Genomic DNA, 113,048 nt, shown 5'->3' with positions numbered 1-113,048 from the left:
GCGCCATCGTCGGCTTCGCCGGCGTCGTCGTGCTGCTCGCCGGCGCGACGGGCGCGCTCGACCTGTGGGGCGTCGCCGCCTCGCTCGCCGCCATGCTCATGTCATCGGTGGGCTTCGTCCTCGCCCGGCGCTGGAACGACGGCACCCCCGCCCTCTCGGTGACCTCCTGGCAGCTGACCATGGGCGGCCTCGCGCTCGTCCCGGTCGCGCTGCTCGTCGAGGGGGCTCCGCCCGCGCTCGACGCGGCCGGTATCGCCGGAGCGGCCTACCTCGCCCTCGTCGCCACCGCCCTCGCGTTCGCGACCTGGTTCGCGGCGCTGCAGCACCTGCCGGCCGGCGCAGTCGGCCTCGTCGGCCTGCTCAACCCGGTGGCGGGCGTCGCCCTCGGCGTGCTGGTCGCGCAGGAGACCTTCACCGTCGTGCAGGTGATCGGCATGGTCACCGTGCTCCTCGGCATCGTGCTCGGCCAGCCGGCGATCGCGGCGGGTCTGCGCGGGGCCCGCGAGCGGCGGGCCGCCCGGCGGGCGCGACGGCGGATGGTGCCGACCGACACCGCGCAGCTCAGAGTTCGCGCAGCAGGTGGAGTCTGAACAGCCGCACCGTGCGGCCTGAGTCGCTCTCGTAGCGGCGATACTCGGGCCACTGCGTCTCGAGGTGGCGCCAGACACGGTCGTGAGCATCGCCCTCGATGACGGATGCCCGCACCGCGTACCGCCGTCCCCGCACCGTAATCTCCGCCTCCGGGCGGGCGAGCAGGTTGGAGGTCCAGGCAGGATGCTTCGGGCTCGCCCAGTTCGTGCCCGCGACGATCGCACGACCGTAGCCGTCAGCCGTGTACATGAGCACGGTGTCGCGCGGCAGGCCGCTCTTCGCGCCCGTCGTCGTGAGGATCAGCGAGGGCACGAACAGGCTGCTGAGCTGAACCCGGCCGCCGGTCGCGGCCGCGAGGGCGCTCTCGATCGGCGGCATGACGCGCGGGGCCGCCCAGCGCCACACGTTCGTGCGGGTGAACGCGGAGACGACCGTGCGCACGCCCCGCACGATCGGGTCGGCGGTGGGCAGGGGGCGCAACTCAGTCACGGGCGGCTCCTCCGGTCGTGAGATCGGGCGCCGGCTCGCTGGGCAGCTCGGCGGTCAGGGTCAGCAGGAAGAGCCGCACGACGCGGCCCGACTCGCGCTCGTAGGCGCGGTAGCCGGGCCACTGGCGCTCGATGAGGCCCCAGGCCCGCTCGCGGCCCTCCCCCTCGATGACGGATGCCCGCACCGCGTACCGCCGCCCGCGCACGCTGATCGCGGCCTCGGGGTGGGCGAGCAGGTTGTACGTCCAGGCCGGGTGCTTCTCGCGGGCGAAGCTCGTGCCGGCGATGATCCCCCGGCCGTGACCGTCGGCCGTGTACATCAGCACCGAGTCGCGCGGCAGCCCGCTCTTCGCCCCCGTCGTCGTGAGGATCAGCGAGGGCACGAGCAGCCCGCTGAGCTGCACGCTGCGGCCCGTGGCGGCGGCGATCAGCTGCTCGATCGGCGGCATGACGCGCGGCGCGGCCCAGCGGAAGGCGCGCGTGCGGGTGATCGGCGCGACGACCGCGCGCACAGCGCGCACAACCGGGTCGACGCGCGCGGGGCTCCCCGGCACGCCTCGACGCGGCGTCATCGGCTCGCCTCGACCGGGCGCGGCAGGTTCTCCACGAGCCAATCGTTCCAGACGCGCACGGTGCGCCACCCCGCGCGCACGCGGTCGACGAGGTCGGGCCCGGTCATCCAGTCGGCGGGGGCGTGCTCGACGGCGATGGCCAGGCGCTTCAGGCGCAGCAGGGCGATCTTGGGGTGGTCGGCGCGGTAGCCGCGGGGGGCGGTCGTGAGGGCATCCTCGGTCATGATCGCGAAGCCGTGCTCGCCGACCTCGTCGAGCGTCGCCTCGAGGTCGCCGACCAGGCGATTGTCATCGACGATCTCGCGGAACCGGGCGAGCTGCGCGCGCTCCGGCTGGTACAGGCCACCGGCGAGCATCAGCCCGTGCTGGGAGAGCTGCAGGTAAAACGCCATCGCGCCCGCCGCCGCACCCGCGTCGGCGCTGACCAGCCCGAGGTGGTCCTTGTAGGGGCGCTTATCGGCGCTGAACCGCACGTCCTTGTAGGGCCGGAAGATCTTCAGCGGCCCGAACTCGCCGCCCAGCGCGTCGACGAGGCGCTCGACGGGCGCCTTCACGTTCTCGTCGTAGCGGCGCTTGTTCGCGAGCCACCACTCGCGGTTCTGGTTCTGCTCGAGCTCGGCGTAGAACGCGAACGCGTCGGGATGCAGCCCCGTCGTCTCGGTCACGGATGCTCACTCTCTGCTCGCGCGCCCGTCAAGGCGCCCAGCGCCAGGTCGAGGCGCTCGGCGAGGTAGGCGTCGAGGGGCCGCAGCGCCGCATCCGGAGCGGAGGGCATCCAGCGCACGAGCACCGTCGGGGCGCCGTCGATCTCGCGCAGCACCAGCGGCGCGTGCTCGGCAGCCAACGCCGTCGGGTCGTCGAACGGCAGCGGACGGGGATCGATCACGACCGTGCTGCCCTCGGGCAGTCGCGCGTCGAGCAGCCGCTGGCGCAACTCGCGGCGGGCCCGCGCGCTCTCGGACTGATGGCCCGGCAGCACCTGCCGGCTCGCGCGGATGATGCGGCCCGGCTCGAGCACGTCGCCAGCCGCGGTGACGAGCAGGGCGCCGACGAGGTACCCCTCGCCGATGCGCCGGAAGGTCTCGCGGCGCGGGATCACCCCGAGCGCGCGCCGCGCGGGGACTGTCTGCACGAGCTGCTCGGGCGCGGCGCCCGCCGTGGCGAGGCGCTGCACGGCCGCGGCGAGCGCGGCGCGCGCCGCGGCGAGCGCAGGTTCAGCATCCACAGGCATATCGTGCCGGACCAGCCTGGACTCTGCACCGGCGATTCCGCAATGTGCCTCTGACGGCACGTGCCGCCGGAGGCACACAGCCTCCACCGTCCGGCACCTCCCGTTCTGTTGTCCAAGAGGCCAATAAGCGATTAGCCTGCACGCGGGAGGCACATCGCCGTGGACAGACTCGTCGACCGCTCGCTGAGCGCATCCGTGTTCGCCGCCGACCTGCCGGCGGCTGGTGAGGGGCTTCCGACCCGCGCCGGCACGATCGTCGTCGGCGGCGGCATCGTCGGCGCGAGCATCGCGCTGCACCTGGCCGAGGCAGGCGTCGACGACGTGCTGCTGCTCGAGCGCGGGGTGCTGACCAACGGCACCACCTGGCACGCCGCCGGCCTCGTCGCCGGGGCGCGCGGCTCACGGGCCCTCACCGGGCTGTCGTCGTACGGGCTCGCCTTCTACGGCGAGCTCGAGGCGCGTTCAGGCCTCGACGTGTCGCTCACCCGCAGCGGCTCGCTCAGCATCGCCCGCCAGCCCGGGCGGGTCGACGAGCTCGCCTACGCTCGCGATGTCGCGGTGCGCAGCGGCATCGAGGCCACCCTCGTCGAGGCCGATGCCGTCGCGCGCCTCTGGCCGCTCGCCTCGCCCGAGGGCGTGCTCGCGGCCCTGCACTTCCCGCACGACGGATACCTCAACCCGGGCTGGGCCGCCCTCGCCATCGCGAAGCTCGCGCACGAGGCCGGCGTCGTCCTCCGCGAGGGGGTCGAGGTCACGGCGATCACGACCGAGAACGGGCGCGCCACCGGAGTCGTCACCGCCCACGGCACGATCGCCGCCGACCGGGTCATCATCGCCGGCGGGCTGTGGAGCCGCGACCTCGCGCGCACCGCGGGCGTCTCTCTTCCGCTGTACGCGGCCGAGCACGTGCACGTGCGCTCGAACGCGATCGACGGGGCGGCGCCGACCCTGCCCGTGCTGCGCGACGTCGATCACAGCTACTACATCCGGCCCGAGGCCGGGCGGCTGCTGGTGGGCGCGTTCGAGCCGCAGGGCATCCCGCGCGCCGTCGAGACGATCGCCGCGGACGGGTTCGCGACGTTCCCCGACGACTGGGAGCACTTCGCCCCCGTGCGCACCGCCGCCGAGCGCGCCGTGCCAGCGCTCGGCCCGGCCGGCTACGACCGCTTCCTCACGGCACCCGAGAGCTTCACGCCCGACACCGCCTTCCTGCTCGGCGAGACGGCCGAGGTCGAGAACCTCTTCGTCGCGACGGGCCTCAACTCGCAGGGCATCATCTACGGGCCCGGCATCGGCCGCGAGCTCGCGCGCTGGATCGTCGCCGGGTCGCCGCAGTTCGACTCCGCGAGCGTCGACGTACGGCGCTTCTCGCGCCACCAGAGCAATCGCCGCTACCTGCACGCCCGCACGGTCGAGAGCCTCGGGCGCCTCTACGCCATGCACTGGCCCGGCTACCAGTCGCAGACCGCGCGCGATGTGCGCCGCACTCCCCTGCACGCCCGGCTCGCCGAGCTCGGGGCCCGCTTCGGCGAGGTCAACGGCGGCGAGCGCGCCCTCTGGTACGGCGGCCCGACGCCCCAGGAGAGCTACAGCTACCGCCGTCCGGGCAGCTTCGACCGGATCGCGGCCGAGCACCGGGCCGCGCGCGAGGGCGTCGCGCTGTTCGATCTGAGCCCGTTCACCAAGGTCGAGATCGCGGGGCCGGATGCTCTCGCACTCGTTCAGCGCGCCGTGACGAGCGACGTCGACACGTCGGTGGGGCAGGCCGTCTACACGCTGTTCCTCAACAGCACCGGGGGCATCGAGCTCGACGGCACCGTCACCCGCCTCGCCGCCGACCGGTTCCTCGTCGTCACGCCCTCGTTCAGCCATCACGCGACCCTTGGGCTGCTGCGTCGCCTCGCCCGCGGCACGGCGGCGGTCGTCACCGACGTCACGGCGATGTACGCGACGATCGGCGTGATGGGCCCGCTCAGCCGTGAGCTGCTGCGGCGCGTGTCGCCCGAGGACTGGTCCGACGAGGCGCAGCCGTACCAGACCGGCCGCGAGGTCGAGCTGGCCGACGGCTTCGCCTACAGCCTGCGCATCAGCTTCGTCGGGGAGCTCGGCTACGAGCTCTACCCGACGGCGGACCTCGCGGTGAACGTGCTCGACGCGCTGTGGGAGGCCGGGCAGGAGCTCGGTGTGCGGATGGCGGGCTACCAAGCGCTCGACACCCTGCGGAGCGAGAAGGGCTACCGCCACCTCGGGCATGACATCGGGCCGAGCGATGACCCGTACGCCGCCGGCCTCGGCTTCACGGTCGCGCTCGACAAGCCGGGCGGCTTCGCGGGCCGCGACGCGCTCGCGGCCCGCGACCCGCGCTCCCCGAAGCACCGCACCGTGTTCGTCGCCCTCGACGATCCGGAGGCGATGCTCGTGCACGACGAAGCGCTGCTGCGCGACGGCGTGGAAGTCGGACGCCTGACGAGCGGCGCCTACGGGCACACGCTCGGACGCTCGGTCGGGATCGCGATCGTCGACCCGGCGCTCGTCGACGTCGCCACCCTCCTGCCTGACGGCAGCCCGGGCTTCGCCGTCGAGTGCCGCGGCATCGCGGTGCCCGCGACCGTCTCGCGTCGCCCCTTCTACGACCCGCGCGGCGAGCGCCTGCGCGGCTGACCCCAGGAGACCGCATGACCAGAACCGACGTGATCGTGATCGGCGCCGGCCTCGCCGGCCTGAGCGCCGCCCGCGACCTCGTGGCAGGCGGTGCCGACGTCGTCGTGCTCGAGGCTCGCGGCCGCGCCGGAGGCCGGGTCGAGCAGACGCGCATGGCCGACGGCCGGCCGATCCAGCTCGGCGGAGAGGTCATCGGCGAGTCCCACACCAGCTACCGGCAGTTGGTCGCCGAGCTCGGGCTGACGATCGTGCCGAGCTTCACCGGCATCCCCGGCGAATCGACGTGGCTCGTCAGCGAGGGGCGCGCGCTGGGCGACGAGATGCCGTGGATGCCCGCCGCCGACCGCGCGATCTACGACGAGCTCGAGCAGAAGTTCGCGGCCCTGACCGCCACGGTCGACCCCGACGACCCGTGGGCGCACCCGGATGCCGTCGCGCTCGACCGGCTCAGCGTCGGCGACTGGCTGCGGTCGGAGGGCGCGACACCCGCGGTGCTGCGCGCGATGGAGCTGCGCACGCTCGCCCTCGCCGACCCCTCGATCGAGCGGCGGTCGCTGCTGGCCGACCTGCGCAAGGAAGCCACCGCCGGCGCGGTGGGGTTCTACGACTACGACGCATGGGAGAGCGCGAAGGTGCTCGAGGGTTCGGCCACGGTCGCGCTGCGGATGGCAGAAGAGCTCGGGCACCGCATCCGCTACGGCAGCCCGGTGCGCGCGGTCGATGTGACCAGCGCCGACGGGACGGGCACGGGGGTGGTCGTCACGCTGCACACCGGCGAGCGGCTGCACGCCGCCGACGTCGTCTGCGCCCTGCCCGCCGGGCCGTTGCGCGACCTGCGCATCAGCGGCGTGAGCGAGGCATACCTCGCCGCCGCGACGCGTCGCCAGCACGCACCCGCCGCGAAGCTCGTCACCGTGCACGCCACCTCGTTCTGGGAGGCCAACGGGCAGAACGGCACCGGCTACTTCGAGCACACGCTGCTCGGCGGAACGTGGGTGCAGACCGACGGCGCGCTCTCCGCCCTCGTGCCCGTCGACCGCCTCGGGCCGTACCTCGCGCTGCCCACGACGGCGCGCCAGGACGCCCTGCTCGACGAGCTCGTCGCCGCCTACGGCCCGGAGGCGCGCGACACCCAGGCGGTGTTCGTGCGCGACTGGTTCGCCGACCCCTACACGCAGGGCTACATCACCGCGTGGCGCCCCGGCGACCTCACGGCGGTCGGGCCGCTGCACGGCACGCACGAGCCGCCGTTCTGGCTCGTCGGCTCCGACCAGTGGGTGTGCGGGTACATGGAGGGTGCCGTGCGCACCGGCCGCGGCGCGGCCGCCCAGCTGCTCGCGCGCTGACGGCCCGCGCACACGCGCCCGAGGCGGCGCCCGCTAGCCGAACAGGCCGATGACGAGGCCGACGAGCGTGTAGTTGAGCACGTCGCTGCCGACCTCGATGATCCACACCTTCAGGCCCTGCCCAGCGAAGAGCCGGTGGCTGAGCGAACTCGCCGCCGCGAAGCCGACCCCCAGCAGCAGACCGGTCAGCGCGCCGCCGAGCGGGCCGACCGGGCCTGCCGCGAGGTCGACGAAATGGATGACGGAGGCCACGGCGATGACCTGCACGAGCGCCCCGAGCGCGGTCAGGCCGAACACGAGGCCCATGTTGCCGCCGCCGGGGGTCTCGTCGCCCTTGCCCATGGCCTTCCACCAGACGGGGAAGAAGGTCTTCGGCCCGAACCACAGGGCTCCGGCGGCGAAGGCGACGACGAAGCCGATGAGGATGGCCAGCCAGTTGAGGTCGAGAAGGAACATGGCGCGACGCTACTCCTCAGCCGGGCGCCCCGGCTAGGCTCGCGGCGAGCGTGTGCGCGCATCCCGAAAGCTGAAGGGCACCCCCATGGCAGAACGCAAGGTCACGAAGAAGGTCGTCAAGGTAGAGGTCGACGAGTCGCCCGCCGAGCGCGCATCCTCCGCGAACGGCGGAGACGACGCCGCCCCTCGCGCCGACTGGAAGCCGAGCGCCGAGGCGAAGGGACAGGCCACCGGCCTCCGCTGGGGTGCGGCCGCGTTCTGGGCGGGCGCGCTCATCGGCGAGGGCCTCGCGATCTACTGGCTGCTGTGGCTCGAGCCGTTCAAGCCGAGCGTGTCGGCGCCGTGGTTCCAGAACTCGGAGACGGCGCTGTGGCTGCTGCTCGGCATGCTCGTCGGCATCGGCCTGCTCGCCGTTGCGGGCTCGCAGCTGTGGAAGAAGGCGAACCGTCTCGACCCGGCCCGCAGGTCGGAGCCGGCGCGGTTCTTCGTGCAGAACCAGCTGGGCGCGATCATCACGATGATCGCCTTCCTGCCGCTGATCATCCTGATCTTCCTGAACAAGGACATGGACGGGAAGCAGAAGGGCATCGCCGGCGCCGTCGGCATCGTCGTGCTGATCGTCGCGACTCTGCTCGGCGCCTCGTTCAACCCGCCGTCGGTCGAGGACTACGCCAACGAGGGCCAGATCGACGAGTACACCGCGATCGTGCAGGAGCTCACCGGGCAGGATTCGGTCACCTGGACGGCCGGCGGCAGCGTCTACCACCTGTGCCTCGAGGCCTCGGCCGTGAACCGCGAGTCGGCCGACAACGCGATCTACGAGGGCACGGTGGATGCGGCGCACGCGGACGGCAAGGAGGGGCTGACCCTGCAGGTCGAGCAGGAGCTCGGCGAGTGCGGCCTGCCCGAGCCGGAGAACCTCGACGAGCTCGAGGCGGAGATCCGCGAGCTGCGCGACAGCGTCGAGCAGGACAATGCGCCGGCCGAGGAGGCCCCCGCAGAGGAGCCGACCGAGTAGCACTCGGGCTCCATGGCGACCTCCCTCTTCCCGTTGATCGCGGAATTCTTCCTCTCACTCTTCTGGTAGTTGGTCCCGGAGGAGGTTGCGGCGGGCGCGATCGCGCTGCTTGAGATCGGCCGCGCGCCGGAGGGTGCGTCGGGACAGAGTGAGTTCTGGGGCAATGTGCCTCGCGCGGCACATGCCGTGAGAGGCACAGTGCAGAACGGGCGCGCGCAACCGAGCGACGGGCCCAACGGGAGGCGGGCTAGACGGAGCCGACGGCGGCGCGCCAGCGGCGGCGCAGCTCGGCCTCGTCGGGCAACGATGCGGGGCGCAGCACCGCGTCGTCGGCGACGAAGTAGAAGGCCGCGGTCACCGCGTCGAGGGGCAGCCCCGACCAGCGGGCGTAGGCGAGGCGGTAGAGCGCGAGCTGCAGCTCCTTCGCCGCTCGGTCGGCATCGTCTCGGGGCGCCTTTCCGGTCTTCCAGTCGACGATCTCGACGGTGCGCGGCCGGCGACCCGACCCGCGGTCGCGGACGGTGTCGAACGCGGGGTCGGTCGCGTAGACGGCATCGATCTTGCAGACGAGGATGCGCCCCTCGAACGGCAGGTGCAGCTCGCGCTCGACCTCGAGCGGAGCCTGCGCCGCCCACGGCGAGCGCGCGAAGGTCTCCTGCAGCGCGGCGAGCGCCTCGGCCGAGTCGCCCTCGAGCGGCACGTCGAGCTCAGCGGCGAGCCCGTCGACCAGGTCGGGCATCGCGCCGAGGCCGTAGCGCTGCTCCACCCAGCGGTGGAACACCGTGCCGAGCCGGGTGGCCCGGAATGGCCGCTGCGGCATCGGCCGGCGCAGGCGCTCGGCGACCTCGGCGGGCGCCGTGATGAAGTCCTTGAACGATGAGGCGGGCACCCGCAGCGGCACGGTGACGCGGCCCGCGCTCGCGAGCCGCTCGGCCCGTTCGGCCAGCAGGAGGTCGATCTCGCGATGCCACCCTCGGCGATCATCCCCCCGGTCGGCGGGGTCGGATGCCCGCACCCGGGCCGCCGCCTCGACCACCCGCTCGCGCCGCGCGCCGAAGGGGTCGACGGGCCACCACGGCTCGTCGCCGCTGTCGTCGACGATCGGGTTCTGCTCGTTCTGGGGATGCTCGGGCAGGGGCTCGATCAGGCCGGCCCCCTCGAGGGCCCGCAGATACGGGCTCGGGTCGCGCGGTTTCGCCTGCCCGGCCCAGAACGACCCGGTCAGCAGGAGGCGGTGACGGGCACGGGTGACGGCGACGTAGGCGAGGCGGCGCTCCTCGCGCTCGTGGTGCTCGCTCACCTCGTCGGCGAAGGCGGCGCGGCGCTCGAGCAGCTCCTTTCGGGTCTCGGCGGCGCGCCAGGCGAAGGTCGGCAGCTCGGCGCGATCGCCACGCAGCTCGTAGGGCAGCACGCCGACCCGCAGCCAGCCGGTCGACCCCTCGCGCGGGGTGCCCGGCAGTTCGCCGTCGACGAGGCGGGGCACGACGACGTGGTCCCACTCCAGACCCTTCGCGCCGTGGATGGTCAGCACCTGCACGGTGCCGGGCTCCGGATCCTCCGAGCGCGGCGAGAGGTTGTCGCGCCACTCGGCCTCACGCAGCCAGCCGAGGAAGCCGCCGAGCGTCGCGTGGTCGGCGAGAGCCAGGTAGCCGTCGAGCGCCTCGTGGAAGGCCTCGCGCGGCGCATCCCCGAGCGCCCTGGCCGGGTTGGCGGCGACCTCGATGTCGAGCAGCAGGTCGTGCTCCACCGCGACGACGAGGTCGGGCAGGTCGAGGGCCGTGCGGCTGCGCAGGGCCGCGAACAGGCGCGCCGCATCCCGCAAGCGCTCGAGGCCGACAGGGGTGAGACCGCGCAGCTGCCCGTGCTCGTCGGGGGCGGTGCCGACGAAGTCGAGCGCGTCGACCAGCGAGACACCGTCGGTGCGGGCGACCGAGGCGCGCAGGCGCTCCTTCACCTCGTCACTGAACGGCTGCTGCGCCAGGTCGCGGTCGCGCAGCCAGGAGGCGATGCGGCTGAGCGCGTGCAGGTCGGCGACGCCGATGCGCCAGCGCGGGCCGGCGAGCAGGCGCACGAGCTCGGTGCTCGCCGCGGGGTCGTCGATGACCGCGAGCGCGCTCACCAGATCGGCGATCTCCGGCTGCTCGAGAAGTCCGCCGATGCCGAGCACGTGCACGGGAACGTTCGCCTCGCGCAGCGCGGCGAGGAACACCGGCTGGGTCGTGCGCGAGCGCATGAGCAGGGCGGCGCTCGCCCGCAGCGGGCGCCCGTCCGCATCCGTCGCCCCCGCCGGCGCCCCGGGGGGCGGTTCGGCGACGCGCGCGGCCAGCCACGCGGCCACCGCCTGCGCCTCGTCGTGGACGGTCTCGGCGAAGACCGTCTCAACGGGATGCTCGCTCGCGACCGGCGAGGGGCGCAGCGTCTCGACGGCCACTCCGCCGCGCGCCGACAGCGGCTGCACGAGCAGGTTGGCGGCGGCGAGCACCTGGGTGCCGTTGCGCCAGGAGGTGCTGAGCGAGTAGCGCCCGACGGGCTCACCCGGGGCGTCGATTTCATTGGCCCCACCGGCCCGGAACCGATGCGCGAAGTCGTCGAGGTTCGAGGCGCTCGCGCCGCGCCAGCCGTAGATCGACTGGTGCGGGTCACCCACCGCCATGACGGGGGTGCCGCCGAACAGCTCGGCGAGCAGCCAGGTCTGGGCGACGTTCGTGTCCTGGTACTCGTCGAGCAGCACGACCCGGTAGCGGTCGCGCAGCTGCGCGGCGACCCCGGCGTGCCGGCGCACGATGGCGAGCGCGAGGCTCACCTGGTCGGAGAACTCGACGTACCCGTCCCGCTGCTTGACCTGCTGCAGCCGCTCGACGAGGTCGACGATCGGCAGCGTCGCCCCGAGCGCCATCAGTTTGTCGAACTCGGCCTTGCGCTCGTAGCGGTCGCCGAGGGGGAGCTCGGCGATGTGCGCGACGAACCGCTCGATGTACGCCCGCACGTCGGCGATGTCGGCGCCGTGCTCGGAGACGGCGTGCGTGAGGGCGAGCACCGCCGCCGTGATGCGGTCGGCGCTGAGGTCGAGGTCGGCGAGGCGGGCATCCTTCGCCGTCGTCACGAGCTCGCGGGCCAGCTGCCACGCGCTCGCCTCGCGCAGCACGACACCGTCGGGGTCGCGCCCGATGAGCACAGCGTGGTCGCGGTACAGGCTGGAGGCGAAGGCGTTGTAGGTGGCGACGGTCGGCTGCGTGAAAGCGTCGACGACGACGGTCGAGGAGCCCAGCAGGCCCGAGCCCGCCAGCTGCACCAGCCGCTCGCGGATGCGCGCCGCGAGCTCGCCCGCGGCCTTGCGCGTGAACGTGAGGCCCAGCACCTGCTCGGGCGCGACGTGGCCGTTGGCGACGAGCCAGAGCACGCGCGCGGCCATGGTCTCGGTTTTGCCCGACCCGGCGCCGGCCACGACGAGCGCGGGCGCGACGGGCGCCTCGATGATCGCCTGCTGCTCGGGCGTGGGGTCGTGCTTTTGCCCGAGGGCGCGGGCGATCTCGACCGCGGTGAAGCGCGCGCTCATCAGCTCTCCCCCGTCACGGGCCCGATGCGATGGATGCGGTGCGCGACCGCCGCGAAGTCGAACCGGTCGACCGTGCGCACGCCGGTGAGCCGGGCGACGGCGACGGCCGCGACGGCCTGGCGCAAGCGCTCGCGGACGGCCTCGCGCTGCTCCTCATCGAGCGGGGCCTGCGCCGCCTCGCGGTAGTCGCTGCCGCGCACGCCCTCGCGCACGTAGAGCAGCCGCGCCCCGCCCGGCCGGTGCGGCAGGCCGTCGAGCACGCGGTCGAGCACCTCGTCGAACGCGCCCTCGGCGTAGGCGAGCTGGTACGCGGAGAGCTGCGGGTGGGTGTCGATGTCGCTCTGCTTGGTGAGGGGCTTGCCCGTCTTCAGGTCGACCACCCGCACGGCCCCGTCACCGTCGACCTCGAGCCGGTCGACGCTGCCGCTGACGCGGGCGCGGTCGACGATCAGCTCGAAGCGCTGCTCGGCCCCGACGAGCCCGCGGCCCTCCTGCTCGGCGTCGCGCAGGTAGGCGGCGACCCCGACGGCGTAGCGCCGGGCGAGGCGGCGCTGCTGCTCGGCGAGCCACGGCGCGTCGAAGACGAGCTCGCTCCACCGGCTCTCGATCTCGGCCCAGATGGCGTCGAGGTCGGGGTCGACGGCGTGCTGCATGGCCGCGTGCACGATGGTGCCGATGCCGGTCTGCGGCCCGGCCTCGCGGGGCGCGATGGTGTCGAGGAACCAGTCGAGGGGCGACGTCTCGATCGCCTCCAGCTTCGACGGCGAGATCGAGACGACCTCGTCGCCGTCGAACAGCGGGGCCTCGGTCGACGGCGCGAGCATGCCCCACCACTGCTCCGGGTTGGCCCCGGGGACCCGCTCGACGGCGAGGCGGGCGAGAGCGCGGGCCGCCTCGACGCGATCGGACTCGCGGGCGACTCCGCCCGCGTCGACGAGCTCGCGGCGCAGCCGCCCGACGAGCCGGCGCAGCGAGCGCGCGCGCACCGGGCGGGCGGCCTGCAGAGCCGCCTCGATCTGGGCTTCGGCGCGCACGCGCTCCTGCTCCCGGTCGGAGCCGGGGGTGGCGACGGCATCAGCGGCGAGCGCATCGAGGTCGATGCCGAGACGGGCGGCCGCGTCACGGTGCGCGTGCTCGCGCACGAGGGCGTGCAGGGCGCTGGGCTGCTCGTCGTCGCCCGCGGTGGCCGTCACCACGAGCTGGCGACGGGCGCGGGTCGCGGCGAGCAGGAACATGCGCAGCTCGTCATCGAGCACGAGCCGCCGCTCGTCGAGGTCATCGACCGGCAGGCCGCGCGCGAGCCGGCTGATGAGCGGTGCCCCGAGCAGGGTGCCGCGCACGCGCGTGTTCGGCCAGACCCCCTCGGTCAGCCCGGCGATGACCACGATGTCGGCCTCGAGCCCGGTCACGGCGGCCGGGGTGGCGACGAGCACGGCGTCGTCGGAGCGCACCGGGGCGAGCAGATCGTCGCCGACGTCGCTGTCGAGCACGCGGGCGAGGAACGACTCGACCGTGGCGTCGGGCACGGTGTCGACGATCGTCGCCGCGGCGGTGAACACGGCCACGACGGCGTCGAGCGCGCGGTTCGCCTCGGCCGCGGCCACGCCGAACCCGGCGGCCTCCCTCTGCCAGACCTCGGCGACGTGCGACTCGCTCCAGGCGAGCCAGAGCAACTCGTCGACGGTGGCTCCGGCCGCGTGCCGCTCGCCGATCGCCTGGAGGGTGCGGGCGAGCCGCGCGGCGCGGCGGGCCGTGCGGTGGTCGATGGTGGCGAGGCGGGCGGGGTCGGCGAGGGCATCCGCCAGCAGGATGTCGGCCGGGCGATCGCCCTCACCGGCGAGCTCCTCAGCGCGCAGCGCACGGCGCAGGCGGCGCAGCCCGACGCGATCGATGCCGCCGAGCGGGCCGAGCAGCAGCTCGGTGGCGGCCGCCCCATCGAGCGGGCTGCGGCCGACGCCGACATCGACGTGGCGGATCAGCGCGCGGGCGGCGGGATGCTCGCGCAGCGGCCGCCCGGCGGCGGTCGACTGCACGGGCACCTCCGCCTGGGCGAGGGCGCGCACGATGCCCGGCACCATCCGGCCGCTGCGCACGATGACCGCCATGCGCCGGTACGGCACGCCGTCGAGCAGGTGGCGCTCGCGCAGCAAGTCGGCGATGAGCGAGCGCTCGCGCGTCGCGGTCGGCGCGTCGAGCGCCACGATCGCCCCACCCCACGTGGCGGGGATGGCGCGCGGGTCGGCGGCACCGCGCCCGTCGGTCGCAGCGCCGTCCAGCGGCACGGCCGGGGCGCGCCGCTGCATGCCGGCGCGGGCGGTGCCGATGCGCGATGCGACATCGGCGGCGAGAGCGCGGAGGGTCGGCCCGTGCCGGTGCACCGTGTCGAGGACGATCGGCTCGGCGTCGCGCCAGCCGAGCAGTGCGGGCAGACCGGCGAGGGCCTCGGGCTCGGCACCGCGGAAGGTGTTGGCGGCGACGTCGGGGTCGCCGAGCGCGACGACGGTCGCTCCGCGCGCGGCGAGCGCCGCGACGAGGTCGAGCGCGCTCGGGGTCGCGTCGTGGGCGTCATCGAGCACGACCAGCCGCGGCAGGTCGGGCATGCCGGAGGGCGGCTCGTGCACGAGCCCGACCGCGGCCCGCACGAGCTCGGCGGGGTCGAGCTGCCCCGGACGCGCCGAGCCGAGCACCTGCCGGTACTCGTCGACCAGGTCGGCGAGCGCCGCCCAGGCGTCGAGCCCGCGCTCGCGGCCGCGGGCCCGCAGCCAGTCGGTGCCCACCCCGTGCTCGCTGAGCCGCGCGATGGCGTCGCGCAGCTCGGTGCGGAACGCGCCGAGACGGCGCACCTCGGGCCCGAGGTGTTCGGGCCACGCCGGGCCCGGCCCGGCGAGCTCGCCCAGCACCTCGTCGAGGGTGGCGCGGTCGAGCAGCTCGCCGAGGTCCGCATCCTGATCGGCACCGCTCAGCAGGCGCGGCTCGGCGAGACCGTCGAGCCGGTTCGCCGCCGTCACGAGCGCGAACGCGAAGGCGGCAACCGATCGCGCGAGCGGCCCGGGCAGGGCACGGCCCGCGCCCTCGCCCGCACCCTCGCCCGCGGCGCCGAGCCGCACGACGAGCCGGTCCCTCAGCAGGGTCGCCGTGCGCCGGGCGGGGGTGAGCACGAGCACCTGGGCGGGGTCGAGCCCGTCGTCGAGAATCGCGGCGGCGACGAGCTCGATCGCCGCGGTCGTCTTGCCCGACCCGGGGGCGCCGAGCACGACGGCACCGCGGCCCGAGCGGGCATCCCGCACCGCCTGCTGCGCCGCGTCGAGCACCACCGGCGCACGGCCGATCACGGGCAGCGCGGCGTCGAAGGTGGTCACGCGCTCCACGCTAGCGGCGTGCCCCGACCGGCGCTCCGTCGCCGCCGGACCGCCGTGGTCGCGACCCGGTGCGCCCTCAGTGAACACGCGGATGCGGGCCGGAGCCGCCGGGTACGCTGGCGCTCGTGGACATTCGCATCGGTATTCTCAACAGCCCCCGCGAGCTCGCCTTCGAGAGCTCGGAATCGGCCGCCGACATCGCGGCGACCATCGCGGCCGCCGTCGAGAAGGGTGCGCCACTCGTGACCCTCGTCGACAGCAAGGGCAAGCACTACCTGGTGCCGACCGCCGCGATCGGCTACGTCGAGATCGGCAACGACTCGGCCCGCAAGGTCGGCTTCGTCGGCTAGTCCGGCCCCACCCGCCCGTGCGGCACCGCGCCCCTCCCGTCGCGCGGGCCGGGCACCGCACGAGCGGGCCGTCCTCGACTAGGCTCACCGCCATGGAACTGCTCTTCGCCACGGTCATCGGCGCCGCGATCTCGCTCGGCGTGCGCTACGTCGTCCCGGGTCGGCAGTGGCACGGGCTGCTCCTGGTTCCGATGGTGGGCGCAGCGGCGACCGCCGCGATCTGGGTGATCTGCGTGTGGCTGGGCCTGGCCTTCGACGGCGGCTGGATCTGGGTGATCGCCCTCGTGCTCGGCCCTCTCGTCGCCCTCGGCCTCGCCCTGGCCCTGCCGAAGCGCCGCGAGGCCTCCGACGCGGCCCTGCTCGAGCAGCTCATGAAGCCCGGGCGTCCCGCCAAGGCCTGAGCTCGTTGCGCCGCCGATGGCGGCGGATCACCCCGGCGACGGATGCGGGCTCAGCCCGCGATGCCTCGCACGGCCACGCCCGCCAGGCTGATGAGGGTCACGCCCGCGAGCGCGATCATCATGATCGAGTAGTCCCGGCGCAGCAGCACGGCCAGCACGGAGACGAGCACGCCGGCGCTCATCACGATGATGAACACCAGGTCGGGCACCCGCACGGCGGCGTCCCACCCCCAGGCTCCGGTCGCCCAGCGCAGGAAGCTCTGCACGAGCTGCAGAGCGGCGCCGCCGCCGAGCAGCCCGAGGCCCCACCAGCCGAGGCGGGTGCGCGGCAGCGTGCGCAGCGCACGCGGAACGGGCGCGGCGGAGGAGCGGGAGGTCTCGGGCACGGCGGGCTCCTAGGCGGTCAGGCCGAGGCGGTCCATACGCCGGGTGTGCTCGGCGACCAGCTCGGTGAAGACGGGCTCGATCTTGCTCTCGTCCCGCGCCGGGTCGTCGTGCAGCACGAGGGCCGAGCGGGCCTGGAGCATCGTGTCGCCCACCAGGCGGCGGCACCAGAGCGCGAGCCGCGAGGCCAGCGGAGGGTTCGCGGCGATCTCGCGCTCGAGCACGCGGTGCACCGGCCCGTCGAGGTCGCCGTTGCCGAGGGCCGCCACGGCACGGTCGCGCAGCTCGGCGGGCAGGCCCGCGGCGAGGCGGATCCAGAAGTCGGTGAGGAACCCGATCGTGACGTGGGCGCTCGCCACCTGCTCCTGCCAGGAGTTGCCCTGGGTGCGGCGCTCGAACTCCTCGACCCCGTCGAGGTGCGGCGCCATGATGTCGCTCTTGTCGAGCTGCAGCCGCTCGATCTCGGCGACGAGAGCGAGATAGCGGGTGAGCACGACGCCGGTGACGCGAGCCAGGGCATCCTTGTCGGCCACCCGCGGGGCGTTCGACATGGCGGTCGTGAGCTGCTCGACGAAGGTCAGGTGCAGTGCGGCGCAGTGCCCGAGGAAGAGGTCGGGGGCCGGAGCGAGGTCGGCCAGATCGACCCGGAGGGCCGCCGCGGCGGTGTCGCGGGGCGTGAGGGTGGGAGCCTCCACGCGAGGTCGTCGACGACGGAACCACGAAGCCACGACGGCAAGCCTAGGCGATGGGCCCGCCTGCCGCGGGCCGACGGCTAAACTGGCACGACATCATCTATCGACAGGCGACACACCACTGTGACTTTCTCTGATCTGGGCATCGAGCCCGACATGGTCGAGGCGCTGGCGACGAAGGGCATCTTCGAGCCCTTCCCGATCCAGGAGCAGACCATCCCCCTCGCCCTCGGCGGCCAGGACATCATCGGCCAGGCCAAGACCGGCACCGGCAAGACCTTCGGCTTCGGCCTTCCGCTCATCCAGCGCCTCGGCCTGCACCCCGAGCCGGGCGTCAAGGCGCTCGTCGTCGTGCCGACCCGCGAGTTGTGCGTGCAGGTCACCGAAGACCTCGAGCTCGCCGCCTCGAACCGCGACGTCACGATCGTCTCCATCTACGGCGGCAAGGCCTACGAGGGTCAGATCGAGCAGCTGAAGGCGGGCGCGCAGATCGTGGTCGGCACGCCCGGCCGCCTGCTCGACCTCGCCAGCCAGCGCCTGCTGAGCCTGGCGAACGTCGAGGTCATGGTGCTCGACGAGGCCGACAAGATGCTCGACCTCGGCTTCCTCAGCGACATCGAGAAGCTGTTCGCGCAGACCAAGCCGACCCGGCACACCATGCTCTTCTCGGCCACGATGCCCGGCCCGATCGTCGCCCTCGCGCGACGCTTCATGACGCGGCCCATCCACATCCGCGCGAGCGACCCCGACGAGGGGCTGACGCAGGCGAACATCAAGCACATCGTCTACCGCGCGCACGCCCTCGACAAGGACGAGGTCGTGGGCCGCATCCTGCAGGCGGAGGGCCGCGGAAAGACGGTCATCTTCACCCGCACGAAGCGCGCCGCCGCCAAGCTGGTGGAGGAGCTGAACGATCGCGGCTTCAATGCCGCGGCCGTGCACGGCGACCTCAACCAGGAGCAGCGCGAGCGGGCGATGGCCGCCTTCAAGGCGGGCAAGAAGGACATCCTCATCGCGACCGACGTGGCGGCGCGCGGCATCGACGTCAACGACGTCACGCACGTCATCAACCACACGGTTCCGGATGATCACGACACGTACCTCCACCGCGCTGGCCGCACCGGCCGCGCCGGCAAGACCGGTATCGCGGTGACCTTCGTCGACTGGGCCGACATGCACAAGTGGGCCCTCATCAACCGGGCGCTCGAGATGGGCATCCCCGAGCCGGTCGAGACGTACTCCTCATCGCCGCACCTGTACACCGACCTCGACATCCCCGAGGGCTCGAAGGGCCGCCTCAAGGCGACCCCGATCCCGAAGGTCGAGAAGGAGGCCTCCCGGCCCCCGCGCGAGCGGGAGCGCACGCGGACGCGGTCGAATGGCTCCGGGGGCTCCGGCGGCTCTGGCGGCGAGCGTCGTGAGCGCACCGAGCGCGCCGAGCGTCCCGCCGGCGAGAACGCCACCACGAGCGGCGAGGGCGGCGCGGCCAAGCGGCGTCGGCGCCGCCGCCGCTCGGGCGGTTCGGGTACCGCGAGCGAAGCATCCGGGAATGGGGCCGCAGCGGAGTAAGTTGGCTCCCCTATGGCCACCACTCCCTCGAATCCGCCAGCGCCGTCACCGCGCCGACCGTGACCGACGCGCAGCGCCGCATCGTGCTCGGCGTGCTCATCGGCTCGGCCTTCGTCGTCATCCTCAACGAGACGCTCATGGGCGTCGCGATCCCGCGCTTCATCGAGGTCTTCGGCATCACGGCGACCGCCGCGCAGTGGCTGACGACCGCGTTCATGCTCACGCTGGCCGTGGTCATCCCGATCACCGGCTGGCTGCTGCAGCGGTTCAGCACGCGCGCGCTCTTCGTGACTGCGATGTCGCTGTTCACGGCGGGCACGCTGCTCGGCGCGGTCGCGCCGGTGTTCGAGCTGCTCATCGTGGCCCGCGTGATCCAGGCCAGCGGCACGGCGATCGTCATGCCGATGCTGTTCACGACCGTGTTCGCGCTCGTCGCCCCCGACCGCCGCGGTCAGGTTATCGGAACCGTGTCGACCGTCATCGCGGTCGCGCCTGCCGTGGGCCCGAGCCTGTCGGGCTTCATCCTCAGCATCGCCGACTGGCACTGGTTGTTCATCACGATGCTGCCGCTCACCACGGCCGCCCTGATCATCGGCGCGGTGCGCATGGTCGACGTCGGCGAGCGCCGCGGGTCGAAGCTGGATGTCCTCAGCGTGCTCCTCTCCATCCCCGGGTTCGGCGGCCTCGTGTACGGGCTCGCGCAGCTGGGCGAGGCGGGCCGCACCGAGGCGGGCGCGGGGCCGGACCCGGTGGTCACGGGTCTGATCTCCCTGGGCGTGGGCGTCGTGGCGCTCGCGGTGTTCGGCACGCGGCAGGTGCGCCTGCAGCGCACCGATGGCGCCCTGCTCGACCTGCGCACCTTCGGCGAGCGGCAGTTCGCGCTGTCGATCGGCATCATCACCGTCGCGTCGATGGCGCTGTTCGGCGCGATCATCGTGATCCCGCTCTACGTGCAGGAGGTGCTCGGCGCCTCGCCGCTCGTCTCCGGCCTCATCATCCTGCCGGGCGCCCTGCTGCAGGGCCTGCTCGCGCCCGCGATCGGCCGGCGGTACGACCGCGTGGGTCCGCGCTCGCTGGTGATCCCCGGCATCCTGCTCATGGCGGCGACCCTGTGGATCATGTCGATGTTCTCGGTCGCGACCCCGATCTGGTTCGTCGCCGTCGCGAACATCGGTGTGAGCCTGGGTCTGGCCCTGCTGTTCACGCCGCTGCTCACCAACGGCATGGCGTCGTTGCGCCCGCAGCTGAACCCGCACGGCTCGGCGATCGTCGGCACCGTGCAGCAGGTCGCGGGAGCGGCGGGGATCGCGCTGTTCCTGTCGGTCGCGGCGTTCATCGCCCCGCCGACCGGCGACGCCTCGATCACGGCCGACGGCGTGCGGGCGGCGTTCACGGTCGCGGCGGTGCTCGCGACGGCGATCATCCCGCTGGTGCTGCTGGTGCGCTGGCAGCGGTCCGCCGCCCCCGGCGGACCGGGCACCCCCGACGGGCACTAGGCCCGTGGCGGTGCGAGCGGCGATCGGCGCCACGGCGCTCGCGCTGCTGCTCGCGCCGCTGCTCGGCGGGTGCGCGGCGAGCCTGCCTGTCGGCGGCGAACGCGGGTCGACGGGGGCCCCGGCCAGCATCCAGCGCCTGGCGAAGCAGGCCGCCGCGAGCGATGCGGTACTCGCGACGCTGGTCGCCGACGATGCTCCCGGATGCTCCGCCGCCGTCGGCCGCCCCGGCGAGCCGCTCTGGGCGGGGGCGCGCGGACTCGCCGACCTCGCGGCCGGCACGCCGCTGACGACCAGCACCCGGTTCGAAATGGCCTCGCTCGCGAAGCAGTTCACCGGGGCACTGGTGCTGGCGCTCGTCGGCGACGGACTCCTCGGCCTCGACGACCCCATCGGCACCCACGTGGCGGGGCTGCCCGCCTGGGGCCGCACGATCACCGTCGAGCAGCTGCTGCACCACACCGCGCGGCTGCCCGACTTCTGGATCGAGCTCGAGGACGAGGGCATCGGCTTCAGCGACCCCGCCGACCAGGCCGCCGTGCTCGCCGCGATCCGGCGGGTCGAGGCGCCCCTCGACGGCTCCGGCTACGCCTACGCCAACAGCCACTACGTTCTCCTCGCGGCGGCGGTCGAGAGCGTCACCGGCAAGCCGTTCGCGGCGACGCTGCAGGCCCGCGTGCTCGACCCGCTCGGTCTCGACGCCCGCATCGAGCCGGCCGCGGTCGCTGCCGACGTCGCGGTCGGCCACGATGCCGAGGGTGTGCCGATCATCGCGGCCTGGACGGCCGTCGGACCGGTGGGCCTCGTCACCACGCCGACCGAGCTGGTGCGCTGGAGCGCCCAGTTCGCCTCCGACGGCCTCCTGGCGGCCGCCGCCGAGGGAGCGGTCGATTCATCGGAGGGCCTCGCCGAGTACGCGGGCGAGCGCTACGGCGCGGGCATCCGCATCGCCGCCGACGGCACGCTCTTCCACGCCGGCCGGTGGGGCGGATCCGTGAGCATCCTCGAGGTCAGTCCCGCGCGCGACCTGACGATCGCGATCGCCTGCAACCGGATGGGCGCCCCGCGTGTCGAGCTGGTCAACGCCCTCTCGACGATCTGGGGGGCGCACGGTGCAGCGAGCGAGGAGGGCGCCGGCGGGAGCGACGGCGGGGAGGGCTAGGCCCGCACCGGAGCGATGCCGCGGGTCGCGGCGATGAGCCGCTCGAGCGCTTCGGGCGCCGTCGTGTTCTCGGCGAGCCGGTTGGGCTTGCCCTCTCCGTGGTAGTCGCTCGATCCGGTGACGACGAGGTCGTACTGCGCGGCCAGCTCGAGCAGGCGGGCCTTCCCGTCGGGGGTGTTCTCGCGGTGACCGACCTCGAGGCCGACGAGTCCCGCATCGACGAGCCGGCCGAGGTCATCCCCGTCGACGACGGCGGCGCGCCCACGGGTGGCGGGGTGGGCGAGCACGGGGGCTCCCCCGGCCTCGGCGATCATGCGCACGCCGTCGAGCACCGTCGGCGCCTCGTGCGGCAGGTAGTAGCCGCCCTGGAAGTGCAGGATCGACTCGAACGCCGCGCTGCGCGTGGGCACGACGCCCCGCGCCACGAGCGCGTCGGCGATGTGCGGGCGGCCGATAGTGGTGCCGCCGGACTGCGCGAGCACGTCATCCCAGGTGATATCGAAGTCCTCAGCCAGACGCGCCACCATGCGCTCCGCGCGCGTCAGGCGGTCGTCGCGCGTGCGCGCCGTCTCGCGCAGGATGACCGGATCGTGCGGGTCGAAGAGGTACCCGAGCAGGTGCACGCTGCGCCACTCGTGCCGCGTGCTCAGCTCCATGCCGCGGATCACCTGGAGTCCCGTGCCGGCCGCAGCGGCGACCGCCTCGTCCCACCCCGCGGTGGAGTCGTGGTCGGTGATGGCGATCGTGTCGAGGCCCGCCTCGACCGCTGCCCGGATCAGCTGCGTCGGGGTCTCGGTGCCGTCGCTGACGCTGCTGTGGGTGTGCAGGTCGATCGGGCCGCGGGTCATAGGGCCATGCTAGGCGGCCCGACCCGGGCGTCCGCCGCGGGCCGCACCCCCCGGGAGCCGCCAAGGCCCGCCCGCTAGGCTCGGCCCACCATGATCCGCCGCTTCTTCGCCGCCGTCATCGTCGTCGGCGTGGCGGCCGCGCTGCTGGTGATCGCGTGGCCGAACCTGTTCGGGCTCGCCGAGGCCCCGGTGGTCGCCCAACTGGTGTCGGTGCGCGCGCTCACGTCGGTGATCGCCGTGGCCGCAGCGATCACGCTCGGGCTCGTGGCGCTGCTGTGGGCAGGAGCCCGGCGGTTCCTCGCCGCGCTCGCCCTGCTCGCGATGCTCTTCGCGCTCGTCAACGGGGCGGTGCTGTCGACGCGCGGGTTCGGCGACGAGTCGTTCCCCACGCGCGCGCCGGCCGAGCTCTCGGTGCTCACGTGGAACACCCTCGGCGACGCCCCCGGTGCGGAGCGCATCGCCGAGCTGATCATCGCCGAGCAGGCCGACATCGTCGTGCTGCCCGAGACGAGTCAGGAGACGGCGATCGCGATCGCCGAGCTCACCCGCGAGGCCGACCGACCCATGTGGGTCTACTCGATCGCCTTCGACTACGTCGCCAAGGCGCGGTCGACGAGCGTGCTGGTCTCGGTCGAGCTGGGCCGGCACGAGGTCGACGACACGGTCGGCAACACCACGGTGCTGCCGAGCATCGTGCTGCGGCCGCTCGACCCGGGCGGGCTGACGATCGTCGGCGTGCATCCCGTCGCCCCGCTGCCCGGTGAGCTGGAGAACTGGCGGGCCGATCTGCGCTGGGTCGACGGCATCTGCGCCGGCGAGAACGTCGTGATGGCGGGCGACTTCAACGCGACCGCCGACCACTTCCGCATCGTCGACCCGAGCGCCGCCGTCGCCGGGCTCGGCTTCGGAGAGTGCCAGAACGCCGGACTGCTCACCGGCAACGGGGCCGTCGGCACCTGGCCGACGCGGCTGCCGCCGCTGCTCGGGGCACCGATCGACCACGTGTTCGTGTCGCCCGACATCGCCGTGACCGGCATGCGCGTGCTCACCGAGTACGACGGGGCGGGCAGCGACCACCGGCCCGTCGTGGCCCGCATCATCCTGGGGTGACGGCGGGCGGGCATCCGCGCGGTGCCAGAATGGGGGCATGACCGACGGCAAGGATGCTCCGCGCGCGACCGAGAACCGCTCCACCACTCCGGCCAGCGACACCTTCCGGCAGTACATCTCGAGCCAGTGGGCCGACCGGCCCCGCGTCGAGGTGCCTGAGCGCCCGGTGTCCGCACGCGCGGCCGAGCGCCGCGCCCGCCTGTCGGCGCTCTACCCGGGCGTGCGGCTCGTGCTGCCCGCCGGCCCGGCCAAGCAGCGATCGAACGACACCGACTACGCCTACCGCGCCCACTCGGCGTTCGCGCACCTGACCGGCTGGGGCGCCGACACGGTGCCGGGCAGCGTGCTCGTGCTCGAACCGACCGACGCCGGGCACACGGCGACCCTGTACTTCCGCGAGGGGGCCGGCCGCGACTCGGACGAGTTCTACGCGAACCCCGAGATCGGCGAGTTCTGGACGGGCCCGCGCCCCTCGCTCGCCGAGGTCGCCGCGGCACTGGGCCTGGCGACGGCCGGGCTCGACACGCTCGAGGAGGTCTTCGGGCTCATCGGCGCCGATCTGGCCGATGCCGACGAGGCGGGCGCCTCGGACGGCGCCGAGACCCTCATCGTGCGCGAGGCCGACCGTGCGCTGACCGACCGGCTCGACGCGCTGCGCATGCTCGCGGGCGTCGCGGGCGACGACGTGGAGGTCGACCCCGCGCGCGACGCCGAGCTGGCGCGCGACCTCAGCGAGCTGCGGCTCGTCAAGGACTCCTGGGAGGTGGAGGAGATGCGCCGCGCGGTCGCCGCCACGCAGCAGGGCTTCGCCGACGTCATCGCCGACCTGCCGCAGATCATCGCCCACCCGCGCGGTGAGCGCCTCGTCGAGGGCACCTTCAACCGCCGGGCTCGGGCCGAGGGCAACACGGTCGGCTACGACACGATCGCCGCGAGCGGGCCGCACGCCTGCATCCTGCACTGGACGCGCAACGACGGCCCCGTCGTTCCCGGCGACCTCATCCTCATCGACGCCGGCGTCGAGCTCGAGAGCTACTACACGGCCGACATCACGCGCACCCTGCCGGTGTCGGGCACCTTCACCGCCGTGCAGCGCCGGGTGTACGAGGCCGTGCGCGAGGCCGCCGATGCCGCGTTCGCGATCGTGAGGCCGGGCATCCGGTTCCGCGAGGTGCACGCGGCCGCGATGCAGGTCATCGCCCGGAAGACCGCCGAGTGGGGCTTCCTGCCCGTCTCGGCGGAGGAGAGCCTCGCGCCCGATGCCGGATACCACCGCCGCTACATGGTGCACGGCACCTCGCACCACCTCGGCCTCGACGTGCACGACTGCGGGCAGGCCCGGCGCGAGTTCTACATGGACGGCATCGTCGAGGCCGGCATGGTCTTCACGATCGAGCCGGGCCTGTACTTCCAGCCCGACGACCTCACCGTGCCGGAGGAGTACCGCGGTATCGGCGTGCGCATCGAGGACGACATCCTCGTCACGACCGACGGGGCCGAGAACCTCTCGGCGGGCATCCCGCGCACCGCAGACGAGGTCGAGACCTGGATGCGGTCGCGCTGACGCGCGCCCGACAGCACCCTTCACGGTCGCGCTGACGCGCGCCCGCGGCCCGGCGTCTAGTCTCCCGCGCTCTCCTCGGCCGCGGCCTGCGCCGTCGACTCGGCGAGCGCGAGACGCGCCCGCGCCGTCTGGCTCGGGTCGATGATCACCTGGTACGAGCCCGCGAGCACCTGATGGGTCGAGCTGAAGTCGCGGCGGCGGCGGTTGACCGCGTAGGAGGCGATGCCGAGCATCATGCCGAACCCGGCCCCGATGAGCGCCGCGGCGAGCACGAGCGAGAAGTCGGGCGCGGGCGAGAACAAGAACAGCACGAGCCCGAAGAACAGGCCCACCCACGAGCCGCTCGCCGCCCCCGCGATCGCGGCGCGCCCGTAGGTCATGCGACCCGTGATGCGCTCGACGGTCTTCAGGTCGCTGCCGACGATCGCCATGCCCGAGACCGCGAAGTCGGCCTTGGCGAGCCGGTCGACGACCTTCTGGGCCTCCGGGTAGGTCGCGTACTCGCCGAGCACGTCGCCCTGCGGGACAGTCGGCGGCGCGGCCGGACGGCGGCCGAAGAGGCTCGGAGTGCTCACCAGGCCATTCTGACAGCCCGCCGATAAGGTTGTGCCGTGAGCAGCACCCGCGTCTTCGTCGCCCGCCTCGCGGGATGCGCGGTCTTCGACCCCGTCGGCGACCGCGTCGGTCGCGTGCGCGACGTTCTGGTCGTCTACCGCCGCAACGACCCGCCGCGCGTCATCGGCCTCGTCGTCGAGGTTCCGGGCCGGCGCCGGGTGTTCGTGTCGATCGGCCGGGTGACGAGCATGAGCGGCGGCCAGGTCATCACGACCGGCCTGATCAACCTGCGCCGCTTCGCCCAGCGCGGCGGCGAGGTGCGCGTACTCGCCGAGCTCGTGGGTCGCGGCGTGCAGCTGCGTGACGGCGGCGGTTCCGCGACCATCGAGGACGTCGCGATCGTCGAGTCGGGCCTCGGCGAGTGGACGGTCGACCAGCTGTTCGTGCGCAAGCCGCGCAGCGTGCCGGCGCCCTTCGCGAAGGGCGCGACGATGTTCGTGCGCTGGGGCGACGTCATCGAGCAGACCACCGGGGCCGTGCCGCAGAGCGCCGAGCACCTCGTCGCCTCCTACAACGAGCTGCTGCCGGCCGACCTCGCCACCTCGTTGCTCGAGCTGCCCGAGACGCGCCGCATCGAGGTCGCCGAGGAGCTCTCGGACGAGCGCCTCGCCGACGCCCTGGAGGAGATGCCCGAGACCGCGCAGGTCGAGATCATCGCCCAGCTCGACGATGAGCGCGCCGCCGACGTGCTCGACCAGATGGAGCCCGACGACGCGGCCGACCTCATCGCCCAGCTGCCGACCGTGCGCGGTGAGCACCTGCTCGAGCTCATGGACCCGGAGGAGGCGGAGGACGTCCGCTTCCTGCTCAGCTACGACGCCGACACCGCCGGCGGTCTCATGACCACCGAGCCCATCATCGTCTCGGCCGACGCCACCGTGGCGGAGGGCCTCGCGCTGATCCGCCGCCACGAGCTCGCGCCCGCCATCGGCGCGGCGATCTGCGTCACCCTACCGCCCTACGAGCCGCCGACCGGGCGGTTCCTGGGCATGGTGCACTTCCAGCGGATGCTCCGCTACCCGCCGCACGAGCGCCTCGGCACGATCATCGACCGCAGCATCGAGCCGGTCGGGCCCGACACCTCGGCCGCCGAGGTCTCGCGCCGCCTGGCCAGCTACGACCTCGTCTCGCTGCCCGTCGTCGACGAGAACCACCGCCTGGTGGGCGTGGTCACCATCGATGACGTGCTCGACTACCTGCTGCCCGACGACTGGCGCAGCGCCGACCATGACACGACGGTGCCGCCGCGCCGCCGCGCCGCCGCGCCCGCTGCCCGCATCCGCCCCGAGGAGGGCCGCTGATGGCGGCGCGCGATCGTCGGCGCGAGCGCCGGCCCGAGGTGCGGCTCGACTCGCCGAAGGGCCTGCGCACCCCGCTCGTGCCGCGCTTCTCGACCGGCAACGACCGCATGGGCCGGTTCTCCGAGGCCTTCGCACGCGGCATGGGCACGCCCTGGTTCCTGGTCGGCATGACCGTCATCGTCACGGTGTGGCTGGTCTACAACACCGTGGCGCCGGTCGAGGCCCAGTTCGATCCGCGGGCGCTGAACTTCACCCTGCTGACGCTGATCCTGTCGCTGCAGGCCTCCTACGCGGCCCCGATGATCCTGCTCGCGCAGAACCGTCAGGACGACCGTGACCGCGTGCAGATCGAGCAGGACCGCCAGCGCGCCGAGCGCAACCTGGCCGACACCGAGTACCTCGCCCGGGAGGTGGTCGCCCTGCGGCTGGCGCTGAAGGAGGTCGTCACCCGCGACCACCTGCGCACCGAGCTGCGAGCACTGCTGGACGAGCTGGATCGCCGCGATCGTGAGGATGTTGAGCGAGCGGATGCTGAGCGAGCGGATGCTGAGCGAGCGGATGTTGAGCGAGCGCAGAGCGGCGCGGGCGACGTGAGCAGCTCCGGGGCTCCGCGGACCGATGAGCGCTGAGCCCTCGGGCCCGGCGCACGACCTCGCGGGGCGCGTGCGGGCCGCACTCGAGCGCGTCATCGACCCGGAGATCCGGCGGCCGGTCACCGAGCTCGACATGGTGCCGAGCATCCGCGTCGACGGCGACGCCGTGCAGATCGACCTGCGTCTGACGATCGTCGGCTGCCCGGCCGCGACCGCGATCGAGCGCGACGTGCGGGCGGCAGCCGAGAGCGTCGACGGGGTCGGACCGGTCACGGTCGACGTCGGGGTCATGGATGCTGCCACGCGCGACGCGCTCATCGCGCGGCTACGCGGCGCCCGGCCCTCGGGTCACCCGTTCACGGCCGACTCGCTGACCCGGGTCATCGCGATCACGAGCGGCAAGGGCGGCGTCGGCAAGTCGACGCTCACGGCCAACCTGGCCGTCGCCCTGGCGCAGGAGGGCTTGCGGGTCGGGCTGGTCGACGCCGACGTCTTCGGATTCTCGATCCCGGCGCTGCTCGGCATCGCCGACGCGAAGCCGACGCGGGTGGGCGACATGATCATGCCGCCGCGCGCGCACGGGGTCGCGGTGATCTCGATCGGCATGTTCGTGGATGCCCGCACGGCCGTCTCCTGGCGCGGGCCGATGCTGCACCGCACGGTGCAGCAGTTCCTCACCGACGTGCACTTCGGCGACCTCGATGTGCTGCTGCTCGACATGCCGCCCGGCACGGGCGATGTGGCGATCTCGGTGGGGCAGCTGATGCCGCACGCCGAGGTGGTGGTGGTGACGACGCCGCAGCGGGCGGCGGCCGATGTGGCCGAGCGCTCGGGGCTGGTGGCCCGGCAGACGGGGCAGACGGTGATCGGCGTCGTGGAGAACATGGCCGGGCTGGCGCAACCCGACGGCAGCGTGCTCGAGCTGTTCGGCTCGGGCGGCGGAGCCGAGACGGCCGCGCGGCTGGAGGTGCCGCTGCTGGCGCAGGTGCCGCTCAGCGTGGCGCTGCGCGAGGGCGGCGACGCGGGCGAGCCAATCGTGCTCGGAACCCCGGGCGCGGAGGGCGACCCGGCGGGAGCGGCGATCCGGCGACTGGCGTCCGAGCTGGCGCGGCGGCCCCGCGGGCTCGCGGGGCGCAAGCTCTCGCTCGCACCCCGCGACGCGGGATCCTCCCGGGCCTAGTAGCGCTCGATCGCCGGCACGCGACGGTAGCCGTCGCGGCTCGCGACGACGACCGTCGAGACGACGGGAGCAGCGGCGAGCAGAGCGATGATGACGAGCAGAGCGGTCATGGCGGGGGTCTCCTTGGTTTCCTGAACACTCTTATTCCAGTGCCCGCGATGCTTTAGCACAATCGATACTTTCTGAAGTAACAGTGCAGTTCTGCTTTAGTATTGCGGCATGGATGTCCGCCGCCTGCAGTTGCTGCGCGAGCTCGCCGACCGCGGCAGCATCACCGCGGTCGCCCGGGCCACGCACCGCACCGCATCCGCCGTCTCGCAGCAGCTGAAGGTGCTCGAGGCCGAGGTGGGCGTCCCCCTGACCGAGCGCCGGGGTCGCGGGCTCGTGCTCACCGGCGCGGGGCTCGCGCTCGCCGACACCGCGCGCCGCATCGCGGTCGCGATCGAGGCCGCCGAGGCGCTGTGGCAGGAGTTCGCGGCGAGCCCGCAGGGCATCGTCACCGTCAGCACCTTCCCCACCGCCGGGCAGATGCTGCTGCCCGGAGTGCTGCTCGCCGCGCGCGAGGAGCCGGGCCTCGAGATCGTCGTCACCGACCACGACCTGCCGCAGCCCGAGTTCGCGATGCTGACCCCCGACTACGACCTCGTGCTCGCCGACTCGCAGGGGATCCCCGCGCACTGGAGCGAGCAGGGGCTGACCGTCGTACCGCTCATGACCGAGCCCTTCGACGTGGCGCTGCCCGCCGGGCACCGGCTGGTCGAGAAGAGCGTCGTCCGCCCGGCCGACCTCATCGACGAGGACTGGATCGGGGCGCCGCTCGGCTATCCCTACGACCGCGTGCACGACCGCCTGGCGGCCGTCGTCGGCCGCGAGCCGCGCATCGTGCAGCGGATCATGGACAACATCATCGTCGAGCGCCTCGTCGCCGCCGGCGTCGGCATCGCCATCCTGCCCCGCTTCACCACCCGCAGCCACGGCAACGGCATCGTGACGCGTCCCATCACCGGTCTCTCGGCCGAACGGCAGATCTCGGCGCTGCTGCGGGCCGACCGCGCCGAGCGGCCGAGCGTGCGCCGGGTGATCGAGCTGCTGCAGGCGGAGGCCGAGCGCGTCATGGAGGGCTACCGCACGGTCGGCGAGCCGCGCACGGTCACGGCGGCGATCCCGACCGTCGGTGGCGCCGGTCTCTGGAGCGCGAGCGCCTAGGTCGCCTCGGGGTCGAACGGCGCCGGGCGCCCCTCGCGGATCAGCCGCTGCCGCTGCGCGTAGGCCGACTCGCGGGGTGCGGCCGCCGCCACGGCGCCAGGCCGGGTGGGCGGTGCCTCGTCCTCGAGCAGCGCCTCGCGGATGATGCGGCGCGGGTCGTACTGCCGCGGGTCGAGCTTCTTCCAGTCGACGTCGTCGTAGTCCGGGCCCATCTCGTCCCGCATCCGCTGCTTCGCGCCATTGGCCATGTCGCGCACGGTCCGCACGAACCGGCCGAACTGGGCGGCGTACCCCGGCAGGCGGTCGGGGCCGATGATGAGCACGGCGATGAGTCCGATGAGCAGCAGCTTCTCGAACGTCAGGCCCCAGGACACCCCTCGAGAATACCGGGGCCAGCCGGGAGGTTCGCCCTAGGCTGGGCGTCGAGAAGGAGCATCGTGGCCAGCAAAGATCTGTCGTGGAAGTTCGTCGAGGACCGCACGGTCGAACCCGACGTCATCCGCGGCGCGCGCGCGCAGTCGCTCGAGCTCGGCGTCGAGCCGATCAGCGCGGCCACCGGCGCGCAGCTCGCGGTCATCACCGCGGCCCTGGCGGCCGAGCAGCTCATCGAGATCGGCACGGGCGTCGGGGTCTCCGGCCTGTGGCTGCTGCAGGGCGCTCCGGATGCGCAGCTCACGTCGATCGACGTCGAGGCTGACCACCACGAGGCGGCTCGTCGGCACTTCACCGACGCCGGGCACCCGGCGGCGCGGGTGCGCCTCATCACGGGCCGCGCGAGCGAGGTGCTGCCCCGGATGAACGAGGGCAGCTACGACGCCGTGCTGATCGACGCCGACCCGGCCTCGATCGCCGAGTACCTCGAGCATGCGCTGCGGCTCGTCCGCCCCGGCGGGGCGGTGCTGCTGCCGCACGCGCTGTGGCACGATGCGGTGCCCGACCCCGCCCGGCGCGACGGCGTCACGGCTGAGCTGCGCGGCATCCTCGCCGAGCTGCTCGAGTCGACGGCCGTTCGCACCGCGGTGTCACCGGTCGGCGACGGTCTGCTGCAGATCGTCACCGCCCGCTGAGCGCACCCCGGATCAGCTCAACGAGGCCGAGCGGGTCGTCGGAGGGGTCTCCGGTCAACCGATGGCGGCAGCGAGAGCGTCGTGCAGCTCGCGGGCCTCGTCGTCGTTGACCGAGACGACCAGGCGGCCGCCGCCCTCGAGCGGGACGCGCACGATGATGAGGCGACCCTCCTTGACAGCCTCCATCGGTCCGTCGCCGGTCCTGGGCTTCATGGCAGCCATTCGGCCTCCCCCTTTCGCTGAAATCCTGCTTCCATTATCCCTTACGGATGCTCAACGGCTAAATCGAGAGGCCGGGCGGAGAGCGGTCTCACCCCGGGTACAGCGACTGTTCGGCGACTATTCGTCAGTGCGTCACGGCGGTGTCCAGTCGTAGCCGTCGACCCACCAGCCGACATGCACCCAGGCGATCTGGCCGGCGATGCCGAGACCGAGTGCGAGCACCGCCAGCGCGACGCGTGCACCCCGCACGATCGGCGGCGACCAGCGACCGCCGACCCGCCCCGTGCCGACGCTCGCGATGCCCAGCGCGAGCGCGCCCAGCGCGGGCGCCAGCGGCACCAGCAGGCGGAACGTGCTCGACTGCGGGAAGAACACGGCGAGCAGGTACAGCGCGTAGGCGATCAGCCAGAACCGCAGCTCGAGCGGCATGCGCCGCATGGCCGGGAGGCCGAAGGAGAGCGCGGCGAAGGCCAGCATCCCGATCAGGATGCTCACCCCGAGCACCTCGCCCCCCGAGAACGGCACCCCCGCGAGCGGCAGGTTCGGCCACCAGACCTGCCCGCCCCACCAGCCGGCCCCCTCGACCCAGGGCATGAACGGCAGCAGCTCGCCCTCGCCGATGTACGGGCGGCGCCACGCGAGCTCGGTCTCGAGGTACCCGCGCAGCTCGCCGGTGCCGACCGCGACGATTCCCGGCCAGGCGAGCCCGGCGAGCCCCGCGATGACCGCCGCGAGTCCCAGGCGCACCCGCTCGAGGGGCGGGAAGGGCTCATCGCGCCGGGTCCACCAGCGCCACCCCCACACGAGCGCGAGCAGCAGGGCGAAGGCGAGCCCGCTCGGCCGCGTCAGCGCCATGACGGTGACGACGACCGGCAGGAGCACCCAGCGGCGGTCGAGCACGAGGATCAGCGCCCCGAACAGCAGTGCGAGGTGCAGGCTCTCGGCGTAGCCGACCTGGACGATCGGCGACAGCGGCGCGACGCACAGCAGGGCCGTCGCGAGCAGGGCCGTGCCCTCGCTGAGCCACCGGCGGCAGAGGCGGAAGAACAGCAGCGCGGCGACCGCGCTCGCGGCCACCGAGATCGTCACCGCAACCGCGGCGAAGCCCTGCGGCGAGGTGTCGCCCGTGAGCGCCATGCCGACCCGGATGAGCCCCGGGTAGACCGGCATGAAGGCCCAGGCGCTTTCGCCGGCGAGCCCGTTCTCATCGCGCGGAATCTCGCTGGGATACCCGACGACGCTGATGATGTAGTACCAGTGGGCGTCCCACAGCCGAGCGAAGTCGAGGTAGCCGGGGCTCGCGGCCGTCCACGCGTTCTCGCCCTGCCGAGCGGCGAACGACAGCAGGATGCTCGTCGTGACGAGCCGCGACGCCGCCCAGATGCCGAGCACCGCCGCCCACCACGGCGTGCGGCGCAGCACGTCGAGCACCGCGCCCGCGGAACCCGCCGCCGGGGGCGCGAGGGTCGTCACCCGACCGGCTCCCCCGTCAACCAGGCGCGCAGCCCGCGCTCGCAGGCGATGATCTGCTCGATGGGCACGCGCTCGTCGTCGGTGTGAGCGAGCGACGGGTCGCCGGGGCCGTAGTTGACGGCGGGAATGCCGAGCTCGGCGAAGCGGGCGACATCCGTCCAGCCGAACTTGGGCTGCGGGGTGCCGCCGACCGCGGCGGCGAAGTGCTGTGCGAGCTCCGCATCCAGCCCCGGGCGGGCGCCGCCCGAGGCGTCGGTGACCGTCATCGTGACCGCGGGCGCGACCGAGGCGAACAGGTCGCGCAGCTCCTGCTCGGCCTCGGCGACCGAGCGCGACGGCGCGAAGCGGTAGTTGACCGTGATCACCGCCTCGTCGGGGATGACATTGCCCGCGACCCCGCCGCGGATGCCGACAGCGTTGAGCCCCTCGCGGTAGCGCAGGCCGTCGACCTCGATCTCGAGCGGCTCGAAGCGGGCGAGCAGGTCGAGAACGGGGGCGAGACCGTGGATCGCGTTGACGCCCATCCAGGCGCGCGCCGAGTGGGCCCGCCGGCCGGTCGCCGTGAGCTCGACGCGGAGCGTGCCGTTGCAGCCACCCTCGATGCCGGCGTTGCTCGGTTCGCCGAGGATCGCGAAGTCGGCGGCCAGCAGCTCGGGCCGGGTGCGGGCGAGGCGTCCGAGGCCGTTGAGGTTGGCCTCGACCTCCTCGTGGTCGTACCAGACCCACGTCACGTCGTAGGCGGGCTCGGCGAGCGCCACGGCGAGCGCGAGCATGACCGCGCAGCCGCCCTTCATATCGACGGTGCCGCGGCCGTGGAGGGTACCGGTGCGGGCATCGCCGCTGCCCCCGTCGAGCTCGAGCCGGCTGGGCAGGTTGCCGTTCACCGGAACGGTGTCGATGTGCCCGGCGATCACGACGCGCTGGGCGCGGCCGAGGTGCGTGCGGGCGACGATCGCGTCGCCATCGCGCACGACCTCCAGGTGCGGGGCGCGGAGGCGGAGCACGTGCTCGATCGCGTCGGCGAGCATCCGCTCATCGCCCGAGACGCTCGCGATGTCGACGAGGGCCGCCGTCAGGGCCACCACATCGTCGAGGGCGTGCTCGAGCGGGTGGTCGGCGGCAGGGACGGCGGTCTCGGTCACGCCTCCAGGCTAACCGCGCGCCGGTAGCCTGGAGGCATGTCGAGCCCCCACACCGCCACCGACTCCGAGCGCGCCACCCGCCACGCCTGGGGCTACGGCCTCGCCACGGTGCGCGAGGCCGACGGCACCGTGCTCGACACCTGGTTCCCCTCCCCCGAGCTCGGCGCGCTGCCGCACGGGCGCGACCCGTACATCGTGCCCGCCGAGATCGAGCACCTGCAGGGCGACGACCCGCGGCGCGGCGTGTGGCGCGAGGCGCGCACCGTGACGATCGACCTGGATGCGGCGCCGCAGTCGACCCCTGACGCCTACCTGCGCCTGCACCTGCTGTCGCACCGGCTCGTGCAGCCCAACTCTCTCAACCTGGAGGGCATCTTCAGCCACCTGCCGATCGTGACCTGGACCACCGCGGGCCCCGTGCACCCCGACGACTTCGACGCGCGCCGCCCGCAGCTGCAGCAGGCGGGCATCAGTGTGCTCGGGGTCGACAAGTTCCCGCGCCTGCTCGACTACGTCACGCCGCCGCGCGTGCGCATCGCCGACGCCAGCCGCGTGCGCCTCGGCGCCTACCTCTCCCCCGGCACGACCGTCATGCACGAGGGCTTCGTCAACTTCAACGCCGGCACCCTCGGCACCTCGATGGTCGAGGGGCGCATCAGCCAGGGCGTCGTCGTCGGCGACGGCAGCGACATCGGCGGCGGCGCCTCGATCATGGGCACGCTCAGCGGCGGCGGCACGCACCGCATCACCATCGGGCAGCGCGCGCTGCTCGGCGCCAACAGCGGCATCGGCATCTCGATCGGCGACGACTCGGTCGTCGAGGCAGGCCTGTACGTCACGGCCGGCCAGAAGGTCGTCGTGGTCGACGGCACGGTCGGTGCCGACGGGCAGCCGCGCGTCGTGAAAGCCGCCGAGCTGTCCGGCGTGCCGGGGCTACTGTTCCGCCGCAGCTCGCTCACGGGAGCCGTCGAGGTGCTGCCCCGCACGGGCGCGGGCGTGCAGCTCAACGCCGCCCTGCACGCCTAGGTCGCGGGTGCGGGATGCTCGCCGCGAGCAACCCGAACCGCGACCACCGGGCGGCCGGAGTCGGCTAGCGCTGCGGCCAGTCGCGGGCGGGCGAGCCGATGTAGAGCTGCTGCGGGCGGCCGATCTTCGTCGCCGGGTCGTCGTTCATCTCGCGCCAGTGGGCGATCCAGCCGGGGAGGCGGCCGATCGCGAACAGCACGGTGAACATGCGGGTCGGGAAGCCCATGGCCTTGTAGATGACGCCCGTGTAGAAGTCGACGTTCGGGTAGAGCTTGCGCTCGACGAAGTAGTCGTCGGCGAGGGCGATGGCCTCGAGCTCGCGCGCGATCTCGAGCAGCGGGTTGGAGACGCCGAGGTCGGCGAGCACCGCATCCACACTGGCCTTCACGAGCTTGGCGCGCGGGTCGTACGACTTGTAGACCCGGTGGCCGAAGCCCATGAGCTTGATGCCGTCCTCCTTGTTCTTCACCCGCTCGACGAAGCGCTCGACGCCCTCGCCCGAGTCGCGGATGCGGGCCAGCATGTCGAGCACGGCCTCGTTGGCGCCGCCGTGCAGCGGGCCGGAGAGCGCGTTGATGCCCGCTGAGACCGAGGCGAACAGGTTGGCCCCGGTCGAGCCGACCAGGCGCACGGTCGAGGTGGAGGCGTTCTGCTCGTGGTCCTCGTGGAGGATCAGCAGGCGGTCGAGCGCCTTCACGAGCACGGGGTTGACCTCGTAGGGCTCGGCCATGATGCCGAAGTTGAGGCGCAGGAAGTTCTCGACGAAGCCGAGCGAGTTGTCGGGGTACAGGAACGCCTGGCCGATCGCCTTCTTGTGGGCGTAGGCGGCGATCACCGGCAGCTTCGCGAGCAAGCGGATGGTCGAGATCTCGACCTGCTCGGGGTCGTGCGGGTCGAGCGAGTCGCCGTAGTAGGTCGAGAGCGCGCTGACGGCGCTCGAGAGCACTGACATCGGGTGCGCCTGGTGCGGCAGCGAGTCGAAGAACCGCTTGAGGTCCTCGTGCAGGAGGGTGTGGCGGCGCACGCGCGAGTCGAAGTCGGCGAGCTCGCTCGCGGTCGGCAGCTCGCCGTAGATCAGCAGCCAGGCGACCTCGAGGAAGGTCGAGTTCGCGGCGACGTCCTCGATGTTGTAGCCGCGGTAGCGCAGGATGCCCTGCTCGCCATCGATGTAGGTGATTGCGCTGCGCGTCGAGGCGGTGTTGACGAAGCCGTAGTCGAGACCGGTGAGGCCGGTCTGGCGCGTGAGGCTCGACATGTCGATGCTTGAGGCACCGTCGACGCTCGCGACGATCGGGAACTCGGCGGAACCGCCCGGGAAGTGCAGGGTTGCCTTCTGGTCGGTTCCGGTGGGAGCGTTGTCGCTCACGGCGCCTCCTCGCATGGGGTGATCAGGGTGTGATCGGTGGTGGGGGCGGGGTCCCGGCACGAGCCATGGTGGTGGTGGCGGCCCGGGAGTGACCCGGTTACAGCCTAAGCGCAACCGGGCACCAGTGTGGCACCCCCCAAGAGGTTCGCTCAGGCGTTGGAGAGGTGCGCCAAGCGCGCGACGGCCGCCGCGATGCGCTCGTCGGTGGCGGTGAGCGCCAGACGGACATGCCGCGAGGCCTCGCCCTCGTAGAAGGTGCCCGGCGCGGCGAGGATCCCGTGCTCGGCGAGCAGGCCGATCGTCGTCCAGGCGGGCTCGTCGCGGGTCGCCCACAGGTACAGGCCCGCCTCCGAGCGGTCGATGCGGAACCCCGCGCCCTCGAGCGCGGAGCGCAGCGCGACCCGGCGGGCCCGGTAGCGCTCGCGCTGCTCGGCCACGTGCGCGTCGTCGTCGAGCGCGGCGACCATGGCGGCCTGCACCGGCGCCGGCGGGATCAGCCCAGCGTGCTTGCGCACCTCGAGCATCGCGCCCACGACCGCCGCATCGCCCGCCAGGAAGGCCGCACGGTAGCCGGCGAGGTTCGACTGCTTCGACAGCGAGTAGACGCTCAGCAGGCTCGTGCGGTCGCCATCGGTCACGGCCGGGTGCAGGATGCTCGGCACCGGCTCCTCGCCCCAGCCCAGCTCGGCGTAGCACTCGTCGTTGACCAGCACGGCCCCGAGCGCGCGGGCGCGCGCGACCGCCGCCCGCAGGGCGTCGACCCCCAGCACCGCCCCGTTGGGGTTGCCCGGCGAGTTGAGCCAGATGAGGCGGGTGCCCTCCGGCCAGCGCGCGGGGTCGTCCTCCGCCACCGCGGTCGCGCCGACCAGGGCGGCGCCGACCGCGTACGTCGGGTAGGCGGTGCGCGGGTGCACGATGGTGTCGCCGGGCCCGAGGCCGAGCAGCAGCGGCAGGAGGGCGACGAGCTCCTTCGATCCGATGGTCGGGAGCACCGCATCCGTCGTCAGACCGACCACGCCGCGGCGCCGGGCATACCAGCGCACGATCGCCTCGCGCAGGGCGGGCGTGCCCATCGTCTGCGGGTAGGCATGGGCGTCGGTCGCGGCGACCAGTGCCTCGCGGATCACCGCAGGCGTCGGGTCGACGGGCGAGCCCACCGACAGGTCGACGATGCCGTCGGCGTGCTCCCGGGCGCGCGCCGCGAAGGGCGCGAGGGAGTCCCAGGGGAAGTCGGGAAGCGCGCTGCGGGTCACCGGAGGGCTAGCCCTGCGGGGGCACCGCGGCGACGACCGGGTGGTCGCCCGCGATCACGCCCACCTTGGCGGCGCCGCCGGGCGAGCCGATCTCGCTGAAGAACTCGACGTTGGCCGTGTAGTAGTCGCTCCACTCGGCCGGGAGGTCGTCCTCGTAGAAGATGGCCTCGACCGGGCACACCGGCTCGCAGGCGCCGCAGTCGACGCACTCGTCGGGGTGGATGTAGAGCATCCGGTCGCCCTCGTAGATGCAATCGACGGGGCACTCGTCGATGCACGCGCGGTCCTTGACATCGACGCAGGGAAGGGCGATCACGTAGGTCACGGCAGTGAGGGGTCTTTCTCTTCGGTGAACCGCGGGGATGCGGGCGCCACAGCGCCACCGCCCTCCATGCTAGCCGCCGCGCGCCGGGGAGCCCGCTGGATGCGCGGCCAGCCGAGCACCACAAGCGCGATCATCGAGACGCCGATGAGCCAGGCGTAGCCGATCGGGTTGCCGGGCACGAGCACCGAGCCGTCGGTGATGCTCGCCATGAGTCCCACGAGCAGGATGGCGCCAACCGCGCCGGCCGTTGCCGGCCCGCGCACCCCGCCCCACACCCGCAACCCCGCGAGGTAGAGGCCGAGGGTGATGAGCGCGATCATCAGGCCGATCGGCGGCAGCGACTGGTGCGCCAAGGTGCCCAGGAACCCGAGGGCGGCGCCGCCCCCGAGAGCGAGCGCGATGACGCCCGCGCGGGCCGCCATCGCCATTCGGGCGTAGTCGGGATCGATGCGGGGCACGCGCTCAGGCGTCCAGCCGCAGCATCCACCCGTGCGGGTCGGGAAGCCGGCCGTACTGGATGTCGGTCAGCTCGGCCCGCAGCGACATCGTCAGATCGCCGGCCGCGGTGTCGGGGCTGCCGATCGTGAAGTCGGCGGCCTTGATCATCGCGATCGGCGTGACGACCGCGGCGGTGCCGCAGGCGAAGGCCTCGACGATGTCGCCGGAGGCGGCACCCTCGCGCCACTCGTCGATGCTCACGCGGCGGCGCTCGACGCGGTGGCCGCGGTCCTCCGCCAGCTGCAGGATCGAGTCACGGGTGATGCCCTCGAGGATCGAGTCGCTCTTCGGGGTGACGAGCGTGCCGTCCTTGTAGACGAGCACGATGTTCATTCCACCGAGCTCCTCCAGCCACTTCCCCTCGACGGAGTCGAGGAAGAGCACCTGGGCGCAGCCGTGCTCGGCCGCCTCCGCCTGCGCGACGAGGGAGGCCGCGTAGTTGCCGCCGGTCTTCGCCGCCCCCGTGCCGCCCTTGCCGGCGCGCGAGTACTCGGTCGAGAGCCAGATCGACACGGGCTTCACTCCGCCCTGGAAGTAGGCGCCGGCGGGCGAGGCGATCACGTAGAACGCGACCTTGTGCGCGGGCCGCACGCCGAGGAAGGCCTCCTTGGCGAACATGAACGGCCGCAGGTACAGGCTCGTCTCGGGAGCGCTCGGCACCCAGTCGCCGTCGATCGCGACGAGCTGCCGCAGCGCCTCGATGAAGTACTGCTCGGGCAGCTCCGGCAGCGCCAGGCGCTTCGCCGACCGCTGCAGGCGGCGGGCGTTCGCGTCGGGGCGGAACGACCAGATCGAGCCGTCGGCGTGACGGTAGGCCTTCAGGCCCTCGAAGATCTCCTGCCCGTAGTGCAGCACGGCCGCGGCCGGGTCGAGGCTGATCGGGCCGTAGGGCTGCACGCGCGGGCGGTGCCAGCCGCCGCGCTCGCTCCAGCAGATGTCGACCATGTGGTCGGTGAAGTGCTTGCCGAAGCCCGGGTCGGCGAGGATCGCGTCGCGCTCGGCGGCAGGCTTCGCCGCCTCGTTGCGGGTCACGGCCCAGGCGAGGTCGGGGGTCGCCATCGGAAGGAGAGTCGTCATGGGAGTCCTCGGAAGGTCGCCGGCGACGCGGGGTCGCCGGGAGAGCGTGGGTTACAGCGTACTGCCCGACCCCGGGCGGGATCTCAGGCCAATCGGCGGGCGCTGGCGCCCGCGAACGGAACGAGCGCTGGCGCCCGTTTAGCGCAGGCGGGCGGCGATGGCGTCTCCGACCTCGCTCGTGCGGCGCGGGGCACTGCCGCGCTCGGCGAGGTCGGCGAGCACCGCGGCGCGGATGCGCGCCGCGGCATCCGGCAGCGCCTGCTGGTCGAGCAGGATCGCCGCCGACAGGATCGCCGCGGTCGGGTCGGCCTTCTGCTGCCCCGCGATGTCGGGCGCGGAGCCGTGGACCGGCTCGACCATGCTCGGGAACGCGCCGTCGGGGTTCAGGTTGCCCGAAGCGGCGAGCCCGATGCCGCCACCGATCGCGGCGGCCAGGTCGGTGAGGATGTCGCCGAACAGGTTGTCGGTGACGATCACGTCGAAGCGCGACGGGTCGGTCGCGAGGAAGATGGTCGCCGCGTCGACGTGCAGGTAGTCGACGGTCACGGAGGCGAACTCGGGCGCGACCCGGTCGACGACGCTCTGCCACAGCGCGCCGGCGTGCACGAGCACGTTGGTCTTGTGCACGAGCGTGAGCTTCTGGCGGCGCGCCGCGGCCTGCGCGAAAGCGAACCGCACGACGCGCTCGATGCCGAACGCGGTGTTGATCGAGACCTCGGTGGCGACCTCGTGCGGGGTTCCCTGCCGGAATCGGCCGCCGTTGCCCACGTACGGGCCTTCGGTGCCCTCGCGCACGACGACGAAGTCGACCGAGCCCGGGTCGGCCAGCGGCGAGGCGATGCCGGGGGCCAGGAACGTCGGGCGCAGGTTGACGTAGTGGTCGAACGCGAACCGCAGCTTCAGCAGCAGGCCGCGCTCGATGATGCCGCCCGCGAGCCGCGGGTCGCGCGGGTCGCCACCGACCGCACCGAACAGGATGGCGTCGTGCTGCGCCAGCGCCTCGAGCGTCGCCTCGTCGAGAATCTCGCCCGTCGCCAGGTAGTGCTCGGCGCCCAGCGGGTAGGCGGTCTCCGTGACGGTCGCATCACCGGCGACCGCGACGCGCAGCACCTTGAGCGCCTCAGCGGTCACCTCGGGGCCGATGCCGTCGCCGCCGATGATGGCGAGGTCAAGGGTGCGGGTCATGGGGTCCTCCTTCGTCCGACGCGCGTCGCTGCGCACCGGGTCACGTGCGGGGTCTGCTGGGGGTGCTGCGTCACTGCTCGACGATCGTGATGGCCCGCATGACGCGGGCGTCGATCGCCGACTGCACCCGCTCGAGCAGCTCATCGGGCACGCGCGAGTCGACGGTGAGCACGCTCAGTGCCTCACCGCCGGCCTCGCGGCGTGCGATCTGCATGCCGGCGATGTTGATGCTGGCCTCGCCGAACTCCTTGCCGTAGACGGCCACGATGCCCGGGCGGTCGGTGTAGAGCATCACGATGAGGTGCTCGGCCATCGGCACCTCGACGTCATAGCCGTTGATCTCGACGATCTTCTGCGCCTGCTTGGCGCCCACGAGGGTGCCCGAGACGCTCAGCTGCGTGCCGTCGCTCAGGGCCCCGCGGATCGTCAGCAGGTTGCGGTACTCCTCGCTGCTCGCCTCGGTGAGCAGACGCACGGCGACGCCGCGCTGCTCGGCGAGCAGCGGGGCGTTGACGTAGCTGACCTGCTCGCTCGAGATGCGACTGAAGATGCCCTTGAGGGCCGCGAGCTTGAGCACGCCGACGTCGTGCGCGACGATCTCGCCGCGCACCTCGACGTCGATGCTCGCGAACGAGTGATCGGCGAGCGCCGCGAACACCTGCCCCAGCTTCTCCATGAGCGGGATGCCCGGGCGCACGCTCGGGTCGATCGCCCCACCGGCCACGTTGACGGCGTCGGGCACGAGCTCGCCGTCGAGCGCGAGGCGCACCGACTTGGCCACGGCGACGCCCGCCTTCTCCTGCGCCTCGTCCGTCGAGGCCCCGAGGTGCGGCGTGAGCTGGATGCCGGGGGCACCGAGCAGCGGCGAGCCGGTCGGCGGCTCGGAGACGAACACGTCGAGACCCGCGCCGGCGATGCGGCCGCTCTGCAGGGCCTCCAGGAGAGCATCCTCGTCGATGATGCCGCCGCGGCTCGCGTTGACGATGCGCAGCGTGGGCTTGGCGAGCGCGAACTCGTCCGCGCCGATGAGGTTCGTCGTCTCGGGCGTCTTCGGGATGTGGATGGTGATGAAGTCGCTGCGCCGCATGAGCTCGTCGAGCTCGACGAGGGTCACGCCCAGCTGCTGGGCGCGGGCCGGCGGCACGTAGGGGTCGTAGGCGATCAGCTCGACCCCGAAGGCGGCGAGGCGCTGGGCGACGAGCACGCCGATGCGGCCGAGACCGACGACACCGACCGTCTTCTCGTACAGCTCGGCGCCCGTGAAGGCCGAGCGCTTCCACTGCCCCGCCTTCATGCTCGCGTCGGCCGCGGGCAGGTGCCGGGCCAGGGCGAGCAGGTGGGTGATGGCGAGCTCGGCGGCGCTGATCACGTTGCTGGTCGGGGCGTTCACGACCATGACGCCGGCGCGGGTCGCGGCGGGCACGTCGACATTGTCGAGGCCGACCCCCGCGCGCGCGATGACGCGCAGGTTCGGGCCGGCGGCGATGGCCTCCGCATCCATCTGCGTGGCCGAGCGGATGAGCACCGCGTTCGCGTCGGCGAGCGCCGCGAGCAGGGCCCCGCGGTCGGTGCCGTCGACCTGGCGGATATCGAAGTCGGGCCCCAGGGCGTCGACGGTGGCGGGTGACAGCTCTTCGGCGATGAGTACGACCGGCTTGCTCACGGTGAGGTCCTTACGCAGGGGTACCAGCAGGGGCATGGTGGTATGCGGTGGCCTACGCCAGTGGGGGCGACCGGTGCTTCTCAGGGTATCGCAGGGCGCACCGCCAGAATGGCGGCATGGATGCTGTCCCGGAGCTCGCCACCGGACTCGGCGACCCCGTCGCCCTTGCCCGGGTGATCACCGCGGTCGTGTTCGTCGGCATCGGCATCACGCACTTCGTGCCGCCGGTGGTGCGCGGAATGGCGGCCATGGTTCCGCGGGCGTTCCTCGGGCGGCCGTTCAGCCCGGTCGGCTGGGTGTGGGTGACCGGCGTCGCGGAGATCGCCGGCGGACTCGGGCTGCTCTGGGAGCCGACGCGGGCCGCGGCGGGCATCGCGCTCGCCGTCTTCCTGGTCTGCGTGTTCCCCGCCAACGCGTATGCGGCGCAGCACCGCGACCGCTTCGGGGCGTTCGCCGTGCCGTTCTGGCCGCGGCTCGCGCTGCAGGTGCTGCTGATCGTGCTCGTGCTGTGGGTGGGGCTCGCGGGATAGCGGGCAGCTCAGCCGACGAGCGTGATCGAGCCGGTCGCGACGGCGATGATCGTCAGACGGGCGGCGGCGCTCACCGCGAGCGCCGTGATCAGCACGAGGGTGAACTGCGCCAGCGGTCGGCGATGGCCGATCGCGATGCCGGCGAGGAAGAACACGACCGGCTGGATGACGCCGATCCACAGCGCGACCCACGGCACCTCGTCGGCGGGCACACCCAGCTGGGCGTAGAACGCCGGCAGCCCGACGAGCGAGCTCACGCCGTCGAACACGAACCAACCGACGACGATCGAGAGCAGGGCGGCAACGCCGTAGTGCAGGCGGGTCATGCGACCACCCCGAGCACGAAGGGCCACGGCAGCAGCACGAGGGTGCCGAGAGCGAGCCAGCCGATGCGGTGCGGCGCCCGACCGTCGCGCGTGAGCGAGACGGTCGTGGCGAACCAGAGCGCACTGGCGATGATCGCGAGGAACTCGCTGAACTGGTACAGCACCTCGATCAGCAGGGTCGGGCCGCTGATCGGCAGCAGACCCACACCGATGATCCAGCCGACCGACCAGAGCACGTAGACGAGGGCGAACAGTGCCGTGAGCAGGCGCAGGCCCGGGGCGGGCAGCGGGGCGCCAGCGGCGGCGTCGGGCGCAGCATCCGTCGTCGCGGCAGCGGATGCGGCGCCCGCGTCGTCCGCCTCGCCGACCGCCTCGAGCTCGGGCTCCGCGGCGCCGGGGTCGAGGTAGCTGGGGTCGTCGACGTCGTCCCACCGCAGGGCGGCGTCATCGTCGGGCACAGGTCGAGCCATGCCCCGAGCCTACCGAGGCGCACCTCCGCGAACAGCACGAGGCCGCGACCCCGGGTTGCGGGGGCCGCGGCCTCGTGGGGTCCTCAGCGGGTAGCGGAGGAGCTGGGGTGGCGCGGGCGGCTAGCGCGCAGCGCTGCCGTCGACGTCCGGACGCGCTCGCGCGTTCGAACCAGCAAGCACAGCGTCCTCGGAGAGGACTGCACGGATGTTAGTGCGCAGCGCTGCCGTCGACGTTCGCACGCGCTCGCGCGTTCGAACCAGCAAGCACAGCGTCCTCGGAGAGGACTGCACGGATGTCAGCGCGCAGCGCTGCCGTCCGTGTAGTCCTCGTCCTGCTGCTTCCAGGCGAAGAGGGCGCGCAGCTTGCGGCCGGTCTCCTCGATGGGGTGCTGCTCGCCCTTGGCGCGCAGGGCCATGAACTCGGGGGCACCGGCGTCCTGGTCGTCGATGAAGCGCTTGGCGAACGCGCCCGACTGGATGTCGGCGAGCACGCCCTTCATGCGCTCCTTGACGCCGGCGTCGAGCACGCGCGGGCCCGAGACGTAGTCGCCGAACTCGGCGGTGTCGCTGACGCTCCAGCGCTGCTTGGCGATGCCGCCCTCCCACATGAGGTCGACGATGAGCTTGAGCTCGTGCAGCACTTCGAAGTAGGCGATCTCGGGCTGGTAGCCGGCCTCGGTGAGAACCTCGAAGCCGTACTGCACGAGCTGCGAGGTGCCGCCGCAGAGCACGGCCTGCTCGCCGAACAGGTCGGTCTCGGTCTCTTCGGTGAAGGTGGTCTTGATGACGCCGGCGCGGGTGCCGCCGATGGCCTTCGCGTACGACAGCGCGAGGTCCCAGGCGTGGCCGGTGGTGTCGCGCTCGACGGCGATGATGTCGGGGATACCGCGACCGGCGACGAACTCGCGGCGCACCGTGTGGCCGGGGGCCTTGGGGGCGACGAGGATGACGTCGACGCCCTCGGGCGCCTCGATGTAGCCGAAGCGGATGTTGAAGCCGTGCGCGAAGGCGAGGGTCTTGCCGGGGACCAGCTTGTCCTTGATGCTCTCGCTGAAGATGGCCCGCTGGTGCTGGTCGGGCGCGAGGATCATGATGACGTCGGCCCACTCGGCGGCGTCGGCGACGGTCATGACGCTGAAGCCGTCGTCGGTCGCCTTCTGGATCGACTTGGAGCCGGCCTTGAGCGCGATGCTGACCTGCACCCCCGAGTCGCGGAGGTTCTGGGCGTGGGCGTGGCCCTGCGAGCCGTAGCCCACGATGGCGACCTTCTTGCTCTGGATGAGCGCCAGGTCGGCGTCCTTGTCGTAGTAGATCTCGGTCACGAGAGGTTGTCTCCTTGGTTGGGTGGGTGGCAGGTTCTAGTTCTTCAGGACGCGCTCGCTGATGCTCTTCGAGCCGCGGCCGATGGCGAGGAGGCCCGACTGGGCGATCTCCTTGATGCCGTACGGCTCGAGCACGCGCAGCAGCGCTTCGACCTTGGCGGTGTCGCCGGTCACCTCGATGACGAGCGAGTCGGTGGCGACGTCGACCACGCGGGCGCGGAAGAGGTTGGTCGCCTCGAGGATCTGCGAGCGGGTGGCGTTGTCGACGCGCACCTTGATGAGCATGTGCTCGCGCTGCACCGAGCTCGACGGGTCGAGCTCGACGATCTTCAGCACGTTGATGAGCTTGTTCAGCTGCTTGGTGATCTGCTCGAGCGGCAGTCCCTCGACCTCGACGACGACGGTGATGCGCGAGAGGCCCTCGACCTCGGTCGTGCCCACGGCGAGCGAACGGATGTTGAACCCGCGCCGCGCGAAGAGGCCGGCGACGCGCGTCAGCAAGCCGGGCTTGTCCTCGACGAGCAGGGAGAGCACGTGATAAGTCATGGCGGTTACTCCTCGTGCCAATCGGGCGCGTGGTCGCGGGCGTACTGCACGGACGAGTTGCCGACACCCTGCGGAACCATCGGCCAGACCATCGCGTCGCGGCTGACGATGAAGTCGATCACCACGGGCCGGTCGTTGGTCTCGATCGCCAGCTTGATGGCGGGCTCGACCTCCTCGGGCTTGGTCACACGGATGCCCAGGGCGCCGTAGGCATCGGCCATCTTCACGAAGTCGGGCACCATGCGGGTCTGCTCGTCGGCGCTCTTCGACCCGGTCTCGAGATCGGTGAACGAGTGGCGGCCGTCGTAGAACAGCGTCTGCCACTGCCGCACCATGCCGAGCGACGAGTTGTTGATGATCGCGACCTTGATCGGGATGTCGTTGATCGTGCAGGTCGCGAGCTCCTGGTTGGTCATCTGGAAGCAGCCGTCGCCGTCGATCGCCCACACCAGGCGGTCGGGCTGGGCGACCTTGGCCCCCATCGCGGCGGGGACCGCGTAGCCCATCGTGCCCGCGCCGCCCGAGTTCAGCCACGCGCCCGGGCGCTCGTACTGGATGAACTGCGCGGCCCACATCTGGTGCTGGCCGACGCCGGCGGCGTAGACCGCCTCGGGGCCCGAGAGCTCGCCGATCTTCTCGATGACCCACTGCGGGGCGAGCAGACCGTCGTCGGGGTCGTCGGTGTAGCCGAGCGGGTACTGGCTGCGCAGCGTCTCGAGCCGCTTCCACCAGTCGGCGTAGTCGGGCGCGTGCTCCTTCGCCGCGGCACGGAAGGCCGGCAGCAGGTCGAGCAGCACCTCGCGGGCATCCCCCACGATCGGAACGTCGGCGTGCCGGATCTTGCCGATCTCGGCCGGGTCGATGTCGATGTGGATCACCTTGGCGTGGGGCGCGAACTCGCTCACCTTGCCAGTGACGCGGTCGTCGAAGCGCGAGCCGATGGCGACGAGCAGGTCGCTCTCCTGCAGCGAGAGCACCGCGGGCACCGTGCCGTGCATGCCGGGCATGCCGAGGTTCTGCGCGTGGGAGTCGGGGAAGGCGCCGCGAGCCATCAGGGTGGTCACGACCGGGGCGCCGGTGGCCTCGGCGAAGGCGAGCAGCTCGCGGTGCGCGCCGGAGCGGATGACCCCGCCGCCGACGTACAGCACGGGCTTGCGCGACTCGACGAGCAGCTGCGCGGCCGCCTGGATCTGCTTGCCGTGGGCCTTGGTCACCGGGCGGTAGCCGGGCAGCTCGACCTTGGGCGGCCAGATGAACGGCGCCGACTTCTGCTGGGCGTCCTTCGTCACGTCGACGAGCACGGGGCCCGGGCGGCCCGAGGTCGCGATGTGCACGGCGGCGGCGATCACGCCCGGGATGTCCTCGGGCTTGGTGACGAGGAACGAGTGCTTCGTGATGGGCATCGTGATGCCGGTGATGTCGACCTCCTGGAACGCATCGGTTCCCATCGAGGTCGAGAACACCTGACCGGTGATCGCCAGCAGCGGCACCGAGTCCATGTGGGCGTCGGCGATGGCGGTGACCAGGTTGGTCGCGCCCGGGCCCGAGGTGGCGATGCACACGCCGAGCCGACCGCTCGCGGCGGCGTAGCCCTCGGCGGCGTGCCCGGCACCCTGCTCGTGGCGGACGAGGATGTGCCGGATGGCGGTCGACGCCATCAGCTCGTCGTAGAACGGCATGATGGCACCGCCGGGAAGGCCGAACACGTCGGTGATGCCCAGCTTCTCGAGCGAGGCCAGGATCGCGCCCGAGCCGGTCAGCACGGGCGCGACCGACGATGCGGCTGCAGGAGTCGGCGCAGGGGTCGAATCCGAGGTCATGACAGACGGCTTCCTTGGTGAGTCGGTGGTCGGAACAGGATCGACCGCGTGACTACCCGGTGACGGCTCCCTCGCTCGCTGAGCGCACGAGCTTCGAGTACTTGGCGAGAACGCCACGGGTGTAACGCGGAGGCAGGGGCGCCCAGTCGGTGCGGCGCGCCTCGAGCTCGGCTGGGTCGACAAGTAGGTCGAGCGAGCGAGCAGCGATATCGACCCGGATGAGATCACCATCGCGCACGAAGGCGATCGGACCAGCGTCGACCGCTTCGGGAGCTACGTGGCCGATGCACAGGCCGGTTGTGCCGCCCGAGAATCGTCCGTCGGTCAAGAGTAGTACATCTTTTCCGAGCCCTGCCCCCTTGATGGCGGCGGTGATGGCGAGCATCTCGCGCATGCCCGGGCCGCCCTTGGGGCCCTCGTAGCGGATGACCACGACATCGCCCGCGGCGATCTCGCCGTTGGTCAGGGCGTCCATCGCGGCGCGCTCGCGCTCGAACACGCGAGCCGGGCCCTCGAACACGGCCGCGTCGAAACCGGCCGTCTTCACGACGGCACCCTCGGGCGCCATCGACCCGTGCAGGATCGTGATGCCGCCGGTGGCGTGGATCGGGTTGTCGAGCGTGCGCAGCACCTCGCCGTCGAGCGGGTCGGGGTTCAGCTCAGCGAGGTTCTCGGCCATGGTCTTGCCGGTGACCGTCAGGGCGTCGCCATGCAGCAGGCCCTCGTCGAGCAGGGCCTTCAGCAGCACGGGCAGGCCGCCCTGACGGTCAACGTCGTTCATGACGTAGCGACCGAAGGGCTTCAGGTCGCCGATGTGCGGCACCCGGTTGCCGATGCGGTTGAAGTCGTCGAGCGTGAACGGCACCTCGGCCTCGTTCGCGATGGCGAGCAGATGCAGCACGACGTTGGTCGAGCCGCCGAGCGCCATAGCGACGGTCACCGCGTTCTCGAGCGCCTCGCGGGTGACGATGTCGCGCGCCGTGATGCCCTTCTCGAGCAGGTTCACGACGGCCTCGCCGCTGCGGTGGGCGTACATGTCGCGGCGGCGATCGTAGGATGCGGGGCTCGCCGACCCCGGAAGGCTCAGGCCCAGCGCCTCCGCGACGCTCGCCATCGTGTTGGCGGTGTACATGCCGCCGCAGGCGCCTTCGCCGGGGGCGAAGGCGCACTCGATGCGGTGAGCATCCTCGTAGCTCATCTTGCCCGCCTTCACGGCCCCGACCGCCTCGAAGGAGTCGATGATCGTGATCTCCTTCTCGGTGCCGTCGGAGAGCTTGACCCAGCCGGGCGCGATCGAGCCGGCGTAGAGGAAGACGCTCGCCAGGTCGAGGCGGACGGCCGCCATGAGCATGCCGGGGATCGACTTGTCGCATCCGGCCAGTAGCACGCTGCCGTCGAGGCGCTCGGCCTGCATGACGGTCTCGACGCTGTCGGCGATGACCTCGCGGCTCACCAGCGAGAAGTGCATGCCCTCGTGACCCATCGAGATGCCGTCGCTGACGCTGACCGTGCCGAACTGTAGCGGGTAGCCGCCGCCGGCGTGCACGCCCTCCTTGGCCGCCTGCGCGAGACGCGCGAGCGAGAGGTTGCAGGGGGTGATCTCGTTCCACGAGCTCGCGATGCCGACCTGGGGCTTGTCCCAGTCGGCGTCACCCATGCCGACGGCGCGCAGCATGCCGCGCGAGGTGGTGGCTTCGATGCCGTCGGTGACGACGCGGGAACGGGGCTTGCGGTCGGTCGCGCTCATGGCACGATTCTACGGGCCGGGCCGGTCGCCCTCCGCGCCCTCGAGCGCCTCCTGCTCCCGGGCGGCATCGATGTCGTCGGCCAGCTCGTCGACGACCAGCTGAGCGGGGTCGAAGTCGCCGTTGCGGTAGCCCGCGCGCCCCACCATGTGGGCCGCGATCGGCGCCGTCAGCAGCTGGAACACGACGACCGGCACGAGCAGCAGCAGCACCACCGGGTCGCGCAGACTGAGCGCGATCGCGATGACGACGAGCGTCAGACCGAGGATCTGCGGCTTGGTGCCCGCGTGGAGCCGCGACAGCGGGTCGGGCAGCCGCCACAGGCCGATCGCGGCGGCGAGGGTCAGCAGTGCCGCGACGACCAGCAGGGCCGCGGCCATCAGGTCGAGGATGCCCGCCACGGGGTCGGCGCTCATGATGTCAGTGCTCATGAGGTCAATGCTGGTCATGGTCACCTCCCGGCTCGGCGGGAGCATCCGCCCCCGCCCGCGACACGAAGCGGGCCACAGCGGTGCTGCCGAGCACACCGGTGGCGGCGAGCACGACCATCAGCGGGATGGTCAGGGTGTGGCCGGAGATCACCATCTCGGCGCCGATCACGAGGATCAGCGTCGTCAGCATGACGTCGCTGGCGATCAGGCGGTCGATGAGGGTGGGCCCGGCGATGAGGCGGGTGAGGATCAGCAACACCGCGACGACGGCGATGACGCCGGCGACGATCCAGAGCACGGTCGCGGCGGTCATGCGCGCACCGCCTCCCACTCGTCGCGCGAGCCCCAGGCCCGCAGCAGCGCCCGCTCGAGGCTGAGCACGTGGTGGCGGGCGCGCTCGACCTGCTCGGGCGTGCTGACGCCGAGGCTGTGGACGTAGAGCACGGTGCGGTCGCGGTCGACCTCGACGACGACCGAGCCGGGCACGATCGAGACGGCGAGCGCGGTGCCGGTCAGGATGAAGTCGCTCTCGGTGTGCAGGTCGACCTTGACGAGGGCGCCGCGGTGCCGCGACCGGCGGCCGATCGCGATGATGGCGACCTGGAACGAGGCCACGACCATCTCTCCGAGCACGCGCGCCACGAAGACCGCGAACCAGAACGGGTTGAAGCGGCCCGACAGCTGCACGGGCGGTAGCGAGAAGGTGCTCGTGACGACGAGCGCGACGATGATGCCGGTGAGGATCGTCAGGGGTGTCGTCGAGCCCCAGAGCATCATCCAGAGCAGCACGAGAGCGACGAGCAGGGGAAGCTTCTGACGCAGCGAGACACGGACGCGCGCGCCGCGGCCGCCGCGGGTCGTCACCGTCAGCGCGGTCATCGGCCCTCCTCCTCGGTCAGATCGCCGAGCACGACGACGACGTAGGCGTCGGGCCCGTCGAGGTCGGCGGCGGCCCGGTCGGAGAGCGCGTAGAGCGGGCCCGCGAAGACGGTGAGCGCCAGGCTGACGACGACCATGCCCGCCGTGCTGAGGGTCATGAGGCGCGGCGTCGCGCGGGTCTCCGTCGTCACCGGCGCATCGGGCGCCTCCTCGACGGACCGCAGCAGTCGCGTCTCGTCGCCCTCGACATCGCCGGCCGGACGCCAGAACACCAGGTTCCAGACCCGGACGAGGGCGTAGAGGGTCAGCAGCGACACGAGCGCCCCGCCGCCGATGAGCGTGTAGGCGAGAGCATCGCCCTGCACGGCGGTGGCCTGGAACAGGCCGAGCTTGCCGATGAAGCCGGAGAACGGCGGGATGCCGCCGAGGTTGAGGGCCGGGATGAAGAACAGCACCGCGACGAGCGGCGCGCTCGCCAGCAGCCCGCCGATGCGCGTGATGGAGGTGCTGCCCGCCTCGCGCTCGACCAGGCCAGCGGCGAGGAAGAGAGTGGTCTGCACGACGATGTGGTGGACGATGTAGTAGATCGCCGCCGCGGTTCCCGCCACCGTTCCGAGGGCGACGCCGAGGATCATGTAGCCGATGTGGCTGACGAGGGTGAACGACAGGATCCGCTTGATGTCGGCCTGGGCCACCGCGCCGAGGGCGCCGACCACCATGGTCAGCAGCGCGACGACGAGCAGCGCGGGATTCAGCTCCGGGGTCGGGAAGATGACCGTCTCGAGCCGGATGATCGCGTAGACGCCGATCTTGGTGAGCAGGCCCGCGAAGGCCGCGGTGACCGGCGCCGGTGCCGAGGGGTAGCTGTCGGGCAGCCAGAACGACAGCGGGAAGACGGCCGCCTTGATGCCGAAGGCCACGAGCAGCATGACGTGCAGCAGGATCTGCACGTCGAGCGGCAGCTCCTGCACGCGCTCGGCCACCTGCGCGAGGTTCACCGTGCCGAGCGCGCCGTAGACCATGCCGATCGCGGCGAGGAACAGGATCGACGACAGCAGGCTGACGATGACATAGGTGACGCCGGCGCGGATGCGGGACCGCGTGCCCCCGAGGGTGATGAGTACGTAGCTCGCGACGAGGAGGATCTCGAAGCCGACGTAGAGGTTGAACAGGTCGCCCGCGATGAAGGCGACCATCACGCCCGTGGTCAGGATCAGGTAGGTCGGGTAGTAGATCGAGACCGGCGTCTCGTCATCGCCGTCAGCCAGACCCTGACCGATGGAGAAGATCAGCACCGCGAGCAGCACGACCGACGACACCACGAGCATGAGCGCCGAGAGCCGGTCGACGACGAGCACGATGCCGAGCGGCGTGGCCCAGTTGCCCGCCTCGACGACGACCGCCCCCTCCGCGTCGACGCCGATGAGCAGCGCGACGCTGATGCCGAGCACCGCGGTCAGCGCGAGCGCGGCGACGATGCGCTGCGGGCGGGCGCGGCGCCCGAGCACGAGCGTGAGGGCCGCGGCGAACAGCGGCACGAGGACGACGAGCGGAACGAGGGCCTCCATCATCGGGCGCCTCCCGTCTCGACGTCCGCGGGCTGCGGCTCCCCATCCGCCACCGGGGCGGGGGCGACCGGCTCGCCGGCGGCCTCGTCGACCGGGAAGTCGGTGTCGCCCTCGTCGGGCGCCGTCTCCTCCAGCGGCATGGTGACCGCGCCCTCGCGCAGCGCCACGTCGTCGGCGTCGTCGGACACGTCGTCGGCGTTGGCAAGGCGCCACGAGCGGTAGATGAGCGCGAGGAGGAAGGCCGAGACCGCGAACGTGATGACGATCGCGGTGAGGATGAGCGCCTGCGGCAGCGGGTCGGAGTACTCCTCCGGCGCGAGCGACTCGTCGTAGATGGGGGCGAACCCGGCCGGCCCGGCCATGATCAGGATCAGCAGGTTGACTCCGTTGCCAACGAGCAGGAAGCCCAGGACGACGCGCGTCAGGCTGCGCTCGAGCAGCAGGTAGACGCCGCAGGCGATGAGCGCGGCCATGACGACCACGAGGGCGAGGGAGACGGTCATCGGGCACCTCCGCGGGGTCGGGCGGCGGCGGGCGCGGCGCGGTCGGTATCGCGGGATGCGGGCTCCGGCAGCCCCGGAGGCGCGAACTCGTCGCCCCCCTGCCGGTCGACCTCGCTGCCGAGGCTGCGCAGCACGTCGAGCACGAGGCCGATCACGATGAGGTACACGCCGAGGTCGAAGATCGTCGAGGTCACGAACGAGACCTCGCCCAGCAGCCACAGCTCGCCCTTCCAGTAGGCGGAGGTCAGCGGCGGCGCCCCGAGCAGCAGCGGCACCAGGGCGGTGCCCGCGGCGAGGATCATGCCCGCCCCGAGCACAGTGCCCGCGCCGATCGGCACGGCGGCTCCGAGCTCGTAGCGTCCGCCGGCGAGGTAGCGCGCGACGAGCGCGAGCCCGGCGACGAGTCCGCCCGCGAAGCCGCCGCCGGGGAGGTTGTGCCCGGCGAAGACGAGGTAGAGCGAGATGACGATGATCGCGTGGAAGGTGAGCCGTACGACCACCTCGAGCAGGATCGACCGGTGGCGCGGGTCGAGCGTCGGGCCGGCGAGGATCCAGGCGTTGCGCAGCTCGCCCGGCTCGGAGATCGCGCGGGCGCGGGCGATGCGGTCGGCGATGCGCTGCTGCGCGGCTGCGCGACCGAGGCGGGAGGCGGCGTCGCCCCGGCCGCGGAGGAACAGCAGGCTCGCGACGCCGGTGGCAGCGGCGATCACGACGGCGAGCTCGCCGAGCGTGTCCCAGGCCCGCAGGTCGACGAGGGCCACGTTGACGATGTTGCGGCCGTTGCCCTGCACGGAGGCGGCCTCGGGCCAGCCGAGGGAGATGGGCGCAGCGATGCGCGAGCCGGCGACGACGAGGGCGATGAGCGCCATGACCGTGCCGACCGCGATGCCGATGATGGCGCGCAGCAGCTTGTGCGAGCTGCCGTGCCGGTCGCCGAGGCGGGCGGGCAGGCGGCGCAGCACCAGCACGAAGGCGATGAGGGTGACGATCTCGACGAGGATCTGCGTGAGCGCGAGGTCGGGGGCGCCCTGGAGGGCGAACGTGGCCGACATCCCGAGGCCGGTGACCCCGACGACGACGAGCGCGGCGAAGCGCTTCTGCGCCTGGGTGGCCGCGATCGCAGCGATGATCATGACGGTTCCGATGGCGAGCTGCGCCGGGTGATCCCAGAGCCGGATCGCCCCGGGCACCGCACCGCCGAGCAGCAGCCCCGTGCTGGTCACGGCGACGAAGACGACGAGGATCACCCCGAGGTAGAACGGCAGTGAGCCGCGCTGGGTCAGCGTGGTGACGCGCACCGCGAGGCGGTCGACGGCGCCGACCGAGTCCCAGTAGGCGTCACTCGCGGTGTACTCGCGAGCGAGCCGCGCCTGCAGCCGGGCGACGGGCGCGCGGACGACGAACAGCAGGGTGCCGAGGGCGACGATCAGCACGGAGAGGGCGAGCTCGGGGGTGAGCCCGTGCCACAGGGCCAGCTCGTAGGGCTTGCCCCCGGTGGGCGGGAAGAGCGCCGGGTAGCCGGCGACGCCCGCGCCGACGAGCGGTGCGAGCGGCCCGAGCACGAGGCCGCTGATCGCCAGCACGGCCGGCGCGAGCACGAAGGCGGGGGTCGCTCCCGCGAGATCGGTCACCTCGTCGACGTCGGGCTTGCGGGCGAAGGCGCCCCAGAAGAAGCGGATGCTGTACGCGACGGTCAGCACCGAGCCGACGACCACGCCCACGAGCGCGACGGCCGCCCACGCCTGACCCGCGGGGTCGAGCGCAGCGCTCCCGCCCGCGACTGCGCCACCCGTCGCTGCGCCGCCGGTGGCCGCGCTGAGCAGCGCATGCAGCGCCGTCTCCTTCGCGACGAAGCCCACGAGCGGCGGCACCCCCGCCATCGAGGCGAGCGCGAGCGCGGTGAGGCCGGCGAGCCAGGGCAGGCGCCGGCCGAGACCCGAGAGCTTGCGCAGGTCGCGCGTGCCCGCCTCGTGGTCGATGATGCCCACGATGAGGAAGAGCGCCGCCTTGAACAGAGCGTGCGACAGCAGCAGCGCGATGGCGGCGAGCGCCGTATCGCGGGTGCCGAAACCGGCAACGACGACGAGCAGTCCGAGCTGGCTGACCGTGCCGTAGGCGAGCAGCAGCTTCAGGTCGGTCTGCTTGAGCGCGGCCCAGCCGCCGAGCAGCAGGGTGAGCACGCCGAGCACGACGAGCACCTCGCGCCAGCCGGGCACCTCGACGCCGGCGGGCGCGATCCGCATGATCAGGTAGATGCCCGCCTTGACCATCGCGGCCGCGTGCAGGTACGCGCTCACCGGGGTGGGGGCGGCCATGGCACCGGGCAGCCAGAAGTGCAGGGGCACGATCGCCGACTTCGACAGCGCCCCGACGAGCACGAGCATGATCGCGGTCATCGTGAGCGGGCCCGCCGGCAGGTCGGCGAGGATCGCGGTGAGACTCGACGTGCCCGCCTGCACCGCGAGCAGCACGAGGCCGACGAGCATGACGAGTCCGCCAAGGGTCGTGGTGACGAGCGCCTGCAGGGCAGCACCGCGGCTCGCCCGTCGATGGGTGTAGTGGCCGATGAGCAGGTACGAGAAGACGCTCGTCGCCTCCCACAGCACGAACAGCAGGTAGACGTCGTCGGCGATGACGAGACCGTACATGGCGCCGGCGAAGGCGAGGAGCACGGCGGCGAAGCGGCCGAGACCGGGCTCGTCGTCGCCGAAGTAGGCGGCGCAGTACAGCATGACGAGGCTGCCGACGCCGGTGACCACGAGCGCCAGCACCCACGAGAGGGTGTCCATGCGCACGTCGAGGGTGAGGTCGAGCTGGGCGATCCAGGTCCAGCGCTCGACGGGCAGGCTGCTCTCGACCCCGCTCAGGACGGCCGGCGCCTGCAGCACGGTGTGGAGGAACGCGCCGAGCGGCACGAGCGCGGCGACGGCGAAGACGCGGCGGCCGAGAGGGCGGGCGAGCGGGAGGAGCACGACCGCGGCCGCACCGAACACCATCAGGACGATGAACATGCGTCCTCCCGCGGTGTCGTGATTCGGCAAGGGGGCAGGGCGTCACGGCGCGATCGCCGGATGAGGACAGCCTACCGGCTGCTCCCGGGAGATTCCCGAGTGCTCATCAGCAGCCTCAGAACATTCACCAGGCTGGCCGGATCCGCGACGCGGTGCGCCGCGATCGTCGGCGCCGCCCCGACCTTGATGCCGACGTCGCCGGGTCCGAGCACGGCGAGCGCATCCTCGTCGGTCACGTCGTCGCCGGCGAACAGCACCGCGTCAGGGGCGAATCTCCGCCGCAGCGCCGCGAGGCCGTCCCCCTTCGTCGCGTCCCGCACCGCGAACTCGAGCACGTTCTTGCCCGCGCGCACCGTGAGATCGCGCTCATCGGCGGTCTCCGCGCGCAACGCCGCCAGCAGCCGGGATGCGCGCTCGCCCTCGACACGGCGCACGTGCACGGCGAAGCCCGCGGGCTTCTCCTCGATCCAGGCACCCTCGACGGCAGCGACGAGCGGCTCGAGCCGGACGCGCAGCGCCGCGACCCTCGCCGCCTCGGCCGCGTCGACCGGAACGGGGCTCTCGCCCTGCCCGAACCGCAGCTCGAGGCCGTGCGAGCCGATCAGCGGCACCGACGCGTCGACCTCCGCCACTCGGGCGAGGCTGGCGAGCGAGCGCCCCGACACGAGCGCGACCGTCGTGCCGGGCAGCGCCCGCAGGCCGGCGAGCACCGGGCCCGCGGCGGGCAGGGCGCGGGCGGCCTCGGGGTCGTCGACCTCGGGCGCCAGCGTGCCGTCGAAATCGAGGGCGACCAGCAGGCGGTCGACCCCCGCGACGCGGGTGATCGCGGCCCGCAGCTCCGGGTCGACCTCCCCCGCAGACGGTCCCGTCATCGGGCGCTCGACTGGTGGCTCGCGTGCCGCAGCGTGTCGAGGAAGGTGGTCGACCAGTGGGCGACGTCGTTGTCGTGCACGCGTCGGCGCAGGGCGCGCATCCGTGTCGTCTGCTCGCGACGGGGCATGCGGGCGGCGGTGACCATCGCCTCCTTCAGCCCCTCGATGTCGTGCGGGTTGATGAGCAGCGCGTTCTTCAGCTCGTCGGCCGCACCGGCGAACTCGCTCAGCACGAGCACGCCGTCGTTGCGCAGGCGGCAGGCCACGTACTCTTTCGCGACGAGGTTCATGCCGTCGCGCAGCGCCGTGACGAGCATGACGTCGGCGGCCAGGTAGAGCGCCACCATCTCCTCGCGCGGGTAGCCGTGGTGCAAGTAGGCGATCGCGCTGTGACTGATCGTCGCGTGCGTGCCGTTGAGCCGCCCGACCGTCAGCTCGATCTCGTCGCGCAGCTGCATGTACGCCGCCACACGCTCCCGGCTCGGACTCGCGACCTGCACCAGCACGGCGTCGCCGACCCGCAGGGTGCCCTCGTCGAGCAGCTCGCCGAACGCCTTCAGACGGTGCCGGATGCCCTTCGTGTAGTCGAGGCGGTCGACGCCGAGAAAGACCGTGTCGGGGTCACCGAGGCCGGCGCGGATCTGCCGCGCGCGCTCCTGCACCTCCGGCCGCTCCGCGAGCTGCTCGTAGCCTTCGACGTCGATCGAGATCGGGAAGGCCTTCGCCACGACCGAGCGGTGGCTGCCCGCACCGTCGGGCACGCGGATCTCGGGGCTCTTCGCCGCGAAGCCCAGCAAGCGCCGCACGGCGCGCGAGAAGTTGCCCGCGTCGGCGACGCGCTGGAAGCCGATCACGTCGGCGCCGAGCAGCCCCTCGACCACCTGGCGGCGCCACGGCAGCTGGGCGTAGATGCCGTACGGCGGAAACGGGATGTGGTGGAAGTAGCCGATCGTGAGATCGGGCCGCGCCTCGCGCAGCATGCGGGGCACCAGCTGCAGCTGGTAGTCGTGCACCCACACCGTCGCGCTCGGCGCCGCGATGCGCGCCGCGGCATCCGCGAAGCGCTGGTTGACCGTCGTGTAGGCGTCCCACCACTCGCGGTGGAAGCTCGGCTCGGCGATGACGTCGTGGTACAACGGCCACAGGGTGTCGTTGCTGAAGCCCTCGTAGTACAGCTCGATCTCGGCGGCGCTGAGCGGCACCGGCACGAGGCGGATGCCATCGACGTCGAAGGGCTCGGGCGCCGTGTCCGGAGCACCCACCCAGCCCACCCACGCGCCCTCGGCCGCGGCCATCACGGGCTCGAGGGCGGTGACGAGTCCACCCGGCGAGCGCGCCCAGACGATTGAGCCGTCGGCGGCTGTCTGCCGGTCGACGGGGAGGCGGTTGGCGACGACGACGAGGTCGTACAGCTGCGGTTCGGTCATGGCGCTCGTGCGTCTCCTTGTGGGGGATCGTCGGTGCGGTGCCGGCCTTCCGACCGTAGCAGGGCCGCCTCGACGCTCCCTCAGCTGAGGAAGGCGCGCAGCAGCGACTCCGAGCCCTCGAGGTGCTCGGCCATGAGCGCGGCGGCCCGGTCGGCGTCGCCGACGAGCACCGCCCAGACGATCTGACCGTGCTGCTCGTCGGAGTGCGCGATGTTGGGCGCGATGAGCGGGATCCGATCGAGCAGCCCGTTGACGACCATGCGGTTCTCCGCCACGAGCGACACCAGGCTCGGGCTGCCGGAGAGCTCGGCGAGAGTGAGGTGCAGCCGCGAGTCGAGGCGGCGGTAGTCGGCGGGTGCGGCGGCCCGCAGCTCGACCAGGCGGGCGTTGAGGCTCTCGCGCTCGGCGGCGGTGAGGGCACGGGATGCGGCGGCGCGCGCCGCGCCGACCTCGAGCACCGCGCGCAGGGTGAGGATGTCGTCGAGCTCGTCGGCGGTGAGCGAGGGACCGGGCTCGCCCGGGGCCGGCGGGCCGCTTGGCAGCGGGTCGCACACGAAGGTGCCGCCGTAGCGACCCCGCCGCGACTCGAGATACCCGGCGTCGGCGAGCGAGCGGATCGCCTCGCGGACGGTGTCGCGGCTGACCTCGAACCGGGCGGCGAGCTCGCGCTCCGGGGCGAGGGCCTCCCCTGGCGCGACGATGCCGAGCCGGATCAGCTGGAGCAGGCGGGCGAGGGTCTCCTCGAAGGCGTTGCCGCTGCGCACCGGGCGTGACAGCGCCTCCTGCGCGAGCGACTCGAGAGCGGCGACTGCGAGCTCGACGGCGGGCTGCACGGCGGCCTCCCCCGCCGTCCGCCCGCCGTCGCTCGTCATGGTTCAGGCCCTACAGCGGCGTCACGTAGGCGCCGCTGATGCCGCCGTCGACGAGGAACGTCGAGGCGGTGATGAAGGAGGCGTCGTCGCTGGCGAGGAAGGCGACCGCGGCCGCGAGCTCCTCCGCCTCGGCGAAGCGGCCCTTCGGGATGTGCACGAGGCGGCGCTGGGCGCGCTCCGGGTCCTTCGCGAACAGCTCCTGCAGCAGCGGCGTGTTGACCGGGCCGGGGCAGAGCGCGTTGACGCGGATGCCCTGCCGGGCGAACTGCACGCCGAGCTCCCGGGTCATGGCGAGCACGCCGCCCTTGCTCGCGGTGTAGGAGATCTGGCTGGTCGCGCTGCCCATGACGGCGACGAAGCTCGCCGTGTTGATGATCGATCCCGACTGCTGCTGCACCATGTGCCGCAGCGCCGCGCGCGAGCACAGGTACACGCTCTTGAGGTTGACCTCCTGCACCTTGTCCCAGGCGGGCAGCTCGGTGGTCTCGATCGAGTCGTCGTCGGGCGGGGAGATGCCGGCGTTGTTGAAGGCGATGTCGAGCGAGCCGTAGGTCGCCTGCGCCGTGTCGAACAGATTGTTGACCTCGGCCTCGTCGGTCACGTTGACCTTCACGAACAGGCCGCCGACCTCGGCGGCCGCGGCCTCACCGGTCTCGGGGTTCATGTCGCCGATGACGACGGTCGCGCCCTCGGCGGCGAAGCGGCGGGCAGTGGCGAGGCCGATGCCGCTCGCGCCGCCGGTGATGACGGCGACCTTGCCCTTGAGGCGTTGCGTCAGGTCGATGGGGGTGATGCTCATGGTGCGGGCTCCAATCAGGCGTGGGAGAAGAAGACGTTCTTGGTCTCGGTGAAGGCGAGCGGAGCATCCGGGCCGAGCTCGCGCCCGAGCCCCGACTGCTTGAACCCGCCGAAGGGCGTTGCGTACCGCACCGACGAGTGCGAGTTCACGCTGATCGTGCCGCTCTCGACCCCGCGCGACACGCGGATGGCGCGGCCGAGGTCGCGCGTAAAGATCGAGCCCGACAGGCCGAAGATCGAGTCGTTGGCCAGCGCGATGGCGTCGGCCTCGTCGTCGAAGGGCAGCACCGAGACGACCGGCCCGAAGATCTCGTCGGTCGCGACCCGGTCGGTGCGGTTCGGCAGCAGCACGGTCGGCGCCATCCAGTAGCCGGGGCCCTCGGGCGCGGTGCCCTGGAAGGCGACCGGCACCGAGCCGTCGAGGAAGGTGCGCACCGACTCGAAGTGGCCCTTCGAGACCAGCGGCCCCATGTCGACGTCGGCCTGGCGCGGGTCGCCGACCCGGAAGCCCTGCACCGCCGGCTCGAGCAGCTCGAGGAAACGGTCGAGCACGCTGCGCTCGACGAGCAGGCGCGAGCGCGCGCAGCAGTCCTGGCCCGCGTTGTCGAACACCGAGCCGGGTGCGCTCGCGGCCGCGGCCTCGAGGTCGGCGTCGGCGAAGACGATGTTCGCGCTCTTGCCGCCGAGCTCGAGGGTGACCGGCTTGACCTGGGCGGCGCATCCGGCCATCACGTGCTTGCCCACCTCGGTGGACCCGGTGAAGACGACCTTGCGCACGGCCGGGTGGGTGACGAACCGCTCGCCGACGACCGAGCCGCGGCCGGGCAGCACCTGGAAGAGGTGCTCGGGCAGGCCCGCCTCGCGGGCGAGCTCGCCGAGCCGGATCGCCGTCAGGGGCGTCCAGTCGGCGGGCTTCAGCAGCACGGCGTTGCCCGCGGCGAGCGCCGGCGCGAAGCCCCAGCCGGCGATCGGCATCGGGAAGTTCCACGGGACGATGACCCCGACGACGCCGAGGGGCTCGTGGAAGGTGACGTCCATGCCGCCGGCGACGGGGATCTGCTGGCCGATCAGCCGCTCGGGCGCGCCGCTGTAGTAGTCGAGCACGTCGCGCACGTTGCCCGCCTCCCAGCGGGCGGCGCCGATCGGGTGGCCCGAGTTGCGCACCTCCAGCTCGGCGAGCTCGTCGATGTGCGCGTCGACGACGGCGGCGAAGCGGCGCAGCGCGCGGGCGCGGTCGACCGGCGCGAGGGCGGCCCAGTCGCGCTGGGCGACGATCGCGCGCTCGACGGCGGCATCCACCTCCTCGAGCGTCGTGTGCCGAACGGTACCGATGACGGTCTCGTCGGCGGGGTTGATGAGGGTGGTCTCGCTCATGCGCGGCCCTTCCGGTGATCGCGGTACTCGACGGCGGCGTCGATGAGCGCGGTGAACAGGCGCGGGTCGTCCGCGGCGGTCTCCTCCGGGTGCCACTGCACCGCGACGCCGAAGGTGAGGCCCTCGACGTCGACCGCCTGGATGATGCCGTCGTCGCCGACCGCGCTGACGATGAGGCCGTCGGCCACCGCGTCGAGCGCCTGGTGGTGGTAGCTCTGCACGGTCACCCGGTCGCCGAGCAGAGCGCCGACGCGGGTGCCCGGCACGGTGATCGCCGGGTTCGGGGTGAACACTCCCCCGCCCGCGTTGTAGCGGGTCGACCCGATGACGTCGGGCAGGTGCTGGATGAGCGTGCCGCCGAGCGTGGTGTTGAGCACCTGCATGCCGCGGCAGATGCCGAGGAAGGGGATGTCGCGCGCGAGGGCGCGCTGCAGCAGGGTGTCCTCAAGCGCGTCGCGATCGAGGCGCGGCTCGTCGTTGGTCGGATGCGGCTCCTGACCGTAGCGGCGCGCGTCGACATCCTTGCCGCCGGTGATGATGAGCCCGTCGAGCCCGTCGAGGATCGCGTCGGCCGCCGCCGGGTCGACCGGCTGCGGCGGGATCAGCACCGCGATGCCGCCGGCGCGCGTGACGGCGTCGACGTAGACGCGCGGGAGGAACGCGGCGGGGACATCCCACACCCCGCTCTTCGCCTGCTCGAGGTAGGTGGTCAGGCCGATCACCGGGCGGCGGGGCGCCGCTCCGGTCGCGGCGTCAGAGGCGCTCGAAGCCACGGATCCGCTCCCAGTCGGTGATGGCGGCGTCGTAGGCCGCCTGCTCGACGCGCGCCATGTTCAGGTAGTGCTCGACGACGTCGTCGCCGAAGGCCGCCCGGGCGACCGGCGAGCCGGCGAACAGGTCGGCCGCGTCGCGCAGGGTGGCCGGCACGCGCGGGAAGTCGGCCGCGTAGGCGTTGCCCTCGAAGATGGGCGGCAGTTCGAGCTTGTTCTCGATGCCGTAGATGCCCGCCGCGATGATCGCCGCGGTCGCGAGGTACTGGTTGACGTCGCCGCCCGGCACGCGGTTCTCGATGCGGAGGCTGTGGCCCGTGCCGACCACCCGCAGCGCGCACGTGCGGTTGTCGACGCCCCAGGCGATCGCGGTGGGGGCGAAGCTGCCCGGCACGTAGCGCTTGTACGAGTTGATGTTCGGGGCGAAGAACAGGCTGAACTCGCGCATGACGGCGAGCTGCCCGGCGAGCCAGTGCTCCATGAGCGTCGAGAAGCCGTGCGGACCGTCCCCGGCCATGACGGCCGCGCCGTCGGTGCCGCGCACGCTGAGATGGATGTGGCAGCTGTTGCCCTCGCGCTCGTTGAACTTGGCCATGAAGGTGAGCGCTTTGCCGTGCTGGTCGGCGATCTCCTTCGCCCCGTTCTTGTAGATCGAGTGGTTGTCGCAGGTGGCGAGCGCGTGGGCGTAGCGGAAGGCGATCTCCTGCTGGCCGAGGTTGCACTCGCCCTTGACGCCCTCGCAGTACATGCCCGCGCCATCCATGCCATTGCGGATGTCGCGCAGGAGCGGCTCCATGCGGGTGGAGGCGAGCAGGGCGTAGTCGATGTTGTAATCACTGGCCGGGGTGAGGTCGCGGTAGCCGCGCGACCAGGCGTCGCGGTACGTGTTGTCGAACACGATGAACTCGAGCTCGGTGCCGACGTAGGGCACCAGACCGAGCTCGGCGAGCCGATCGATCTGCTTCTGCAGGATCGCGCGGGGGCTCGGCGGCACGGGCGTGCCGTCGAGGAAGAGCAGGTCGGCGAGGACGAGGGCGGTGCCCTCCATCCACGGCACGCGGCGCAGGGTGCCGAGGTCGGGGCGCATCACCATGTCGCCGTAGCCGCTCTCCCAGCTCGAGATCGCGTAGCCGCTGACGGTGTTGTTCTCGACATCGACGGCGAGCAGGTAGTTGCAGCACTCGGCCCCGTGAGCGCCGACCTCCTCGCGGAACAGCCGCGCCGACACCCGCTTGCCGACGAGGCGGCCCTGCATGTCGGTGAAGGCGACGATGACGGTGTCGATCTCGCCCGCATCGATGAGCCCCTCCAGCTGGGCGATCGTCAGGTTGCCCGACTGGATCGTCGACGGCGCAGCAGACATGGACGGCCTCCCTTGGCTCAGGTGTCGACCATTAGTACCACAGCGACTCAGCGCAGTTCAGCGGGCGACACCAAAAAAGTGGTGCGCAATGGTGGACACAGCCGACCTTTAGCGACATGCTCAATCACCAAGGCGCAGCGTGGCGCCCGATGCCGCCTCGCCGATCCATGCCCACCACCCCCCAGGAGGAATGAATGGCGGAAAAAACCACGGCGACGGGCGGTGTCACGTACACCAGCGTCGACCAGTCGTACTTCGAGAAGCGCGGGCTGCGCCGCTCGGCGGGCGTTTGGGGCCTCTGGGGCCTCGCGGTCGCCGCGGTCATCTCGGGTGACTTCTCGGGATGGAACTTCGGCATCGACTTCGCCGGCTTCGGCGGCATGCTCATCGCCTTCGCCGTGCTCATGGTCATGTACTACGGCCTCACGTTCTCGATCAGCGAGATGTCGGCCGCCATGCCCCACACGGGTGGCGCCTACTCGTTCGCACGGTCGGCGATGGGCCCGTGGGGCGGACTTGTGACCGGTGCCGCGGAGACCATCGAGTACGTCGCGACCACGGCGGTCATCGTGTTCTTCTCCGCCCAGTACCTCGACGGCGTCACGAGCGGCCTGCTGAACTTCTCGCTCGCCGAGGCCGACATGATGTGGATCTGGTGGATCGTCCTGTACGTCGCCTTCGTCGCCCTCAACTCGGCCGGCGCGCACATCTCGTTCCGCTTCGCGATCGTCGTGGCGATCATCGCCATCGGCATCATCCTGGTCTTCTCGGTGATGGCGCTCGCCTCGGGCCTGTTCTCGTGGGACAAGCTGTGGGACATCGCCCCCAACCCCGAGGTCGCCGGAGCGACGACGTTCCTGCCCGAGGGCTGGCTCGCCATCCTGTTCGCGCTGCCGTTCGCCATGTGGTTCTTCCTCGGAATCGAGGAGCTTCCGCTGGCGGCGGAGGAGTCGCACAACCCGCAGCGCGACATCCCGCGGGCCGGTGTGCTGGCGCGCGGCACGCTCATCATCACCGGTCTGCTCGTGCTGTTCCTCAACACGGGCGTGCTCGGGGCCGAAGCGACGGGCGTCTCGCTCGAGCCGCTGCTCGACGGCTTCCGCGCGATCGTCGGCGATGAGCTCGCGGCGGTGCTCGCGATCTTCGCGCTCATCGGACTGCTCGCCTCGCTGCAGGGCATCATGTTCGCCTACGGGCGCAACATGTACTCGCTGTCGCGCGCGGGCTACTACCCGAAGTTCCTGTCGCTCACCGGCAAGAACCAGACCCCGTGGGTGGCGCTCACCGTCGGAGCCGTCGTCGGCTTCGTCGCGATCGTCGCGCTCGACCTGCTCGCCCGCCTCGACCCGGAGGGTGTGGGTGCCGTCGCCGGCGCGATCATCCTCAACATCGCGGTCTGGGGCGCTGTCGTGGCGTACTTCCTGCAGATGGTCTCGTTCCTGATCCTCCGCCGTAAGCTGCCGGACGTCGAGCGGCCCTACAAGAGCCCCTGGGGCCTGTTCGGCGCCTACAGCGCCGCGGCGATCTCGGCGCTCGTCTTCATCGGTCTGCTCATCAACCCGGCCTTCCAGGCGGCGATCGTGGCGATCATCATCGTCTACGTGCTGATCCTGCTCGGCTTCGGGCTGCACTACCGCAAGCAGCTCGTGCTCTCCCCCGAGGAGGAGTACGCGCTGAGCGGCGGAACCCACGAGCTCACCAAGGAGTGAGCAGCCCCGGTCGGGCGGCGCGCGCAGCGTCGCCCGACCGGGCCCCGCGCGCGGCGCGGGTCGCTGAGCCTTCGCGCTCGCGGCCCGCGCCGTCCGCGTTCGGGGCGGGATGCCCTCCGTCAGCCGGCCGCCGGTACGAGGGCGGGCGCGAACGCGGCGAGAGCATCCCGTCGACGGGCACGACCGGCCGCGAGCCGTGCCACCACGAGCGACACCCCACCGAGCAGCACGAGGGCTCCCGCGGCGGCGACGATGCGGGCCGGGTCTCCACCCGCCAGGAGCGCCTGCATGCCGTCGACCGCGGCGGTCATCGGCAGCACGGCGCTGAGGGCCGGGAAGGGATCGGCGAGCGCTGCGATCGGGATGATGCCGCCCGCCGCGACGAGCTGGAGCGCGAGCAGCAGCAGCGAGACCACGAGGCCGCCCCGCCCGAGCGTGAGCGTCAGCGCCGCATGTAGCGCCGTGAAGGCGAGCGCGATGAGCGCCGTGAACGCGAAGGTCACCGGCAGCAGGCTCAGGGCGAGACCGCTGACCGCGTGCACGAGCAGGGTGACGAGCCCGGCCTGCGCGAGGGCCAGCAGCGATGCCCGGCCCACGGTGCGGCGCACGATGATGCCGCCCGCGGCCGAGGTGCCGATGACCCCGCGCGCGGCGGGACGCAGCGCCAGGAAGGTGGCGAGAGCGCCGATCCAGAGCCCGAGGGGCACGAGCGTCTCGGCGATGACCGGGGCGATGCCGTCGACGGCGTTCACACGGTTGGCGTCGACCACGACGGGCTCGCTCGCGATCGCGCTGTCGCCGGCGTCGCCGGCGGGAACCTGTGCGGCACCGGTCGCGAGGCCGTCGGCGAGCTCGCCCGCGCCGTCGGCCAGCGAGGCCGCACCGGAGGACACCTCGGAGGTGCCGCCGGCGAGCGCACCGAGGCCCGAGGCCAGCCCGGCCGAGCCGGAGCGCAGCTCGGCCCCGCCGGCGGCGAGCGCGGCGGCGCCCGCGGCACTCTCGGCGATCCCGCTCTGAATGCCGTCGATGCCGGCGTTGAGCGGCGGCACGACCGCGGTCGCGGTGCCAGCGAGGATCTGCGCGTCGGTGAGGGCGTCGATGAACGCCTGCTGGTCGGCGGGGCTGAGATCGGAGGCAGCGATCACCGGGGCGAGGGCCGCCAGCTGACCGGCGAGCGCGCCGGCCGACGAGGGGATGCCCCCGAGCGCCGCCTGGCCCGCGTCGAGCTGCCCGGCGCCGGTGCGCAGCTGCCCGAGCCCCGAGGAGAGCGCCGAGACGCCGCCCGTGTACTCGGCGATGCCGCTGGAGAGGGCGGAGGCTCCGCCGGCCGACGCGCGGGCGCCGTCGCTCAGCTCGGCGAGCCCACCGCTGAGCTGGCTCGCGCCGTCGCTGAGAGCCGCGGCGCCGTCGGCGGCCTCGCCGAGGGCGGTGCCGAGCTCGCCGAGCCCGGCGGTCAGGCCGTCGAGGTACTGGGCGGTGATCGCGGCACCGAACTGCTGGGCGAGTCCGCTGCCGACCGCCTGGACGACCGAGCCGGCCAGGTAGCTGTGCGCGTCGTCGGTCTCGACCCGCAGCTGCGCCTGCACCGGATCGGCCGTGCCGATGGTGAGAAGGGAGGCCGAGAAGTCGCTCGGGATCGTCAGCACCGCGTAGACGTCGCCGCGCTCGAGCGCCGCTTGCGCCTCGTCGGCGCTGGTGACGCGCCACGCGAAGCCGGCGTCGTCGGTGCCGGTCAGCTCGGTGACGAGCTGACGGCCCGCGAACACGATCTGCTCCTCGCCATCGGGCGTGGTCGTGGTGAGCAGCTCGTCCTCGTTCACGACGGCGGCGGGGATGCGCTCGAGACCGCTCGTGCTGGTGCCGAAGGCGGCGAGGGCGAGGCCGAGCAGCGCGAGCGGAACGACGGCCGCGGCGACGATGGTCAGCCAGCGACGCGTCCGACCACGGGGGACGATGCGGTCGGCGACGGCGGTGACGGCGGCGGTCATGAGCCGCTCCTTTCGGAGAGAGCGAGAGAGGGGTCGGCAGCCCGCTCGCCGGCGGGTCCGTCCGCCGGGTCGGATCCAGCGGCGCCGACGGTGATGCTGGCCGGGATCGCGCCGTCTCCGGGCGTCGAGCCGGCCTCGCGGCCCCACACCCGCACGACGGGGGTCGGGGCGAGCCGCTGCACGAGGGCGTCGAGCATGTCGATGTCGTCGGCGTCGAGCGCGTCGTCCCGGTGGTCGAGCACGATCACGGGGCACGCGTCGAGGGTGGCGACGCCGGCGAGCACGACCGCCCGACGGCGGGCGTCGAGGCTGCTGACGCGGGCCTCCGGGTCGACGAGCGCGCCCGGCTCGACGCCGACCGCGGCGGCGGCCGCCGCGAGGCGGGCGATCCAGCGCTGGGTGCGGCGCGCGCCGCGCGGGTACCCGGCGGCGAGCGCGATGCGCTCGCTAACGAGGCCGCCGATCGTCACGCTCGGGGCGAGCCGGTCGCCGCTGACGTCGACCAGGGTGACCCGGCGCGACGCGCGGCCGGCCTCCGAGGGCAGCACGGCATCGGCGACCACGGCGCGGCCCGAGCGCGGCGGCAGGTAGCCGGCGAGGGTGGCGCCGGCGACGCGGCGCAGGCCGGGCTCGCCGACCAGGTCGACGCGGTCGCCGGGGCGGGCGGTGAGCGTGAGCTCCGCATCCGTGCCGTCGAGGCCCAGCCGGTCGGCGACGATCACGGCGTCGCCCATGGCCTCGGCCCAGGTGCGGTGCTCGCGGTGGTGCCGCAGCTTCTCGCCCTCGACATCGAGGTCGGGCAGCGCCCGGTCGAGCGAGCGCGGGAACCACCAGGCGGCCCGGCCGAACAGCGTCATGAGCGCGGGCCCGAGGGTCATGCGCACGAGGAAGGCATCGATCGCGATGCCGACGGCGAGGCTGAGGGCGATCGGCTTGATGAGCCCCGCCCCCTCGGGCACGAAGGCGGCAAAGACGAAGAACATGATGAGCGCGGCGGCGGTGACGACGCGGGCGCCGTTCGCGAAGCCGTCCTCGATCGACCGCTTCGCATCGCCGGTGCGCACGAACTCCTCCCGCATGCCCGAGACGAGGAAGACCTCGTAGTCCATCGCGAGGCCGAACAGCACGGCCATGAGGATGATCGGCATGAAGCTGAGGATCGGCCCGGGCTCGGCGTGCAGCAGCTCGGCGCCCCAGCCCCACTGGAAGACAGCGACGGTGACACCCATCGCGCTGCCGACCGAGAGCAGGAACCCGAGGGCGGCCTTGACCGGCACCAGCACCGAGCGGAAGACGGCCATGAGCAGGATGACCGACAGGCCGACGACGACGAGCCCGAAGGGGATCAGCGCACCGGTGAGCCGGGTCGAGATGTCGATGCCGACCGCGGTGACGCCCGTCACGGCGAGCGGGGTGCCGAACTCGGCCTCGATGCGCTCGCCCGCCGCGCGCAGGTCGGCGACGACGACCTTGGTCGCCGGGTGATCGGGCGCGGTCTCGGGCGCGACCTGGTAGATGGCGGTCTCGAGGCCCGGTGAGGGGATGCCCGGGCTGACGCTCGCGACGCCCTCGACCCGCTCGAGCTCGGAGCGGATCGCCGCGAGGTCGTCGAGGATCTCGGTCGTCTGCGTAATGTCGAGGGTGACGAGCAGCGGGCCGGCGGTGCCGGGTCCGAAGCCCTCCGCGATGAGGTCGTAGGCCTCGCGCTGGGTCGAGCCGGCGGGCTCGCTGCCGCCGTCGGGCAGGTTGAGGTCGAGCGAGAAGGCGGGGATCGACAGCACGCCGAGGAGGGCGACGACGGAGACGGTCGTCACGATGGGGCGCTTCATCACGCCGCGCACCCAGCGCCGCCCCATGGTCGGAGCGCTCGCGGCGACGGGGTGGGCCCGCTGCCAGGCGCGCGAGCCCTCCTTCGGCGCGAGCTTCGCCCCGGCGGTGGCCACGAGGGCGGGCAGCAGCGTCACGGCCGCCGCGATGGCGACGAGCACGGCGAAGGCGGCGCCGACGCCCATGACGGAGAGGAACGGCACGCCGACCACGAGCAGGCCGAGGAGGGCGATGATGACGGTGGCGCCCGCGAACACGACCGCGCTGCCGGCGGTGCCGGTGGCGACGGCCGCCGACTCCTCCGGGTCCATCCCCTGGGCCAGCTGGGCGCGATGGCGCGACAGGATGAACAGGGCGTAGTCGATGCCGACCGCGAGCCCGATCATCACGGCGAGCAGCGGCGCCGAGCTCGACACCGGGAGGAAGGCCGCGAGGGCGAGGATTCCGCCGACGACGATGCCGACTCCGATGAGCGCCGAGGCGAGCGGCATCCAGGCCGGGCGCAGCGAGCCGAAGGTGATGACGAGCACGGCGCCGGCGAACAGCACGCCGAGCACCTCGGTGATCGTCAGGCCGACGGTGGTGTCTTGGAAGATCTGCCCGGCGAATTCGACCCGCACGTCGACCGTGTCGGCGGTCGCGACGAGCGCGGCGATCGTCTCCTCCGAGACGTCGCTCGATGCGCCGTCGAGCTGCACGCGCACGATCGCGAGCGAACCGTCATCGCTGACCTGCCCGTCGGCGAACTCGTCGAAGGGGCCGAGCACCGAGTCGACGCCGTCGACCTCGGTCAGGGCATCCTGCAGCGTCGCGATCTGGTCGCGGATGCCCGCATCCGTCACCGCGGAGCCCTCCGGCGCGACGACCACGGCCTGCGCGCTCGCGCCCGACACGGCCGGGAAGAGGGCGTCGAGCTGGTCGAGCGCGATCTGCGACTCGGTGCCGGGAATGGTGAAGGTCTCGTCGGTCTGGCCGCCGAGCGCCACGGCGCCGCCGAGGACGGCGGCGAAGGCGAGCAGCCAGCCGATGATCACCAGTCGGGCGCGACGGTACGACGACCGGCCGAGCCGGTAGAGAAGCGTGGCCATGGGTCTCCTCAGGCGACGGGGGTATCGGCGGGCACGAGCAGGTCGTGCAGGATCTCGAGGAGGGCGGTACGCACCTCATCGATCGGGATCTCGCCGTTGAGTCCCAGTCGCTCGGCGGCCGCCAGGGTGTAGGCGACACCGCCGAAGGCCACGCCGAAGCGCAGCTTTTCGATGGTGGAGCCGCTGGCGAGCCGGAACAGCTCGGCCACGCGGCGCATGAGTTCGGTGGCCCGGTGCATCACGGGCACGTCGTCCAGGGTGGCCCCCTGGTTGATGACGAGGGGCACGACCTGGCTGTGGGTGAGCAGGAGGTCGACGAAGCGCTCCACGAAATCGGCGCGGCGCAGCACCGAGCCGCCCTCGTCGTCGATCAGCAATCGCTCGAGGTCGTCGAGCACGGGATCGACGATCTCGGCCAGCAGCTGCTCCTTCGACGAGAAGTGATACAGCAAGCTGGCCTTCGAGGTGCCCGCCAGATCAGCGATGCGCTGCAGCGAGGTCGCCGCGTAGCCCGCGCTCGCGAACTCGGCGAGCGCGACCGCGCGCAACTGATCGTGGAGGGACATGCCCTCAACGGTACTGACCGATCGGCCAGCTCTCTGACCACCCGGTCAGTCTCAGAGGATGCTCTGGGCGCAGTCTCAGGCTCGGGCGCGGCTGCCCGGTGTCACCCCGCGGCGCTCGACGGCGCGAGCCGCTAGCGTGGAGGCGACCTCGGGAGGCCCCATGCGCAAGTACATCCTCAACGGCGCGGTGCTCGGCGCCGCGTTCTCGGCCGTGGGCGTCATCAACGCGACCCGCACCGGCCCGCGCGACTGGCGCCTGGCCCTCATGTGGGTGAGCTGGGGCATCAACGTCGCGATCGCCGTCGGCACGGTCATCGAGGAGAGCCGCGAGCAGGACCGCCTGGCGCAGGGCCTCGGACCCGATCGGTTCGACGAGCTCGACGACTGACGCCTACGGGCACCCACGCGCGGGGACCCACGACGGGACCATCGGCCCTGGGCTGTGAGGCCGCGCGGGTCTAGCCTGTGACGCGAACGGCACGGCAGCCGGCAACCACGGGGAGGGCGCATGGGCGACAGCGCAGCGGCACCACGGCGCGCCGTGTACTTCGTCTCCGACGGCACCGCGATCACGGCCGAGACCCTCGGCAGCGCGCTGCTGGTGAGCTTCCCCTCCGTGCCGCTCGACCGGCACACCATCCCCTTCGTCGACACCCCCGAGGCGGCGGCCGAGGCGGTCGCGACGATCGCGGCAACGGCCACCGATCGGGCGCGGTCGGATGCCCCTCCCCTGGTCTTCACGACCATCCGCGATCTCGCCATCCGCCAGCGGGTCGCCGCCGCCCCCGCGATCGTGATCGACCTGCTCGGCGGCCACCTGCGCGAGGTGGAGGCCGCCCTCGGCGTCTCCGCGCAGCCGGGGCGCGGAACCGTGCACAGCCTCGGCGACCTCGACCGCTACCACGAGCGCATGTGGGCGATCGAGTACGCCATCGAGCACGATGACGGGCAGAGCCTGCGCGCCCTCGACCGGGCCCAGGTCATCCTCATCGCACCCTCGCGCTGCGGCAAGACGCCGACCTCGATGTACCTGGCCCTGCAGCACGGGGTCGTGGTGGCGAACTACCCGCTGACCGACGACGACCTCACCGCCGATCCGACCGGCGCGCTGCTGCCGGCGCCGCTGCGCGCGCAAGCCGCGCGGCTGTTCGGCCTGACGGCGAACCCGCAGCGCTTGAGCCAGGTGCGCTCGGCGCGGCGGCCCGACTCGGTCTACGCCTCCGTCGCCCAGTGCACGCGCGAGGTGCGTTGGGCCGAGGGCCTGTACCGCCAGCACGGCATCCCCCATCTCGACTCGACCGACCGGTCGGTCGAGGAGATGGCGGCCGTGATCCTCGCCGCGATGCGCCGCCGCATCACCCCCTCCGAAGGAGCAGAACGATGACCGACATCCTGTGGTTCGACGAGCTGGGCATGGCCGACGTGCCCCAGGTGGGCGGAAAGAACGCATCGCTCGGCGAGATGGTCAGCAAGCTGGGCCACCTCGGCGTGCGGGTTCCCGGCGGCTTCGCCACGACGGCGGATGCGTACCACCGCTTCCTCGCCGGCGACGGGTTGTACGACCGCATCATGCAGCTGGTGCTGCCGCTCGACGTCGGCGACGTGACCGAGCTGGCCCGCGTCGGGGCGACCATCCGGGGCTGGATCGAGCGGCAGCCGTTCCCGGCCGAGCTGGAGGAGAGCATCCGCACCGCCTACGACCGCCTGATCGCGAACGACCCCGACCCGGCCGCGGTCTCGTGGGCGGTGCGCTCGAGCGCCACCGCGGAGGACCTGCCCGATGCGTCCTTCGCCGGCCAGCAGGAGACCTTCCTCAACATCAGCGGCATCGACAACCTCCTGCAGGCGATCCGCAGCGTGTTCGCCTCCCTGTTCAACGACCGCGCGATCGCGTACCGCGTGCACAACGGCTTCGCGCACGACGAGGTGGCGCTCTCGGCCGGAGTGCAGCGCATGGTGCGCAGCGATGTCGGCGCCTCGGGCGTGATGTTCAGCATCGACACCGAGTCGGGCTTCACCGACGCGGTGCTCATCACCTCGTCGTACGGCCTCGGCGAGGCGGTCGTGCAGGGCGCGGTGAACCCCGACGAGTTCTCCGTCTACAAGCCGGGGCTGCGCGTGGGCCGCCCGGCGATCCTGTCCCGCACGCTCGGCGCCAAGGCCGTGAAGATGATCTACGCGGGCGGCTCGAGCATGGCGACGAGCACCGTGTTCACCGACGTCGACCCGGTCGAGCGCTCGCGGTTCTCCCTCACCGACGCCGAGGTGCACGAGCTGGCCCGGCACGCCCTCACGATCGAGGAGCACTACGGCCGCGCGATGGACATCGAGTGGGCGCGCGACGGCGTCGACGGCCTGCTGTACATCCTGCAGGCGCGGCCCGAGACGGTGGTCTCGCGGCGCGAGGGCCAAGTGCTCACCCGCTACGCGATCGGCGGCGACGCCGCGGCCCGCGAGGTCGTCATCGCTGGCCGCGCGATCGGCCAGAAGGTCGGCGCGGGCCCGGTGCGCGTGCTCACCCACATCGACCGCATGAGCGAGTTCGCCGAGGGCGACGTGCTCGTCGCCGACATGACCGACCCCGACTGGGAGCCGATCATGAAGCGCGCCTCCGCCATCGTCACCAACCGCGGCGGCCGCACCTGCCACGCGGCGATCATCGCCCGCGAGCTGGGCATTCCCGCCGTCGTCGGCACCGGCACCGCGACGAGCGTCATGACCGACGGTCAGGAGGTCACCGTCTCGTGCGCCGAGGGCGACGAGGGGCGCGTCTACGCGGGGCGGTTGCCGTTCGAGGTCGTCGAGACGGCGCTGGATGCGATGCCGGAACCCCCGACGAAGATCATGATGAACCTCGGCACGCCCGATCAGGCCTTCGCGCTCTCCCACCTGCCGAACCGCGGGGTGGGCCTGGCCCGGCTCGAGTTCATCATCAACCGCCAGGTCGGCGTGCACCCCCGCGCGCTGCTCGAGCGCGACCTGCTGCCCGCCGCCCTGCAGCAGCAGGTCGACGAGCACTGGCAGGCCTACCCCTCGCCGCGCGAGTTCTTCATCAGCCGGGTCGCCGAGGGCGTCGCCACCATCGCCGCCGCCTTCGCGCCCGAGCCGGTGATCGTGCGGTTGAGCGACTTCAAGTCGAACGAGTACGCCAACCTCGTCGGCGGCGACCGGTACGAGCCGCGCGAGGAGAACCCAATGCTCGGCTACCGTGGCGCGTCGCGGTACGTCTCCGAGGACTTCGCCGAGGCCTTCGCCCTCGAGTGCGCGGCGATGAAGCGGGTGCGCGACGACATGGGGCTGACCAACCTCGAGCTGATGGTGCCGTTCGTGCGCACCGTCGGCGAGCTGGAGGCGGTCATCCAGGTGCTCGCCGACAACGGGCTGAAGCGCGGCGAGAACGGGTTGCGCATCATCATGATGTGCGAGATCCCGTCGAACGCGATCTCGGCCGCGGCCTTCCTCGAGCACGTGGACGGCTTCTCGATCGGCTCGAACGACCTCACGCAGCTGACCCTCGGCGTCGACCGCGACTCGGCCCTCGTCGCCGGCTCGTTCGACGAGCGCGACCCTGCCGTGCTGACGCTGCTCGGCATGGCGATCGACGCCTGCCAGGCGGCCGGCAAGTACATCGGCATCTGCGGCCAGGGCCCGAGCGACCACCCCGACCTCGCCGAGTGGCTCGTCGACCGGGGCATCGGCTCGATGTCGCTCAACCCCGACACGGTCGTCGAGACCTGGCTGCGGCTCGCGAATCGTTAGGGGCCGGGCCTGTGGCTCGCCCGGCGCTGAGCGCTCACACCTGCCAGGGCAGCAGCACGCCGATCAGCACGAAGAATCCGCCCGTCACGCGGTTGAACCAGCGTCCGGCGCGGGCGAGCAAGGGCTGCAGCGTCTGCGACAGCGCGGCGACCGTCAACTCGAAGACGATCTCGATTGCGATGAAGGTGCCCGCCATGGCGGCGAACTGCACGGCGAGGTCGCCGGCCGGGTCGATGAACTGGGGCAGGAAGGCGACGAAGAACAGGATGCCCTTGGGGTTGGTGACCGCGGCGAGGAAGCCCTGCTGCCAGAGCGACCACGACGACGCCGTCGGCCGGTCTCCGTCGGTCGCCACCGTGATCGCCGGCGCCCGCCAGACCTGGATGCCGAGGAACACCAGGTAGGCACCACCCACCCACTTGAGCACGGTGAGCACCTCGGGCACCGCCGTCAGCAGCGCCCCGATGCCGAACATCGACACGGCGATGACGACCGCGAACCCGACCGCGCCGCCCAGCACCGTGAACACCGTGCGCCGCACCCCGTAGATCGCGCCATGGGTCAGCGCGAGCAGCCCGTTCGGCCCCGGCGTCAGCGACAGCCCGAGTGCGGCGAGGGCGAAGACGAGCCAGATCTCGAGCTGCATGGCTCGATTCTGGTGCACCGGGGGGCCCGCCGTCGGACACCCGCCCGCGCAGCCGCGCAGCACGCGCGGGCCGCCGGCGGAAAGCGAAAGGCCCCGCGCTGGCGAGAGCAACGGGGCCGTTCGTACACCCCCCGGGACTCGAACCCGGAACCCACTGATTAAGAGTCAGTTGCTCTGCCAATTGAGCTAGAGGTGCTCGGTCTCTCGGAGAGCGACCAGTCGCCCATACTACGCGGCAGGATCCCCTTTGGCCAAACCGGGAGCCGGGGCCGGTCGCCGGCCGTGCTCGCGGCGCGCGTCGGCGTGGTGCTGCCGCAGCTGCTCCCCGAGGCTGTGCCAGGTCCGGTGGGCCACCGCGTCGCGCGCGGCCAGCGCGAACGCGGCCCGTTTGCGGTCGTCCCCGACGAGGTCCAGCACGCGATCCCGCAGGTCGACGAGGTCTCCGGGCCGGTACAGCCAGCCGGTGCGGCTGCTGTCGACCAGGTCGACCGGGCCGCCGCGCCCGGTCGCCACCACCGGAACCCCGCTCGCAAGCGCCTCCTGCACGGTCTGGCAGAAGGTCTCGTGCTCGCCGGGATGCACGAACACGTCGAGGCTGGCGACAGCACGCGCCAGCTCCTCCCCCTGCAGGAATCCGAGGAAGGCAGCCCCCGGCAGCAGCTGCTCGAGGGCGGCGCGCTCCGGGCCGTCGCCGATGATCACCAGACGGGTACCCGGGATGCTCGCAATGGCCGCGAGGTCGCGCACCTGCTTCTCCGGCGCGAGCCGCCCGACGTAGCCGATCAGAAGCTCCCCGCCGGGGGCCAGCGCACGCCGCCAGGGCTCGCTGCGGCGCAGCGGGTGGAAGCGCGTGCCGTCGACGCCGCGCCCCCAGAGGCGCACGCGCGGCACCCCCTGATCGCGCAGCCAGTCGATCGCCGCGCTCGACGGCGCGAGCGTGATGCTCGCCCGCTCGTGCAGCCGCACGACGTGCCGGGTGAAGGCGGTCGCGAGACCCGGCACCCCGTAGCGCTCGGCGTACGACGGCACATCGGTCTGGTAGACGGCGACCACCGGCAGATCGCACTGCTCGGCAGCGCGCAGCGCCTGCCAGCCGAGCAGGAACGGCGAGGCGAGGTGCACGACGTCGGGGGCGAAGTCGCGCAGCACCGCGGTCATCCGCGGCACGCTCGCGAGACCGAGGCGCAGGTCGCGGTAGCCGGGCAGCGCCGCCGAGGGCACGCGTTCGACGCGCGCGCCCGAAACGGAGACCGACTCGGGGGCGCCGGCGTGGCGGGGGGCGATGATCAGCACCTCGTCGCCCCGCTCGCGCAGGTGGGCGACGGCGTGTAGCACCGACCCGACCACGCCGTTCATCTGGGGAAGGAACGTCTCTGCGACCAGGGCGACTCTCACGATCACAGCGTCGGGGGGACGGGCATCCCGATGCACGGCGAAGCGCGGGGCGACACGGAGTGTTCACGGGGGATTCCCCCGCCGCTCGACTCGACGCCGTACAACGGTTGCCGTGGACGACGCGACCCTGCTGGCGCTGGCGGAGTCCCGCTGGCTGCTGCCCGCCCTGCTCGCCCTCGTCATCGGCGACGCCTTCCTCGTCGTGCTGCCGAGCGAGACCCTCGTCGTTGCCCTCGGGGCCGTGTGGGCCGCCACGGGGTCCCCCGCCCTGCTGCCCGTCATCGTGGTCGCCGCCGCCGGTGCGGTGAGCGGCGATGCGCTCTGCTTCGCGCTCGGCCGCCGGATCGGGCTCGACCGCTGGCGCTGGCAGCGGACCGGCCGCGTTCGGCACGCGCTCGACCGGACGCGCGGCGCGATCCTCACACGCACCGCCGTTCTCGTCCTCACCGCGCGCTACGTGCCCTTCGCGCGCATCGCCGTGAACCTCGCCGCCGGCGCGAGCGGCCTGCCACTGCGGAGGTTCCTGCCCCTGTCGGCCCTCGCCGGCCTCGCCTGGGCGGTCTACAACGTCGCCGTCGGCGCGGCCGTCGGCGCGGTGCTGGCCGACGCGCCCCTGCTCGCCGTCGGGCTGTCGATCGTCGTCGCGATCGCGCTAGGGCTCACGATCGACACCCTCGTGGCGCGCTCGGCGCGACGGCGGAACGCTTCACGGTCGACGCCCAGCCGACGTCGGGCCGGCATCCATACACTGATCAGGCGCGCGCCCCGCGCCCCGACGTCGAAGGAGCACCTCATGACCGCGACCCGCCTCGAGCCCGGCACCCCGGCCCCCGCCTTCACGCTGCCCGACAAGGACGGCGCGCACGTCTCACTCGCCGACTTCGCCGGCCAGAAGGTCGTGCTGTACTTCTACCCGGCCGCGAGCACCCCGGGCTGCACGACGCAGGCCTGCGACTTCCGCGACAACCTGGCCTCGCTGACGAGCGCCGGCTACACCGTGCTCGGCGTCTCGAAGGACGGCCCGGATGCCCTCCAGAAGTTCGCCGAGGAGGAGCACCTGCCCTTCCCGCTGCTCAGCGACCCCGACCTCGCCGTGCACAACGCCTACGGCACCTACGGCGAGAAGTCGATGTACGGCAAGACCGTCATGGGAGTGATCCGCTCGACGTTCGTCATCGACGAGAAGGGCGCGATCGAGCACGCCCTCTACAACGTGAAGGCGACCGGCCACGTCGCGAGCCTGCGCAAGAAGCTCGGCCTCGACTAGAGGTCGAACCTGACCGGCGGCGCTAGTCGCGCTGGTCGAGCCACCGCGTCACCGGCGTGCTCAGGATGAGGATCAGCCCGAGCACGGCGGTGGCGATCACCCACCAGCCGATGTCCGGGCGGGGGATGAACCCCTGGATGCTGCCCACCCCGATGGCGAGCTGCAGGAACTGGTAGGTCAGCACACTGCCGCGCGTCCAGGCGCGGCCGCGGTGCACGCCGACGGTCATCGCGACGAGCCACACGGCGATCAGCAGCACCAGCACGGTGAGGGCGATCGCGGTTGGCGGGAAACGCGCCTCGGCGAGCAGCAGCTCGATCACGAGGAAAGCCGTAAGGCCGATCAGCAGGGCCGTCTGACCGGCGAGGAGCACGACCAGAACGGTGACCAGAGATGAACGGCGTGTTTCGCTCACATGAACCACCCAATACAAAACTATTGATTTGACGCCCAGCCTATGGGAGCCTTATTGCGGTTGATGTGACGCCTACAAAGCGGTGGGCGACTTCCCAGGTCTTCTTCTCTCTCACCTGCGAGCCGGTGAAAAACCGGTTCTTGTGGCGCGTCGTTCAACCCTCGATGGCGTGCTGCTGCACAACACAAAGGAGCACTGCCCCATGGATTGGCGCGACAAAGCAGCCTGCCTGACTGCCGACCCCGAGCTGTTCTTCCCGGTTGGCAACACCGGCCCCGCGGTCGACCAGATCGAGAAGGCCAAGGCCGTCTGCGGCCGATGCTCGGTCACCGAGGCCTGCCTCCAGTACGCCCTCGAGACCAACCAGGACTCGGGCGTGTGGGGCGGCCTCAGCGAAGACGAGCGCCGCGCTCTCAAGCGCCGCGCCGCTCGCGCCCGCCGCGCCTCCTGACCCGCGGCCCGCGCGGCTCGCACCGCACCCGACGCCCCGGTTCCGCATCCGCGTGATGCGACCGGGGCGTCGTGCTGTCTGCGCATGCACGGCGCGCGGATGCTCGCGCGACGCGCCCGCGCTCCGCACCCGCGCGTACCGGCTGCCCGCGGCCGCGACGCCTAGGCCCGCTTCTTCTGCAGGTAGAGCAGCGGCACGTCGATCGTGACCTCGGTGCCTTCGCCCTCGAGGGTGTGCCAGTCGATGGTTCCGCCGAGCTCGCCCTGGATGAGCGTGCGCACGATCTGCGTGCCGAGCCCCGACCCGACCTTGCCCTCGGGCATGCCGCCGCCGTTGTCGCGCACCTTCACCGACAGGGCCTCGTCACTGCGCGAGGCGATGATCTCGACCTCGCCGTCAGGCCGCCCCTCGAGGCCGTGCTCGACGGCGTTGGTGACGAGCTCGGTGAGGGCGAGCGCGAGCGGGGTCGCGTACTCGCTCGGCAGCGTGCCGAACGTGCCGGTCGAGCGCGGATGCACCACCGTGTTGTGGCTCGACGCGACCTCGGCGATGAGCATGAGCACGCGCGAGAACACCACGTCGAAGTCGACGTTCTGGCTGAGCCCCTCGCTGAGGGTGTCGTGCACGACGGCGATGGCGGCCACGCGGCGCATGGCCTGCGTGAGCGCCTCGCGCGTCGATTCGGCGTGCGAGCGGCGGGCCTGGATGCGCAGCAGCGACGCGACCGTCTGCAGGTTGTTCTTCACCCGGTGGTGGATCTCGCGGATCGTCGCGTCCTTCGTGATGAGCTCGCGCTCCTGGTGCCGAACCTCGGTGACGTCGCGCACGAGCACGATCGCACCGATGCGCGTGCCGTCGCGGAACAGCGGGATGGTGCGCAGCGTCACCGTCACCCCGCGCGACTCGATGTCGGTGCGCCACGGCGCTCGGCCGGTGACGACGAGCGGCAGCGACTCGTCGACCTGCTGCGGGCGACCGGCGAGCAGGCGCGTGGTGACGGTGGCGAGCGACTGACCCTCGAGCTCGCCGGCGAAGCCCATGCGGTTGAAGGCGCTCAGGCCGTTGGGGCTCGCGAAGGTGACGGTGCCGTCGAGGTCCAGCCGCACGAGCCCGTCGCTCGCGCGCGGAGCGCCGCGGCGAGGCATGCTCGGCGCGGCCAGGTCGGGGAAGTCGCCGGCGGCGATCATCGCGAACAGGTCGTTGGCGCACTCGTTGAAGGTCAGCTCCTGGCGGCTCGGCATGCGCGCCTCGCTGAGGTTCGTGTGCCGGGTGATGATGGCGATCGGATGCTCGCTCACCGCCTCGCCGTCCCTGCCGGGTCGCCGCATCACCGGGATCGCCCGCACCCGCGTCGGCGTCTCCTCGTACCAGTCGGGCGACGAGGAGTCGACGATCGCGGCGGTCTCGAAGGCCTCGGTGACCTGGCTGCGCCACTCGGGCCGCACCTCCTGCCCGACGAAATCGCGGTAAAAGAGGGTGGCTGAGCTGCTCGGGCGCGCGTGCCCGACAGCGAGGAAGGTGCCGGCGCGCGTGGGCACCCACAGCACGATGTCGGCGAAGGCGAGGTCGGCGATCAGCTGCCCGTCGGCGAGCAGCAGGTGCAGCCACTCGATGTCAGTCTCGTCGGCATCACTGTGCTCGTGCACCAGGTCTGAGAGCGTCGACACGCCCCCAGGCTAGCCGGGGCGCGCGGTCGGGGCTGCGGAGTGCAGAGCGGGCGACTGCGAGGCCGCGGGGTGCGGCGCTCCCCGCCGGGCCCCGAGACGGGCGGCCCAGCGGGCGCCGGTGCGCAGCGCCGGGGACCGCGCGAACCCGAGCGCGTCGGCGAGCTCGGCGATGCCGCGACCCAGCGCGCCGCGCGGGGCAGCCACGGTGACCGGACGGGCGGTGAGCAGGGCGAGGTCGGCGGCATCCGGGTCGTTCTCGATCAAGACGGCATCGCGCACCCCGACGAAGCGCTCGAGCGTCTGCCGCACCTGCCCGTGCGGGTCGATGCCGAGCACGGATGCCCGCACCCGGTTCACGACCACCCGCACCCGCGCGGCCTCGGCCGCCTCGACGAGGTCGCCGTGCGCGCGCAGCAGCCGCGCGAGGCCGACCGGGTCGGCGGACCCGACCGCAACCACCTCGTCGGCGGCCCGCAGCGCGGCGATGGTCGCGGCGTTGCGGCGCGGCGCCGCGAGGTCGCTGCTGAGCTCCTCATCGGCCTCGAGGTTGAAGCCCGCGTCGACGACGATCACCTCGCGCCAGCGGCGGCAGCGCTCGAGCACCGAGGCCACGCGCCCGGCCGAGAGCTCGGGCCAGCGGTGCGGCCGACCGATGCCGGTGAGCACCACCATGTCCGCACCGTTCGCGGCCGGGCTCGGCTGGGCGATGCGGTCGAGCTCGGCGATGGTCAGCGCCTCGGCACCGGCGAGCCGGCAGGCCGCGGCGAACCCGGGTGCCTCGTCGAGCAGCCCGAGGGCCGGGGCGATCGTGCCACCGTAGGTGTCGGCGTCGATGAGGGCGACGGCGTGGCCTCGACCGGCGAGCTCCGCGGCGAGGCCGATGGCCAGGGTCGTGCGCCCCGGCGCGCCGGCCGGACCCCACACGACGATCGTGCGCGGCCGGCGCACGAAAGGGGTCGAGGCCTCCGCCCGCGAGTGCTCGGCGACACGGGGAGGCGCGGCGGCGGGCGGCGCGGCGGCGGGCACCAGCCCGGGGTCGAGGGCGGGCGCCGCGGGCTGGGCCGGTGCCGTGGCAGAGGTCGGTACCGCGGCCGGGGTCGGTGCCTCGGCCGATAGGGGCAGTGGTGCGGGGGCTGGCGCTCGGCCCGCGTCGAGCATCCCGAGATCGAGGCCCTCGGCCCCGAGCGGCAGCACGTCGAGCACGCCGAGCCGCGCGGCCCCTGGCGAGAGATCGGCGCCAGCGAGGGCGATCAGGCACGTGCGCACGCCCAGCAGGTCGGCTGCGCCCACGACGCCGCTGGTGGCCACTGCGGGATGGTCGGCGACGAGCAGCACATCGGGCGCACGCTGCGCCAGCTGGGTGAGCACGTCGTCCTGATCGGCGGCCCGCCAGGCGATGGCGTGCCCGGCGCGCAGCAGGGCGAGCTCGACGGTGTCGAGGTCGAGCCCCGGAACGGCGAGCGCGATGAGCACGTCAGCCTCCGATCGCGAGCGACACGGGAACCGCGGCGAGCGCGTCGCCGTTGGCCAGCGCGTGCAGGATGCGCGCCACATCGCGGCGCGGAACCAGGAGCTCGACGCGCCCGCCCTCCTCCGCGGCGACGATGCCCTCGGCGGCGACCGTGCGGACGAGCTGAGCGCCCGAGGCGATGACGGACGGCGCACCGAACCGGCCGCCCTCGATCGCGGGCGACGACCACAGGTCGAGCGCGTCGCCGGCGCGCACAGTCGCCCCGAGCGGAGTGGAGAGGCTGACCACGATGGTCGTCGCGACGGGACCGCGTGGGTCGCCGAGCGCGCTCAGCGGCACGAGTTCGCCGGCGGCGAGGGCGCGGCTGATGACGACGCCCTCCTCCGGCACATCGGCGGGGCCGGCGTAGCCGTGGGCCTCGACCCCGAGCGAGACGCGGCGCACCTCGAGGTCGCCGACCGTGAGCTCCTGCCCGGCGACCAGATCGCTGGGTGCGACGAGCAGCTCCTCCCCCTCGTCGGCGGCCCCGACGATGCCGACCACGGCGGCCACCGAGGCGATCACGAGCAGCAGGCCGACCAGGAGGCGGGCATCGAGTCGGCGGGCGGCACGGGCTGCCGCCCCCTCGGCGGCGCGCGGGGTGTTCTCGGTCATCGGTCCTCCAGGCACGGCGGGTGGTCGCGACCGATCCTGATCATCAGCCGGATGCGCCGCCGCAGTTATCCACACGGCGGGCCCACGGCCCCCCGCGGGCGGATACTGGACGTATGACGGATTCGTCGCCGCTCGAGCCCGGGCGCTTCCTCACCCTCACCGACGTGGCGGAGGTGCTCGCGCTCTCCGCCGCCGAGGTGGTGGCGCTCGTGCGCTCCGGCGAGCTGCCGGCGATCCGCCTGGGATCGATCGGGCAGTGGCGGGTCGAGCAGTCGGTGCTGTCGTCGTTCATCGCCGACAAGTACGAGGAGGCGCGGCGGGCCGCCCTCTGGCACGAGGTCCAGAATGCCGATGTCGCCGAGCTCTTCGGCGAGCGGCGCGGCCGGCTGCGCCGCGGGTGAGCCGCGGCGCTCGACCGCTCGCAGGCCTCGCCTGATCACAGCGTGACACTGACGAGCTGATCGAGCGGGATCACGCGCACAGCTTCGACCGCGGTGGCCCGGCGCGGCTCGTCGCGGTCGTGCTCGGCGAGATCGAGATGATCGCGTCCGACGCGGTCGATCGTGCCGGTCACCTGCCCTCCGCGTGTGCGCAGCGCGACCGATGCCCGGCGTCGGCACAGGTCGCGCAGGAGGAACGAGAGCCCGAGCCGTGCGCCGAGCTCCGATGCCTCGGCCACAGGGATCAGGGAGGTCGTCGCCTGCGCCGGGGAGAGGAGCAGGGCATCGACGGCCGCGAGCGGAACCGCCATCTGCACTGCGCGCGGCGGCGCCTCGACCGAGCCCGCGAACCAGTCGCGCCCGATCGTGACGAGCCGCAGCCGCACGCGCTCACCGGTGACGAGACGGATCGTCAGCACCTGCTCGGCCTCGGCGGAGCGGCGGAGCGCGACGAGGCGCTCGCGCAGCGGGAGCCGGCCGAGGCGGAGCCGCTCCTCCTCCTGCTCGAGGTCGGCCTGCTCGGTGCGGAGCTCGTGCTCGAGCTGGGCGGAGAGATCGTCGAAGAGGTGGTCCCAGCGCATGCCGCGACGGTAGCGACCGCCTCCGACGGCCGGAGCCGGGTTGTCCACAGTTCGAGGAATCCTCTTTACAAGTGAGGAAACGTTTGGTTGAGTGATGTCGCCCCGCTCGGGGTGTACCTATCGGTCTACCGCCGGGGGGCGGCGCGCAGGCCACGACGACCAATCGACCGCCTGCCGGTTCGGGGGAAGAGGAGCCGACTGTGACCGCCGTTCAGACCATTCCGCACATTGCGCCCACCCAGGGTGAGCCGGCGTCGCCCGCCGCGCCGCCGCGCGGACGCGGGGCGAAGGCCCGCATCGCGCACGAGGAGTTCTTCGACTACCAGCCGACGTCGACCGCCGATCTGCCCGATCCGCGCCCACTGATCGAGAATCTGACACGCTGCGTCATCGAGATCCTCGCCGGTGCGCGTGAGCTGGAGCAGATCGCCCGCTGGGTCACCGACGACGTCTACCGCACGATGCTCTCGCGGGCCGCGATCAGCGCCCGAGCCCGTGCGGCGCGCGGGGCTCCCGCCGTGCGCCCGACCTTCTCGGTCGGCGAGCCGCGCATCACGGGCCCGCGCGATGGCGTGGTCGAAGCGGTCGTCATCGTGACGAGCCGGGCTCGGGCGCGCGCCGTGGCGATCCGGCTCGAGGGGCTCGACCGGCGCTGGCGCGCCAGCGCCATCGCGGTGCTCTAGACCCGCATCCGGCCCCGCATCACCCCACCGCAATCTCAGCGCGCCGCCGCACATGACTTATGAGACACTGTCTCCGTCATGGAGACGAGCCCCTCGGACAGCGAGCGCGCGGCCGACCGCCGCACCCTCACCCTCGCGCTCACCGTGACCATGCTGGTGCAGTTCGCCCAGCAAGCCACGCGACCCATGGCCTCGTACCGGGCGCTCGGCCTCGACGCCAGCGTCGAGCAGCTCGGCTACCTCGCGTTCTCGTTCGCGGTGCTCGCCATCGCGGTCGCGATCCCCATCGGCCGCCTCGTCGACCGCCGCGGAGCCCGCCTCACCACCGTCGGCGGCATCGCCCTCATGGGCGCCGCGGCCGCCGCCCATGCGCTCGCCACCGACCTCGTCACTCTTGTCGCGGCGCACACCGCTCTCGGCCTCGGGCTGATCGGCGCGGTCGTCGGGTTGCAGGCGATCGTCGCCCACGCCGGCCCCGCCGAGAGCGCCGATGCCCGCTTCGGGATGTTCGGGGCCATCATCTCCCTCGGCCAGGTGCTCGGCCCGATCGTCGCGGGTGGGCTCGCCGAGCTCACCCTCGCGCTCGACGCGGCGGCCCCGGCCGACCCATTCGGCACCACGCCCATCTTCGTGCTCGCGGGCGCACTGTGCACGGCCGGCGCGCTCGCCGCCCTGGGCCTGCCCCGCCATCCGGGCGGCACCCGCACCGCCGTCGAGAGTGCCGCCGCCGACGGGACAGCCGCCGAAGCGCAGCCCGGCCTCGGCTCCGTGCTGCGGGCCCCGCACATGGGCAAGGCACTGTGGGCGAGCCTCGTGGTGCTGTCGACGACCGACGTGCTGACGGTCTACCTGCCGGCGATCGGCGCCGAGCGCGGGTGGACGATCGCGTTCGTGAGCATCCTGCTCGCCGTGCGCGCCGCGGCATCGTTCGCCGTACGCATCGCCACCGGCCCCCTGGTGCGGATGCTGGGCCGACGCCCGCTGCTGGTCGGCGCCTGCGGCATCGGCGCGACGGCCTTGCTGCTCATGGTGCCGATGCTGCCGGGCTGGGTCGCACTCGTGCTGATGGGCATCACGGGGCTCGTGCTCGGCATCGGGCAGCCCCTGACCATGGCCTGGGTATCGCGCTCGGCCCCCGACGAGCTGCGCGCCACCGCTCTCGCCGTTCGGCTGACCGGAAATCGGATCGGGCAGTCGCTCATCCCGGTCGCTGTCGGCACCGTCGCCGCGCTGGCCGGCTCCGGAGCGGTATTCCTCGTGCTCGGAGTGCTGCTGCTGAGCACCTCCGCGGCGGTCGCGCGTTCGAACCTGCGCTGACCAGCGAGACGAACCTCTTCTGCCATCACGCCCGAGACGTTTCACACCTCACGACAGAGCTGACCGCACACGACGGCGAGGGCGATGCCGGGCCACCGCGCCTGGAGCGCGCCGGTCGGGGCTAGCGGCCCTTCTTCTTGTCCTGGGCGCGACGCTGGGCGCGGTTCACCGGCGCGGGGCCGGCCGGCGCCGCGGGGGTCTTCTGCCCGAAGGCACCGGTCTGCTGGCCGCCCTGGCCGCCCTGCGGCTGACCCTGTGCAGCACGGCGCGTGGTCGGCGCTGCACCCGCGGCCGGGGCCGCGGCCGGGCCGCCGAATGCGGCGGAGACCGGCGGCTGGGCGCGGCGGGCCGCATCCGTCGGGGCCTGCAGCACCTGGCCGCGCTGGTTGCGCACCTCCACGTCACCATCGGCCGACGGGGCCGTGTAGCTGAGGTTCTGCGGGGTCTGCGGCTGGTTGAGGCCCTTCGCCGTGACCTGCGCGGTGCCCTTGCTGCCGGTGACCTCGACCTCGAGGTTGAACAGGAAGCCGATCGCGTCCTCGCGGATCGCGCTCATCATCGACTGGAAGAGCGCGTAGCCCTCGCGCTGGTACTCGACGAGCGGGTCGCGCTGCGCCATGGCGCGCAGGCCGATGCCGTCCTTCAGATAGTCCATCTCGTAGAGGTGGTCGCGCCAGCGGCGGTCGATGACGCTGAGCACGACGCGGCGCTCGAGCTCGCGGGTCGCCGTGCGGCCGAGGCTCTCCTCACGACGCTCGTAGGCGAGCTTCGCGTCGCTCGTGATCTCGCGGATCAGGAAGGCCGAGGTCAGCTTGGCACCGCCCTCGCTGATGACCTCGTCGATCGTGAGGCTGATCGGGTAGAGGGTCTTCAGCTCCGTCCAGAGCTGGTCGAAGTCCCACTCGTCGCTGTGGCCGCTGGCGGTGTGCGTCTCGACGATCTCGGTGATGACCTGCTCGAGGAAGACCTGGACGCGGTCGCGGAGGTCATCGCCCTCGAGGATGTGCCGGCGGTCGGTGTAGATCGCCTCGCGCTGGCGGTTGAGCACGTCGTCGTACTTGAGCACGTTCTTGCGGATCTCCGCGTTGCGCGCCTCGACCTGCGACTGCGCCGAGCGGATGGCCCGGCTGACGACCTTCGACTCGATGGCGAGGTCGTCAGGAACGTTCGAGCGACCCATGAGCGCCTCGGCTGCACCTGCGTTGAACAGGCGCATGAGGTCGTCCTGCAGCGAGAGGTAGAAGCGGCTCTCGCCCGGGTCGCCCTGACGGCCGGAGCGGCCGCGCAGCTGGTTGTCGATGCGCCGCGACTCGTGCCGCTCCGTGCCGAGCACGTACAGACCGCCGACCGCGATGACCTTGGCGGCCTCCTCGGCGACCTGAGCCTTGACGCGCTCGTACACGGCATCCCACTGCGCCTCGTACTCCTCCGGCGTCTCGACCGGCGAGAGGCCCTTCGCGTTCATCTCGGTGACGGCGAGGAACTCGGCGTTACCGCCGAGCATGATGTCGGTGCCGCGGCCGGCCATGTTGGTGGCGACGGTGACGGCACCGAGCCGCCCGGCCTGGGCGATGATCGCCGCCTCGCGGGCGTGGTTCTTGGCGTTCAGCACCTCGTGCTTGACGCCGCGCTTGGCGAGCAGCCGCGAGAGCAGCTCGCTCTTCTCGACGCTCGTCGTTCCGACGAGCACCGGCTGCCCGGTGGCGTGACGGCGCACGATGTCCTCGGCGGCCTGCTCGAACTTCACCTGCTCGTTCTTGTACACGAGGTCGGGCTGATCGATGCGCTGCATCGGCAGGTTGGTCGGGATCGGCACCACACCGAGCTTGTAGGTGCTCATGAACTCGGCGGCCTCGGTCTCGGCCGTACCGGTCATGCCCGAGAGCTTCGTGTAAAGGCGGAAGTAGTTCTGCAGCGTCACCGTGGCGAGGGTCTGGTTCTCGGCCTTGACCGTCACGCCCTCCTTGGCCTCGATGGCCTGGTGGATGCCCTCGTTGTAGCGGCGGCCGACCAGGATGCGCCCGGTGTGCTCGTCGACGATGAGCACCTCGCCGTTCATGACGACGTAGTCCTTGTCGCGCTTGAACAGCGCCTGCGCCTTGATGGCGTTGTTGAGGAACGAGATCAGCGGGGTGTTCGCCGACTCGTAGAGGTTGTCGATGCCGAGGTGGTCCTCGACCTTCTCGATGCCCGGCTCGAGCACGCCGACCGTACGCTTCTTCTCGTCGACCTCGTAATCGACGCCCGCCTTCAGGCGCGTCGCGATGCGCGCGAACTCGGTGAACCAGCGGTTCGCCTCGCCCGATGAGGGGCCGGAGATGATGAGCGGCGTGCGGGCCTCGTCGATGAGGATCGAGTCGACCTCGTCGACGATCGCGAAGAAGTGGCCGCGCTGCACCATGTCGGCGGTCTGCCAGGCCATGTTGTCGCGCAGGTAGTCGAAGCCGAACTCGTTGTTGGTGCCGTAGGTGATGTCGGCGGCGTACTGCTGGCGGCGCACCTCGGGCGTCTGGCCCGAGAGGATGCAGCCGGTGGTCATGCCCAGGGCGCGGAAGATGCGGCCCATGAGCTCGCTCTGGTAGCTGGCGAGGTAGTCGTTCACCGTCACGACGTGCACGCCGCGCGAGGGGATCGCGTTGAGGTAGGCGGCGAGCGTGGCGACCAGGGTCTTGCCCTCACCGGTCTTCATCTCGGCGATGTTGCCCAGGTGCAGGGCCGCGCCGCCCATCAGCTGCACGTCGAAGTGGCGCATGCCGAGGGTGCGCTTGGCCGCCTCACGCACGGCGGCGAAGGCCTCGGGCAGCAGGTCGTCGAGCGACTCGCCGTTGCCGTAGCGCTCGCGCAGCTCGACGGTCTCGTTCTTGAGCTCGTCATCCGAGAGATCGCTGAAGTCGTCCTCGAGCTGGTTGATCGCCTCGGCGTACGCCTTCAGCCGGCGCAGGAGGCGCCCTTCGCCCACCCGCAGAACACGCTCGAGAACATTCGCCACTTCGGTCACTCCACTCGTCGGGCGGCGCCGGGGGCGACGCTCGCCAGGCCTGGGCGCGCCACAGACCACCGCTCTTCGCGGCGGGCCCATGCTAGCAAGCGCGCCCCGGCGGGGCGGCACGGATGCTCCGCTCACGACGAGCGGAGCATCCGTGCACCGCGGGCCGGCGGTCGGGAGGCTCAGCGCCCCCGTCGCCCGCCGACCGCGGCCTTCTCCTGCTCGGCCTCGAGACCGATGACCCCGTAGTTCCAGCCCTGGCGCCGGTAGACCACGCTCGGGCGGTCGGTGACGGCGTCGATGAAGAGGAAGAAGTCGTGGCCGACCAGCTCGAGCTGGTCGACGGCCTCGTCGACGGTCATCGAGACCGCGGGGAAGACCTTCTGCCGGACGACGACGGGGGTGTAGACCTCTTCGGCCTCGTCCTCCTGCTGCACCGGGATCGACCCGGTCGCGACCTTCCGGATGATCTCGGCGTCGGCGGGCGTGATGTCGATGACGGTGAACCCGCCCGCGGCGGCCTCGTGCAGCGACACCGGGCGGTGGTTGCCGCGGTGCACCTTGCGCTTGTCCTTCGCGCGGCGCAGCCGCTCGAGCAGCTTGTCGATGGCGAGGTCGAAGGCGACGTACTTGTCGCTGCCGGCGGCCTCGGCCCGCACGACCGGACCCGGTCCGATGAGGGTCAGCTCGACGCGATCGTCGTCCGGCGATCGCCCGGCGCTCTTCTCGTGGTGGCGAGAGACCTTGATCTCGAGCACCAGGGCGCGATCGGCGAGATGCTCGACCTTCTCCGCCTTCTCAGTGGCGTAGTCGCGGAACCGGTCGGTGATGCCAATGTTGCGTCCGGTGATGGTGATGTCCACGTCGACCTCCTGAGCCGTCAGCGTGTCGCCTGTCGGTCAGGCGAGTGATCACGCCTCCTTTCCCTGACCATAGCCCTCCGGGCCGACCTTGTCACCGGGACCTTCGTCATCATCGGCCCAGAATCTCCAGAGCAGGCTCGAGACACCCTGCCGTCGGGGGGTGGCGGCCACCGCCGCGGCCCCCACGACGATGGCCCCGACCGTTCGGAGGGCCCGCGCCGCATCGCGCAGCGTCGCCCCGCTGGTGACGATGTCGTCGATCAGGACGACCCGCCGACCGGCCAGCGCGGGGCGCGCAATGAATCGCGGATGCTGCCCCGCGAGCCGCTCGTCGAGCCGGAGCCGCTTCTGCTGCGGCCCACCGTCGAGCGCCCGCAGCCCGCGGGTGACCACCAGCCCGCCGCGCCGGGCCAGGAGCGCTGCCGGGGCGAAGCCGCGCTGCGCGGCGCCCGCGCGCGAGCCCGGCACCGGCACCAGCACGTCGGCTCCCGCGCCCGGCCAGGCGAGCGCGACGGCCCGCCGCAGCGGGACGGCGAGGGGCCGCGCGAGCTCGGTGCGACCCTCCGCCTTGAGGGCGAGCAGTGCGGCCCGCGCGACCCCCTCGTAGGCGAGCCCGGCGACCACCGGAAGGGCGTGGCCGTCGACGTCGAGCAGCGCGCGGCGGAGCGACGGCCGCAGCGCGGTGGCGCAGAGGGCGCAGAGAGCACGATCGGGGGCTCCGCATCCGGCGCAGTCGACCGGGGCGACGAGCGCCCAGGCATCGGCGAGCGCCGTGGCGATGTGCGCGGAGATCATGTCGACAGGGTGCGACAGGGGCCCGCGGCGGGGCGGCGCCCGCGCGAACCCGTGGAGGACCGCTACTGCTGAGTGCCGAGGAAGGAGGCGCGCAGGCTCGTGCCCTGCCATCCGGAGCCGCGCGGCTCGAACACCACGCCGTCGGCGCCGAGCACGCGGATGCCCTCGGTGCCGCCATTGCCACCGACGATCTGCACGGCGTCGCGCGGCAGGCCGAGCGGCCGGCTGCGGCCGCCGATCTCGTGCAGCTCGACGAGCGTCTGCTCGTCGGTGCGGGTGATCGAGGCGATGCGCACCTCGTCGACCCACGCCGCGTCGACGGCGGTGTCGCCGTTGAGGGGAACCTCGCGCAGCTCGCCGAGGCGCACCGGCACCCCGGAGGTCTCGTCGCGGATAACGGCGGCGACGACCAGTCGCGGCCCACCGCGGCCGTCGAGCATGATGAGCACGCGGGCGTCGTCGCGCGAGACTGCGAGCCTCACGACGCGGCTGCCGTCGGGCAGTGCCGCCTCGACCTCGTGCACCGTGCCGTTGAGCTCGGTGGCGCGGATCGCTCCCGAGCCGGTCGCCGGCACGGACCACACGAACTGGTAGCCGTCGATGCTGGGGGCGATCAGGCCGGGGCGCTCATCGAGCAGCAGCGGTAGGGCCTCGCCCGCCGAGACAGCCCAGACGCCGTCGGGCCCGAGCGCGGTAGCGAGGGTGGTGCGCCCGGGGGCGAGCGCGACGGCGGTCGCCCCGAGCTCGACGACGCGGGTGCTCAGCGCGCCGAGCGGCTCGACCTCCCCGCCGGTCGCGAAGCCGAAGCTCTCGTCGGTGCGCAGCAGCACGCGCGGGTCGACCTGCGGCACGACGTCGGGCGCCCCGCTGGTCCACTCCGGGATCGCGACCAGGTTCTGGTCGACCGTGATGTCGACACCGACGACGCCGCTCACCGCGCGCAGGCTCGCCGCCAGCTGAAGGCGCACGCGCTGCCGCTCGCGCTCCGAGAGCGTGAGCACCTCGCTCGTGAGGTCGATCTGCGCGGTGCCGGCCACGACCGATACGGGCGACAGCGCGAGCTCGGTGCCCTCGGGGATCGCCGACACGGTCGCGCCCTGGCCGAGCCACGAGGTCGGCGGCTCGAGCACCGCGCGCACGATCCGGGTGGCGACCTCGGAGCGGGTCGGGAACCACCGCAGGTCGGGCACCAGGTTGCGGAACGCGGAATCCCAGTAGTAGATCGTGTGCTGGCTGAACGCGCTGGGGAACGCCTGCTGCGAGATCAGGATGCCGTCGCCGAGCTCGGCGATGCGCCACTCGCCGCCCTCCTGCACGAAGCGGAAGGCGGGCAGGGTCTGGCTGGAGGTGCTGTCGGCGACGGAGTACCGGCCCACCGCATCCACGGAGGCGACGATCGGCACGCTGTAGGTGAGGGTCGCATCGTCGAGCCGCTCGACGGCACCCTCGCGCGCCCGCACGAGCGTGCTGTCGTAGGGGTTCCACGCGTCGGCGACGTCCTCCGCGAGGAAGGACCGCGCGATGCGGTAGTTGTCCTGCGCCGCGGTCGTCGCGGCAAGGAAGCCGCGCAGGATCTCCTCCTGCGTCGCGCCCGCGCTCGGGCCGGAGGGCAGGAAGTCGAAGTCGACGTCGACCTCGCCCTCGATCGGGCCGCCGGGGTCGACGCCGCCGGCGAAGGGCACCGACACGCAGCCGGAGAGCAGCAGCGCCGGCAGGAGCAGGGGCAGCAGGAGGAGCACCGCGAGCCGTCTACGCATTCTTCTCATCCCTCTCGGGCGCGAGACGATCGGCTCCGAGCAGGTCGCCCTCGAGCGGCTCGGCGGGCGGCAGGTCGACCGGAGAATGGTGCACGGTCGCCCCACGCTCGCGCGGCAGCGTCAGCCGGAAGCAGCTGCCCTCCCCCGGCTCCGACCAGACATCGAGGGTGCCCCCGTGCAGCTGCGCGTCCTCCGTCGCGATCGCGAGCCCGAGCCCGGTGCCGCCGGTGGTGCGCTGCCGCGAGGGGTCGGCACGCCAGAACCGGTCGAAGACGCGCTCGAGCTGCCCCGCATCCATTCCGACACCGTAGTCGCGCACCGCGATGGCGACGGCGGTCGCGTCGCTGTCGACGTGCACGACGATCGGGCGCCCCTCGCCGTGGTCGACGGCGTTGCCGAGCAGGTTCTGCAGAATGCGGCGGATGCGGCGCGCATCCACATCCGCCTCGAAGTAGCCGCCCGGGGCGACGAGCCGCAGCTCGCTGCCCTTCTCGTCGGCGAGCGGGCGCAGTGCGTCGAGCGACTCCTCGACGAGCCGCACGAGGTTGGTGGGCTCGGCGTCGATGTCGACGGCGCCCGCGTCGTACCGACTCATCTCGAGCAGGTCAGCGAGCATCGACTCGAAGCGGTCGACCTGGGCGTGCAACAGCTCGGCCGTGCGGGCGGTGGTCGGGCTGAACTGGTCGCGCTGCTCGTAGAGCACGTCGCCGGCCAGCCGGATGGTGGTGAGCGGCGTTCGCAGCTCGTGGCTGACGTCGCTGACGAACCGCTGCTGCACCCGCGAGAGCGTGGCGAGCTGGGTGATCTGCCGCTGCAGGCTGTCGGCCATGCGGTTGAACGAGCGCGCGAGAGTGGCGATGACGTCTTCGCCCTTCTCGGGGATGCGGCGGTCGAGCTCGCCCTCGGCGAGCTTCTCGGCGGTCTCGGCGGCGATGCGCACGGGGCCGATCGCGAGCCGCGTGACGAAGTAGGTGACGAGCCCGATGGTGCCGACCAGCAGCAGCGAGCCGATGACGAGCGTCTGCTGCACGAAGTCGAGGGTCTGCTGCACGTCGCGCACGTTGTAGACGAGGTAGAGCTCGTACTGGCCGGCGGTCGGAACCTCGAACACGCCCCCGACGACGAGGCCCGGGTCGGGGCGGCCGCTCGCGGCGTTGAGCGTGACCGCCTGGGTGTAGAGCTGCCCGTCGTCCTGGGCCACCTGCTCGCGCAGCTCGTCGGAGATCACCGACAGGTCGAGCGCCCGCGTCTGCGTCGCCGTCATGGTGACCTCGGTCGTCTGACCCGGCGTGCGCAGGATCGCGAACTCGGTGCCGCCAGGGCTCGAGGCCACGCTGCGGATCGTGGTCTGCGCCGTGCGGTTGACCGCCTCCACGTCGATCGTGCCGCTCGCCGTCACCGAGCTGTCGAAGAGCTCCTGGGCGCTGACGGTCGCCTGCCGCGCCTCCGCGATGGCCTGATTCTTGCGCGCCTCGTACAGGTTGGTGGCGATGCTCAGCGACATGTAGCCGCTGATGATGGTGACGGCGACGGTCGACAGGAGCACCGTGATTGCGACCGTGCGCAGCTGCAGCGAGCCGCGCCACAGGCGCCGCGCGCGCTGCACGAGGCTGCGCCAGGTGAAGGTGAGCATCCCGTACCGGCGCCCCGCGATCAGCGGGCCGTGCCGGCCCGGTAGCCCACGCCGCGCACGGTCATGACGATGCGCGGGTTGTCGGCGTCGAGCTCGACCTTGGCGCGCAGCCGCTGCACGTGCACGTTGACCAGGCGGGTATCGGCCTTGTACTGGTAGCCCCACACCTGCTCGAGCAGCATCTCGCGCGTGAAGACCTGGTTGGGCTTCATGGCGAGCGCGAGCAGCAGGTCGAACTCGAGCGGGGTCAGGGCGATCGGCACGCCATCCCGCGTGACCTCGTGCCCGGTGACGTCGATGATGAGGTCGCCGATCGGCAGGCGCTCGACCGACGACTGCGCGGCGGGGCGCAGCCGGGTGCGGATGCGCGCTACCAGCTCTTTCGGATTGAACGGCTTCACGACGTAGTCGTCGGCACCGCTCTCGAGCCCGCGCACGACGTCGGTCGAGTCGCTCTTCGCGGTGAGCATGATGATCGGCGTGCCGCTGGTCTCACGGATCCGCGTACACACCTCGATACCGTCCATGCCCGGCAGCATGAGATCGAGCAGCACCAGGTCGGGCTTGACGCTCGCGAAGGCCTCGATGGCGGCCGGACCGTCGTAGGAGAAGTGCGGATCGAAGCCCTCTCCGCGCAGGACGATGCCGACCATCTCGGCGATGGCGGCGTCATCATCGACAACGAGGATGCGCGCGGTCATGGCTGGCCTCCGGTTCTCCGTCACCGCCAGCCTAGACGAGTGTGACACCATACGCCTGAGCAGACCTCGGGCACCGATCGGGCACGACCGGGCACGTACGAAGGGCGGACCGTGAGCGACAGCACCTCCTGGGCAGCACCCGGCGGCGGCGAGCCGCAGCCGACGACCGGCCCGAGCGGGACATCCGGCGCGGGGGCATCGCCCACCCCCGGTGCGACCCCGTACGGACCGGCCGACGGGGGCGCGCCCTTCGGCGGCGCCCCGACCCCCGCGGGCACGACCGGCTGGACTCCCCCGCCGAAGCCGGGGCTGATCCCGTTGCGGCCGCTCGACTTCGGCACCGTGCTCGGTGCGTGCTTCCAGGTGCTGCGGCGCAACCCGCGGCCGACCTTCGGGGCCGCCCTGCTGCTCAACGCCCTCGTCGTCTTCCTCTCGACGGGCATCAGCACCGTCATCGTGTTCTCCGGCCTCGATCGGGCTGCGCGCGCGAGCTCCGCCGATGCCGACACCATCCTGGTCGGCACCATCGGGCTGACGATCGTGGCCGGCCTGCTCGCCGTGGCGATCTCGGTCGTCGCCCAGGCGCTCCTGCAGGGCATCATCTCGATCGAGGTGGCGCGGGCCACCCTCGGCGAGAAGCGCACGCTGCGCGAGCTCATCGCCCTCGGCCGAGGCCGCTGGTGGGCGCTCATCGGCTGGACGGCGCTGCTCGGCCTCGCGGTCGGGCTCGGCGTGGGCCTGCTCATCGCCCTGAGCATCGGATTCTTCCTGCCCGGCGATCCCCTGCTCGCGCTCGCCGGCGTGGCGGTCGTGCTGCTCGGGGTGCTCGCTCTCATCGTGGTGAGCGCGTTCGTCGCCACGAAGCTCGCCTTCGTTCCCGCATCCCTGATGATCGAGCGCCTGCCGCTGATGGAGGCCGCCCGGCGCTCGTGGCGCCTGGTGCGCGGAGCGTTCTGGCGCGTGCTCGGGATCCTGCTGCTCGTCAGCGTCATGGTGAACATCGCGGCGAGCATCGTCACGACGCCGTTCCAGCTGGGGCTCACCTTCGCCGCGCCGCTCGTCAACCCAGCCGGCGAGGTCGAGACCGACCTGACCCTCTTCATCGTGCTGAACATCGCCGTCATCGCGATCACCGCGGTGGTGGGCGCGATCGGGTCGGTGCTGACCACGGCCGCGAGCTCGCTGCTCTACATCGACCGCCGCATGCGCACCGAGGGCCTCGACCTCGAGCTGCAGCGCTTCGTCGAGCAGCGCGCGGCCGGCGGCGCCGCGGCCGACCCCTACCAGCGCGCGACCGGACCATCGGCTCCGTGACGCTCGCCGCTGCGCTGGGCCTGGCCGCACGGATCTCCCCGGCCCTCGGGGTTCCGGTCGAGCCCGACGCTCCGGATGCCCGCGAGCTGCTGCTCGATGAGCTCAGCGACCCGGCCTACGCCGAGAGCCAGCCGAGCTGGTTCGACCTGCTCTCGCAGGCGGTGCTCGACTGGTTCGGGTCGCTGCGCCTGGCCGAGGGCGACGGGGTGCCGGCCATCGCGCTGCTGGTCGGGGGCATCCTGCTCGCCGCCGCCATCGCCGCGGCGATCCTCATCTACGGGGTGCCGCGCTGGCGGGCCCGCAGCGGGGTCGGCGTCGAGCTGCTCGGCGACCGGGACCGCCGCACAGCCCGGCAGCTGCGGCGCGACGCCGAGCGGGCCGCGAGCAGCGGCGACTGGGCGCGCGCGATCGCCGACCGCTACCGTGCGGTGGCTCGCGCCCTCGACGAGCGCACCCTGGTGCCGGCACTGCCCGGCACGACCGCGCACGGGTTCGCCCGCACCGCCGGTCGGGTGTTCCCTGCCGAGTCCGCGGCACTCGAGGCGGCCGCCGACCGCTTCGACGGCGTGCGCTACTTCGAGCGGGCCGGAACCGCCGACGACTACGCGCTGGTGCGCGCGCTCGACGAGCGGCTCGAGGCCGCGCCCGCGCCGCTCGCCGAGCTGGCCGACCTGCCCGGGACGGTGCCGGCATGAGCGCGCCCGTCACGCGGCCCGGCGCCGGCAGGGCCTCCGGTCTCGATGCCGACCTGAACAGCGAACTCTCCGCGCTCGTCATGACCCCGACCGTGCGGCGCTCGGTGCGGCGCTCGCTCTACTGGGCGATCGTGACCGCCGGGCTCATCGTGCTCGGCGTGGTGCTGCTCGCCGTCAACGGGGCCGCCCGCGAACCGAGGCCGTTCGGCGCCGCCGAGACGGCCCCGGTCGGCTCGCGCGCCGTCGTCGAGGTGCTGCGCGACGCCGGAGTCGAGGTCGTCGAGGTCGACCGGCTGAGCGCCGCGCTCGAGGCCGCGGAGTCGGCGGCCGAGTCGCCTGCCGGGGCGGGTGCCACGTTGCTCGTCGCCGACGTGCGGGAGATCCTCGACGACACCCAGTGGCCGCAGCTGCTCGGTGCGGCCGAGCACCTGGTTCTCGTGCAGCCCTCGCAGGCGGCGCTCGATGCCCTGCGCATCGACGCCCTCACCGCAGGCGCGCTCGCGGTCGACGCCGACGACGCACCCGTCGCGGGCGGCATCGAACTGGCGGCCGGATGCCCGCTGCCGGCCGCGCAGCGTGCGGAGAGCATCCGTGCCGACGGCATCGGGTACAGCACGCTCGAGGGCCTCGTCTGCTTCGACGCGGGCGAGGCGGGCGCGGGGCTGATCCGGCTCGGGGAGGGTGATGGCGCAGGCTCTGGGGCGGGTGAGGCGACCGGCGACGTCAGCGTGCTCGGCGCCGCGACAGTGCTGCAGAACGGCGAGATCACCCGGGCCGGCAACGCGGCCCTCGCGCTCGGGCTGCTCGGCGAGCACCCGACGCTCGTCTGGTACCAGCCGAGCCCGGCCGACGCGACCGCGCCGAGCCCCGCCGAGCTCACCCCCGACTGGCTGAACCCGCTCGCCTGGCTGGCCGTGCTCGTCGGGCTCGCCGCCGCGTTCTGGCGCGGGCGGCGCTTCGGCCCGGTCGTCATCGAGAACCTGCCGGTGACGGTCAAGACGACGGAGACGATGGAGGGCCGCGCGCGGCTCTACGCGCGCGAGGGCTCGCGGCTTCGGGCGCTCGACGCGCTGCGGGTCGGCACGCTGCGGCGGCTCGCCGAGGGCCTCGCGCTCGGCCGCGCCGCCGGGGTCGACGACATCGTCACCGCCGTCGTCGGCATCACCGGGCGCGACGCGGCCGTGGTGCGCGCACTGCTCATCGACCGCGAGCCCGCCACCGACCGCGAGCTGGTCGCCCTCAGCGATCAGCTGCTCGAGCTCGAGCGGCTCGTCGCGCGGCGGGTCGGGCTCGAGGACTTCCCGAGCGGCGGCTCCGGATCCGGCACCACCACCACCATCAGCACGAGCACCGCCACCGAACCGACAGGAAGAATGGACGCATGACGACGACTTCTATGACCGACGCCGAGCTGCGCGACGCCTTCGGGCGGGTGCGAGCCGAGGTGGGCAAGGCCGTCGTGGGCCAGGACGGCGCCGTCAGCGGCCTCATCGTGGCGCTGCTCACCGGCGGACATGTGCTGCTCGAGGGTGTGCCGGGCGTGGCGAAGACGCTGCTCGTGCGGTCCCTCAGCGCGGCGCTCGACCTGCGCACCACGCGCGTGCAGTTCACCCCCGACCTCATGCCGGGCGACGTCACCGGCTCGGTCGTCTACGACGCGAAGGCGGGCGACTTCGAGTTCCGGCGCGGTCCGGTGTTCACGAACATCCTGCTCGCCGACGAGATCAACCGCACGCCCCCGAAGACCCAGTCGGCGCTGCTCGAGGCCATGGAGGAGCGCCAGGTCTCGATCGACGGCGAGACGCACCCGCTGCCCCGCCCGTTCATGGTCGCAGCCACGCAGAACCCCGTCGAGTACGAGGGCACGTACACGCTGCCCGAGGCGCAGCTCGACCGCTTCCTGCTCAAGCTCGTGCTCGACCTGCCGGCGCGCGACGCCGAGGTCGAGGTCATGCAGCGGCACGCCGACGGTTTCGACCCGCGCGACCTCGCCGCTGCGGGCGTGCAGGCGGTCGTCACCGCCGAGCAGATCATCGCCGCCCGCGCCCTCGTCGGCGAGGTGCGCGCGACCCCCGAACTGCTCGGCTACCTCGTCGACCTTGCCCGCGCCACGCGCCAGAGCCCCTCGGTGAAGCTCGGCGTCAGCCCGCGCGGCTCGACCGCGCTGCTCGCCGCCACCAAGGCCTGGGCCTGGCTGCAGGGCGCCGAGGCGATCACGCCCGACCACGTGCAGCAGATGCTGCTGCCGGTCTGGCGGCACCGCATCGGCCTGCGCCCCGAGGCCGAGCTCGAGGGCGTCTCGGCCGACACGATTCTGCGCTCGATCGTGCAGCAGGTGCAGGTGCCCCTCTGATGCTGTTCCACAACTGACCATGGCGCTCACCGGCTGGTTCGTGCTGCTCGTCGCCGTCGGCGCCGTGCCCGTCGTCGCGCTGTCGACGGTCGCGCCCGCCGGGCTCGTGCTGCTCGGCTGGTTGACCCTGTGCGCCGTGCTCGCGGGGCTCGACCTTGCCCTCGCCGCCTCGCCGCGCGCGCTGCGGCTGCACCGGCAGACGGATGCCCGCGTGCGGCTCACCGAGACCGCCCGAGCGACCCTGCTCATCACGAACCCCTCCCGGCGCGTGCTGCGCGGGCGCCTGCGCGACGCGTGGGAACCCTCGGCGGGTGCCCGACCCACGCGCCATGCCGTGCTCGTGCCGCCGGGCGAGCGCCGGGCGGTGGTCACCGAGCTCACGCCGTGGCGCCGCGGCGAGCGCCGGGCGCTGCACGTCACCGTGCGGGCACGAGGGCCGTTGCGGCTGGCCGAGCGGCAGGCGAGCATCCGGCTGCCGGGATCGATCACGGTTCTGCCCGAGTTCGCCGCGCGCAAGCACCTGCCCTCGCGGCTGGCGCGGCTGCGCGAGCTCGACGGCCGCACGAGCGTGATGGTGCGCGGCCAGGGCACCGAGTTCGACAGCCTGCGCGAGTACGTGCGCGGCGACGACGTGCGCTCGATCGACTGGCGGGCGACGGCGCGACGCTCGGGTGAGCCGGGGCCGGGCGGACGAGCCGGTCAGACGCTCATGGTGCGCACCTGGCGGCCCGAGCGCGACCGGCACGTGGTCGTCATCGTCGACTCGGGGCGCACCTCCGCTGCCCGTATCGCCGACGAGACGCGCATTGACACCGCTTTCGAGTCGACCCTGCTGCTGGCCGCGCTCGCCGACCGGGCGGGCGACCGTGTCGACGTCGCCGTGTTCGACCGGCGCGTGCGCGGGCGCGTGCAGGGCGCGCGCGGAGCGGCCCTGCTGCCGAAACTCGTCGAGATGATGGCCCCCGTCGAGCCCGAGCTGATCGAGACCGACTACACGGCCGTGCCGAGCCTGGTGCGGTCGATGACGACGCAGCGGTCGCTGGTCGTGCTGTGCGTTCCGCTCGAGTCGCCGGGCGCGACGCGCTCGCTGCTGGCGATGCTGCCCCAGCTGACGACCCGGCACCTCGTGCTCGTCGCCGCCGTCACCGACCCCGGTGTGCTCGAGGCCGCCGCGGTGCGGGATGACCGGGCCGCCGTCTACCGGGCGGCCGCCGCCGAGCGCGCTCTGCTCGACGCCGAGCGCGTCGCCGCCGCCGTGCGCCGCCTCGGCGGCGACGTCGTCAGCGCGGCGCCGCTCGACCTGCCCCCGGCCGTCGCCGACCGGTACCTCGCCTACAAGGCCGCCGGGCGACTCTAGGGCGCAGCCCTGCACTGCGCTGCACTGCGCTCGCACGCGAGGCGCCACAGGCTCGACCCAGGCCTCCTCAGGAATGGTCTGGCGGTCGCTTCCAGATCTGCGGATGCACCTGATGTTGATTCATGTTGATCCGCAGATCTGGAAGGCGCTCCGGCTCATGTCCACCGCGACCGGAAGGCTCGGCGCGGCGAGAAGGATCGCGCGGCGATGAGGTCGAACTCGGCAAACGCGCCGGGCTCGCACGGTGCCGCGAGAGGACGTGCTCGGTGAAGAAAGTCGGGTTGCCCGGTGGGGCATGCGTGGGGTGCGGGGGGGCGGGCGGCTCAGTCGCCGACGACGACGCGGGCGCCGCGGCTGATCGGGTCGAGGTCGCCCGTCTCGCCCTCGCGGAAGGCCCGGCCCCCGAGCATCCACTGATACAGGAGGAAGGCGCCGAGCGCGACCGTGCCGATGCCGATGCGGATCACGTCGGGCCACTCCTGGCGCGTCACGTAGCCCTCGATGATGCCGCTGACGAGCAGGGCAGCGACGAGGCCGCCGATGATCGCGAACAGGGCGCGCCCGTCCTCGGCGAGCGCCTGGAGCCGCGTGCGCGGACCGGGCGAGACCCAGGCCCAGAAGATCATGAGACCGCCGGCGCCGGCGACGAAGATCGCGTAGATCTCGAGCTGGCCGTGGGGCAGGATGCTCAGGAAGAACACGTCGAGCCGGTCGAACTCGGCCATGATGCCCGCGCTGATGCCGATGCCCTGCGCGTTCTGGAAGAGCACGAACGGCACGTACAGCCCGGTGATGCCGAAGGCCACGCACTGGGCGGCGATCCACGCGTTGTTGCTGAACACCTGCAGGCCGAACACGGCCTCGCTCGAGGCGCTGTAGTAGCCGACGAAATCCTCCTCGGCGTAGCGCCGCAGGTCGTCGTAGGGGCCGAGCGCCGCGAGCACGCCGGGGGTCGTCGCCACCCAGGTCGCGGAGAAGGCGCCGACGATCACGAACAGGGCGCCGATCACGAGCGTCAGATAGCGGATGCGGTACAGCGCGGCCGGCACCTCGCGGGTCGCGAACCGCGCGAGCTGGGCGAGCGGCTCGGCCGTCGCCCCCGTGAACCGCAGCCGCGCGCGCGACAGCAGCACGCTCAGGGTCGCCGCCTGCGCCACCTGCCCGGCGCTCGTCGTGATGGCAGAGAGCTGCGTAGCGCCGGCCTGATAATGCTCGATGAGCTCATCGGCGTCGCGCCCGGCGAACCGCCGCTGGCGCGCCAGCTCGCGCAGCCGCTGCCATTCGTCAGCGTGCGCGGTCGAGTATGCGTCGAGATCCATGTGTTGAGATGATCGCATGGAGAGCCAAGGAGGCGCCGCATGAGTTCGACCGAGGCAGCATTCGACGACCAGCGCGAGCTGCTCACCGGTGAAGCGGTCGCGCTCGAGCTGCGCCCGACGAGCGTCGTGCTGCGCATGGCGGGCGCCATCATCGACTACCTCCTCTACGGTCTCGTCACCGCCGGGATGCTGTGGCTGGCGTTCTCCGCCGCGGGCGCGCTCGGCGTGCCGGAGGAGCTGGGAACCGCGATCTCGATCGCGTGCATCGTGCTCGGGCTCGTGCTGCTGCCCGCCGTCGTCGAGACGGCCGCGCAGGGCAAGTCGCTCGGCCGGCTCGCGCTCGGCGACCGCATCGTGCGCGACGACGGCGGCGCCATCGCGTTCCGGCACGCGGTGATCCGGTCGTTCGTCGGCCTGTTCGAGATCGTGTTCACGTTCGGCGGCCTCGCCGTCGTCGTCGCCATGCTGAACGCGCGCGCGAAGCGGCTCGGCGACCTGATCGCGGGCACCTACAGCCAGTACGAGCGGGTCGCCCCCGCAGTGTCGGGGGCGTTCGGGGTTCCCGCCGAGCTGGTGGAGTGGGCATCCGTCGCCGATGTCGCCCGCCTGCCCGACCCGTTGTCGCGCCGCATCGCGCAGTTCCTGCGCCAAGCGCCCGGGCACCTGCCGGCTACGCGCGAGCGCCTCGCCCGCGACCTCGCCATCGAGGCCTCGAGCTACGTGTCACCCGTGCCGGGCGGCGACCCCGAGCTGTTCCTGGCGGGGGTGGCCGCGCTGCGCCGCGAGCGCGAGGCGACGGCCCTGCGACTCGAGCAGGCTCGGCTCGACGAGCTGCGGCCGACGCTGAGCGCCTTGCCGCACGGGTTCCCCGACCGCGGCTGAGCACCCAGCTTCCACCAGGGTGCCCGGCGCAGGAGGATGACGAACGCGCGGTGCCGGGCGTTCACCGCCGGCCTAGGCCCGGCTGAGCCCCGCCTCGGTGGCGAAGAGGTAGTTGCGGGCAGCGAGGGTGACCTCGTCGACCGGCTGCCACGCCTCGTCGCGCCACACGTGCATGCGGTAGTCGGGCCAGCGGCGCGCGATCTCGGCGACGACCTCCGCGGCCACCGTTCCGTAGCGCTCGAGATGGCGGTCCTCGATCTCGAGCAGCACCGCGGGCCGGTCGCGGTCGATCGTCGCCGCCGCGCCCTCCAGCACCTGGGGCTCGAAACCCTCGACGTCCGCCTTGATGAACGAGACCCGACCGACACCGGTGCTCTCGACCCAGGCGTCGACCGAGGTCATCGGCGTCGACCACAGGCGTGAACGCTCGCGCGGGCCCGGCTCGGCCGCCCCCTCCGTGAGGTGGGCACGCCCGTAGATGGGCAGCCCCAGCACGATCGGCAGCCGCATGGTGACCGACCCGGCCGCCGGGCCGACCGCGCTCGGCGTCAACTCGAGCTGCGGGGCACCGAGCAGCCGTCGCCAGCGGCGCAGCGTGCGCTGCTGGCGGGGGTGCGGCTCGAAGGCGGCCACGCGGCCCTGCGGCCCGACGAGAGCCGACAGGGTGACCGCGTACATGCCGTGCGCGGCGCCGATGTCGATGACGGTGTCGCCCGGCCGCACGAGCGCGGGCAGGCCGCGCAGCTCGGGCTCGGCGCCGCCGATCCGGCTGGCGAGCATCATGCCGGCGCGCGTCAGGCGCAGGCGGAGGGAGGGGTGGGTGCTCGAGGTCGTCATCGTGGAGTGCCGCTAGTAGCGGTAGTGCTCGACCTTGTAGGGGCCCGCCGGGTCGACGCCGATGTACTGCGCCTGCCGCGGCGACAGCTCGGTGAGCTTCACACCGAGGGCGTCGAGGTGCAGGCGGGCGACCTTCTCGTCGAGCAGCTTCGGCAGCACGTACACGCCGATCGGGTACTCGGCGCGCTTCGTCGCCAGCTCGAGCTGAGCGAGCACCTGGTTGGTGAACGAGGCGCTCATCACGAAGCTCGGGTGGCCGGTGGCGTTGCCGAGGTTCATGAGGCGCCCCTCGCTGAGCACCAGGATCGAACGGCCGTTCGGCAGGCGCCACTCGTGCACCTGCGGCTTGATCTCGATGCGCTCGGCGCCGGGCAGAGCCTCGAGCCCGGCCATGTCGATCTCGTTGTCGAAGTGCCCGACGTTGGCGACGATCGCGAGGTGCTTGAGCGCCAGCAGGTGATCGAGGGTGACGACGTTCTCATTGCCGGTGGCCGTGACGAGAATGTCGATGTCGCCGATCACGTCCTCGAGCCGGGCGACCTGGTAGCCGTCCATGGCCGCCTGGAGGGCGTTGATCGGGTCGATCTCACTCACGATGACGCGCGCGCCCTGCCCGCGGAGAGCATCCGCCGACCCCTTGCCCACGTCGCCGTAGCCGCACACGAAGACGGTCTTACCGCCCATCAGCACGTCGGTGGCGCGGTTGAGGCCGTCGGGCAGCGAGTGCCGGATGCCGTACTTGTTGTCGAACTTGCTCTTGGTGACCGAGTCGTTGACGTTGATCGCCGGGAAGAGGAGCTTGCCGTCGCGGTGCAGCTCGTAGAGGCGGTGCACGCCGGTCGTGGTCTCCTCCGTGACGCCCTGGATGCTCCGGGCCATGCGGGTCCAGCGCTGCGGGTCGCTCGCCAGCGAGTTCCGCAGCACCTCCAGCACGACCCTCCACTCGGCGCTGTCGCCCTCGGCATCGGCCGGAACGCTGCCCGCCGCCTCGAACTCGACACCCTTGTGCACGAGGAGGGTCGCGTCGCCACCGTCGTCGAGGATCATGGTCGGGCCGACGGGCTCACCGGCCGCGTCGACGCCGAAGTCGAAGATCTGCTGGGTGGCCCACCAGTACTCCTCCAGGGTCTCGCCCTTCCAGGCGAAGACGGGGGTGCCCTCGGGACGCTCGACCGTGCCGGTGGTGCCGACGACGACCGCGGCGGCCGCCTCGTCCTGGGTCGAGAAGATGTTGCAGCTGGCCCAGCGCACGTCGGCGCCGAGGGCCCGCAGCGTCTCGATGAGCACCGCGGTCTGCACCGTCATGTGGAGCGAGCCGGCGATGCGCTGCCCGGCGAGGGGCTGGTGCGGGCCGAACTCCTCGCGGAGTGCCATGAGGCCGGGCATCTCGTGCTCGGCGAGGCGGATCTGGTGACGGCCGGCCTCCGCCAGCGCGAGGTCGCGGACCTTGTGGGCGACACCGTTGACGACGTCGACGTCGAGGGCGGGGCGCGCGGGCGTGTGGATGCTCATGTCCCACATTCTGGCAGGCTCGCGGCTGTGGTTACGCCGGGTATTCGGCGCGATCGCGATCCCGCAGCGGTTCGAGTGCGTCGAGGATCAGATCGAGCCCGAACAGGAACTCCCCGGCCGGGTCGTATCCGCTGGCCGCCAGGGTGACGGCCGATTCGTGCAGCGCGGGGAACTCCTCGGGGGGCAGTTGCGGCAGGTAGACGCTCTCGGTCATGGCGGCCAGCCCGTCGGCGGTCTGGAAGGGCAGAGCGGCCTCCTGCAGCGCGTGCCCGTAGACGTAGCTGTTGAGCATCCAGTTGGCATGCGTGGCGTGGATGACGGAGAAGCCGGCCGCGCGCAGGCAGGCGGTGAACGCCTCGCGGTGCCGGAGGTTCGCCGGACCGGGGGTCGTCCGCGACTCCATGAGCGCCGTTGCCCAGGGGTGCCGCGCGAGCGCCTCCCGGGTCGAGAGCGCGCTGCGCCGCATGGCGGCCTGCCAGTCGTCCCCGCCGGTCGGCGGCTCGATCTCGCCGAACACGACGTCGACCATGGCGTCGAGCAGCTCATCGCGGCTCGCGACGTAGTGGTAGAGCGACATCGCACCCGCGCCGAGCGCCGTCGCGAGGCGCCGCATGCTGAGGCCGTCGACGCCGCCGAGGTCAGCCAGGCGCACCGCCTCGGCGACGACGCGCTGCTTGCTCAGCCCGCTCACTGAGCCCTCCTGGCGCTGCTTCCTCGCTGGCACGACGCTCCTCTCGCGGCTGGAAACCTTGACAATCGTACAGCGTACGGTCGATAGTACGGTGTACGTCGTACGGCGTACGACATCGCTCACGAAAGGACCCTTCGATGACCGCACCAACGACCGCCCCGACACCGCCCGCGACACTGCTCGATTCGCGGCCCCTGCCCGTGCAGGCCCGGCTCGCCGCCGCGTGGACGAGCCTGATCTTCCTCGTCCTCTACATCGACTACTTCCACCTCTACCAGCCGGGCGAGATCGACTCGATCCGCAACGGCGTCATCTTCGCGTTCCCGATCAGCGGGATGCTCATGTCGATCTTCTTCGTGATCATCGCGATCCCCGGCCTCATGGTGCTGCTCTCGGCGGCACTGCCCGCACGCGCGAACCGCCTCACGAACATCGTCGTGACGGCGGTCTACATCCCGATCATGGTCGTCAACGCGGCGGGCGCGACGCCCGACTACGCCGTCTACTACGCGCTCACGATCGGCGTCGAGCTGGCGATCATGGCGTACATCCTGCGCACCGCGGCACGGTGGCCCCGCGCGGAGGGGTGGTCGACTCGTGCGGGGAAGGACGAGGCGCGCTAGCCGACCTCGCCGAGCGCGCTGTAGCGCACGATCTGCCACCCGTTCGGCGCCGAGAGCCGCTCGGAGTGCCGCTCACACAGGTCGTAGCTGTGCGGCTCGCGGCGCACGCTCAGGGGGCCGAGAACCGCCATCGACTCGGCGTACACGTAGGTGAGCGTGCGGGCCGCTGGCTCGCCGCACGCGACCTTGCTGCACGGTCGAACGGTCATCGTGCTGTCAGCATACGGCCGACCGGCGACGGCGCGCAGGTAGGCTGAGGGCGTGGCCCGAGCAGAGCGCGGCAGCGGCATGCACCCGTCGGCGCGGGCCCGCGCGCGGCACGGCCGCCTCGGGCGCTCGCCCATCACCGGCCCGCACCTGCCGCTCATCCACACGCGGCGCGACCTGTTCGACACGACCGTGCAGTCGACCGCCGAGTATCTCGTCGACCTGTGGCCGGAGGAGCTCGCCGACCTGCGCATCGACGTCGCTCCGATGCCCGACCAGCCGCTCACGGTCAAGGGTGTCGCGCGGTGGCGCGTCGAGCACGCGCGCAGCCGGGTGGTGCTGTTCCGCATCCCGATCGAGCGGATGAGCCGCCTGCACCGCGACGACGACTGGCACCGGCGGCTGATGGTCGAGAGCTGCGTGTTCCGCGCGGTCGGCGAGCTGATCGGCAAGGATCCCTGGGATCTCGCTCCGGACCGGTTCCGGCACCACTGAGCCGGTAGCGCTCAGCCGACCCTGCTGAGCCGCAGCGGCGTCAGCCCGGCAGCACGGTGACGCTGCCGGCCGCCGCCGGCCGCGGGGCGACGCGGGATCCCGCCAGGAGGCCGTCGCCGCGGTACGTGATGCTCGCGTGCACCGTGCCGCTGGGGCGGATGCGCAGGCCCGCGTCGCTCGCGACCGGCACCGTCACCACCGAGCCCGGGGGCACCGTCACCGCGATCCCGTCGATCTCGACGTCCGCACCGTCGGGTGCGAGCAGGTGCAGCACCGCCCCGAGACCGGCGTCCGCCCCGAGGGGGGCGACGGCGGCGAGAGCCTCCTCCCCCGCGACGAGCGGAGCCGCGGGGGCGAACCACTCCACATCGGAGCCGCTCGCACCCGTCACCGTGGTGCGCCCGGCGACCACGATGGGGGCGCTCGCCTCGATGACGACTCCGTACTCGCCGTCGGCGATGTCCGAGAGCGGCAGATCCACCACGACTCCGGGGTCGAGCGTGGTCTGCGTGGTCAGCCCGACCACGCCGGCCGGCGGCACGAGCGTGACGGTGACCTCGACGGTCGCATCACCGGGGGCGAGCATCCGCAGGGCGGGGAGGGCGTCAGTCCCGCCATCGGCGCTGAACCGCTCGAGCACGGCCTCCAGGCCGATGACGGGCAGGGCCGGGATGACGTGGCGCACGTCCGGCGCAGCCACGGGCGTCACCACGCTCAGGCCGTCGGGGTCGAGTCCGCGCACGATCGAGGTCTGCAGGGTGGCGGCGACCGAGCCGCCCGTGCTCGTCACCTGCACGACCGGCGACGGCTCGTCGACCGCGAACCCGGAGAGCGGCAGCACGCGCTGGCTGCCGGCACCGACGATGATGCCCGTCGAGCCGACGGCCTCGATGGGGCCGGTATCGCCCCATAGCCGCAGGTCGACGACCGCGTCGACGACGTCGGCGTTGCTGAGGACGATCCAGGTGGTGCGGCCGACGGTAGTGGATCCGCCGACCAGCCAGGCGGTGCGCGCGGGTGTCAGGCACTCGGCGGCGGCCAGTCCGCTGAGGTCAGGGGTGGCGGCTCGCACGCGCTCGGCGGCGGCGAGCGCGTCGCTGGGGGCCTCGCGCGGCAGGGTGACGACACCCGCTCCCCCGCCAGCGGCGTCGCTCTCGGGAAGGGCGCTCTCGACCAGACCCGGACCGAAGGCAGCTCGGGCCGGGGTTGCGACCACGGTGGGCTGCGGGTCGTCGCCGCGGGTCAGGCCGATCGCTCCGCCGGCGCAGACGACCGTCTGGTCGGCGCGCTCGGGCGTGACCGTGAGTGCGGGAACGGCGGGGGCCGTCGACGGCGCGGGCAGGAGCAGCACCCCGGCGGCGAGGGCCGCCGCGGCGACAGCAGCGACGAGCGCGAGGGTCGCTCTGCCGGAGGCGACGAGCACGTCGCGGCCGCGGCCGGGCGCCGCGGAAGCCACAGGGGCGGGCTGCTCGTCAGTCATCGTCGCCCTCCGGCTCGAAGGTGGCGGCGGGGCCGTCGGGGTCGGTGCGCTCAGCGGGCCGGCGCGGGCGGATGCTGGTCGGCACGGCGAGCAGCAGGGTCAGGCCCAGGATGCCCAGCTGCACCCCGAGCAGCACCCCGCTGCTCGGGTCGGGGTCATCGGCCGGGGCGGGACCGTCGTCATCCGTCACGACCCGCCAGAGGCGCCCGGTGTCGGTGTCGCCGACGGAGGCCAGGGCGGCATTGCCGTCGAGGGCGGCGACGATCGCCGAGACGGTGGACTCGGCGACACCGGGAGCGGCGGGTTCGAGCAGCACGAAGCGGATGTCGCGGGTTGCGAGCCCGCTGCTGGCATCCTGCCCGCTGGGGGCCACGAGATTCGCGACCAGCGCCGCAATCTCCGCAGCGGCGTACGGCCCCTCGGCGCTGGTGGTGCCGGCACCGGCAGCCCCCGCAAGAGGCGCCGTCGCACCGAACGATCGCTGCGCGACAAGGCTGCGGCCCGCCCCGCGGTCGATGCGCGCGGAGACACTGATCGCCGCGGGCTCGGCACCCGGCGGGTCGACCACCGACGTCGGTCGCAGCACGATCGTCCCGAGGCCCGGCTCGGCCTGCGCCTCGGCGGCGACGAGGGCGGGCAGGGTGCGCGGCTCGGCGGCGCGCACGGCACCCGCGGCGGTGCCCGCTCCCTCGGTGATGATGGTCGCGACGGCGGGGACCGCGGCGAGCACGGCGGCGACGACGAGCACGGCGCCGAGCGCTGCGGCCAGGGCGCGCGGGCCACGCGGTTCGGAGGCGACGGCGGCGACCCGACGGCTCGGTGCCGGGGTGCGGATGCCCTCGAGCGCGACGGCGGCGGCGAGCACGATGCCGAGACCGGCGAGGCTCAGGGCGGGGCCGGCATCGACGAGCACGGGGGCGCCATTCGCGACGCTCACGGCGACGCCGCCGACCGCCCACGCGGTCGTCACACCGAGGGCGGCGAGCGCGAGGGGAAGCAGAGCGCGGCGAACGGTGGGCAGCGCCAGCCCCGCGAGGGCGATGAGCGCGGCCGGAAGCGCGAGCACGGCGACGACGAGGCCGGCTCCGAGCGCGGGCAGGGCCGGGGCGACGGCTGCGAGGGGGCCGAGCACGAGCGACAGATCGGGCCAGCCGGCGAGGATCCCCGTCGGAGCGAGTGCAGGCGGCGCGACCGGCAGGCCGGGGCTCGCGAGCAGCCCGAGCGGGGTGCCGCGGCGCAGCTGGTCCCACGCGAGGGGGCCGAGCAGCGCGGCCGTCGGAACGGCGAGCGTCAGGAGGCGGCCGATGCGGCGGGGCTGCGTGAGCATCCACACCACCCAGACCAGAACCAGGGCCGGCAGCAGGGCGGGGGCGCTCGCGACCACGACGGCAGCGGTGAGACCGGCGACCGCGGTGGCGCTCCACGACCGGGGGGCACGGGCGGCCGCGGCGACGAGCAGGGGCAGGGCGAGGTGCGCGATCACGGCGGCCGGGCGGCCGTTCGCGAGCGCCGAGAGCAGCGCCGGCGAGAGTGCCCACAGCAGGGCGGCGACCGCCGCTGGCCCGGGATGCTTCACCAGCGCCGCGGCCGCCCACCAGCCGCCCAGCGCTGCGAGCGGCACGGCCGCCACCCACAGCACGCCGAGCACGAGCGAGGGCTGCCAGGCGGTCAGGCCGCCGAGCCCGGCGAGAACGAAGGTGAAGGGGTCGGCCGCGCCCTGGCCGGTGCGCCGCAACGCCTCCAGCAACGCGGCCGCGTCGGGGGCGAGCGGCGCGAGCGCGCCGCCGAGCAGCGCAGGGGCACCGAGAAGCGGTGCGAAGACGACGGCCCCGACGACGGCGGCCAGGACGACCACCCACGCGCCTCCGGGAAGGAAATCGGGGCGCACCGGCCGATCGTCCTCAACGGCGCTCAGCGCGGCATCGCGGGCGACCGCGCGGCGGCGGCGCACCTCGTCAGGCTCCATGCGCAGCGGCGTGACCGCGGCCCACCCGACGGTGCGCGCGCGGGCGAGGCGCCGACGGGCGCTCGGCACCGCCGTGCCGGAGAACGCGACGGCGAGCGCCGCCGTGAACTCGCCGCCGACGCGGCCCGGCTGCTTGCGCAGCAGCTGGGCGAGGGCGCGGGCGATCGCGAGCGGCAGCAGGCCGAGCCAGTGCAGCGGCACGGCGACGGAGGGCGCGTACACCAGGCGCCGGTGCAGCTGCGCGGTGCGGCGCAGACGCGCGGCCAGCCGGTCGGAGACCGGACGCGCGGCTCCCGGTCGGGCGGCCTGCGCGGTGCTCTCATGCACGAATACGCGGGCCTGCGGCACCCCGACGACACGGTGGCCGGCGAGACGGATGCGCACGCAGAGGTCGAGGGCCGCATCCACCCCCGGCAGCGCCGGATCGAAGCCCTCGACGGCGGCGAACACGGTGCGCCGCACGAGCATGGCGGCCTCGCCGACCGCGAGCACGTCGCTCGTGCGATCGTGCTGAGCCTGGTCGAGCTCGCGCTCGGCGATCGCGATGCTGGCGCCCAGGCGGGTGAGCGTCTCCCCGTAGCCGGCGATCATCGTGGGCTGCGCGGCGTCCATCTGCTTGGGGCCGGCGACCGCGACCGAGGGTGCGATCTCGACGGCGGCCAGCAGCCGCTCGAGGGCGCGCGGGTCGGGCACGGTGTCATGGCGCAGCAGCCACAGCCACTCCTCGACCCCGCCGTAGGGCGAGCTCGTCGGCTCGGCGGCCGGCAGGGCGCCGAGGGCGCGATGCACGAGCTCGCCGAAGCCGAGGCCGGAGGCCGCCGTGACGAACTGGGTGGGGTTCGCGGCGGCGAGCTGCGCGGTGACGGCATCGCTGCCTGCGGCGTCGACGACCACGAGCAGGTCGGGGCGTCGGCTCTGCTGGGCGAGCGCGTCGAGGGTCTGCTGCAGCGGCTCACCACCCCGGCGGGCGGCGACGATCGCGATGACTCGGGGCTGCACGGTCTCCACCCTAGGCCGGGTCGAGGGCCGCGGCGATGACGCGCGCCGCGTTGGTCAGAACCGGCACCCGGTTCAGGCGCGGCGGCGCAGCTTGCGGCGCTCGCGCTCGCTGAGGCCGCCCCAGATTCCGAAGCGCTCGTCGTTCTGCAGGGCGTACTCGAGACACTCCGCCTTGACCTCGCACGAGGTGCAGATCTTCTTCGCGTCGCGCGTCGATCCGCCCTTCTCGGGGAAGAACGCCTCGGGGTCGGTCTGCGCGCAGAGAGCGTCGGCCTGCCAGGCGAGAGCGTCGTCGTCGGTATCGCGCGGGCGGCGGACGCCCGGCACGCCCAGGCGCACGGGGTCGACGAACCAATCGCCGGGAACGGTGTTCCGGTACTCGCTCATTGGTTCAACTCCCTCCCCCGCACGACCCCCGTTGCGCGGGATGCCCTAATTACACCCGTGTGATTCGCCCGCGTCAAGTCGCGGATAGTAAAAGGCTCAATGGCGCAATGAGAGTTGCGACGCGCCGCAGAAAGCGCTATGTGCGCGAGGGAAGCTCATCGCCGGCGCGACGAGCCGGCGCGACGTCGGGCCGAGCTCAGGCTCCAGACGCCCGCCGCGCCTCCCACGCCGACGCGACCATCTCGGCGAGGGTGTGGCGCATCTTCCAGCCCAGGTCGCGCGCCGCGAGCGCGCCGCTCGCCACGATGCGCGGGGGATCGCCCGGGCGACGAGGCGCGAGCTCGGGCGTCACGGCGATACCGGTGACCTCGGCCACCGCATCCATGATCTGGCGCACCGAGACGCCGTCACCCGAGCCCAGGTTGTACGCGGGCTCGATCGGCTCGCCGGCCTCGAGCCGACGGGCGGCGGCGACATGCGCGAGCGCCAGGTCGGCGACGTGGATGTAGTCGCGCACACAGGTTCCGTCAGGCGTCGGGTAGTCGGTGCCGTTGATGCGCGGCTGCCGTCCTTCGGCGAGCGCGTCGAACACGAGCGGGAAGAGATTGTGCGGGCTGGTGTCCCGCACGGCGGGGTCGCCCGAGCCCACGACGTTGAAGTAGCGCAGGCTGGTGTGCCGCAGCCCCGCCGCGACCTCCTGGTCGCGCAGCAGCCACTCGCCGATCAGCTTCGACTCGCCGTACGGGCTGGTCGGGCTCTTCGGGGTCTCCTCGGTGACCAGGTCGACATCGACCGCGCCGTAGACGGCGGCCGAGGACGAGAACACGCACCGCTGCACGCCGTGGCGCTGCATCGCCTCGAGCAGCGTGATCATGCCGGTGACGTTCTGCTCGTAGGTGTGCAGCGGCCGCTCGACGCTCACGCCCGCGTACTTGAAGCCGGCGACATGGATGACCCCGGCCACCGCGTGCTCGCCGAGCACCGCATCCACCGCCGCCGCATCGAGAACGGATGCGCGCACGAAGGGCACGTCGGCGGGCACGAACGCGGCGTGACCGCTCGAGAGGTCGTCGAGCACGACGGCGGGCATGCCCGCGGCGGTGAGGGCGCGCACGACGTGCGCTCCGATGTAGCCGGCGCCGCCGGTGACGAGCCAGGGCGAGGATGCGGTGGACATGGGCTCCACGCTAGTCGCCGGTAGAGTCGCACGGGTGCCGGGAGGGGCGTCTCCCCGCCGGATGCGGAGTCGGAGAGGTGGGACGGATGCCTGAGCTGGTGGTCGCCAGCGACGTGATGACCGGCGACGACGGGCGCACCGTCATCACCACGCGATTCTCGGGCCTCGACCTGCCTCCGGTCTGGCTGGCCCTCCCCGAGGGCGCCCGGCCGGACCAGTACTCCGAGACCGACCTCGGCAACGTCTCGCTCGGTCTCGGGCTGCTGGCCGCGATGCACCACGGAACCGAACTGCGAGTGGCGCATCCCGTGTCCCCACGGCTCCTCGCGGGCGCCGCCGAGTACCAGGTGATCATGTCCACCTGGTTTCCCGAAGCGGTCGGCCCGGTCGCGGTGCATGCCGAGAACGGTGCCGAGCTGCGGGTTCCGGGCTCCGGCGAGGCGTCGTTCTTCTCGGGCGGCGTCGATTCCTTCGACACCCTGCTGCGCAACCGATCGACCCTCACCGCCCTGGTCTTCGTCGCCGGGTTCGACATTCCCGTCGACCGCGTCGACGCCATCGAGCGCACCCGGCCCCACCTGCGTGCGGTCGCCGATGCGACCGGGATGCAGCTGTGGGAGCTGCAGACGAACGTCCGGGCACTCTTCGACCGGATCGGCAGCTGGGGTCACCACACCCACGGGGCCGCGCTCGGCACGGTCGCCCTCGCCCTAGCTGTAGTTCCTAGGGACGTTGTTCAGGTCGGGCTCCTCCAGGCTTGAGGGTGTCTAGTCGCTCTCACCTGAAGGAGCCCGATGGAGCTTCACGCTAATGCCCGTTTGTCTGTTGAAGGTCGACGACTGCTGTGTCGACGCGTTCGCGAGCTGAACTGGAAGGTCGCCGACGCGGCCTTCGCGGGCGGGATCAGCGAACGTCGCGCCTACGAATGGTTGGCCCGGTTCGATGCCGGCGAAACCCTCGCTGACCGGTCGTCACGGCCGAAGTCGTCCCCGAAGAAGACCCCAGCCAGTGTTGAAGCGGCCATCGTGCGCCTGCGAACACTGCGCAAAACGGCGTCCACGATCGCTGCGATCCTGCAGATGGCGGTCTCGACAGTCTGCGCGGTGCTGGCCCGCGTCGGGTTGAACCGACTGTCGAAGTTGGAGCCCGTCGAGCCGGCGAACCGGTATTGCCGTCGCCATGCCGGGGAGCTGATCCACCTGGACATCAAGACGTTGGGCCGCTTCCGCCGCCCCGGCAAACGCGCCCTCGGCCAGGGAGCAGACCGACGCAGTCGGAAAGCCGGTTGGGAGGCGGTGCATGTCGCCGTCGATGATGCGACCCGACTGTCTTACGTGGAGGTGTTGCCTGACCAGACGGCTGCGACCACGGTCGGGTTCCTGCACCGCGCGATCGCGTGGTTCGCCCGGCATGGCGTGATCGTGC

Annotated in this window: 103 protein-coding genes, 1 tRNA gene and 1 pseudogene (2 of these 105 only partly in view); 38 read left to right on the top strand and 67 right to left on the bottom strand. The window is 72.6% G+C overall.

All coding sequences use genetic code 11. The annotated features are described in order from the left end of the window. Positions 1–590, top strand: the 3' portion of a protein-coding gene (locus tag BJ959_RS10810; protein WP_153981847.1) for a DMT family transporter. 364 nt of this gene lie to the left of the window's left edge; only the last 590 of its 954 coding nucleotides appear in the window; the start codon falls outside the window, past its left edge; it ends in the stop codon at positions 588–590. On the opposite strand, the gene BJ959_RS10805 is transcribed toward BJ959_RS10810, so the two are convergent. The 4 genes from BJ959_RS10805 to BJ959_RS10790 are packed head-to-tail and all read right to left on the bottom strand — an operon-like array spanning position 562 to position 2,876. Further along, positions 562–1,080 carry a nitroreductase family deazaflavin-dependent oxidoreductase gene (locus BJ959_RS10805; protein ID WP_341799864.1) on the bottom strand — a complete coding sequence of 173 codons (519 nt, stop codon included), beginning with the start codon at positions 1,078–1,080 and terminating at the stop codon, positions 562–564. The genes BJ959_RS10810 and BJ959_RS10805 overlap by 29 nt on opposite strands. Continuing rightward, the gene (locus tag BJ959_RS10800) at positions 1,073–1,651 is read right to left on the bottom strand and encodes a nitroreductase/quinone reductase family protein (RefSeq protein ID WP_153981846.1); all 579 of its coding nucleotides are present in this window, start codon (positions 1,649–1,651) and stop codon (positions 1,073–1,075) included. The genes BJ959_RS10805 and BJ959_RS10800 overlap by 8 nt, the downstream gene beginning before the upstream one ends. Next, positions 1,648–2,316, bottom strand: coding sequence for a TIGR02453 family protein (locus BJ959_RS10795; RefSeq protein WP_153981845.1), 669 nt, complete (start codon positions 2,314–2,316; stop codon positions 1,648–1,650). The genes BJ959_RS10800 and BJ959_RS10795 overlap by 4 nt, the downstream gene beginning before the upstream one ends. Next, on the bottom strand, positions 2,313–2,876 hold the full coding sequence (locus tag BJ959_RS10790) for a hypothetical protein (protein ID WP_153981844.1): 564 nt from the start codon (positions 2,874–2,876) through the stop codon (positions 2,313–2,315). The genes BJ959_RS10795 and BJ959_RS10790 overlap by 4 nt, the downstream gene beginning before the upstream one ends. A gap of 165 nt (positions 2,877–3,041) precedes the next feature. Here BJ959_RS10790 and BJ959_RS10785 point away from each other — a divergent pair, with 165 nt between their 5' ends. Both BJ959_RS10785 and BJ959_RS10780 read left to right on the top strand, forming a co-directional pair. After that, complete coding sequence (locus BJ959_RS10785) at positions 3,042–5,543, top strand: FAD-dependent oxidoreductase (RefSeq protein ID WP_153981843.1); 2,502 nt, start codon at positions 3,042–3,044, stop codon at positions 5,541–5,543. Positions 5,544–5,557: 14 nt separating this feature from the next. Beyond that, positions 5,558–6,889: a flavin monoamine oxidase family protein gene (locus BJ959_RS10780; protein ID WP_153981842.1), complete on the top strand. Its 1,332-nt coding sequence runs from the start codon at positions 5,558–5,560 to the stop codon at positions 6,887–6,889. Between the two features lie 33 nt (positions 6,890–6,922). On the opposite strand, the gene BJ959_RS10775 is transcribed toward BJ959_RS10780, so the two are convergent. Continuing rightward, a complete protein-coding gene (locus BJ959_RS10775; RefSeq protein ID WP_153981841.1) occupies positions 6,923–7,345 on the bottom strand; it encodes a DUF1761 domain-containing protein in 423 nt (140 codons plus the stop codon). An 85-nt stretch (positions 7,346–7,430) separates the two neighbouring features. Here BJ959_RS10775 and BJ959_RS10770 point away from each other — a divergent pair, with 85 nt between their 5' ends. Then, positions 7,431–8,363 carry a cytochrome b family protein gene (locus BJ959_RS10770; RefSeq protein WP_153981840.1) on the top strand — a complete coding sequence of 311 codons (933 nt, stop codon included), beginning with the start codon at positions 7,431–7,433 and terminating at the stop codon, positions 8,361–8,363. A gap of 247 nt (positions 8,364–8,610) precedes the next feature. On the opposite strand, the gene BJ959_RS10765 is transcribed toward BJ959_RS10770, so the two are convergent. Next, positions 8,611–11,919: an ATP-dependent DNA helicase gene (locus BJ959_RS10765; RefSeq protein WP_153981839.1), complete on the bottom strand. Its 3,309-nt coding sequence runs from the start codon at positions 11,917–11,919 to the stop codon at positions 8,611–8,613. Continuing rightward, the gene (locus tag BJ959_RS10760) at positions 11,919–15,278 is read right to left on the bottom strand and encodes a PD-(D/E)XK nuclease family protein (protein WP_153981838.1); all 3,360 of its coding nucleotides are present in this window, start codon (positions 15,276–15,278) and stop codon (positions 11,919–11,921) included. The genes BJ959_RS10765 and BJ959_RS10760 overlap by 1 nt, the downstream gene beginning before the upstream one ends. 125 nt (positions 15,279–15,403) lie before the next feature. Between BJ959_RS10760 and BJ959_RS10755 the strand changes: the two genes are divergently transcribed. Both BJ959_RS10755 and BJ959_RS10750 read left to right on the top strand, forming a co-directional pair. After that, entirely contained in the window at positions 15,404–15,628 is a 225-nt protein-coding gene (locus tag BJ959_RS10755; RefSeq protein ID WP_153981837.1) for a DUF3107 family protein, read from the top strand. Positions 15,629–15,720: 92 nt separating this feature from the next. Continuing rightward, positions 15,721–16,029 carry a hypothetical protein gene (locus BJ959_RS10750; RefSeq protein WP_153981836.1) on the top strand — a complete coding sequence of 103 codons (309 nt, stop codon included), beginning with the start codon at positions 15,721–15,723 and terminating at the stop codon, positions 16,027–16,029. 50 nt (positions 16,030–16,079) lie between these two features. On the opposite strand, the gene BJ959_RS10745 is transcribed toward BJ959_RS10750, so the two are convergent. Next, positions 16,080–16,415 (bottom strand): hypothetical protein, encoded by a 336-nt coding sequence (locus BJ959_RS10745; protein WP_153981835.1) that lies wholly within the window; start codon positions 16,413–16,415, stop codon positions 16,080–16,082. Positions 16,416–16,424: 9 nt separating this feature from the next. Further along, positions 16,425–17,141, bottom strand: a complete 717-nt coding sequence (locus tag BJ959_RS10740; RefSeq protein ID WP_153981834.1) for a ferritin-like fold-containing protein — start codon at positions 17,139–17,141, stop codon at positions 16,425–16,427. Between the two features lie 87 nt (positions 17,142–17,228). On the opposite strand from BJ959_RS10740, the gene BJ959_RS10735 reads away from it, so the two are divergent. From BJ959_RS10735 to BJ959_RS10725, 3 genes are read left to right on the top strand one after another with little or no spacing between them, the layout of a single operon-like run. Continuing rightward, a complete protein-coding gene (locus tag BJ959_RS10735; RefSeq protein ID WP_153981833.1) occupies positions 17,229–18,674 on the top strand; it encodes a DEAD/DEAH box helicase in 1,446 nt (481 codons plus the stop codon). 59 nt (positions 18,675–18,733) lie between these two features. After that, the gene (locus BJ959_RS10730; protein WP_341799863.1) at positions 18,734–20,170 is read left to right on the top strand and encodes a DHA2 family efflux MFS transporter permease subunit; all 1,437 of its coding nucleotides are present in this window, start codon (positions 18,734–18,736) and stop codon (positions 20,168–20,170) included. Positions 20,171–20,180: 10 nt separating this feature from the next. Continuing rightward, a complete protein-coding gene (locus BJ959_RS10725; RefSeq protein ID WP_165878977.1) occupies positions 20,181–21,329 on the top strand; it encodes a serine hydrolase in 1,149 nt (382 codons plus the stop codon). Here BJ959_RS10725 and BJ959_RS10720 read toward each other — a convergent pair. Next, on the bottom strand, positions 21,326–22,177 hold the full coding sequence (locus BJ959_RS10720) for a PHP domain-containing protein (protein ID WP_153981830.1): 852 nt from the start codon (positions 22,175–22,177) through the stop codon (positions 21,326–21,328). The genes BJ959_RS10725 and BJ959_RS10720 overlap by 4 nt on opposite strands. Positions 22,178–22,267: 90 nt before the next feature. On the opposite strand from BJ959_RS10720, the gene BJ959_RS10715 reads away from it, so the two are divergent. Continuing rightward, complete coding sequence (locus BJ959_RS10715) at positions 22,268–23,287, top strand: endonuclease/exonuclease/phosphatase family protein (protein ID WP_153981829.1); 1,020 nt, start codon at positions 22,268–22,270, stop codon at positions 23,285–23,287. A 37-nt stretch (positions 23,288–23,324) separates the two neighbouring features. Beyond that, positions 23,325–24,851, top strand: coding sequence for an aminopeptidase P family protein (locus BJ959_RS10710; protein ID WP_153981828.1), 1,527 nt, complete (start codon positions 23,325–23,327; stop codon positions 24,849–24,851). A gap of 56 nt (positions 24,852–24,907) precedes the next feature. On the opposite strand, the gene BJ959_RS10705 is transcribed toward BJ959_RS10710, so the two are convergent. Beyond that, the gene (locus BJ959_RS10705; RefSeq protein ID WP_183321983.1) at positions 24,908–25,426 is read right to left on the bottom strand and encodes a YflT domain-containing protein; all 519 of its coding nucleotides are present in this window, start codon (positions 25,424–25,426) and stop codon (positions 24,908–24,910) included. Positions 25,427–25,462: 36 nt separating this feature from the next. On the opposite strand from BJ959_RS10705, the gene BJ959_RS10700 reads away from it, so the two are divergent. The 4 genes from BJ959_RS10700 (at position 25,463) to BJ959_RS10685 (ending at position 29,746) form a co-directional block, all read left to right on the top strand. Further along, on the top strand, positions 25,463–26,767 hold the full coding sequence (locus BJ959_RS10700) for a magnesium transporter MgtE N-terminal domain-containing protein (RefSeq protein WP_183321981.1): 1,305 nt from the start codon (positions 25,463–25,465) through the stop codon (positions 26,765–26,767). Then, on the top strand, positions 26,767–27,396 hold the full coding sequence (locus tag BJ959_RS10695) for a DUF1003 domain-containing protein (protein ID WP_153981826.1): 630 nt from the start codon (positions 26,767–26,769) through the stop codon (positions 27,394–27,396). The genes BJ959_RS10700 and BJ959_RS10695 overlap by 1 nt, the downstream gene beginning before the upstream one ends. Beyond that, the gene (locus tag BJ959_RS10690; RefSeq protein ID WP_153981825.1) at positions 27,386–28,540 is read left to right on the top strand and encodes an Mrp/NBP35 family ATP-binding protein; all 1,155 of its coding nucleotides are present in this window, start codon (positions 27,386–27,388) and stop codon (positions 28,538–28,540) included. The genes BJ959_RS10695 and BJ959_RS10690 overlap by 11 nt, the downstream gene beginning before the upstream one ends. Before the next feature lie 219 nt (positions 28,541–28,759). Next, positions 28,760–29,746 (top strand): LysR family transcriptional regulator, encoded by a 987-nt coding sequence (locus BJ959_RS10685; RefSeq protein ID WP_153981824.1) that lies wholly within the window; start codon positions 28,760–28,762, stop codon positions 29,744–29,746. Here BJ959_RS10685 and BJ959_RS10680 read toward each other — a convergent pair. Beyond that, positions 29,743–30,120: a sec-independent translocase gene (locus BJ959_RS10680; protein ID WP_153981823.1), complete on the bottom strand. Its 378-nt coding sequence runs from the start codon at positions 30,118–30,120 to the stop codon at positions 29,743–29,745. The genes BJ959_RS10685 and BJ959_RS10680 overlap by 4 nt on opposite strands. A gap of 63 nt (positions 30,121–30,183) precedes the next feature. Between BJ959_RS10680 and BJ959_RS10675 the strand changes: the two genes are divergently transcribed. Continuing rightward, a complete protein-coding gene (locus tag BJ959_RS10675; RefSeq protein ID WP_153981822.1) occupies positions 30,184–30,813 on the top strand; it encodes a class I SAM-dependent methyltransferase in 630 nt (209 codons plus the stop codon). A 54-nt stretch (positions 30,814–30,867) separates the two neighbouring features. Here BJ959_RS10675 and BJ959_RS10670 read toward each other — a convergent pair whose 3' ends face one another. The 3 genes from BJ959_RS10670 to dapE form a co-directional block, all read right to left on the bottom strand. After that, a complete protein-coding gene (locus BJ959_RS10670; protein WP_082005572.1) occupies positions 30,868–31,035 on the bottom strand; it encodes a DUF3117 domain-containing protein in 168 nt (55 codons plus the stop codon). Positions 31,036–31,167: 132 nt separating this feature from the next. Further along, positions 31,168–32,508, bottom strand: a complete 1,341-nt coding sequence (locus tag BJ959_RS10665; RefSeq protein ID WP_341799861.1) for a hypothetical protein — start codon at positions 32,506–32,508, stop codon at positions 31,168–31,170. Next, positions 32,505–33,650, bottom strand: a complete 1,146-nt coding sequence (gene dapE / locus BJ959_RS10660; RefSeq protein ID WP_183321979.1) for a succinyl-diaminopimelate desuccinylase — start codon at positions 33,648–33,650, stop codon at positions 32,505–32,507. Before dapE ends, BJ959_RS10665 begins: the two co-directional genes overlap by 4 nt. Positions 33,651–33,686: 36 nt before the next feature. On the opposite strand from dapE, the gene dapD reads away from it, so the two are divergent. Continuing rightward, positions 33,687–34,676, top strand: a complete 990-nt coding sequence (gene dapD / locus BJ959_RS10655) for a 2,3,4,5-tetrahydropyridine-2,6-dicarboxylate N-succinyltransferase (protein WP_153981821.1) — start codon at positions 33,687–33,689, stop codon at positions 34,674–34,676. 64 nt (positions 34,677–34,740) lie between these two features. Here the strand turns inward: dapD and BJ959_RS10650 are convergent, their stop codons facing one another. From BJ959_RS10650 to serA, 7 genes are all read right to left on the bottom strand, one after another. Beyond that, the gene (locus tag BJ959_RS10650; protein ID WP_424960740.1) at positions 34,741–36,042 is read right to left on the bottom strand and encodes a citrate synthase; all 1,302 of its coding nucleotides are present in this window, start codon (positions 36,040–36,042) and stop codon (positions 34,741–34,743) included. Positions 36,043–36,191: 149 nt separating this feature from the next. Beyond that, the gene (gene dapC / locus BJ959_RS10645) at positions 36,192–37,295 is read right to left on the bottom strand and encodes a succinyldiaminopimelate transaminase (RefSeq protein ID WP_153981819.1); all 1,104 of its coding nucleotides are present in this window, start codon (positions 37,293–37,295) and stop codon (positions 36,192–36,194) included. A 7-nt stretch (positions 37,296–37,302) separates the two neighbouring features. Next, a complete protein-coding gene (fdxA, locus tag BJ959_RS10640; protein WP_153981818.1) occupies positions 37,303–37,620 on the bottom strand; it encodes a ferredoxin in 318 nt (105 codons plus the stop codon). Further along, a complete protein-coding gene (locus BJ959_RS10635) occupies positions 37,617–38,078 on the bottom strand; it encodes a hypothetical protein (RefSeq protein WP_153981817.1) in 462 nt (153 codons plus the stop codon). The genes fdxA and BJ959_RS10635 overlap by 4 nt, the downstream gene beginning before the upstream one ends. A 4-nt stretch (positions 38,079–38,082) precedes the next feature. After that, positions 38,083–39,195 (bottom strand): branched-chain amino acid aminotransferase, encoded by a 1,113-nt coding sequence (locus BJ959_RS10630; RefSeq protein ID WP_424960739.1) that lies wholly within the window; start codon positions 39,193–39,195, stop codon positions 38,083–38,085. A gap of 138 nt (positions 39,196–39,333) precedes the next feature. Beyond that, entirely contained in the window at positions 39,334–40,380 is a 1,047-nt protein-coding gene (locus BJ959_RS10625) for a 3-isopropylmalate dehydrogenase (RefSeq protein ID WP_153981816.1), read from the bottom strand. Positions 40,381–40,450: 70 nt separating this feature from the next. Then, complete coding sequence (gene serA / locus BJ959_RS10620) at positions 40,451–42,043, bottom strand: phosphoglycerate dehydrogenase (protein WP_153981815.1); 1,593 nt, start codon at positions 42,041–42,043, stop codon at positions 40,451–40,453. Positions 42,044–42,159: 116 nt separating this feature from the next. Here serA and BJ959_RS10615 point away from each other — a divergent pair, with 116 nt between their 5' ends. After that, positions 42,160–42,573, top strand: coding sequence for a DoxX family protein (locus BJ959_RS10615; RefSeq protein WP_153981814.1), 414 nt, complete (start codon positions 42,160–42,162; stop codon positions 42,571–42,573). An 8-nt stretch (positions 42,574–42,581) separates the two neighbouring features. Here BJ959_RS10615 and BJ959_RS10610 read toward each other — a convergent pair whose 3' ends face one another. The 19 genes from BJ959_RS10610 to BJ959_RS10520 all read right to left on the bottom strand — a co-directional run bounded on the left by BJ959_RS10610 (position 42,582) and on the right by BJ959_RS10520 (position 62,670). Then, positions 42,582–42,899, bottom strand: coding sequence for a hypothetical protein (locus BJ959_RS10610; protein WP_153981813.1), 318 nt, complete (start codon positions 42,897–42,899; stop codon positions 42,582–42,584). Beyond that, positions 42,896–43,369: a hypothetical protein gene (locus BJ959_RS10605; RefSeq protein WP_153981812.1), complete on the bottom strand. Its 474-nt coding sequence runs from the start codon at positions 43,367–43,369 to the stop codon at positions 42,896–42,898. Before BJ959_RS10605 ends, BJ959_RS10610 begins: the two co-directional genes overlap by 4 nt. Positions 43,370–43,665: 296 nt before the next feature. Then, positions 43,666–44,691, bottom strand: a complete 1,026-nt coding sequence (gene ilvC, locus BJ959_RS10600; RefSeq protein WP_153981811.1) for a ketol-acid reductoisomerase — start codon at positions 44,689–44,691, stop codon at positions 43,666–43,668. Between the two features lie 36 nt (positions 44,692–44,727). Next, the gene (gene ilvN, locus BJ959_RS10595; RefSeq protein WP_153981810.1) at positions 44,728–45,237 is read right to left on the bottom strand and encodes an acetolactate synthase small subunit; all 510 of its coding nucleotides are present in this window, start codon (positions 45,235–45,237) and stop codon (positions 44,728–44,730) included. 5 nt (positions 45,238–45,242) lie between these two features. Beyond that, complete coding sequence (locus tag BJ959_RS10590) at positions 45,243–47,057, bottom strand: acetolactate synthase large subunit (RefSeq protein WP_153981809.1); 1,815 nt, start codon at positions 47,055–47,057, stop codon at positions 45,243–45,245. A 52-nt stretch (positions 47,058–47,109) separates the two neighbouring features. Next, a complete protein-coding gene (gene ilvD / locus BJ959_RS10585) occupies positions 47,110–48,804 on the bottom strand; it encodes a dihydroxy-acid dehydratase (RefSeq protein ID WP_153981808.1) in 1,695 nt (564 codons plus the stop codon). Positions 48,805–48,813: 9 nt separating this feature from the next. After that, complete coding sequence (gene mnhG, locus BJ959_RS10580; RefSeq protein WP_243738824.1) at positions 48,814–49,233, bottom strand: monovalent cation/H(+) antiporter subunit G; 420 nt, start codon at positions 49,231–49,233, stop codon at positions 48,814–48,816. Between the two features lie 4 nt (positions 49,234–49,237). Then, positions 49,238–49,546: an MrpF/PhaF family protein gene (locus tag BJ959_RS10575; protein ID WP_153981807.1), complete on the bottom strand. Its 309-nt coding sequence runs from the start codon at positions 49,544–49,546 to the stop codon at positions 49,238–49,240. Continuing rightward, entirely contained in the window at positions 49,543–50,112 is a 570-nt protein-coding gene (locus BJ959_RS10570; protein ID WP_153981806.1) for a Na+/H+ antiporter subunit E, read from the bottom strand. Before BJ959_RS10570 ends, BJ959_RS10575 begins: the two co-directional genes overlap by 4 nt. Continuing rightward, the gene (locus BJ959_RS10565) at positions 50,109–51,680 is read right to left on the bottom strand and encodes a Na+/H+ antiporter subunit D (protein WP_153981805.1); all 1,572 of its coding nucleotides are present in this window, start codon (positions 51,678–51,680) and stop codon (positions 50,109–50,111) included. Before BJ959_RS10565 ends, BJ959_RS10570 begins: the two co-directional genes overlap by 4 nt. Further along, on the bottom strand, positions 51,680–52,183 hold the full coding sequence (locus BJ959_RS10560; RefSeq protein ID WP_153981804.1) for a Na(+)/H(+) antiporter subunit C: 504 nt from the start codon (positions 52,181–52,183) through the stop codon (positions 51,680–51,682). The genes BJ959_RS10565 and BJ959_RS10560 overlap by 1 nt, the downstream gene beginning before the upstream one ends. Next, on the bottom strand, positions 52,180–55,194 hold the full coding sequence (locus BJ959_RS10555; protein ID WP_153981803.1) for a Na+/H+ antiporter subunit A: 3,015 nt from the start codon (positions 55,192–55,194) through the stop codon (positions 52,180–52,182). The genes BJ959_RS10560 and BJ959_RS10555 overlap by 4 nt, the downstream gene beginning before the upstream one ends. A gap of 71 nt (positions 55,195–55,265) precedes the next feature. Then, positions 55,266–56,066 (bottom strand): trehalose-phosphatase, encoded by an 801-nt coding sequence (gene otsB / locus BJ959_RS10550; protein ID WP_153981802.1) that lies wholly within the window; start codon positions 56,064–56,066, stop codon positions 55,266–55,268. Continuing rightward, positions 56,063–57,493 (bottom strand): alpha,alpha-trehalose-phosphate synthase (UDP-forming), encoded by a 1,431-nt coding sequence (locus tag BJ959_RS10545; protein ID WP_153981801.1) that lies wholly within the window; start codon positions 57,491–57,493, stop codon positions 56,063–56,065. The genes otsB and BJ959_RS10545 overlap by 4 nt, the downstream gene beginning before the upstream one ends. Positions 57,494–57,573: 80 nt before the next feature. Continuing rightward, on the bottom strand, positions 57,574–58,365 hold the full coding sequence (locus tag BJ959_RS10540) for a FadR/GntR family transcriptional regulator (RefSeq protein ID WP_153981800.1): 792 nt from the start codon (positions 58,363–58,365) through the stop codon (positions 57,574–57,576). A gap of 10 nt (positions 58,366–58,375) precedes the next feature. Further along, entirely contained in the window at positions 58,376–59,164 is a 789-nt protein-coding gene (locus BJ959_RS10535) for a 3-oxoacyl-ACP reductase (protein WP_153981799.1), read from the bottom strand. Between the two features lie 14 nt (positions 59,165–59,178). Next, positions 59,179–60,537, bottom strand: a complete 1,359-nt coding sequence (locus BJ959_RS10530; RefSeq protein WP_153981798.1) for an aldehyde dehydrogenase family protein — start codon at positions 60,535–60,537, stop codon at positions 59,179–59,181. Next, on the bottom strand, positions 60,534–61,310 hold the full coding sequence (locus tag BJ959_RS10525; protein WP_341799860.1) for a gamma-glutamyl-gamma-aminobutyrate hydrolase family protein: 777 nt from the start codon (positions 61,308–61,310) through the stop codon (positions 60,534–60,536). Before BJ959_RS10525 ends, BJ959_RS10530 begins: the two co-directional genes overlap by 4 nt. Further along, a complete protein-coding gene (locus tag BJ959_RS10520) occupies positions 61,291–62,670 on the bottom strand; it encodes a glutamine synthetase family protein (protein ID WP_153981797.1) in 1,380 nt (459 codons plus the stop codon). The genes BJ959_RS10525 and BJ959_RS10520 overlap by 20 nt, the downstream gene beginning before the upstream one ends. A 194-nt stretch (positions 62,671–62,864) precedes the next feature. Between BJ959_RS10520 and BJ959_RS10515 the strand changes: the two genes are divergently transcribed. Further along, positions 62,865–64,379, top strand: coding sequence for an amino acid permease (locus BJ959_RS10515; protein ID WP_153981796.1), 1,515 nt, complete (start codon positions 62,865–62,867; stop codon positions 64,377–64,379). Positions 64,380–64,498: 119 nt separating this feature from the next. On the opposite strand, the gene BJ959_RS10510 is transcribed toward BJ959_RS10515, so the two are convergent. Genes BJ959_RS10510 through BJ959_RS10500 form a run of 3 tightly spaced genes read right to left on the bottom strand, consistent with a single transcriptional unit; the run spans position 64,499 to position 69,848 of the window. Then, positions 64,499–66,367: a YhgE/Pip family protein gene (locus BJ959_RS10510; RefSeq protein WP_153981795.1), complete on the bottom strand. Its 1,869-nt coding sequence runs from the start codon at positions 66,365–66,367 to the stop codon at positions 64,499–64,501. After that, on the bottom strand, positions 66,364–69,282 hold the full coding sequence (locus BJ959_RS10505; RefSeq protein ID WP_153981794.1) for an MMPL family transporter: 2,919 nt from the start codon (positions 69,280–69,282) through the stop codon (positions 66,364–66,366). The genes BJ959_RS10510 and BJ959_RS10505 overlap by 4 nt, the downstream gene beginning before the upstream one ends. An 8-nt stretch (positions 69,283–69,290) precedes the next feature. Continuing rightward, the gene (locus BJ959_RS10500; RefSeq protein WP_153981793.1) at positions 69,291–69,848 is read right to left on the bottom strand and encodes a TetR/AcrR family transcriptional regulator; all 558 of its coding nucleotides are present in this window, start codon (positions 69,846–69,848) and stop codon (positions 69,291–69,293) included. A gap of 160 nt (positions 69,849–70,008) precedes the next feature. Between BJ959_RS10500 and BJ959_RS10495 the strand changes: the two genes are divergently transcribed. From BJ959_RS10495 to ppsA, 3 genes are all read left to right on the top strand, one after another. Beyond that, positions 70,009–70,236: a hypothetical protein gene (locus BJ959_RS10495; RefSeq protein WP_153981792.1), complete on the top strand. Its 228-nt coding sequence runs from the start codon at positions 70,009–70,011 to the stop codon at positions 70,234–70,236. 120 nt (positions 70,237–70,356) lie between these two features. Further along, a complete protein-coding gene (gene ppsR, locus BJ959_RS10490; RefSeq protein WP_153981791.1) occupies positions 70,357–71,232 on the top strand; it encodes a pyruvate, phosphate dikinase/phosphoenolpyruvate synthase regulator in 876 nt (291 codons plus the stop codon). Then, positions 71,229–73,607: a phosphoenolpyruvate synthase gene (gene ppsA / locus BJ959_RS10485; RefSeq protein WP_153981790.1), complete on the top strand. Its 2,379-nt coding sequence runs from the start codon at positions 71,229–71,231 to the stop codon at positions 73,605–73,607. The genes ppsR and ppsA overlap by 4 nt, the downstream gene beginning before the upstream one ends. 34 nt (positions 73,608–73,641) lie before the next feature. Here ppsA and BJ959_RS10480 read toward each other — a convergent pair whose 3' ends face one another. From BJ959_RS10480 to BJ959_RS10470, 3 genes are all read right to left on the bottom strand, one after another. Continuing rightward, positions 73,642–74,253: a LysE family translocator gene (locus BJ959_RS10480; protein WP_153981789.1), complete on the bottom strand. Its 612-nt coding sequence runs from the start codon at positions 74,251–74,253 to the stop codon at positions 73,642–73,644. A gap of 123 nt (positions 74,254–74,376) precedes the next feature. After that, a tRNA-Lys gene (locus tag BJ959_RS10475) sits at positions 74,377–74,449 on the bottom strand. Between the two features lie 32 nt (positions 74,450–74,481). Continuing rightward, positions 74,482–75,648, bottom strand: a complete 1,167-nt coding sequence (locus BJ959_RS10470; protein ID WP_153981788.1) for a glycosyltransferase — start codon at positions 75,646–75,648, stop codon at positions 74,482–74,484. Between BJ959_RS10470 and BJ959_RS12480 the strand changes: the two are divergent. Then, positions 75,536–76,219: pseudogene (locus BJ959_RS12480) on the top strand (DedA family protein); the annotation flags it as partial. The gene BJ959_RS10470 and the pseudogene BJ959_RS12480 overlap by 113 nt on opposite strands. Before the next feature lie 222 nt (positions 76,220–76,441). Further along, positions 76,442–76,915 (top strand): thioredoxin-dependent thiol peroxidase, encoded by a 474-nt coding sequence (gene bcp, locus BJ959_RS12475; RefSeq protein ID WP_165878981.1) that lies wholly within the window; start codon positions 76,442–76,444, stop codon positions 76,913–76,915. Between the two features lie 22 nt (positions 76,916–76,937). Here bcp and BJ959_RS10460 read toward each other — a convergent pair whose 3' ends face one another. Continuing rightward, the gene (locus BJ959_RS10460; protein WP_153981786.1) at positions 76,938–77,330 is read right to left on the bottom strand and encodes a hypothetical protein; all 393 of its coding nucleotides are present in this window, start codon (positions 77,328–77,330) and stop codon (positions 76,938–76,940) included. 202 nt (positions 77,331–77,532) lie between these two features. Between BJ959_RS10460 and BJ959_RS10455 the strand changes: the two genes are divergently transcribed. Beyond that, positions 77,533–77,781 (top strand): WhiB family transcriptional regulator, encoded by a 249-nt coding sequence (locus tag BJ959_RS10455; RefSeq protein ID WP_153981785.1) that lies wholly within the window; start codon positions 77,533–77,535, stop codon positions 77,779–77,781. Positions 77,782–77,942: 161 nt separating this feature from the next. On the opposite strand, the gene BJ959_RS10450 is transcribed toward BJ959_RS10455, so the two are convergent. The 3 genes from BJ959_RS10450 to BJ959_RS10440 are packed head-to-tail and all read right to left on the bottom strand — an operon-like array spanning position 77,943 to position 81,573. Next, positions 77,943–79,448: a histidine kinase N-terminal domain-containing protein gene (locus tag BJ959_RS10450; RefSeq protein ID WP_153981784.1), complete on the bottom strand. Its 1,506-nt coding sequence runs from the start codon at positions 79,446–79,448 to the stop codon at positions 77,943–77,945. Positions 79,449–79,457: 9 nt separating this feature from the next. Continuing rightward, positions 79,458–80,921, bottom strand: coding sequence for a nucleotide-binding protein (locus tag BJ959_RS10445; protein ID WP_153981783.1), 1,464 nt, complete (start codon positions 80,919–80,921; stop codon positions 79,458–79,460). Between the two features lies 1 nt (position 80,922). Then, positions 80,923–81,573 carry a CpaB family protein gene (locus BJ959_RS10440; RefSeq protein ID WP_153981782.1) on the bottom strand — a complete coding sequence of 217 codons (651 nt, stop codon included), beginning with the start codon at positions 81,571–81,573 and terminating at the stop codon, positions 80,923–80,925. 113 nt (positions 81,574–81,686) lie between these two features. Between BJ959_RS10440 and BJ959_RS10435 the strand changes: the two genes are divergently transcribed. Then, positions 81,687–81,974 (top strand): helix-turn-helix domain-containing protein, encoded by a 288-nt coding sequence (locus tag BJ959_RS10435; protein WP_153981781.1) that lies wholly within the window; start codon positions 81,687–81,689, stop codon positions 81,972–81,974. Positions 81,975–82,009: 35 nt separating this feature from the next. Here the strand turns inward: BJ959_RS10435 and BJ959_RS10430 are convergent, their stop codons facing one another. After that, positions 82,010–82,594 carry a hypothetical protein gene (locus BJ959_RS10430; protein WP_153981780.1) on the bottom strand — a complete coding sequence of 195 codons (585 nt, stop codon included), beginning with the start codon at positions 82,592–82,594 and terminating at the stop codon, positions 82,010–82,012. Between the two features lie 200 nt (positions 82,595–82,794). Between BJ959_RS10430 and BJ959_RS10425 the strand changes: the two genes are divergently transcribed. Further along, entirely contained in the window at positions 82,795–83,277 is a 483-nt protein-coding gene (locus BJ959_RS10425) for an Rv3235 family protein (RefSeq protein WP_341799857.1), read from the top strand. A 78-nt stretch (positions 83,278–83,355) separates the two neighbouring features. Then, complete coding sequence (locus BJ959_RS10420) at positions 83,356–84,594, top strand: MFS transporter (protein ID WP_153981779.1); 1,239 nt, start codon at positions 83,356–83,358, stop codon at positions 84,592–84,594. Positions 84,595–84,715: 121 nt separating this feature from the next. On the opposite strand, the gene secA is transcribed toward BJ959_RS10420, so the two are convergent. The 6 genes from secA to mtrA form a co-directional block, all read right to left on the bottom strand. Next, on the bottom strand, positions 84,716–87,583 hold the full coding sequence (gene secA, locus BJ959_RS10415; protein WP_153981996.1) for a preprotein translocase subunit SecA: 2,868 nt from the start codon (positions 87,581–87,583) through the stop codon (positions 84,716–84,718). Positions 87,584–87,762: 179 nt separating this feature from the next. Further along, on the bottom strand, positions 87,763–88,443 hold the full coding sequence (gene hpf / locus BJ959_RS10410) for a ribosome hibernation-promoting factor, HPF/YfiA family (protein WP_153981778.1): 681 nt from the start codon (positions 88,441–88,443) through the stop codon (positions 87,763–87,765). Positions 88,444–88,491: 48 nt separating this feature from the next. Then, on the bottom strand, positions 88,492–89,238 hold the full coding sequence (locus tag BJ959_RS10405) for a ComF family protein (RefSeq protein WP_165878976.1): 747 nt from the start codon (positions 89,236–89,238) through the stop codon (positions 88,492–88,494). A gap of 62 nt (positions 89,239–89,300) precedes the next feature. Continuing rightward, positions 89,301–90,995 carry an LpqB family beta-propeller domain-containing protein gene (locus BJ959_RS10400; RefSeq protein ID WP_165878975.1) on the bottom strand — a complete coding sequence of 565 codons (1,695 nt, stop codon included), beginning with the start codon at positions 90,993–90,995 and terminating at the stop codon, positions 89,301–89,303. Continuing rightward, on the bottom strand, positions 90,988–92,628 hold the full coding sequence (gene mtrB, locus BJ959_RS10395) for an MtrAB system histidine kinase MtrB (RefSeq protein WP_153981775.1): 1,641 nt from the start codon (positions 92,626–92,628) through the stop codon (positions 90,988–90,990). The genes BJ959_RS10400 and mtrB overlap by 8 nt, the downstream gene beginning before the upstream one ends. Positions 92,629–92,648: 20 nt before the next feature. Next, positions 92,649–93,329 (bottom strand): MtrAB system response regulator MtrA, encoded by a 681-nt coding sequence (gene mtrA / locus BJ959_RS10390; protein WP_153981774.1) that lies wholly within the window; start codon positions 93,327–93,329, stop codon positions 92,649–92,651. A gap of 111 nt (positions 93,330–93,440) precedes the next feature. Here mtrA and BJ959_RS10385 point away from each other — a divergent pair, with 111 nt between their 5' ends. The 5 genes from BJ959_RS10385 to BJ959_RS10365 are packed head-to-tail and all read left to right on the top strand — an operon-like array spanning position 93,441 to position 99,048. Further along, positions 93,441–94,643, top strand: a complete 1,203-nt coding sequence (locus tag BJ959_RS10385; protein ID WP_153981773.1) for a DUF7847 domain-containing protein — start codon at positions 93,441–93,443, stop codon at positions 94,641–94,643. Next, positions 94,640–95,338 (top strand): DUF4129 domain-containing protein, encoded by a 699-nt coding sequence (locus BJ959_RS10380; protein ID WP_153981772.1) that lies wholly within the window; start codon positions 94,640–94,642, stop codon positions 95,336–95,338. Before BJ959_RS10385 ends, BJ959_RS10380 begins: the two co-directional genes overlap by 4 nt. Further along, positions 95,335–96,723, top strand: coding sequence for a DUF4350 domain-containing protein (locus BJ959_RS10375; RefSeq protein WP_153981771.1), 1,389 nt, complete (start codon positions 95,335–95,337; stop codon positions 96,721–96,723). The genes BJ959_RS10380 and BJ959_RS10375 overlap by 4 nt, the downstream gene beginning before the upstream one ends. Positions 96,724–96,734: 11 nt before the next feature. Beyond that, the gene (locus tag BJ959_RS10370) at positions 96,735–97,691 is read left to right on the top strand and encodes an AAA family ATPase (protein WP_153981995.1); all 957 of its coding nucleotides are present in this window, start codon (positions 96,735–96,737) and stop codon (positions 97,689–97,691) included. Positions 97,692–97,710: 19 nt separating this feature from the next. Continuing rightward, positions 97,711–99,048, top strand: a complete 1,338-nt coding sequence (locus tag BJ959_RS10365) for a DUF58 domain-containing protein (RefSeq protein ID WP_153981770.1) — start codon at positions 97,711–97,713, stop codon at positions 99,046–99,048. 323 nt (positions 99,049–99,371) lie between these two features. Here BJ959_RS10365 and BJ959_RS10360 read toward each other — a convergent pair whose 3' ends face one another. Beyond that, complete coding sequence (locus BJ959_RS10360; protein WP_153981769.1) at positions 99,372–100,367, bottom strand: stage II sporulation protein M; 996 nt, start codon at positions 100,365–100,367, stop codon at positions 99,372–99,374. Positions 100,368–100,406: 39 nt separating this feature from the next. Between BJ959_RS10360 and BJ959_RS10355 the strand changes: the two genes are divergently transcribed. Further along, positions 100,407–101,249 (top strand): RDD family protein, encoded by an 843-nt coding sequence (locus tag BJ959_RS10355; protein WP_153981768.1) that lies wholly within the window; start codon positions 100,407–100,409, stop codon positions 101,247–101,249. A gap of 72 nt (positions 101,250–101,321) precedes the next feature. Here BJ959_RS10355 and BJ959_RS10350 read toward each other — a convergent pair whose 3' ends face one another. The 3 genes from BJ959_RS10350 to BJ959_RS10340 are packed head-to-tail and all read right to left on the bottom strand — an operon-like array spanning position 101,322 to position 104,289. Continuing rightward, on the bottom strand, positions 101,322–102,086 hold the full coding sequence (locus BJ959_RS10350) for an FkbM family methyltransferase (RefSeq protein WP_153981767.1): 765 nt from the start codon (positions 102,084–102,086) through the stop codon (positions 101,322–101,324). 12 nt (positions 102,087–102,098) lie between these two features. After that, a complete protein-coding gene (gene ahcY / locus BJ959_RS10345) occupies positions 102,099–103,598 on the bottom strand; it encodes an adenosylhomocysteinase (RefSeq protein ID WP_153981766.1) in 1,500 nt (499 codons plus the stop codon). 31 nt (positions 103,599–103,629) lie between these two features. After that, positions 103,630–104,289, bottom strand: a complete 660-nt coding sequence (locus tag BJ959_RS10340) for a TetR/AcrR family transcriptional regulator (protein ID WP_341799856.1) — start codon at positions 104,287–104,289, stop codon at positions 103,630–103,632. A 137-nt stretch (positions 104,290–104,426) separates the two neighbouring features. On the opposite strand from BJ959_RS10340, the gene BJ959_RS10335 reads away from it, so the two are divergent. Then, positions 104,427–104,912, top strand: a complete 486-nt coding sequence (locus tag BJ959_RS10335) for a DUF6326 family protein (RefSeq protein WP_153981764.1) — start codon at positions 104,427–104,429, stop codon at positions 104,910–104,912. On the opposite strand, the gene BJ959_RS10330 is transcribed toward BJ959_RS10335, so the two are convergent. Beyond that, the gene (locus BJ959_RS10330; protein WP_153981763.1) at positions 104,909–105,121 is read right to left on the bottom strand and encodes a DUF3499 family protein; all 213 of its coding nucleotides are present in this window, start codon (positions 105,119–105,121) and stop codon (positions 104,909–104,911) included. The genes BJ959_RS10335 and BJ959_RS10330 overlap by 4 nt on opposite strands. A gap of 52 nt (positions 105,122–105,173) precedes the next feature. Between BJ959_RS10330 and BJ959_RS10325 the strand changes: the two genes are divergently transcribed. Further along, positions 105,174–105,614: a metallopeptidase family protein gene (locus tag BJ959_RS10325; RefSeq protein ID WP_341799855.1), complete on the top strand. Its 441-nt coding sequence runs from the start codon at positions 105,174–105,176 to the stop codon at positions 105,612–105,614. Between the two features lie 40 nt (positions 105,615–105,654). Here the strand turns inward: BJ959_RS10325 and BJ959_RS10320 are convergent, their stop codons facing one another. From BJ959_RS10320 to galE, 4 genes are all read right to left on the bottom strand, one after another. Then, the gene (locus tag BJ959_RS10320; RefSeq protein WP_153981762.1) at positions 105,655–107,094 is read right to left on the bottom strand and encodes a DUF5719 family protein; all 1,440 of its coding nucleotides are present in this window, start codon (positions 107,092–107,094) and stop codon (positions 105,655–105,657) included. Then, on the bottom strand, positions 107,087–110,059 hold the full coding sequence (locus BJ959_RS10315; RefSeq protein WP_165878974.1) for a glycosyltransferase: 2,973 nt from the start codon (positions 110,057–110,059) through the stop codon (positions 107,087–107,089). Before BJ959_RS10315 ends, BJ959_RS10320 begins: the two co-directional genes overlap by 8 nt. 72 nt (positions 110,060–110,131) lie before the next feature. Further along, positions 110,132–110,446 carry a WhiB family transcriptional regulator gene (locus tag BJ959_RS10310; protein WP_153981760.1) on the bottom strand — a complete coding sequence of 105 codons (315 nt, stop codon included), beginning with the start codon at positions 110,444–110,446 and terminating at the stop codon, positions 110,132–110,134. Positions 110,447–110,642: 196 nt separating this feature from the next. Continuing rightward, positions 110,643–111,623, bottom strand: coding sequence for a UDP-glucose 4-epimerase GalE (gene galE, locus BJ959_RS10305; RefSeq protein WP_153981759.1), 981 nt, complete (start codon positions 111,621–111,623; stop codon positions 110,643–110,645). 86 nt (positions 111,624–111,709) lie between these two features. On the opposite strand from galE, the gene BJ959_RS10300 reads away from it, so the two are divergent. Next, entirely contained in the window at positions 111,710–112,384 is a 675-nt protein-coding gene (locus tag BJ959_RS10300) for a hypothetical protein (protein ID WP_153981758.1), read from the top strand. A gap of 33 nt (positions 112,385–112,417) precedes the next feature. Next, positions 112,418–113,048, top strand: partial view of an IS481 family transposase gene (locus BJ959_RS10295; protein WP_183321834.1) — the 5' portion only. The gene runs 290 nt beyond the window's last position; only the first 631 of its 921 coding nucleotides appear in the window; it begins with the start codon at positions 112,418–112,420; the stop codon falls past the right edge of the window.

The organism is Microcella frigidaquae, assembly GCF_014200395.1.
GTDB lineage: Bacteria > Actinomycetota > Actinomycetes > Actinomycetales > Microbacteriaceae > Microcella > Microcella frigidaquae.
The sequence above is the reverse complement of the archived record's forward strand: the minus strand, read 5'-3'. Positions and strand labels throughout refer to the sequence as shown.

What these genes read in the sequence shown, in the direction of transcription:
- bcp (WP_165878981.1), top strand. Translation starts at nt 76,442, where the DNA reads ATGACCGCGACCCGCCTCGAGCCCGGCACCCCGGCCCCCGCCTTCACG.
- BJ959_RS10770 (WP_153981840.1), top strand. Translation starts at nt 7,431, where the DNA reads ATGGCAGAACGCAAGGTCACGAAGAAGGTCGTCAAGGTAGAGGTCGAC.
- BJ959_RS10615 (WP_153981814.1), top strand. Translation starts at nt 42,160, where the DNA reads ATGGATGCTGTCCCGGAGCTCGCCACCGGACTCGGCGACCCCGTCGCC.
- BJ959_RS10455 (WP_153981785.1), top strand. Translation starts at nt 77,533, where the DNA reads ATGGATTGGCGCGACAAAGCAGCCTGCCTGACTGCCGACCCCGAGCTG.
- BJ959_RS10800 (WP_153981846.1), bottom strand. Translation starts at nt 1,651, where the DNA reads ATGACGCCGCGTCGAGGCGTGCCGGGGAGCCCCGCGCGCGTCGACCCG.
- mnhG (WP_243738824.1), bottom strand. Translation starts at nt 49,233, where the DNA reads ATGAGCACTGACATCATGAGCGCCGACCCCGTGGCGGGCATCCTCGAC.
- mtrB (WP_153981775.1), bottom strand. Translation starts at nt 92,628, where the DNA reads ATGCTCACCTTCACCTGGCGCAGCCTCGTGCAGCGCGCGCGGCGCCTG.
- BJ959_RS10625 (WP_153981816.1), bottom strand. Translation starts at nt 40,380, where the DNA reads ATGACCCGCACCCTTGACCTCGCCATCATCGGCGGCGACGGCATCGGC.
- BJ959_RS10495 (WP_153981792.1), top strand. Translation starts at nt 70,009, where the DNA reads ATGCGCAAGTACATCCTCAACGGCGCGGTGCTCGGCGCCGCGTTCTCG.
- BJ959_RS10710 (WP_153981828.1), top strand. Translation starts at nt 23,325, where the DNA reads ATGACCGACGGCAAGGATGCTCCGCGCGCGACCGAGAACCGCTCCACC.
- BJ959_RS10545 (WP_153981801.1), bottom strand. Translation starts at nt 57,493, where the DNA reads ATGACCGAACCGCAGCTGTACGACCTCGTCGTCGTCGCCAACCGCCTC.
- dapD (WP_153981821.1), top strand. Translation starts at nt 33,687, where the DNA reads ATGTCGAGCCCCCACACCGCCACCGACTCCGAGCGCGCCACCCGCCAC.
- BJ959_RS10435 (WP_153981781.1), top strand. Translation starts at nt 81,687, where the DNA reads ATGACGGATTCGTCGCCGCTCGAGCCCGGGCGCTTCCTCACCCTCACC.
- ilvD (WP_153981808.1), bottom strand. Translation starts at nt 48,804, where the DNA reads ATGAGCGCGACCGACCGCAAGCCCCGTTCCCGCGTCGTCACCGACGGC.
- BJ959_RS10565 (WP_153981805.1), bottom strand. Translation starts at nt 51,680, where the DNA reads ATGGAGGCCCTCGTTCCGCTCGTCGTCCTCGTGCCGCTGTTCGCCGCG.
- BJ959_RS10605 (WP_153981812.1), bottom strand. Translation starts at nt 43,369, where the DNA reads ATGGCTCGACCTGTGCCCGACGATGACGCCGCCCTGCGGTGGGACGAC.
- ppsA (WP_153981790.1), top strand. Translation starts at nt 71,229, where the DNA reads ATGACCGACATCCTGTGGTTCGACGAGCTGGGCATGGCCGACGTGCCC.
- BJ959_RS10775 (WP_153981841.1), bottom strand. Translation starts at nt 7,345, where the DNA reads ATGTTCCTTCTCGACCTCAACTGGCTGGCCATCCTCATCGGCTTCGTC.
- BJ959_RS10430 (WP_153981780.1), bottom strand. Translation starts at nt 82,594, where the DNA reads ATGCGCTGGGACCACCTCTTCGACGATCTCTCCGCCCAGCTCGAGCAC.
- BJ959_RS10510 (WP_153981795.1), bottom strand. Translation starts at nt 66,367, where the DNA reads ATGACCGCCGCCGTCACCGCCGTCGCCGACCGCATCGTCCCCCGTGGT.
- BJ959_RS10320 (WP_153981762.1), bottom strand. Translation starts at nt 107,094, where the DNA reads ATGACTGACGAGCAGCCCGCCCCTGTGGCTTCCGCGGCGCCCGGCCGC.
- BJ959_RS10370 (WP_153981995.1), top strand. Translation starts at nt 96,735, where the DNA reads ATGACCGACGCCGAGCTGCGCGACGCCTTCGGGCGGGTGCGAGCCGAG.
- BJ959_RS10335 (WP_153981764.1), top strand. Translation starts at nt 104,427, where the DNA reads ATGACCGCACCAACGACCGCCCCGACACCGCCCGCGACACTGCTCGAT.
- BJ959_RS10405 (WP_165878976.1), bottom strand. Translation starts at nt 89,238, where the DNA reads ATGATCTCCGCGCACATCGCCACGGCGCTCGCCGATGCCTGGGCGCTC.
- BJ959_RS10400 (WP_165878975.1), bottom strand. Translation starts at nt 90,995, where the DNA reads ATGCGTAGACGGCTCGCGGTGCTCCTCCTGCTGCCCCTGCTCCTGCCG.
- BJ959_RS10350 (WP_153981767.1), bottom strand. Translation starts at nt 102,086, where the DNA reads ATGACGACCTCGAGCACCCACCCCTCCCTCCGCCTGCGCCTGACGCGC.
- BJ959_RS10720 (WP_153981830.1), bottom strand. Translation starts at nt 22,177, where the DNA reads ATGACCCGCGGCCCGATCGACCTGCACACCCACAGCAGCGTCAGCGAC.
- ppsR (WP_153981791.1), top strand. Translation starts at nt 70,357, where the DNA reads ATGGGCGACAGCGCAGCGGCACCACGGCGCGCCGTGTACTTCGTCTCC.
- BJ959_RS10690 (WP_153981825.1), top strand. Translation starts at nt 27,386, where the DNA reads ATGAGCGCTGAGCCCTCGGGCCCGGCGCACGACCTCGCGGGGCGCGTG.
- BJ959_RS10440 (WP_153981782.1), bottom strand. Translation starts at nt 81,573, where the DNA reads ATGACCGAGAACACCCCGCGCGCCGCCGAGGGGGCGGCAGCCCGTGCC.
- BJ959_RS10715 (WP_153981829.1), top strand. Translation starts at nt 22,268, where the DNA reads ATGATCCGCCGCTTCTTCGCCGCCGTCATCGTCGTCGGCGTGGCGGCC.
- BJ959_RS10500 (WP_153981793.1), bottom strand. Translation starts at nt 69,848, where the DNA reads ATGTCCCTCCACGATCAGTTGCGCGCGGTCGCGCTCGCCGAGTTCGCG.
- BJ959_RS10540 (WP_153981800.1), bottom strand. Translation starts at nt 58,365, where the DNA reads ATGACGAGCGACGGCGGGCGGACGGCGGGGGAGGCCGCCGTGCAGCCC.
- BJ959_RS10765 (WP_153981839.1), bottom strand. Translation starts at nt 11,919, where the DNA reads ATGAGCGCGCGCTTCACCGCGGTCGAGATCGCCCGCGCCCTCGGGCAA.
- BJ959_RS10365 (WP_153981770.1), top strand. Translation starts at nt 97,711, where the DNA reads ATGGCGCTCACCGGCTGGTTCGTGCTGCTCGTCGCCGTCGGCGCCGTG.
- BJ959_RS10505 (WP_153981794.1), bottom strand. Translation starts at nt 69,282, where the DNA reads ATGGCCACGCTTCTCTACCGGCTCGGCCGGTCGTCGTACCGTCGCGCC.
- BJ959_RS10300 (WP_153981758.1), top strand. Translation starts at nt 111,710, where the DNA reads ATGCCTGAGCTGGTGGTCGCCAGCGACGTGATGACCGGCGACGACGGG.
- BJ959_RS10575 (WP_153981807.1), bottom strand. Translation starts at nt 49,546, where the DNA reads ATGACCGCCGCGACCGTGCTCTGGATCGTCGCCGGCGTCATCGCCGTC.
- BJ959_RS10360 (WP_153981769.1), bottom strand. Translation starts at nt 100,367, where the DNA reads ATGGATCTCGACGCATACTCGACCGCGCACGCTGACGAATGGCAGCGG.
- ilvN (WP_153981810.1), bottom strand. Translation starts at nt 45,237, where the DNA reads ATGACTTATCACGTGCTCTCCCTGCTCGTCGAGGACAAGCCCGGCTTG.
- BJ959_RS10695 (WP_153981826.1), top strand. Translation starts at nt 26,767, where the DNA reads ATGGCGGCGCGCGATCGTCGGCGCGAGCGCCGGCCCGAGGTGCGGCTC.
- BJ959_RS10530 (WP_153981798.1), bottom strand. Translation starts at nt 60,537, where the DNA reads ATGAGCGAGACCACCCTCATCAACCCCGCCGACGAGACCGTCATCGGT.
- BJ959_RS10750 (WP_153981836.1), top strand. Translation starts at nt 15,721, where the DNA reads ATGGAACTGCTCTTCGCCACGGTCATCGGCGCCGCGATCTCGCTCGGC.
- BJ959_RS10420 (WP_153981779.1), top strand. Translation starts at nt 83,356, where the DNA reads ATGGAGACGAGCCCCTCGGACAGCGAGCGCGCGGCCGACCGCCGCACC.
- BJ959_RS10480 (WP_153981789.1), bottom strand. Translation starts at nt 74,253, where the DNA reads ATGCAGCTCGAGATCTGGCTCGTCTTCGCCCTCGCCGCACTCGGGCTG.
- BJ959_RS10520 (WP_153981797.1), bottom strand. Translation starts at nt 62,670, where the DNA reads ATGTCTGCTGCGCCGTCGACGATCCAGTCGGGCAACCTGACGATCGCC.
- ahcY (WP_153981766.1), bottom strand. Translation starts at nt 103,598, where the DNA reads ATGAGCATCCACACGCCCGCGCGCCCCGCCCTCGACGTCGACGTCGTC.
- BJ959_RS10375 (WP_153981771.1), top strand. Translation starts at nt 95,335, where the DNA reads ATGAGCGCGCCCGTCACGCGGCCCGGCGCCGGCAGGGCCTCCGGTCTC.
- BJ959_RS10355 (WP_153981768.1), top strand. Translation starts at nt 100,407, where the DNA reads ATGAGTTCGACCGAGGCAGCATTCGACGACCAGCGCGAGCTGCTCACC.
- BJ959_RS10330 (WP_153981763.1), bottom strand. Translation starts at nt 105,121, where the DNA reads ATGACCGTTCGACCGTGCAGCAAGGTCGCGTGCGGCGAGCCAGCGGCC.
- BJ959_RS10630 (WP_424960739.1), bottom strand. Translation starts at nt 39,195, where the DNA reads ATGACGACTCTCCTTCCGATGGCGACCCCCGACCTCGCCTGGGCCGTG.
- BJ959_RS10570 (WP_153981806.1), bottom strand. Translation starts at nt 50,112, where the DNA reads ATGACCGCGCTGACGGTGACGACCCGCGGCGGCCGCGGCGCGCGCGTC.
- BJ959_RS10780 (WP_153981842.1), top strand. Translation starts at nt 5,558, where the DNA reads ATGACCAGAACCGACGTGATCGTGATCGGCGCCGGCCTCGCCGGCCTG.
- BJ959_RS10515 (WP_153981796.1), top strand. Translation starts at nt 62,865, where the DNA reads ATGGCGGAAAAAACCACGGCGACGGGCGGTGTCACGTACACCAGCGTC.
- BJ959_RS10310 (WP_153981760.1), bottom strand. Translation starts at nt 110,446, where the DNA reads ATGAGCGAGTACCGGAACACCGTTCCCGGCGATTGGTTCGTCGACCCC.
- otsB (WP_153981802.1), bottom strand. Translation starts at nt 56,066, where the DNA reads ATGACGGGACCGTCTGCGGGGGAGGTCGACCCGGAGCTGCGGGCCGCG.
- BJ959_RS10560 (WP_153981804.1), bottom strand. Translation starts at nt 52,183, where the DNA reads ATGACCGTCTCCCTCGCCCTCGTGGTCGTCATGGCCGCGCTCATCGCC.
- BJ959_RS10610 (WP_153981813.1), bottom strand. Translation starts at nt 42,899, where the DNA reads ATGACCCGCCTGCACTACGGCGTTGCCGCCCTGCTCTCGATCGTCGTC.
- BJ959_RS10685 (WP_153981824.1), top strand. Translation starts at nt 28,760, where the DNA reads ATGGATGTCCGCCGCCTGCAGTTGCTGCGCGAGCTCGCCGACCGCGGC.
- BJ959_RS10555 (WP_153981803.1), bottom strand. Translation starts at nt 55,194, where the DNA reads ATGTTCATCGTCCTGATGGTGTTCGGTGCGGCCGCGGTCGTGCTCCTC.
- galE (WP_153981759.1), bottom strand. Translation starts at nt 111,623, where the DNA reads ATGTCCACCGCATCCTCGCCCTGGCTCGTCACCGGCGGCGCCGGCTAC.
- BJ959_RS10670 (WP_082005572.1), bottom strand. Translation starts at nt 31,035, where the DNA reads ATGGCTGCCATGAAGCCCAGGACCGGCGACGGACCGATGGAGGCTGTC.
- BJ959_RS10590 (WP_153981809.1), bottom strand. Translation starts at nt 47,057, where the DNA reads ATGACCTCGGATTCGACCCCTGCGCCGACTCCTGCAGCCGCATCGTCG.
- BJ959_RS10535 (WP_153981799.1), bottom strand. Translation starts at nt 59,164, where the DNA reads ATGAGCATCACCCCCATCGACCTGACGCAACGCCTCAAGGGCAAGGTC.
- mtrA (WP_153981774.1), bottom strand. Translation starts at nt 93,329, where the DNA reads ATGACCGCGCGCATCCTCGTTGTCGATGATGACGCCGCCATCGCCGAG.